Origin of the sequence: Mesorhizobium sp. M5C.F.Cr.IN.023.01.1.1, from assembly GCF_003997585.1 — a bacterium.
Classification (GTDB): Bacteria; Pseudomonadota; Alphaproteobacteria; order Rhizobiales; family Rhizobiaceae; genus Mesorhizobium; species Mesorhizobium wenxiniae.
The window spans coordinates 1-83,435 of the sequence record NZ_RZSU01000020.1 but is presented as its reverse complement, the minus strand read 5'-3'; the positions used below and the strand labels follow the sequence as shown (position 1 = coordinate 83,435).

Genomic DNA, 83,435 nt, shown 5'->3' with positions numbered 1-83,435 from the left:
CTGGGCGGGCCTCGAAGGACTCGACAAGATCATCGGACGGCTGGACCACTGGCACGAGCGGACCGGCAAGGATGTTTTCAAGCCGGCGCCGCTGCTCAGACAGATGGCTGAAACCGGCGCCTGGGAAGGCGTCGCCAGCTGAACTGAGCGAGGCCATTTTCGAAAATCGTGGACTACCGAATCCGCGCGTCCATGATCTCGACAAAACGCGCGAAAAGACCAGCCTGCGATTTGATCTTGAGCTTGCGATAGATGTTGCGGCGGTGGACCTTTACGGTTCCCGGTACGATGCGCATCGCCCTGGCTATCGATTCCGTCGAATGCCCCTGAAGCACCAGATCGACGACATGCTTTTCGCGCGGTGTGAGCGAAAGGCTCTTCCAGATATGAGCACGTTCGAACTCGTTGACCGGCGCAATCGCCTCGTCCTGCTTCGTCTCTGCCGGTTCGTCGGCCGGAAGGGCCGGCCAGCGCAGCCTTGCGAAACCGATCACCGCCGGCGCCATGTCGCGCAGCAATCTGGCATCGGCGGTTCCGAAGGGTCCCGAAGCATGCAGTCGCATCAGCGAGACCACCAGCGCGTCCTTTCCCGGCAGCGGCACGAAGAAACCGACCTCTTCGGCCAGTTTGGTCTGGCTATAGTAGGAGCGGTAATATTCGCTGGCATAGAAGCGGTCCGGCGCCAGCTCGCGCATGCGCCAAAAACCTTCCTTGCGCTCGACCGCCGCGTGGTGGAACGGGTCGAGCAGATAAGGCCCCTCCTGATAGAGCGCGACGAAGACGTGGCTTTCGGTTGGGGAGAACGTCTCGAACAGCAGCGGCGGGCGCGAGGCGCCGCGATAGCCGAAGATCACACAGTGATCGAAGCTGACATGCCGCCGGAGCCAGGTGACCATCGCCTTGCCGAAAAGCTCGCCGCTCGTCTCCCGTGTCGCGGCGATGAGCGCAGCGAGCTGATTGTATTCGTCGCCGCGCGATCCGCTCAATTTATACCCCTTTAAACGAGAAAATAGACCGAATATACCACCTGCGAGGTATATACTAGTCACCGTTGGCTCTGATAGCGTTTCGAGATTGTCTTGTTGCTGGAGCCGCAGCTTTGACCGCAGTACCCGATATCGAGTTTCGCGGGGTCACCAAACGCTACGGAAGCGTCACTGCGGTCAGCGGCATCGATCTTGCCATCCCGCCGTCTGCCTTTGTCGCTCTGCTCGGGCCGTCCGGCTGCGGCAAGACAACCTGCCTGCGCATGATCGGCGGCTTCGAACAGCCAAGCGAAGGTGCAGTCTTCATCCGTGGCAGCAACATGGCCGGCACGCCGCCGTACCGGCGGCCGGTCAACATGGTGTTCCAGCAATATGCGCTGTTTCCGCATCTGGATGTCGAGGACAACATCGCCTACGGGCTACGCCAGGCGCGGCCGCGGCTATCGTCACGGGAGATCAGCCTGAGGGCAGGCGAGGCGCTCGCCATGGTGCGGCTTGCCGGCTACGGCCGCCGTAAGATCCACGAGCTTTCCGGCGGCCAGCAGCAGCGTGTCGCCCTGGCGCGCGCGCTGGTCAACAAGCCGGCGGTGCTGCTGCTCGACGAGCCCCTGGCGGCGCTCGACAAGAAGCTGCGCACCGACATGCAGATAGAGTTGCAGAACCTGCAGCGCGAGATCGGCATCACCTTCGTCCTTGTCACGCACGACCAGGAAGAAGCCCTGTCGATGAGCGATTTCGTCTGCGTCATGAATGGCGGGCGCATCGTCCAGCTCGGACAGCCCAGCGAAATCTATGACGAGCCCGCCGACCTGTTCGTCGCCGACTTCGTCGGCAAGACCAATCTCTTGAGCGGCAAGGTCGCCGGACACTCGGGCAACCTCGTCGAGGTAGCGCTTGCCGACGGTACCGTCATAGCCGCGCGCAAGCGGACTTCGCTGCGGCAGGACGAAGCCGTTGCGGTTAGCCTGCGTCCTGAATCTTTAAGCCTCGGCGCGCCGGGAAGTGGCCGGCTCAACGGCATTATCCGCAACCGGATCTTTCTGGGCTCGACCGCGGAATATGCGATCGAGGTCGGGGGTATCGGAACGCTGCTCGCCAAGGCCGATCACCTGATCGGCAGTAAAAATCTCTTCAAGCCGGGTGAACCCGTCGCCATCGGCTTTACAGCCGGAACGCCGCTCGCGTTTCCGGACCCCAAGAACAACGGGACCAACCAGAGGGAAAACAAACATGTCGAACTCATATCGTGACGGACTGCCGATAAGGCCCGAAAAATTCGTCGATCAATTGATGCGCCTCAAGCGCGGTTCCATCGGCCGCCGCGACTTCCTTGGCCTCACCGGTCTTGGCATCGCAACGGCGGTGATGGCCCGCGAGCTCGGCATTATGCCCTCGCCGGCCTTCGCCCAAGAGGGTCTTGGCGACCGCATGTCGATCGCCACCTGGCCCAATTACCACGACCCGGCGACGTTCGAGAATTTCAAGGCCGATACGGGCGTCGCCGTCGAGGTCAATGTGTTCGGGTCAAACGAGGAGATGCTGGCCAAGCTCCAGGCCGGCGCTTCTGGCTGGAGCCTTTTTGTGCCGACCAACTACACGATCTCCACCTATAAGAAGCTCGACATCATCGAAGCGCTCGACATGGCCAAGCTCGCCAATTTCGACGGCTCGCAACAAGACCCACGCTTCACCGGGGAAGGCACGATCGACGGCGTGGCCTACGCAGTGCCGAAGAATTGGGGCACCACCGGATTTGCCGTCAACACCAAGAAGCTCACCAAGCCGATGACGAGCTGGAAGGAATTCTGGGACACGGCGATGGCGGAGGGTGACGGCCGGACCATGGTTCATGATTACCAGCTCACCACGATCGGCAATGCGCTGAAATATTTCGGCTTCTCGTTCAACTCGCTGAAGCAGGACGAACTCGCCAAGGCGGAGGAATTGCTGCTGAAGGTCAAGCCGCATCTGTTCGCGGTTTCCAGCGATTATCAGCCGTCGATGCGTGCCGGCGACGCCTGGATGACGATGTGCTGGACCAATGACGGGGCGCAGCTTCACCGCGACATTCCCGAGATCGCCTATGTGCTTGGCAAGGAGGGCGGCGAGATCTGGACCGACTTCTACGCCATTCCGAAAGATGCGCCCAACAAGCCCGCCGGCTATGCCCTGCTCAACTACCTGATGGACCCGAAAGTAGCGGTCAAGGAGCACCTGGCCAACGGTGCGCCTTCCACCGATGCGCGGGTCAATGCGCTGCTGCCCAAGGAGGTGCTGGACAATCCGATCCTCTACCCGGCGGCGGAACTGCTGAAGCCGCTGGAATTCGGTGCTGCCGCGACGCTGACCGATCCGGGCCGGGCCGAACTGATGGCCCGCTTCAAGTCGGCTTGAACCGGGCGGGCCATAGGTCCGATGCAGGCAACTCACCCGGCGGGCAGATGTCCGCCGGCAGCGGGGCGGTTTTTCAATGCGCAGCAATGTCCTTCGTCACAATCTCCTGACCGCTCTGCTGCTCGGTCCAGCAACCGCATGGCTGGTGGTGTTTCTGGTCTTGCCGTTCGTCGCGATCGCCGTTTTCAGCGTTGGCGAGCGGGCGCCGGAAGGCGGCTATCAGGCCGCTTTCACCTTGACGCAATATGCCAATCTTCCGGCGCGGGCGACCGCCTTCTGGAACACAATGGTGCTGGCGCCGGCGGGTGCCTTGGCCTGTCTCCTCGTCGCCTATCCGGTCGCCTATTACCTCGCCTTGCGCGCGCCGGAGCGGTGGCGGCTGATCCTGCTTGCGCTCGTCGTCATCCCGTTCTGGACCAGCCTTCTGATGCGAACCTACGCCTGGATGTATGTGTTGGGCGGGCGCGGCATCCCGGCATTGCTGGCCTATGTCGGGTTCGAAGATGTGCGGCTGATCAACACACCGGGCGCGGTCCTGCTCGGCATCGTCTATGGCTATCTGCCGCTGATGATCCTGCCGATCTATGTCAGCCTCGAGCGGCTCGATCGCCGGCTGCTGGAAGCTTCCGCCGATCTCGGCGCAACCCCGATCTCGACATTCCTTGGCGTGACGCTGCGGCTGTCGCTGCCGGGTGTGATGACCGGCTTCTCGCTGGTCATGATCCTGCTGCTCGGCGAATATCTGATCCCGACGCTGCTCGGCGGCGGCAAGGTCTTCTTCATCGGCAACGCGCTGGTCGACCTGTTCCTGCAATCGCGCAACTGGCCGTTCGGATCGGCGATCGCGATCACGCTGGTTCTGGTATCGGTGGTGGTGCTGCTTGCCGCCAACCGCATTTCGACCCGGCTTTCGGGTGCCCGCCGGGTGGACCTGATCTGATGCGCGCCTTCGTCGTTGCGGTCTTTGCCTTCCTATACCTGCCGATCGCGCTGGTGGTGCTGTTCTCCTTCAATGCCGGCCGCCACGCCAGCGAGCTCACCGGTTTTTCGGTGCAATGGTACGGCAAGGCGCTGTCGAACCCGTTCCTGGTCGAAGCGCTGAAGAACAGCCTGTTCATCGCCACCACCAGCGCCTTGCTCGCGGCGCTGTGCGGCACGGCGGCGGCGCTTGGCCTGGCGCGTGTCGGCGTGCGGACACGCGCCGTCTTCGATGCGCTTTTGGGTGCTGCGATCGTCGTTCCGGGCGTCGTCATCGGCATCTCGACGCTGGTCGCGCTCGTCCAGCTATTTGGGGTCGTCAATCCGTTTCTCGCGTCGCTGTGGCCGAACGACCAGCCGCCACGCCTGGCGCTCGGCTACGGGTCGATCATTGCCGCGCACGGCCTGTTTTCCATGGCGCTGGTGGCGATGATCGTCGGCACACGCCTTGGCAGCCTCGACCGCAATCTGGTCGAGGCTTCGAGTGACCTTTATGCCACCCCGCTGACGACCTTCCGCAGCATCGTGTTGCCGCAGATCATGCCGGCGGTAATCGCCGGCTTCCTGCTCGCTTTCACATTCTCCTTCGACGATTTCATCGTCGCCTTCTTCGTCGCCGGCGCACAGACGACATTGCCGATCTATGTCTTTGCCTCGATCCGGCGCGGGGTCACTCCGGAAATCAACGCCATCGCGACGATCGTCCTCGTCGCCTCGGTGCTGCTTGTGGTGCTTGCCCAATGGCAATTGCGCCAACGCAACCCATCAAACTGAAAGCCGCATTATGATTCTGAAAGATCGCATCGCCGTGGTCACGGGCGCCGGGTCGGGCATCGGGCGCGCCGGTGCCATGATCATGGCCAGGGAAGGCGCGGTGGTGGTGATCGCCGACAGGGATCAGGCTGCCGGCGAAGCCACGGCTTTCGAGATCCGTGCCGCCGGCGGCCGGGCCGAGGCGATCGCCACGGATGTCGGCGAGGACGCGGCGGTCGAGCAGCTCATCGCTGGAACGCTGGGCAAACATGGCCGGATCGACATCCTGCACAATCACGCCGGAGTCCAGGTCGGCGGTACGCTGACCGAAGTCGGCGTCGACGGCATGGATGCCTCGTGGCGGATCAATGTGCGGGCGCAGTTCCTCGCTGCCAGGCTCGTCATGCCGTCGATGATCGAACAGGGCGGCGGTGTCATCCTGAATACCGCCTCGAATTCAGGTGTGTTCTACGACCGCGAGATGATCGCCTACGCAACCTCAAAACATGCCGTGGTGGCGATGACTCGGCAGATGTCGCTCGACTATGCCACGCACAATGTCCGCGTCAACGCACTCTGTCCGGGCTGGGTCGATACGCCCTTCAACGAGCCCTTCATCGCCCAGATGGGCGGGCGGGATGCGATCGAACGTTATGTCCGCACCAAGATTCCCATGCAGCGCTGGGCCAGCGCCGAAGAAATAGCCGAAGCGATCCTGTTCCTCGTCTCCGATCGTTCGTCCTTCATGACCGGCCAGGCTTTGGTGATTGACGGCGGCGAGAGCATCGGCTGACCGCAGCCGTTCATACTCATACGTGCTTGCGGCCGCCGGCTTCGCGGAACCAGCTGTCGGGATAGGGATACCACCAGTCCTGGATCGCTGGTTTGTGGTCGATGATCACCATCTTCGAGCGGCGGAAGGCATCCAGCCCCTGGCGTCCAAGTTCGCGGCCGAGGCCCGACGCCTTCCAGCCACCGAACGGCAGTGCGTCATTGTCGATCAACGGATTGTTGACCCAGACCATGCCGGCTTCGAGCCGCTCCGCAGCCTCATGCGCTTCGGCTAGATCGGTGGTGAACACGGAGGCGCCGAGCCCGAACGGGCTGTCGTTGGCGAGCTCTATCGCCTCGTCGAAATCCTTGACCCGGCAGATCGCGGCGACCGGTCCGAAACACTCTTCGCGCACGATCGCCATACCGGGGGTGACGCCGGTCAGGATCGTCGGCTCGTAGAACCAGCCAACATTGTGCGCCGGCGGAATGCGCCCGCCGGTGACCGCCTTGGCACCGCTGCGGATCGCATCGTCGACCAGCCGCATGACTTTCGCCCGCGCTGCCTCGCTGACCAGCGGCCCGATCTCGGTCTTGTCGAGGCCGTTGCCGATGCGCAGCGTCCGTGTCTTCTCGGCAAACAGATCGACAAAGCGATCGTGAACGGAATCGACGACGAAGAACCGTTCGGCCGAAGTGCAGACCTGGCCGGTGAGGTGGAACGCGGCGGTGACGCTGCCGGCCGCCGCCACGTCCAGCGGGGCGTGTTGGCTGATGATCAGCGGATCGCTGCCGCCGGCCTCGATAACGCAAGGCTTCATGCGCTCGGCGCAGGCGACGGCGACGGCCTTGCCGGCGGCGACCGAGCCGGTGAAGGCGACCGCATGGGTACGGTCGGAAGTGATCAGCGCCTGTGCGGTGGCCGCCCCGCCGGGCAGGCAGGAAACCAGGCCCTCCGGCAGTGAGCGGAACACCTTGATATAATCCAGCGTCGACAATGTCGTCGCCTCGGCCGGCTTGATCACGCAGGCATTGCCGGCGGCGAGCGAAGCGGCGACGGTCCAGCACATCAACAGGATCGGAAAGTTGTAGGGCATGATATGCACCGACGTGCCGTAGGGCTCGTAGCGCGCATATTGGAACGAACCGGCCTGTGTCGTGCCGGCGATCTTGCCGGCGTCGTCACGCGCCATTTCGGCGTAGTAGCGGAAGATCGGTGCGCAATTGGCGATCTCGCCGATCGCTTCCGGATAGGGCTTGCCCATCTCGCGCACCATCAGCTCGGCGCAGCGCGTGAAGTCGGCCGCCTCGATCGCGTTGGCGACGGCATGCAGATGCCTGGCGCGGCTCTTGGCGTCGAGCTTCTTCCACGCCGTTTGCGCCTTGGTCGCTGCGGTGAGCACGGCGTCGATCTCGCCATCGGCTGCGGCAGCGATGGCGCCCACGGTTTCCAGCGTCGCCGGATCGATTACTGGTTTTGCCGCACCGGTCATCGGCCGGTAATCCGGATTGACGAAAAAGGTTGGCCGGTCAGCTGAGAATTCCATGGTCTTCCTTTCAACCCGCTCAGCGGATCATGTAGACCTTCTTGATCGTCTCGTGGACAGTGCAAACGCCCTTCCAGTCCTGCGGAAAGAACGCCGCAGTATCTGGTTCGATCTCGATCACCTCGCCGGATTCGTGGACATAGGTGCAGCGTCCCTCGAGGAAATGGCAGAACTCGTCGCGGGTGACATGGCAGTACCATTTGCCTGGGGTGCAGACCCACAGCCCGCATTCGGAGCGGCCCTCCGGTCCCTTGTGCAGCAGCTTGCCGGAGGTGCGGGATTCGCCCTCGATCATGGTGGGGATGACGCCCCAGTCGACCAGGTCGGTGAGGGCGAGCGGCGATTTCATGATCGGTGTCGGCATGTCGTGAAGCTCCAGTGGCTGGCTTCAGGCCAGCATGTAGATGTTGCGAATGGTTTCGTGGACGGTGCACTCGCCCGCCCAGCCGGCCGGGAACATGACCACCGTGGCGGCGGAGACGTCTATCACCTCGCCGTCATCTGATCGGTAGGTCGCGCGGCCGGCAACGAAATGGCACAATTCGTCGCGCGGAATCGCCAGCCGCCAGCGGCCGGGAGTGCAGACCCAGATGCCGGATTCCGGCTGGTTGTTCGGCCCCTTGTGGACCAGCCTGCCGGTCGAGTGCGAAGCACCTTCCAACGCATTGGGCTGGGTGCCCCAGTCGATGAGGTCGGCGCGGGTGGAGGCTTCGTGAAGATGCGGCGCGGAGGAGGTCATGTGGGTGCTCCGTTGGTGCGACGTTTAATCCTGATCTGTCCTCGCTCTACGGCGCCCCCCTCTGTCCTACCGGCCAGAGGGGGGTGCCTTGGCTCGGCACGTCAAACATCGCGCTCACAGAAGTTTCTCCAGCAGTCCCGCCGCTTTCTGCGGGCCGTTCTGCGATTGCATCTGCGCCGATGTCCTAGCCAGTTTGGCCTTGATTGCCGGGTCCGTCAGGCAGGTTTCGATCTTGGCGATCAACTCGGCATCGCTCCAGTCGTAGCGCAGCATGCCGAAGCCGTGGCCAGTCTCCTCGACCCTCGTCGCGTTGTCGTGGCCATCCCAGACGTAGGGCATGATGATCGCCGGCTTGCCGAAGTAGAGACACTCGGTGAACGAGTTGTTGCCACCATGGTGGATCACCGCATCGACCTGCGGGATCACCGAGGGCTGCGGAAACCAGCTCTCGACGATGACGTTTTCGGGCAATTGCGTGTACTGGTCCTTGTATCCCCCGACATTGACCAGCGCCCGGTAGCGCGTCTTGCCCAGCGTCCCGATGATGCGCTTCAGCAGATCGACATCGCCGGCGCCAAGGCTGCCGAAGGAAACGTAGAGCAGCGGCCCGTCATTGTTTTTCGCGAAGGTCGGCACGGTGTAGGGCTTCTCCTGCCGCACGCAGCCTTCCAGATACTGAAATTTTGCCGGGTCGAGCGGATGGCGGCGCTTGAACTTTGCCGCCTCGGGATAGAGCAGCAGGTTGAGATAGGGCGAAGCCTCGAAGAACTGGCCGATCGGATACGGCGCCTCGTTGTTCGCCTTTAGGAACGCGTTGAAGTCGTCATGGATCGGCTTGATGACGGCGTTGAAATGATCGCGGTAGCGCCGATGGCAGGCGTGGTCATTCTCAACGCAGCCGGACAGATGCGGCGGGATGTCCTCGTCCTCGATTTCGTTTTCCGAGCAGGAGATGACGCGCACCCACGGCTTGCCATACTGCTTGATCGCCGGGAACAGGATGACGTTGTCGACGCAGATGACATCCGGCTTGATCGTCGCAAGTACACCAGGCAGGTCCTTCTCAGCCCATTTGGCGCTGTCGACAATCGCCGTCCAGCAATCCTTCACGTAGTTGTCGACCTGGTCGTAGGGCGACTTGCGGAAGTTCGGGATGTGGCCGTTGATGAAGTCTTCCCAGAACTTTGCCATCTGTTCCGGCGGCATCGGCTCGGACAGGTTCACCGGATGAGCTTCGAAGCCGTAGCCCTTGTAGACATCGAGGAAACCAGGGTCCGACAGGAACACCGCTCTGTGGCCGTGCGCCTCGACCGCCTGGGCGATGCCGACCGAATTGAGCGCCGGGCCGTAGGCTGCTTCCGGAAAAAACGCGATCGTCTTCTGAGCCATCAAGCTTCTCCTTCCAATCAATCTGCGAAAATTCTGACATCGGCGGCATCCCAGCCGAGTTCGACCGCATCGCCTGACGAGACCGGGCGCCGGTCGGCGGCGTCGGCGGTGACGCGCACCAGGAACGGCTTTGGCGACAGAGCGGCGCGGACATGCAGCTGCAGGTCGAGCCCGTGATAGGCGAGCGCCTCGACGGTGCCGGCGATCCGGTTGGCTGTCTCTGGCGACGGGAAAAGCCGGATTCGCTCGGGCCGCACTGAAGCGACCGCCGCTGCGCCGGAAGCCAGAGGCGAGGGAACCGTTCCGACGATCCGTGTGCCGTCCGCTGCCATCACCCCGTCGGCGGTGGCCTTGCCCGGCACGAAATTCATCACGCCGATGAAGTCGGCGACGAAACGGTCGGCGGGATGCTCGTAGACCGCATGCGGCGTGTCGCATTGCAGCAGCTTGCCGTCTCTCAGCACCGCCATGCGGTCGGCCATGACAAGCGATTCCTCCTGGTCATGGGTGACGATGACGAAGGTGATGCCGACCTCGTGCTGCAGGCGCTTCAGCTCCAGCTGCATGGCGCCGCGCAATTTCTTGTCGAGCGCGCCGAGCGGCTCGTCGAGCAGCAGCAGCCGCGGCCGCTTGACCAGCGCCCGGGCAAGCGCGACGCGCTGCTTCTGCCCGCCCGACAGTTGCTCCGGCTTGCGGTCGGCGAAGGCGACGAGCTCGGTCGTCGCCAAGATGGCGTCGACACGGGAGCGGATTTCCTTTGCCGGCAAGCGTTCCATTTCGAGGCCATAGGAGACATTGGCCCTGACGCTCATATGCGGAAACAGCGCATAGGACTGGAACATCAGATTGACCGGCCGCTTGTTGGGCGGGGTCCTGGCGATGTCGCGGCCGTCGAGCAGGATGCGACCGTGATTGGGTGTCTCGAAGCCGGCCAGCATGCGCAGCAGCGTGGTCTTGCCGCAGCCCGATGGTCCAAGCAGTGCGAAGAACTCGTTCTCGCGGATGTCGAGCGAGATGCCGTCAACGGCCGTCACCCGGCCGAAATTCTTCGACACCCTGTCGATCGCCAGCAGCGTGCGGGGTGCGCTCATTGGCCGATCACCCCACGGTTGAGCCGCTGCGACAGGCTCAGCGCTGTAATTGAGACCGCCAGGACGATGGCCGCCAATGCGTTGATCTCCGGGGTGATGCCGAAGCGGATCATCGAATAGATCTGCATCGGCAGCGTGGTCGAGGCGCGGCCGGCGCCTGAGGTGAAGAACGCGATGATGAATTCGTCGACCGAAAGGGTGAAGGCGAGCAGTGCGCCGGCGACGACCGCCGGCAGGATGACCGGCAATGTCACCCGCCTGAAGGTAGTGAGTGCGGAAGCGCCGAGATCGGCTGAGGCCTCGACGATCGACCAGTCGAAGCTTTTCAGCCGCGCACGCACCACCGAGCAGACGAAGGCGAGGTTGAAGACGACATGGGCGAGGATGATGGTGTGCAGGCCCAGGGTGAAATCGAGCATTGAGAAGAAGCTGAGCAGCGCGATCGCCAGCACGATGTCGGGTATGATCATCGGCGCGAAGATCAGCGCCTCGAGGCCTCTCCCATACTGTCGGCGCATTTCGACACCGATCGCCAGCAGCGTGCCGAGCAAGGTGGCGATTGCCGTCGAGACGAGCGCCACGATCAGCGTGTTGAGGGCGGCGGATAGGATCGCGGCGTTTCCGGCGAGCGAGGCGTACCATTTCAGCGAAAATCCCGACCAGACGGTCGGCAGCCCGCCTTGATTGAACGACAGCGCCACCAGCACCGCGATCGGAATGTAGAGAAAGGCGAAGACGAGGACGAGAATCGTCCGCAGGCCGAAGATGCGGGCTGGAGATGAAGTCATGGCCGACGTCCGATGGTCTGGAGGTGGGCGAGCGGCCAGCGTCCTGCTCCCCGTTCAGGGGGAGAAGATGCCGGCAGGCAGATGAGGGGCAGCACCCAACAGGGCAGAAGATCGCGCCGCCCCTCATCCGCCTTTTCGGGGCACCTTCTCCCCCTGAACGGGGAGAAGGAAAGGAGGCCGCGCTCAGCCATCGGCGCCTCCCTTCGCTTCGGCGATACGGCCCGCGGCGCGATCCGCAGCCAAAGCCTGCGCCGTCAGCACCAGCAGCATGATGGCGATCAGCGCCATTGCCAGTGCCGCGCCGAAGGGCCAGTCATTGGCTGTCAGGAACTGGTCGTAGACGAGATTGCCGATCATCTGGAAGCGGCCGCCGCCGAGTAGTGCCGGCGTGACGAAATTGCCGATCGACAGCACGAAGACGAAGACAGCGCCGGCGGCGATGCCCGGCACCGTCAGCGGCAGGATGACCCGGCGAAATGTTGTCATGGCCGAAGCGCCGAGGTCGCGTGAGGCCTCGGCGAGCTCCGGATTGAGCCGCGACAGCGGCGCGTAGCAGGCCAGGATGACGAAGGGCAGATAATTGTAAACCAGACCGGCGATGACGGCGCCTTCGGTGTAGAGCATCGACGGCGGCTCGCCGGTGTAGCCGAACCAGCGCAAGAGCTGGGTGATCAGGCCCTCGCGGTTGAGCAGCACGATCCAGGCGTAGGTGCGGATCAGGTAGTTGGACCAGAAAGGCAAGACGGCGAAGAACAGGAATACCGGCTGCCACCGGCGGGGTGCCGCCGCGATCGCATAGGCGGCGGCATAGCCGATCACCACCGCGATCAGGGTTGCCGTGCCGGCGATGCGCGCCGAATTGAGGAAGATGCCGGCATAGAGCGGGTCGAACACCAGCCCGAAATTCTCCAGCGTGAAGGTGTATTCGATGCCGCCATAGATGCCGCGCCGGAAGAAGGCGAGCGCCAGAACCAGCGCGCATGGCACCACCATCAGGGCGGTGAGCCAGGCCAGCGCCGGCGCCATCAGCAAGGAGGAGCGAGAAGGTGTGAACGATCTCATGCCGCACCCCCCTCTGGCCTACCCGCCATCTCAAAGGCATCGAAATCTTGTTTGGACAGGCGCCCGCTCACCCGGATTGCCAACCGCATTGCGAAGAGCAATTCGGGGCAATCCGACCTCTCCCCGAGGGGAGAGGAGGTCGGCGACCTTGGTGTCTGCTTCTTCTCCCCAGCGGGGAGAAGGTGGTCGCGAAGCGGCCGGATGAGGGGGCGCTGCGCCGGAGATTGGCGAGCGACCGAAAACCAGCCAATCCCCCTCTTTGAGGGGGAGATGGCCGGCAGGCCAGAGGGGGGCGTGAAGGAACGCAAGCCTGATTCCAGATGCCGGAGCTGCCGCCTACTGCGCGGCCTTGATCTCGCTGACGATCTTCGAATAGTCGCGCTGGGCGTCGCCGACGTCGCGCAACTGCTCGAACTTGACCAGCTCGGCCACCGGCATGCTCATATTGGGGAACTTGGCGAGGAAATCCGCAGGCAGACTTTCCATAGCCGGCTTGTTCGGCACCTTGTAGTCGATGTTCTGCGCCGCCCAGGCGTGGTTCTTGGCGTCCAGCATGAAGTTGATGAACTGGAAGGCGGCGTCCTTGTTGGCCGAAGCCTTCATCACCACCATCGTGTCGACCCACAGATCCGAGCCCTCTTTGGGGATGACGTATTTGATCTCAGGCTTCTCGGCGATGCCGTAATTGCACCAGCCGTCCCATGCCTGCACCAACAACGCCTCGCCGGAGACCAGCTTCGAGTAGAAGGTGGTGTCGTCATAGGCGAGCAAGGTCTTCTTGGCCGAGATCAGCAGGTCCTTGACCTCGGCGAGCTTGGCCGGATCGGTCTCGTTGACCGAATAGCCCTTGGCGAGCTGGCCGGCGGCAAGCAGCCAGCGGTCGGTCGCCAGCATGGTAGTCTTGCCCTTGAGGTCGTCGGAGGGGGCGAGAAGATCGTTCCAGCTGGCCGGCTCGGTCTTGACCAGATCCGAGCGGTAGCAGAGGCCGGTGGTGCCCCAAGTGTAAGGCACGGAAAAATTGTTGCCGGCATCGTGCGGCAGCTTCGCCGCCTCGGGATAGAGATTGGCAAGGTTGGGGACCTTCGCGTGGTCGATCGCCTCGATCAGGCCGAGCTTGTTCAGCACTTCGGCAAAGGGCGAGGAGACGAAGACCACGTCATAGCCCTTGCCTCCCGAAGCGACGAGCTTGCCCATGATCTCCTCATTGGTGGCGTGAACCACGACTTCGCCGGAAACGCCGGTTGCGGCCTTGAAGGCGGCCATGGCATCCGGCGCCATGTAGCCGTCCCAGTTGGAAATGACGAGGTCGGCGGCGGCCGCCGGCGCCGACAGCGCCAGGGCGAGACCAAGCGCGACCGAAGATATCTTTAACGGATGTCGCAGGCGGGTTGAGGCGGTCATGACAGACTCCCATTCTGGTTGATCGTCGAATTCAATCAATTGTCGGACCAGCGCTCGCGACCATGCCGCCGCTTCGATCCTGTTCCCCGGTCTTTTTTGTTGCCGATTGACCTCACAGTACTATTGCAGAAAAAAGTACGTCAATCCATAATTTGGCACGCCGTTGCGAAATCGCCGAACGCGCCTGTAAGGGCGATCGGTCAAACCGTAGCGGTCAAGCCGTTCATGAGAAATCGCCATGCAAGCCGCCGCCAGACGACCGCGCACCAACCATCTCGATCTCGCTCAGCGCATTCTCGATTTGGCCCGGCAGCGCGGCTTCGAGGCCGGCGCTCATCTCCCGGAACAGCAGATCGCCTCGCTCTGCAACGTCTCTCGAACCCCGGTGCGAGCCGCTTTGCGCCTGCTCACCGAAAAGGGTGTCGTGCGCTGGGAGGCTGAAACGGGCTATCGGCTGGCCGTCGACCTCACCAACCAGGCGACCGTTGCAGCCGACCTGCCGAGCGCCGAGGAAGACGAACTCGCGGAGATGATCCTGCGCGATCGATCGGCACGCCGGCTGGATCAAACGGTGACCATCGGCGCGCTGATGCGGCGCTATGGTGCCGAACGAAAGACGGTACTAAAATCGCTAAAGAAACTGACGGAGGAAAATCTTCTGGACCGTGCACCGGGGCAGGCCTGGCTGTTCAGGCGGGCGCCTGACGATCCGGAGGCACAAGGGGAAAGCTATGAGTTCCGCCTGCTGCTGGAACCCGCCGCCATTCTGGCGCCCGGCTTTCGGCTGGACGGGACGCGCGCGGCAGCCTTGCGCCAGGGGATGGAAACGCTGCTGGGGCTGCCCGATGCCGGGTTCGATATCAGAGAGTTCCAGCGGCTGGACATCGATTTTCACGGCATGATCGCCGACGGCGCCGCCAACCGGTTCGTCACCGAAGCGCTGTCCGACCATCTCAGGCTGCGCCGGCTGCCGGGGACCTATGCCGGCGTCAACGTCTTCCGGCTGAAGCAATCGCTGCGCGAGCACCTGACCATACTCGACCAATTGGAAAGCCGGCAGTATGAGGTTGCAGCCGATCTGCTTCGCGTACACCTGCGGCTCTCCCGCAGCCAGCGGCCGCAGGCGGCCAGTCGCGGGGCCCCCGCATTGTTCGGCATGATCAGCCGGCCGGACTCACGAGGACCGTAGTGACGCGCAAAGCCAGCCCGACCATCGCGCTGTTTCCCGAAGCGAGCTTCGGCGCCGCGCTCAATTGCGTCGGTATCGCGCAAGCCTTGCGCGCCCGTGGCGCCCGGCCGGTGTTCATCTGTCACGCCGGCTTTTCCGGCGTGTTCGCCGACTATGGTTTTCAGGAATACCAGTTGCCGACCGGCGAGCCGCTGACCGACAGCGAGCGCCAGAGCTACTGGCAAGCTTTCGTGCGCCGGCATCTGCCGCATTTCAGGCTGAGCCCGATCGACCAGCTCGAAACCTACGTCGCCCCGACCTGGGAAGCGATCGTCGATACCGCGGTCAATGCCGAGGCGCCGCTGCGCCATTTGCTGGCCCGGCTGAAGCCGGACGCCGTGGTGCTCGACAACGTCATCATGTTTCCGGCGCTGGCTGCCGCCGGCGGCCCGTGGGTGCGCGTCGTCTCCTGCGCCGAAACCGAGCTTCCCGACGCCAATGTACCACCCTATCTGTCCGGCCTCGCCGCCGACGACCCGAGCCGCGCGGCCTTCGAGGCGCGCTATCTGGCAGCGGTCGCTCCGGCGCATGACCGGTTCAACCGGCTTCGGATCGACGCCGGTCTTGCGCCCTTGCCGAAGGGTCTTTTTCTCGAAGCTTCGCCAGATCTCAATTTGCTGCTGACCCCAACGATCGTGCGCAGGGAGCGGGCCAAGCAGCTCGACCCGGCCCGCTTCGTCTATCTCGAAGGCTGCGTTCGTTCGGAAGGGCCGTTCGACCTGCCGGTCTTTCCGCGCAATGACGGGCCGCTGGTCTATCTCAGCTTCGGCAGCCTGGGCGCCATGGATGTCGGCCTGATCGAGCGCATGCTCGCCGTGTTCGACCGGCTTCCGGCCCGGTTCATCGTCAATGTCGGCGGTCTGCGCGACACCTATCGCGCGGTTCCGGACAATGTCTATCTCGACGCCTGGTTTCCGCAGCCGTCGGTCGTCGCGAAATCCGATCTCTTCATCCATCACGGCGGCAACAACAGCTTTTGCGAAGCGCTGCGTTTCGGCGTGCCGTCGCTGATCATGCCCTATTGCTGGGACGGGCATGACAATGCGCAACGCGCCGAGGAAACCGGCGTTGGCCGCCACATCGGCCGCGATGGCTGGAGCGACGACGAACTGGAAAACGCCATTCTTGGCCTAATGGCCGACAGCGAGATGCGCTTTCGTCTCAAGGAGAATGCGGCCACCATGGCACGGGCGCCGGGAACCGAAATCGCCGCCGAAGCCATTCTCGCCCTCGTAAGGACGTGACCTGATGCTCAACGCCACGACAACGGATGCACCGCAAATGACCCCGACGGACGATCCGAAGGGATGGCTGGAGCAGAAGGGGATCAGGGCAGTCGAGTGCCTGGTGCCGGATGTGAACGGCGTGTTGCGCGGCAAGACCTTGCCGACGGCCAAGTTCCTGAAGTCGCTCGAAGACCGCGCGCTCTACCTGCCGAGCAGCGCCTTCCTGGTCTGCATCGACGGCCGCTATTCCGGTTCCAACGACGAGGGCTTCGGCTACCAGGACCCCGACATGCGGATGGTGCCGGACGTTGCGACGCTCTGCCTGGCACCCGGTGCCGAAGCAGGCAAGGCCTATGTCTTTGCCGATGCGTTTCACATGGACGACCGGCCGTGGATGGCCTCGCCACGTCATGTCTTGAGGGCCGTGCTCGATCTCTACCGCCAGCGCGGCTGGCGGGCAGTGGTGGCTCCGGAGCTCGAATTCTACCTGACCGCGCCTAATCCCGATCCCGATCGGCCGTTGAGCGCACCGGTCGGGCGCAATGGCCGTTCCGAAACCGTGCAGCACCCCTATGACATGGCGGCGCTGGAGGAATTCGAGCCAGTGATCCGGCGCCTCTACGACTATGCCGCCGCGGCCGGGCTGCCGCTCGATACGCTGATCCATGAATCGGGCACGGCGCAGCTCGAGATCAATTTCCTGCATGGCGACGCGCTACCGCTGGCCGACAAGGTGCTGCTGTTCAAGCGGATGACGCGCCACGCCGCGCAGGAATATGGCATGCACGCGACCTTCATGGCCAAGCCGATCGCCGCACAGTCCGGCAGCTCCATGCATCTCCATATGTCGGTCATCGACGAGGCCGGGAACACGCTGTTTGCCGGGCGTGACGAGGACGATACCGAGATGTTCGGGCATTTCATCGGCGGCCTGCAGAAATACATTCCGGAGGTGATGCCGCTGTTTGCGCCGAACGTGAATTCGTTCCGCCGCATCCGGCCGAACCACAGCGCCCCGGCCAACATCGAGTGGTCGCACGACAACCGCTCCTGCGGCCTGCGCGTGCCGGCTGGCGGGCGGGCCGCGCGGCGGGTGGAAAACCGGCTGCCCGGCGCCGATTCCAATCCCTATCTGGCGATGGCCGGCTCGCTGCTCTGCGGCTATCTCGGCGTCGAAGAAAAGCTCTCGCGCTCGCCAGAGGCATCGGGCAATGCCTATCGCAGCAAGAGCACCCTGCCGAAAACCATGGAGGAGGCGCTCGACCGTTTCGCTGCCTGCAGTCCGGTTCGGGAATTGCTCGGCGAGGATTTCTTCCAGACCTATCTGCGCGTCAAGAGCGTCGAGCTTGACCTGTTCCAAAGCGTCGTCACCAGCTGGGAACGCGACCACCTGCTGCTCAAGGTTTGATGGATGGGCTTCAACTCCGGCCTGGATATCGGCAAATCCTACTATGTCGCGACGGCCAATCCGGCTCCGGAGCATTCGGCGCTGCAAGGCGACATCGACGCCGATCTGGTGGTGGTCGGCGGCGGCTGCACCGGGCTGTCCGCAGCCCTTCATGCCGCCGAGCGCGGGCTGAAGGTGGTGCTCCTCGAAGGCGGCAAGATCGGCTGGGGGGCGTCCGGGCGCAATGGCGGCCAGATAATCCCCGGCCTGCGCAAGGGCGCCAAGGGTCTGGTCAAGCTTTATGGGCCCGAACGGGCGCGGGCGCTTTTCGATCTCGCCTTCGAGGCGCGCGGACTGGTGCTCGACCTGATCGAGCGCAACGCCATCGATTGCGACCTCCGGCTGACTGGCCACCTCGCCGGTGCGGTCAACAGCTCCGACCTGCGCGACCTCGAAGAAGAGGCTGAGTGCCTTGCCAGCGTGATGAACTTTCATGACGTCGAGATGCTGTCGGCGGCGCAGGCGCGCGGAATGGTGAACACGCCCTATCACGGCGCGATGTACGAAAAGCTCGGCGGCCATATGCATCCGCTGAACTACACGCTGGGTCTTGCCCGCGCCGCGGCAGCGGCAGGCGTCGCCATCCATGAGAATTCGGTGGCGGTGCGGCTGGAGCGGGAACCTGCCATCAGGGTTGCGACGGCCAAGGGCTCGGTCCGGGCCAGGCATGTCGTGCTGGCGGGCGACGCGCTGCTCCAGGGGCTCGAGTCGCGCGTCAACAGCCGCATCATGCCGGTCGGCAACTACATCGTCGCCACCGAGCCGCTGGACGACCCGAGCGACGTCATTCCTAGCAATGTCGCCGTCTCAGACACACGCTTCGTGGTCAACTACTACCGGCTGTCGGCGGACGGTCGCCTGCTGTTCGGCGGCGGCGAGCGCTACACGCCGTCGCCGCCCGCCGACATTGCCGGCTTCGTGCGGCCGCATATGGAAAAGACCTTTCCGCAATTGCGCGGCCGCCGCATCGACCATGCCTGGGGCGGGCTTGTCTCGGTGACGACATCGCGCCTGCCGGATGTCGGCCACTATGGCGAGGTCTATTTTGCGCATGGCTATTCCGGCAAGGGCGTGATCCTGTCGACGCTGTCGGGAAAGCTGCTCGCCGAGGCAATCACGGGCGATACTTCGCGGCTCGATCTGTTTTCGACGCTGAGGCCGTTGCCATTTCCCGGCGGCACCGCCCTGCGCGGTCCGCTTTATGTGCTCGGCATGCTCTGGTACGCCATGCGTGACCGCATCAAGCATTGAGCGCAAGCGAGCGGGGCCGTAGCAGGGAACGCAAAAGAGAGCTGTTAAATGGCCGAGGCCTATATCTGCGACTACATTCGCACGCCGATCGGACGCTTTGGTGGGTCATTGTCTACGATCCGCACCGACGACCTTGGCGCGATCCCCCTGAGAGCATTGGTCGAGCGCAACCCCGGCATCGATTGGGCCGCGATCGATGACGTCGTCTATGGCTGCGCCAATCAGGCCGGCGAGGACAACCGCAATGTCGCGCGCATGGCACTGCTGCTGGCCGGGCTGCCCAAGGAGGCTTCCGGCTCGACCGTCAATCGCCTCTGCGGTTCGGGCATGGATGCCATCATCATCGCCGCACGCGCTATCAAGGCGGGCGAGGCGGAGCTGATGATATCAGGCGGCGTCGAATCGATGAGCCGTGCCCCTTTCGTCATGCCCAAGGCGGAGACGGCCTTCTCCCGCAATGCCGAGATTCACGACACCACCATCGGTTGGCGTTTCGTCAACCCGCTGATGCAGGAGCAGTACGGCATCGATTCGATGCCGGAGACCGGCGAGAATGTCGCGGAAGAGTTCGCCGTCTCCCGCGCGGACCAGGATGCGTTTGCCGTGCGCAGCCAGGACAAGGCGGTGGCCGCGCAGGCCAATGGCCGGCTGGCGAAGGAGATCACTCCCGTAGCGATCCCGCAGCGCAGGGGCGACGCGGTCGTCGTCTCGAAGGACGAGCATCCACGCGCGGGTACGACGATCGAGGCGCTGGCGAAATTGCCGACGCCGTTCCGGCAAGGCGGCACGGTCACGGCCGGCAATGCGTCGGGCGTCAACGATGGTGCCGCGGCGCTGATCGTCGCTTCGGAAGCTGCCGTTAAGAAATATGGGCTGACGCCGATCGCGCGCATCCTCGGCGGTGCGGTCGCCGGCGTGGTGCCGCGCATTATGGGCATCGGCCCCGTGCCGGCGACACAGAAGCTGTGTGCGCGGCTCGGGCTGAAGCCGGCAGATTTCGACGTCATCGAGCTCAACGAAGCCTTTGCCTCCCAAGCCATCGCCGTGCTCCGCCAACTCGGCATTGCCGAGGACGCGGAGCACGTCAACCCGAATGGCGGCGCCATCGCACTCGGCCACCCGCTCGGCATGTCGGGTGCGCGTATATCAGGCACTGCGGCGCTGGAGCTCAGGGAGCGCGGCGGCCGCTATGCGCTCGCCACCATGTGCATCGGCGTTGGCCAAGGCATCGCCGTGGCGCTGGAACGGCAGTAAAACAAGATCGAGCGCCGGCCGCGGTTTGCCACGGCGGGCGGCAGCTGCAGCTCCCCCGACAAATTTGACCATGTGGACAAAGGTGAGGCTCCGATCCATAGTTGCCCAGCTGACAATTCAAAGAAACAGCCGGCTCGCCACGGCGCCAATCAGAGGGGCATGCAATGGAAAACGGGAAGAGCAAAGTCCAGTCGAAATGCGAAGGGCTTTCGCGACGCAGCGTTCTGGAACTGGGCGCGCTCGGCCTGGCTGCAACCATGCTGCCGGGTCTGGCCTTAGCTCAGGACAAGAAGCTGAAGGTGGCGGCGATCTTCGCCACGCCGACCGAGGAGCCGTGGGTCCACCAGATCCATGTCGCCCTGCAGAGGGCAGAGAAGGAACTCGGCATCGAGTACAAATGGTCGGAGAAGGTGCAGACCGCCGATTTCAGCCGTGTGATGCGCGAATATGCGCAAGGTGGCTATGAGCTGGTTCTCGGCGATGCTTTCGCGGCCGAGCGTGAATCCCGCCGGACGGCCAAGCAGTTTCCGAAGGTCGCCTTCCTGTTCGGCTCCGGCGCCGGGCCGGCCGAGCCGAATTTCGCAGTCTTCGACAATTGGATCCACGAGCCGGCTTATCTCTCCGGCCTGATCGCCGGAAAGATGTCGAAATCAGGCACGATCGGTGCCGTTGCGGCGATGGGCATTCCGGAAGTGAACCGGCTGGTCAATGCCTTCTTTGCCGGCGCCCGGGAGGTCAATCCTGACATCAAGCGAAAGGTCGCTTTCATCGGCTCTTTCTTCGACCCGCCAAAGGCCAAGGAAGCGGCTATCGCCCAGATCGACGCTGGTGTCGACGTGATCTATGCCGAACGTTTCGGAGTCATCGAAGCGGCGGTCGAGAGGAAGATCCTCGCCATCTCCAACATGTCCGACCAGTCCAACCTCGGCCCGGACACGGTGATAACCGGCCCGGTGTGGGACATGTATCCGACGGTCGAGCACGCGATCAAACTGGTCAAGGCCGGCGTCTTCACCGCGCAGGATTACGGTGATTTCTCGCGCATGGCTAAGGGCGGTTCCTTTCTGGCGCCGTACCACAAATTCGACAAGACGTTGCCCGCCGACGTCAAGGAGCTGGTCGAGAAGAAAAAGGCCGAAATCCTCGACGGCAATTTCCGCGTCGATGTCGACGAGAACACGCCGGTTTCGGATTGAGCGGCGCAGCCCTCCCCCTTGAGGGGAGGGTGGCCCGCAGGGCCGGGTGGGGTCCGCTGTAACGCGCTCCATCCTTATCAGTCTAAAGGTCGAGGCAGCTGAGGTGACCCCTCCCGCCTCGCTTCGCTCGGCACCCTCCCCTCAAGGGGAGGGGTATCCGCGCCATCTCTCACCGGGAGCCCCATCTTGCCCGCCCCACTCATCGAAATGCGCGGCATCTCCAAGAGCTTCGGCGCCGTCAAGGCAAACGAAGCCGTCGATCTCAGCGTCGCGCCGGGTGAGATTCTCGGGCTGCTGGGTGAAAACGGCGCCGGCAAGACGACGCTGATGAACGTGCTGTTCGGCGCCTATGCGCCCGACGTCGGCGAGATCCTGGTTCAGGGCCGGCCGGTGACGATCAACAGCTCGGCCGACGCGCTTGCCGCCGGCATCGGCATGGTGCACCAGCACTTTCATCTCGCACCGCGGCTTTCGGTGCTGGAAAACCTGCTGATAGGCATTCCCGGAAAGTCGGGCCGGATCGATCGCGTCGGCGGGCTGGCGCGGCTGGGCGAGATCGGCCGGCAGCACGGGCTCACGCTTGATCCGGACCTTCCCGTCTCGGCATTATCGATCGGCGAGCAGCAGCGGCTCGAAATCGTCAAGGCTCTGTTTCGCGGTGCAAGGCTGCTGATCCTCGACGAGCCGACGGCGGTGCTGGCGCCGACAGAGGTCGACGGGCTGTTTTCGGCGCTGCGCTCGATGGCGGCCCAGGGCCTCGGCATCATCTTCATCTCGCATAAGCTCAACGAGGTTAGGGCGCTCACCCATCGCTGCGTGGTGCTGCGGCATGGCCGAGTGACCGGGCGCGTCGATACCCCCGCAAGCACGACATCCTCGGAGATGGCGCGGCTGATGTGCGGCCACGAGATCGTTCCGCCGGCCAGGGGACCATCGACGCCAGGTGCCGCGGTGCTGACCCTCGACGGCATCTCGACGTCGCGGCATTCCGGCATGGCGCTGCGCCACGTGTCGCTCTTCGTGCGTGCCGGCGAGATCCTCGGCATTGCCGGTGTCGCGGGCAATGGCCAGCGGGCGCTTGCCGAGGTGATCTCCGGCGTTCGCGCGCCCGATGCCGGCCGGATGACGATAGCCGGCAAAATGGTCTCGCGGTTCTCGCCTCGCGAGGTGCAGGCGCTCGGGCTCGGGCGCATTCCGGAAGACCGGATGACGACCGGGCTGGTCACCAATTTGCCGCTGGCGGATTCGATGGTGCTGCCGCGCATCGGCACGGGGGCGTTCAGCCGCAACGGCCTGCTCAGGCCGGATGCGATCCGCGCCTTCGCCGAAGCGCAGATCAAGGCCTATGACATACGCTGCCCCGGACCGATGACGCGGGCCGGAGTGCTGTCCGGTGGCAATCTGCAAAAGGCGCTGCTGGCGCGCGAGCTCGCCTTCGACCCCAAGGTGCTGATCGTGTCGCAGCCGACGCGCGGTCTCGACATCGGTGCGGCGCGCTTCATCCACGAAAAGTTCCTCGACATGCGTGGCAGGGGCTGCGGCATCATCGTCCTCGGCGAGGATCTCGAAGAGCTGCTCATGCTCTGCGACCGCATCGCGGTGATGTATGAGGGACGGATCGTCGGCACGCTCGACAGCGCCGACGCGACCATTGCGCGGCTCGGCCTGATGATGACCGGGGCGGAGGGGACAGCCTGATGTTTCGCCTCGAAGCCCGCACCAGCACGCCCGGCTGGTTCAATCTCGCTCTGCCGCTGCTGGCGATCGGCGCAACGCTGGTGCTGTGCAGCGGCCTCATCGCGCTAGCCGGTGCCGGCGTCATCGAAGCCTATGGCGTGATGTTCTCGGCGTCGCTGGGCGACAGCTACGCCATCACCGAAACGCTGGTGCGCGCGACCCCGATGATCTTTACCGGGCTGGCCGTCGCCGTCGCCTTCCGTGCCAAATTCTGGAATATCGGCGCCGAGGGGCAGTTGCTGGCCGGTGCGGTGGCGAGCTGCGCGGTCGGGGCCATCCCGATGCCGGGGCCGCTCGCCATGCTTCTGATGGCGGTGGCAGGCGCTGCCGCCGGTGCCGCAGTCGCCCTGGTGCCGGCGACGCTGCGCGTCAAATTTAGTGTTGATGACGTGGTCAGCTCGCTGCTGCTCAACTCGGTCATCTTCTACGCCCTGATGGCGCTGATCGAGGGCCCGTGGAAAGACACGTTCAGCGGCTACCCGATCTCGCCGCCGATCGAGGATTCCGCGAATTTCCCGGTGCTGCTCGAAGGCACGCGGCTGCATCTCGGCGTTGTGGCGGCGTTCCTTGCTGCGCCGGTCGTCTGGTTCCTGATCGCGCGCACGACGCTCGGCTTCAGGATCAGGGTCATCGGCGAAAATCCCGAAGCTGCGCGCTATGGCGGCATTCATGTCGAGCGCGTGCTGATCTCGACGGCGCTGCTGTCCGGCGCGCTGGCCGGGCTTGCCGGCGCCGGCGAGGTCGGCGGCGTGCATTTCCAGGTGATGAGCGACATCTCGCCGGGCTATGGCTATTCCGGCATCGTCGTTGCCATGCTGGCGAGGCTCAACCCGCTCGGCGTGGTGCCGGCGGCGCTCTTCCTCGCCGCCGTCATGACCGGTGCCGAGGCAATGTCGCGGGCCACCGGCGTTCCGGCCTTCCTCAGCGACGTCATCCAGGGAACCGCGCTGCTCGCCATGCTGGTGGCGCTGCTGTTCACCGCCTACCGCATCCGCCGCGTGGGGACAGCCAAATGAGCGTGGTGCTCGAACAGATTTTTCAGGTCGGCTTCCTCGCCGCCATCATCCGCATCGCCACGCCGCTGGCTTTTGCGACGTTGGGCGAGATGTTCTCCGAGCGGGCCGGCGTGCTCAATCTCGGCATCGAGGGCATCATGCTGTTGTCGGCGATGACCGGCTTCACCGCGACCAGCCTCAGCGGCAGCCTGTGGCTCGGCGTGCTTGCGGCAGTTGTCACCGGTGCGCTGATGGGTGCCGTGCATGCGCTGTTCACGGTGGCGCTCGGCCTCAGCCAGCACGTCTGCGGCATCGGCGTGACACTGTTCTCATCGGGGCTTGCCTATTTCCTCTACCGGCTGATCTTCGGCCAGCAATCGGTGCCGCCCAGCATCAAGAGTTTCGAGACGCTGCCGATTCCTGTTCTCTCCGACATCCCGGTGCTCGGACCAGCGGTGTTCAACCAGTTCTCGCTGGTCTACATGGCGATGGCAGCCGTTCCCCTGGCCGCCTCCGTGCTCTACCGGACGCCGTGGGGCCTGTCCGTGCGGATGGTCGGCGAAAATCCGCGCGCCGCCGATTCGGCCGGCGTCGGCGTTATCGCCACGCGCTTCCAGGCGGTGATTCTCGGCGGCGCCCTGATGGGGCTGGCTGGGGCCTTCCTGTCGATGGTGCAGTTCAACGCCTTCACTTTCGGCCTCGTCTCAGGGCGCGGCTGGGTGGCGATCGCGCTCGTCGTCTTCGGCCGCTGGGATCCCTGGCGTTCGGCGGGAGCGGCCCTGCTGTTCGCCTTCGTCGATGCCTTGCAGTTGCGCATGCAGGCGAGCGGGCTCGGCCACATCCCCTATGAGGCATTCCTGATGCTGCCCTTCATCTTCACCATCGTCGCCATGGCGGTGATGTCGCGCAACGCCGTCGCGCCTTCGGCGCTGCTCAAGCCGTTTCGCCGGGAAGAACGCTGACTAGAGCGGTTCATCGTTTCACGGAAACGCCGAACCGCTCTATCTCTTTGTTTTGCGCAATTCCGGACGGAAAACCGTTCACACTTTTCCTGGAATTGCTCTAAAGCGCGTCGCAATTCGACCGACGACGCGCTTTAGATTGTTGTCTTATGCATGTCGCTATCGCAAAACCGCTGCACACCTTTGCGCGACATGCATTAGCCGAGGACCGCCGGCTTCAGTATGTCCTGGCACCATTGGCGGAAGCTTGTGGGGGTGGTGGACTGTGGAGTGCGCGGCTCGGCGGTATCGAGATCTTCGTTCTTGGCTTCCAGCATGTCGACCATACCCTGCGCGAAAGCGTCGGAGGCGCCGCGTTCGATGAAACCCGCTCTGAATGCCTCGAAGGAGATCTGCTCAAAGCGCACTGGTTTTCCCAGCACCTTGCGACATGATCTGCGCCATGTCGTTGAAGGACAGGTCCTCTGGGCCGAGGATTGGGACACAGTCTTGTCCGCTCCAGGTGGGGTCGAGCAGCAGCTTGGCGGCGGCAGCGGCGATGTCGCGGGTGGCGCAGGTAGGAAGCTTGCGTTTCCCGGAGATTGGCCAGAAGAACATGCCCTGGCTCCTGATCGGCACCACCTGGCGCAAGATGTTGTCCATGAACGAAGGCATCGTCAGCGCCCGGTAGCTCACGCCCGTGCTCGCAATCAGATCGTCCATTGCCAGCGACGATGACACATGTCCGGCCTTCCCGGCCACCGCCGTCCCGCGACCAAGGGCCGACACCGCGACGACCCGTTTCACTCCCCGGCTCTTGATCGCGTCACAGGCCGGCCGGCTGAAATCCACATAGGCTGCCTCGACGTTCTCGGCGTGGACGTTTGGGGGCACCAGCCAGAACACGGCGTCGGCGCCAGCGAACGCATTGTTGACGACGCCGATGTCGCTATGCGACCCCTGCACGACCTCGACGCGCTCCCGCGTGTGCGAGGGCAGACGGGAGGGGTCGCGCGCGATCACGCGGATAGGCTCGTCGCTGCCGAGGAGAGTCTCAAGGACTTGGTGGCCGATGCTGCCTGTAGGTGTGGTGACGACGATCATATGGATCTCTCACTTCGTGTCGTGACCGCATTTCGCGATCGACGGGGATAGATGGCCCTCGCGTTCCCGGTCGATGGCGGTCGCCTGAATCATCCAGGCGACCGCCATGAGGGCAACGAGGCGAGGTGGTGAGCACCTTCAATTCAGGCGTTGAGCGCCGCCAGCACCCGCTCGGGCAGGAACGGATAGTGCCGGAGCCGCACGCCGCCGGTGAGCCGCGCCACCGCGTTGGCGATTGCGGGACCGATCGGCGGCAGCCCGACCTGGCCGACGCCTCCGATCGGATTCTCGGGCGTTGGAATCACGGTGACCTTGATGTCGGGCGCCTCGGACATGCGTATCACCCGATAGGTATCGAAGTTCGATTCCTGCACCTCGCCATCGACGATGTTGATCTGCTCGAACAGCGCATGGCTGGCGCCGCCCGTGATCCCGGTAATCATCAGCGCTTCGATGTTGCGCGGCTGTACCGCTATTCCCGGATCGACAGCGCACCACACGGTGTGCACGCGGATCTCGCCAGTCTCGCGGTCAAGCGAGACCTCGGCGATCTCGGCGCAGTGGGAGCCAAAGGCATCGGAATAGGCGATGCCCAGCGCCCGCCCGTCGCGTTGGCGGTCCCATTCCGCCATCCGCGCGACGGTCTCGATGACCTTGCGCGCTCGCGGCTGGTCTTTCAGGAGCTCGAGCCGAAGCGCCACAGGATCGACCTCCTTGGCGGTCGCGATTTCGTCGATGACACATTCGATGCCGAACCTAGTATAGCCAACCCCGACCCCGAACCAGAAGCCTATATCAAGGCCGTTATCCCTACGGATATACTCGATCTGATGCGCGGGGACGGCATAGTTGAAATGCGCGCCTTCGGTCACCACACTGTCGTGGCCGCCTTCGCTCTCGAACAGCTGCGGCATCGTGCGGGCAAAAATGGAATCCGCCACGATGCGGTGCCGCCAGCCGACGATGTTGCCGTCGACGTCGAGCCCGACCTGCACATGTTGCGCCTCGAGCGGCCGGTATTTGCCATGCTGGACGTCGTCTTCGCGGCTCCAGATGACCTTGACCGGGCGGCCTTGCACCGCCTTGGCCAGCGACACTGCATCAATGATGAAGTCGGCCTCGGCTTTGCGGCCAAAGCCGCCACCGAGCAGGGTGGTGTTCACCTTGACCTTGTCAGGGGTGGTGCCTGCTACCTCCGCGGCAAAGCCCTGAGTGCCTGTTGGGCCTTGCGTCGGCGCCCAGATTTCAACCGTATCGCCCGTCACCAGCGCCGTGGCGTTCATCGGCTCCATGGTCGCGTGGTGGACATGGTCGCTCATGTAATCGACCTCGATGACAGTTGCGGCCTTCGAGATCGCGGCCTGTGCGTCGCCCTCCGCGGCAGCGCTGACGCCGGTTTGAGCGAGGTCGCGGCCAATGCGGCGATATTCTTCCAAAAGCCGATCGCTGGTGTAGCTACGGATCCGCGACGACGTGGTCCACACAATTTTGAGCAGGTCCTTGGCCCGCTTCGTCGCCTCGACCGTTTCGCCGATGATGCCGACGCCGTAAGGCAACGGCAGGATTTGCGTGATGCCCGGCACGGCCCTGGCTTCGGCATCGTCGATGGTTTCCGGCTGTTCGCTCTGAACCGGCGCCCGCAGCACCGCTCCGTACAGCATGTCAGGGAGCTGCACGTCGATGCCGAAGATTGCGGTGCCGTCGACCTTCGAGGGCACGTCGACACGCGGTATCGTCAGCTTTCCGATATAGCGCCACTGATCGCTCGGCTTCAGATTGGCATCGGTCGCCTGCGGCAGCGGATCCGGAAGCGCGCCGGCCGCGGCGACCTCGCCGTAGTCGAGCGAGTGGCCCGATCGCGCGTGCACGACCCGGTTGGGCTCCGTCGTGAGTTCGCTCACCGGAACGTTCAGCATGGCGGCGGCACTTGCCAGGATGATCTTGCGGGTCTGGGCGCCGACCAGGCGCAGCATATTGTAATAGCCCCGCGTGGATTCACTGCCACCGGTGAGCTGTACACCGTAAAAGCCAGGGTTGCCGTACTTCTCTGCGTCGGACGGAGCCTGGACGACGCGAACCTTGTGCCAGTCGGCGTCCATGTCCTCGGCGATGAGCAGCGGTAGCGTCGTCATGATACCCTGCCCCATCTCGGATGCGGGTGACATGATGGTTACGGTGCCGTCGGCCGCGATGGTCAGCCAGGCGTTCGGCCGGTAGCTGCCCTCGACCGTCGGCGCCACGCTGGCGCCTGAGGCGTCCTGGAGCAGTCCTCCGAACGCAACTGCGATGCCGGTGACGCCGATGGTGATGAGGAAGCTGCGCCGCGAGAGCGCTCTGGTGTGCAGCTGCAATCTCTTGATCATGGCTCAGGCCTCCCGTGCGGCGCGCTGAATGGCGCTGATGATGCGCACATAGGTTCCGCAGCGGCAGATATTGCCGTCCATGTGTTCGACGATCTGATCGCGGGTGGGGTTGGGGTTGCTCTTGAGGAGCGCCGCCGCCTGCATGATCTGCCCCGACTGGCAATAGCCGCATTGCGGCACCTGCTCAGTGATCCAGGCCTGCTGCAGCGGATGGCTGGCGTCCGGCGACAGGCCTTCGATCGTCGTCACCTCCATTCCGGCAACGTCCTGGAGCATGGTCACGCAGGAGCGCGTCGGTTCGCCGTCGATGTGAACGGTGCAGGCGCCACACTGCGCGATGCCGCAGCCGAATTTGGTGCCGGTGAGTTTCAGATGCTCCCGTATCACCCACAAGAGCGGCGTGTCTGGCGCAGCGGCGAGATCCACCGCCCGTCCATTGATCGTGAACGCTGTCATGGCTATTGTTCCCTTAACTGGCGCGATCTTCTGATTTCTTTCAGTGATGATGGCAATTTTATCCGTCTTATCCGTAGACTTTTCTGTGGTATCCGTGACGATGATATCGTAAATGTTTCAATTATTTTATTATTACTTCGAATGTTGTCCCATTGCCGGAAACGTTGTTATTAAATAGCCGGTTGAGGAAATGTGATCTATGCTGTAAAGTCCGTATTATCTTCGCAATCGTCCGGGACGCCCATGGATCCGCTTTCAGATGTGCTGTCGCTTTTGAAGCCACGCAGTTATGTGTCCGCCGGCTTCGACGCGGGTGGAAACTGGTCAATCCAGTTCTCCGACCAGCACGAACTTATCAAATGCTACGCTGTGGTTTCCGGCGGGTGCTGGCTGTCAGTGGAAGGCGTTGCCGATGCGGTGCGGCTGGAGAAGGGGGACTGTTTCGTGCTGCCGAGCGGGCGGCCTTTCCGCCTCGCAAGCGACATGACTTTGACGCCTGTCGGAGCCGGCACGATTTTTCCCCCCGCGCGGGCTGGCGGCGTCGTGACGTATAATGGCGGCGGTGATTTTTTTCTTGTCGGCAGCCGCTTCGCCGTGACCGGCAGTCATGCCGGCATGCTGTTAGGCATGCTGCCGCCCATCGTCCATATCCGGAAAGAAACCGATCAGGCGGCGCTGCGCTGGTCGGTGGAGCGGATGATGCAGGAACTGCACGAGCCGCAGCCGGGCGGTTTCCTGGTCGCGCAACACCTCGCCCACATGATGTTGGTCCAGGCCCTGCGCCTGCATCTGGCGGAAGGGCTGGGAGGCGTTGGATGGTTTTTCGCCCTGGCAGATAGACAGATGGCTGCTGCGATCAACGCCATCCATGACGATCCGGCGCATCGCTGGACGTTGCAGGAGCTGGCGGCGCGTGCCGGCATGTCGCGATCGACCTTTGCCCTGAAGTTCAAGGAGATGGTTGGGACGTCACCGATGGAGTACCTGACCAATTGGCGAATGCTGCTGGCGGGAGACAGGCTGGCGAATTCCAGCGACCCAATTTCCGTCATTGCCCTGTCGCTCGGCTACGAGTCCGAAAGCGCCTTCAGTACGGCTTTCAAGAGGGTCATGAACTGCACACCACGGCAATATGGTCGTGGCCGGAGCCCCGCTTCCGCTTCAGCGTTCAGCACGCGCTCAGAGGACACGGCCGCTGCCCGCTGGTTGAAAGCCGGTTGATTTAGCCCGAGCCGAAGGAATTCTCAGCCGCCGCCTAGCGCCCGCATCACATTCGGCAGCGCCGGCAGCGTCAACAAAACCGTGCCGGCAAGCCAGATGGACGAGACGACGATGCTCCTGGGCTGCGCCGACCAGCGCTCATAAAGCGCGGCCGGTACGCCGGCGAGCATGATGGTCATCGTCGACAGGATCAGCGCACTTGCCATGTAAACGATCTGGCTTAAGGGAGGCGCCCAGCCCGGATACCAGACCGGATAGAACAGGAACACCAACAGCACCCACGGCGAAAAGATACCGTTGACGATGGCGACCGCCATGACCGGCACAAGAGCGTTTCTGTCCATTGCCTCAACCCCCTTGTGAAGCCATCGGCGCAACGCCGAAATTGATCAGCAAGACGAGATAGCCCACGCGCAAGGCCATAAGCCAGAGCACGCTGAAGACGATCACCACCGGCTGGGTCAGGATCGACGGCGTAATGGTCCGCACGATCCGCAGGGACGGGTCCGTGACGGTCTTGAAGAAGCGCCAGATGTAGTTGTCCCAGCTTTCGGGCACGAAGAGGCCGAGCAGGAGACGCCCCATCAGCGTGTACATCACCGCAGCAAGGATGAAATTCGGTATGTGGAAATACCAATAGGACCAGAAATCGTTCATGTGGGATTTCCCAAGCAGCGGCGCCGCCGCGTTATGCCAGCGACGCCTCCGAAATGAAAGCGGGGTCCGTCGCCGGACCCCGCTTCGAGCGCCGATCGCTATGCGGATCAGGCAGTCTTTTCTTCCATCATCTGCTTGCCGCGAGGTATGCGCAGTTCCTCGATGAACTCCTGCATTGCCAAAGATGGCTCCCTTGTCAGCCTGGAGACAACGATCATGACCAGGAAGCCGATAGGCAGACCGAACGCGGCTGCCGACAGGTTCTTGACGCCCCACCAGTTGGCGATGGTCTGGGCGTGCTTGTCTAGCGCCGCCCATGCAGCGGCCTGCGCGTCCGGAGCCGCAGAAGCCCAAGCCGTCTTCAGCTCGGCATATTTCGCAACGGCGTCAGCCGATGCCGCGGACAGGCCACTCCACATCTCGTAGAATCCTACTGCGCCGTAGCGGGTACCGAGCAAATAATAGAGGCAGATGCCGAAACCGGCGATCATGCCCGCGACGGCGCCGGCAGAGTTCGCGCGCTTCCACCAAACGCCGAGCACCAGCGCCGGGAACAGACCCGCGGCGGCGAGCGAGAATGCCCATGACACCATGGCGAGGATGTCGCCCGGCTTGGTCGACGCCACATAGGCGGCGGCGATGGCCACGAGCACGAGCAAAATACGCGACACCACCAGACGGCGGGCGGTCGGCGCATTCTGGTCGATCATCTTGTAGTAGATGTCGTGGCTGAGCGCATTGGCGATGGCCAGCAGCAAGCCGTCAGCCGTCGACAGCGCAGCGGCAAGACCGCCGGCGGCGACGAGGCCCGAGATGACGTAAGGCATGCCGGCCATTTCGGGCGTGGCCAGCACGATCATGTCGGCATTGAGGGTGATGTCGGCAAAGGAAAGTGCCGTCACGCCCTTGTCGGCGCAAGCCGCTGCGATCGCCGCGGCGTCGACGGCAGCCTGGCCGCAGATCTGTACGAGCGTCCCGTCGGCCGCCGCCCAGCGCATCATCCATCCGGCTTTTTCACTGATGTTTTCGGGCGTCAGGCCCGATGCCACCAGTTCGAGCATCGTCCACTTGGCAAACGCCGCGTAAGCCGGCGCAGTGAAGTAGAGGATGAAGATGAACAGCAGTGACCAGGCGACCGAGACACGCGCTTCACGCACCGACGGAGTGGTGAAATATCGCATCAGGACGTGCGGCAGGGATGCCGTTCCGACCATCAGGCAGAGAATAAGCAAGAAGTAGTTGAGCGCATTGTAGCCGCCATGCACGAATGGCGTGATGTGATGCACCGCTATGTTCTGCGCCGTTTCAAGTGCGGTGATGCCCACGAGTGCCTGGCCCTGCATCAATTGCGGTATCGGCACGCCGGTTTTCACGGTGGACATCCAGATGGCGGGGATCAGGTAGGCAATGATGAGCACGATGTACTGCGCGACCTGCGTCCACGTGACGGCGCGCATGCCGCCCAGCATCGAACAGACCAGGATGCCCGCAAGGCCGACATAGACAGCGACGTTGAAGTCGAGGCCGAGGAAGCGTGCCGAGATGATGCCGGTCGCGTAGATCTGCGCTACCACATAAGTGAAAGAGCAGGAGAACAGCACGATCACGCCGATGAAGCGCGCCAGATTGCCGCCATAGCGCGCCGACAGGAAGTCTGGAACCGTGTAGGCGCCGAACTTGCGCAAATAGGGGGCAACGAGGATGGCCACGAGCACGTAGCCGCCGGTCCAGCCCAGCACAAAGGCGAGGCCGTCATAGCCGAGCAGATAGAGAGTGCCTGCCATGCCGACGAAGGACGCGCCGGACATCCAGTCAGCGCCGGTCGCCATGCCATTGTATATCGCCGGGACCCGGCGCCCCGCCACGTAGTACTCGCCGACCTGCATGGTGCGGCTGACAATGCCGATGACGGCGTAGATTGTGATCGTGAACGCCACGAACAGATAGCCGATGATCCTGTTCGGGACGCCCATCGCGCTGATGATCGCCATCAGAATGATGAAGGCGATGAAGCCGCCGGTGTAAATGCCGTAGATGCGGCCGAGATTGGAGGTGAAGTCGCCTCCGCCTGCCGTAGTCGCTGTCATGTTAGCCATTGAAGTTCCCCCGATCATTCTTCATTGACGCCATGCTCTTCGTCGATTGCGTTCTGGCGCCGTGCGAACCAGAACAGCATGACGACGAAGGCGATGAGCGAACCCTGAGCGGCCATGTAGAAGCCGAGCGGAAAACCAAAAATGACGATGGTGTTGAGTTGCTCCACGAACATGTGGATGACGTAGCCGAAGAACACCCACAGGCCCAGCATGACGAACATGAGGCTCTTGGTCTTGTTCCAATAACTTACGCGGTCTGGTGTCGCCATAGCGTTGAACCTCCCTTGGTTGGCAGCTTGCGAACCGTCTCGGCCGCAAGGCGCCGTTTAAAGCTTGCCTCTTCCGCTAACGCGGAAGCCCTCCGGCATGTGTAGCGGTCAGGTATAGAATCAGTGACCGTAACTTTATAGGAGTAACACTTCTTGCCGCTTCTGTTCATACGACTTTAGAATCGATGAGAGGACTGGAGAACCGGTGAGAGGACTTGAATCGGTATGGGGGCTGGCGGCGCGGCGTCGCGGAGGCTAAACGGTCGACATCGGTTGGAAACAAAACCGAAGGGAGAGCGTCATGGGCCTGCTGAACGACCTATTGCCCGCGTTCCTGCGCAAGCCGCAGCCGATCGTCAGCGTCGACGATCTGGCTGACTTCATGGATTCGCGCGCCGCCTTTCTGGCCCAGAAAAGCATCGTCGAGTTCTGCCGCGTCAGGGCAGGGGTCTACTGGCAGAAGCTGTTCAGCGAGAAGGAGTTCCAGGCGGCGCTCAACCATTCACGCTGGCGCGCCTACCCTGCGTGCTATGCCATCGTTGCGGAAATGGTGGAGGGTGCGCTGCGCGAACCCGCCGGCTTGCGCCAGCGAGGCCTGCCAGCGGCGCTGGAAAAAGTGGCCTTGGCAAGCTTCTCCAAATATGCCGTTCCGGAGGGCTCGCCCCCGACTTTCTGGGAGAACGCCGCCGAGCTCACCCGTCAGCGCCTCGCCGCCACGCAGATCGGTCCGCCGCGGCCGGTGCGCGAAATCCCCGAGCCGCTGGCGCGAACGGTTTTCGAGATGGTCCCGATCCACCCCAACCTCCTGACCAACGACTACGATTACATCTTCAACTTCCTGAGAATGAATCTGCTGCGCGCGCATGAGGATTTCCTTGCGCAGGCTGACCGCAGCGCCCTCGTCGACGAGTTGCTGGGCGCGGCGCGCATCTGAGCTTTGTTCCGGCGCGCCGATATCCAGGGCTCCCCGTTCGGCCTCGCACCGTCCGAGCGTCGCCGGCTATGCGAACATCAGGTCCCGCACCAGGTCGGGTGCCGACTGGAGGCGCTTGATGAGGCTCTTGAGCTCTGATTGTTGCTCGCGCGTCAGGGCATTGATCTCAATGCGGTTAGATACCGGTATACCGGCGTAGATGTCATGCGTCTGCTGAGCGAGCAGCAAGCCGATCAGCATGGAATGGCCGGCCAGCATCGCCTTCATGTCGCGCTCGCCGCCGATATCCTGCGCGATCAGTTTCTCGAGCCGGACACGCGTGCTCCGCTCGCGGATGCCGTGGCGAATTGCAAGCGTGCGTGCGGTCACGACGATCGGAAAAAGGCCATACTTCTTGATGTCCAGCCGGCCATTTTCAAGCTGAAAGCCGCCAAAAACAGTGAAGGGATTGCCGGTCGTCATCTGCTCGCCGAGAAGCTTCGCGAATACCGGCTCGGCGTGGCCACGGTCATACGCATATTCGATGAACTGCGCGGCCAACGTCGTGTCGCCGTGGACCGGCCGCAGATCGTAGACGATATCGACGTTGAGCAGGTCCTCCGGCCGTAGGCGGCGAACCCAATCTTCGACGCGCCCCTTCCAGGTGCCGAGGCTTCCGCGGAATGCGGCGTTCGCGGCCATTACCCCGCCTTTGCAGTACGGTACGCCGGAGGCGTCGAGCATGTCGGCGAGCTTGGTCCCGAGATTTTTGAACCAGCTGTCTTCGGCCCCGCCCGGCTCGCCATCTGCGAAGACGATTGCGTTGTCCTGGTCGGGGGCCATCAGGCTTTCGCCACGGCCGCCCGAGCCGAGCACGAGCACGGCGTAGACGCAGGGCGGCGGGCCGTGACCTTCGATCTGCATCTGTTGTTCGGCAAGCACGGCGGCGCGGCGGGTAAGCGAGCAAAGTTCATCGCTGATAATTTCCGCCACCACGCGCGGGTCGATTGCTTCGCCGATGAGCGAACGAACCACGCCCGGCAGCATCGACCAGGTGGCCGCCAGTTCGGCGGCGTCCTTGGCATGTTCGATCGTGTCGTCGAGATCGATGGCAGCGGCGGCGCGAAGCCTCAGCAGGTCACGCGCCGAAAGCACGCCGACCGGCACGCCCTCGGCGTCGCGGACGGCGAGGTGGCGGACTTTCAGCCGATCCATGCGGCCGATCGCCCGATAAGCGAAGGCGGCGGCGCGGATGCTTATCAGCGGTCGCGTTGCGATGCTTCCGACCGGCATGTCAAAAGCCCGCTCGGCGTCGGACGATATGCGGCGCAGCAGGTCACGCTCGGTAACGATGCCATACTCCTCAATCGGTCGATCCGGCGTTCCTCCGTCGGACACCAGGACCGAGCTGATCTTGCGCTTGACCATGAGGTCGATGACCTGCCTTGTCGGTTTGGTCGACTTCACCACGACTGGCGGGCTGCTCATGAGGCTGCCGACGCGATGGCGATAGGCATAGGGATCAACCGGCTGAAACGCGGGAGCCTGGGGTCGCGACACCGGCTCGGCCCAGCCCGCGCGATGGCCGGCTTCGAGAGCATCCGAAAGGGCAAGGCAGGCGACTTCGGCCTCTCCGAGTGTTCGGATGTTGCGCTTGCGCAACTCCGGTATCAACCCGGCAAAGATGTCTCCCGCCGCGATCGCATCGCCCAGAGCCGAATGGCGGCCAGCTATCTCCAGGCGAAGCCAGGCGGCGATCGTCTCCAGCGAATGGTCCGCCAGATTGGGATTTGCTATGGTTGCAAGAAGCCGGACGCACAGCGCCCGAGGCTTTGCCCAGGGCAAACTGGCGCGTCGGCATTCGCGCTCCAATACCGCCAGGTCGAAGCCGATCGAGTGGCCGACGAGGATGCGATCCCCGACGAACTCCTGGAATTGCGCCCATGCATCCGGGAAGCTCCCGGCTCCGTCAACATCGGCATCCGTGATGCCGTGGACTAGCGAGGCCTCAGGCGGGATTGCTTCACCGGGATCGATCAGGAGAGCGAGCTCAGATTCCCGGACGACCTTGCCATGGGCGATGCCGATCGCGCCAATCTGGACCACGCGCGCCTTGGTGGCGTCGGGCCCGGTTGTTTCGGTGTCAACGGCGGCGGCCGCAATTGCTATCAGCGGTGTCGCGCCGGTCGCCGGCTTTAGTTTCGTCCCTTTCGGCATAGCCGATAACCTTCCTCTGCCGGATGTCCCGGCTTGCCGAGACAGTACTCTGTCGATGCCGGAAAGGTCGATCCTGCTCGCCCTGCAGCATAGAGCGCGCCGGCGGGCCGCGTCGATGGCCGAATTTCAGGCTATGGCGTTCGCAAAGATGCGCCGGAGAGCTACGCGCCCTGCACGTCTATTACTGAATCCCGAAGGTACACCCGTCCAGGCGGCACATTCGCCTTAACGTGATTTGATCCGGTCGCAGCGCTCGCACATTGTCGGCCAGTTTGTTGCCGAGGCGGCCGATGGATGAGATCAGGCGGGTTGCTGTGGAGTGCATCGGGCGCGCCGTGATGTTCGGATCGCTTGCCATCGGCTGTGTCATGGTCGGCTTCTCCTTCAGCCCGGTGTCCGCCTTCCGCTCCGGCGCGTTCCTCACGCTGACCATGGTTTTGGCACTGATGTGGAAAGCCACGACCGCAGCCAGCAAGAATCCCAAGCACACCGAAGTCTGGCTCTACCTTGACGAGAAATCGCGCCCAGCCGATGCCCCGGCGCGACGGGTGTTCGGCACCATCATGAGCGACGTTTATAGACTCTACGCCCGGATCGCGCTCGGCGTGGCGGTTGGGTTCTTCCTGGTGTCGCTCGTGCTGATGCTATTCGGTCTGGAAGCTTACAGGCCGCCCAGCAAATAGGCGGCCGCTCCGCAATCCCTGTCCCTCCGCCCGCATGAGCCCGGCGTTTTGCCATCGGGCCGATCGGCCCCGGACGTGCCGAGCTAAGCAGCAAACAAACCAAATTGTCATCCGGTTGGAGAAAAACATTCCAAGGATCGCTGGAAAATAGCACTCGACAAAGTCTACTGATTTTATAGATTAACCGCTGAGACGGAGGTCGATATGTCCTATTTCCAGAACGCCCGGACTGCCCGCAAAGGCCAAAGGCTTGGTTCTGAACAGACTTGGCGGCCGGCCTATGCGGGCGCCTTTGCCTATCTCGTCTTTGCCCTTGCGTTCGTGTTCACCGGGGCAGTCGTTCTGGGTCTTATTCCCTGATCATGGAGCCCTGAGTGATCGGGTCCTGACTTACAGGGATAGCGATCTGCCGTTTCGCAATATCGGAGTTGAATGAACCGAATGCCGGTGTGCTTCTGCGCGCCCTGATCTCAACGTGATGGAGGAGATGGCAATGCCGATCGAGTTCACGCATGTTCCCGGTAAAACTCACCCCGCCGACCTAACCGTGCCGTTTTTCAACGATTTCGCGGAAACCGCGTCAAAGCTGTCGCTGATCGAGGACGTCGGCTTCCAAAAGATCATCGTCGACGATCCGGGCGGGCTGCTGACCAATATGGATATTGCCGCCCGGGCGCTTGACCGCACCTCATCGCTTGAGGTCGTTCTCACGCATTGGGCGGGCGTTATCGAGCCGGCGGCGGCGGCACGGCAATTGGCGGCCCTCGACGCAAAAAGCGGCGGGCGGTTGTCGCTCAGGATGCTCAGCGAGCCGCTCAACGACGACGATGCCGAGGCACGTGCGGTCGGCCACACGCTCATCTGGCAGCGGATCGACGAATATCTGGTGCTGCTGAAGCGGTTGTGGTCGAACGACAGGCCGTTCGATCATGAAGGCGCCTTCTACAGCGTCAGGGGCGGCTATGTGCCGCGCAAGGGACCGCATAGCGCCGAGATGGCCATCCGCATGGGCGGACAGTCCGGAACGGCGCTCAGGGTCGCCGGGCGGCATGCCGATGTCTTTGAACTGGCGCCGGGTTCGCTCGACGAGATCCGGCAGCTGATGGAGCGGGTGCGCAGTGCCGCCGCCGAACACGGCCGGGCCCACAAGCTGCGTTTCGCGCTTCCCGTCCGGATCCGTTCGGAGGACAATGCCGCTGTCTCCGGCCAAAAGGCGGTCGAAATTGCCGGGCCGCCGGCGCAGGTCGCGTTGTCGCTGCTTCCTTATGCGACCCTGGGAATCGAGGAATTCATGATCGTCGGCATCGACAGGCCGCGCGAGATCGCAATGGCTGGCCGCGAAACTATCGCGCTGCTGCGCAACGCTCTGGCGCGCCGCGAAACCGATGCCCCTCAGCCCGGCGCGTTTGCGTCTCGCGTGATCCGGGAAGCACGCGCCGGCTGAGCGTGGCAGGACAATGCGCATTGTGGCCGCCAGCCCGAAGCACTTGGCGGTGCCGCTCATTGCCGGCCTTTCCACATCAGCACCATGAAATAAGGCCCTCCGACCAGAGCAGCCAGCAAACCCGCCGGAATCTGCCATGGGAAAATGAGCATCCGGCCGGCCCAGTCGGCCGAAACAAGGATCATACCGCCAAGCATCGCGGATGCGAAAAGCTGCGGGAAGGCGCGTTGAAGGCCGAGCATGCGGGCCAGGTGCGGCGCCATCAATCCGACGAAGCTCAGCGGCCCGATGACCAGCGTAGCTATTGTCGTCGGCACCGAAATAAGCACCAGGAGGATGGCCCGCACGCGAAAGAGGCTAAGCCCGAGCCCGCGCGAGGCGGCTTCTCCAAGCGGCAGGATTTCCAGCCAGCGGATTGTGAGGGGCACGATGGCCAGCAGAGCAGTCGTCGTCACAGCGGCGATTATGGCATCGCTGGCGGTGGCCCGGTAGGTGGAGCCGGATAGCCAGCCGATGAGCGTATCGAGCCGAGGATCGCCGCTGGCGAGCATCACCGCCGAGAATGCCGACGCCATCGTCGCCACCGCGACACCGGAAAGCAGCAACCGATCATTCGCGATGGGCTGCCTGCGGCCGGTCTGCCAAATCATCGCCAGGCTGGCCAGAGCCCCGACGAGACCGGCCGCGATCATTGCCGGGCGGTTGACGGTCGGAGTCGCGACGAAGAGCAGCAGGATGCCTAGCGAGGCGCCGCCCGAAACACCCAGCACCTCGGGCGCCGCCATCGGATTGCCGGTCATCCTCTGCATCAGCGTGCCGACCACGCCTAGCATCATACCAGCGGAAACCGCGACGACGATGCGAGGCGCCCTGAGCGGCAGGAGGTCGGCAAGTTCGGCGACCGGGGCTAGGTGCCAGCCGGCCGCGCCTCGCCCGACAACAAGCGCGGCGCAGAGAAGAAGCGCCATCGCGAGGAGGCCGGCCAGCAGATAGGCCCACTCGCTTCGCCTGCGCACGGAAGACAGCATGGCGCCGTCCCGATCCGGATTGATGCGCAATTTCGGCAGGAGAAGAAACAGCAGCGGCGCACCGAGGAAAGCGGTCGCCACGCCTGCCGGAATTTCGGAGGTAAACGGCATGACCTGCACCAGTCGGTCGGTCAGCCACAACAGCGTGGCACCCGCCAGGGACGCCCAGATCATGCGCTGGCGCAATGTCCGTGCGCCGGCGAGCCTGACCAGCGCCGGCGCCGCAAGCGCCACAAAGCTGATAACGCCCACGGCTGCGACCACCATGCTGCTCAGCGCGACGGCGACAGTCATCCCGGCCAGCCGTGTCACCACGGGTTTCGCCCCGAGGCTTTCCGCTCCCTCGTCGCTCAGGTCCAGAAGCCGCAGCGGCCGGAGCAGAAGGAAGGCAGCAATGCCGGCCAGCGCGAGCCATGGCGCGAACCCGAGCACCACGGCGTCGCCGTTCTGGATCAGCGAACCGCTCTGCCAGATGAACAGTTCCTCGGAATACTCGCGGTTGGCCGCCATCAGCAGGGCGCTCGCTGAACTGCATGTGAGGCTGACCACCAGGCCGGAAATGATGAGCGCGACCGGCGAGAAGCGCCGGCCCTGGGCCAGAGCCAAAACCGCCAGCGTCGACAGGGCGCCGCCGGCGAGCGCCACCCATTCGCGACCTTGCTCCAGCAGCCACGGCGCGTAGAGTGTGGCGATCGTCAGGGCGACGGTCGCGCCTGCATTGGTGCCTATGGTCGTCGGCTCGGCGAGCGGATTGCGCAGCACTTGCTGGAGCAGCGTGCCGGTCAGGCCGAGCGCCGCGCCGGCCAGCAGACTGATCGCCAGACGCGGCAGAAAGGCATGCCGGTAAAGCAGCTGCCGCGGATCGGCAGGATCCGTCGCTCCGAGCGACTGCCACCACATGTCGGCGGGCAACAGGCGCAAAAGCCCGGCAGCGGTGAGATATCCGGCGAGCACCGCCGGCACGCCGACGAGGGCGACGAGCATCCCCCCCGTCAAACGAGCACGATGGCCGGCCGTGGACTGCATGATGGTCATGCCCGGGCCACAAACGTCGCAAAACGGGCAGCGGCGGCAAGCCCGCCGAACGGCCATACCGGCGGGATTGTCCTGACGTTGCCGGCTTTGACGCAAGGAAGGTTCGCCCAGAGGCTGCTCTGGTTAATCCGGATCTTCACATGCGGGGGAATCGGATCGAGAGAAATTACGCGAGCCTTGCCGATCGCAACCAACTCTTCGATGCCCAGGATGGAAAAGCCCCAGCTATCGGTCGGCGCCGTCCAGGCATTGGTGAGGCGCAACCTGTCGAGCACGTCCTGGAACAGACTGCCCTTGCCGTAGACGCGGACGTGACGGTCGTCGAACATGCTGACCACAGCGAGCGGCTGCTTTGCCCGCTCTGAAAATTGTGCCCTGATCTGGGCGATTGCCGCCGCCGTCTCCTGGATAAGCCGGTGCGCTTCAGCCTCCCGGTCAAGTTGCAAGCCGAGTTCCAGCGTTTCAATTTCGGCCTGGCGATAAGGCGCTTCAGTACCATCGTAGAAGGGCACGGTGTGTAGTGGCGCGATCCGCTTGAACGGAGCTTCGTCCAACCCGTACCCATAGGCGCCGATGATAAGGTCGGGCTTGAGTTCCAGCAGCAGTTCGAGATTGGGCTCGCCGCGCGAGCCGAGATCGATGCAGCCGGCGGGAAGAGCCGGACCCGCGACCCAGTCGCGGTAGCCCTTGGTGTCGGCGACCGCGACCGGCCCGATCCCGAGCGAGATGACCATCTCGGCCGAGGTCCATTCGAGGCAGGCGATCCGCGGCGGCCTTGCCGCACGCGCCGGGCTGCCGCGCAGACCGAGGCTCGTCGCGGCCAGGCCGGCAAGGCACCGGCGCCGCGTCAGTGGTGCCAATTGGGTCCGGGCCTGCACGCGAGGGTCACCATGTGTACTTCACCGAACCCTTGATCCGGCGACCCTCGCCATAAAAGCAGCCGAAGCTTTCCGCGAAACAGGAGGCGACATAGCGCTTGTCGAACAGATTGCTGACATTGAGGTTCAACTGAGCATTCTGCCATTTGTAGTGGAGCGCGGCGTCGACAAGTGTGACTGCCGGCACCTTGAAAGTGTTGGCATCGTCGCCATAGGTCGAGCCGACATAGCGGATACCGGCACCGAGCCCGAGGCCCTCCAATCTGCCGCTGCCGACTGTGTAGTTTGCCCACAGCGAGGCCGCGTGTTCGGGCACGCCGAAAGGCGTGTTGCCCTGGTTGCTCGTTCCATCCTCGTTGATGCTGGTCGGGCTGGTTATCTCGGTGTCGAGCCAGGTATAGGCCGCCCGGAAATCGAAGCCCGAATCAAGGCTCGCGACGCCTTCCAGCTCGATGCCGCGCGAGCGGATCTCGCCGGTCTGGAAGATGTCGTTGGGCGCGCCAACACCGCCGTAGCGCACGACATTCTGCCGGGTCAGGTCGAAGGCCGAAACGGTGACGAAGGAATTCCAGCCAACCGGCTGGTATTTCAGGCCGACCTCGTACTGCTTGCCGGTTTCGGGCACGAGCGGATTGCCGTTGCTGTCGGGGCCGGACACCGGCTGGAACGATTCGGAATAGCTGACATAGGGAGCAAGGCCGTTGTCGGCGAGATAAAGCAGACCGGCGCGGCTGGTGAAGGCATCGTCCTTCTGGCGCGGATCGAAAGCGCCGGTCAGATTGTCGTGGACTTTCGCGTCGGCCCAGTCCTGGCGGCCGCCCAGCGTCAGCCGCCAGTTGCCCAGCTTGATCTGGTCCTGCGCGTAGAGGCCGACCTGCGATTGGGTGGTGTCGGTATCTGTATAGGGCGTCATTTCGCCGACCGGGTAGCCATAGACCGGGTCGAAAATATTGAAATCATCGCCGATCATATCGTTGCTGGCGGCATAGTCGCGGTAGGTGTAGCGCTTGTAGTCGAGGCCAACGAGCAGCGTGTGGGCGAGCGGCCCGGTTTCGAAATCGGCCTGCGCCTGGTTGTCGATGGTCACGCCGCTGAGCCTGGTGCCGCCGGCATCGGCATAGCGGGAATAGTCGCCCTCATCATTCAGAAGCCCGCCGCCGAAGACGCCTTCCTCATAGTGCTTCAGATAGACGTAGCGGGCATGCTGGCGAACCTGCCATGTCTCGTCGAAGCGGTGATCGAATTCGTAGCCGATCGACGCCTGGTCGTTGTTGTAGGTGTCGAAGTCCGGTTCGCCGACGAACATACTGTTCGGCAGATATTTGCCGTCTCTGCCCGGCCTGATCGTGCCGTATGCCGGCAGGTACTGCATCGCCCACCCGGACCGGTCGCGCTGATAGTTGGCGAGGATGGTCAGGCTGGTATCGGCATCGGGCTGCCAGGTGAGCGCCGGCGCGATGAAGATGCGGTCGTCCTCGACGAAGTCTGTCTGCGTATCCCCGGTGTGCGCGGCGCCGGTGAGGCGGAACAGCAGCGACTTGTCGGCGTTGACAGCCCCACTGAAGTCGAACTTTCCTTCATAGCGGTCGAAGCTTCCGGCGCCGAGTTCGACCTCGCGGAGGGTCTCCTCGGTCGGGCGCTTGCTGACATAGTTGATGATGCCGCCAGGACTTGCCTGGCCGTAGAGAACCGACGCCGGCCCGCGCAGGATTTCGTAGCGTTCGGCGCCGTAGGAATCGAGCGCCGTGAACAGCGTGAAATTGCTCTCCTTGAGCTGCAGCCCGTCCTTGTAGAAGACGCCGCTGGAGTTCGAAATGCCGCGCATCTGCAAGCCGTGGCCACGATTGTCGGTGCCGTAGAGATTGCCGCTTGCGCCTGGCGCATAACGCAGCGCGCTATTCAGGCTGTCCACCGCCTGCGCTTCCATCTGGTCTTTGGTGATGACCGATATCGACTGCGGCGTCTCGATCAACGGTGTGTCGGTCTTGGTGGCGGTGGAGCCCTGGGAGGCGACATAGCCGTCGACCGTCCCAAAGGCGCTTTCGACGCGTTCCTGAATGTTGATCGGGTCGAGAGTGGTGGTCGCCTCCTGCGCGACGGCGTGGCCGCCGCCAAGCAGCACCGGCAGCGACATCGCCGCGATCAGCAGGCTTCGGCGCGCAGTCACTTCATCTTGAGTTGTTCCGCGACCTGAACCAACGACCATCTCGGCGCGCTCCAAATTTTCGAATTTCGACGCAAATCCGGCGCGTCACGACATTTTGTTGACTCAAAAGGTCATCTTCATTGTTGACTAGTAAACTCATGTTTCATAGTCAACCGGGCACCGGTGCCGAAAACCGGATTGCCGAAAACCGGATTTCGAAATGCGCGCGCAAAGCTGGAGAGAGGCCGAGACCGTGGCAGGAATTCACGCCCAGACTGCCTTCCATGTCGAAGCGGTGCGTTTCGCTGTCGGCGAGCGGACGCTGCTCGGGCCGGTTACACTCGAACTACAACGTTCGCGCGTCTACGGCCTGATCGGGCACAACGGCTCGGGCAAGTCGACGCTGATCAAGCTCCTGGCGCGCCAGCAGCCGGCAAGCTCGGGCGGCATCACCTTCGCGCAGCGGCCGCTGGTGCAGTGGGGCGCGCGCGAACTTGCCCGCGCGCTGGGCTATCTGCCGCAGACGACACCGGTGGCGACCGGCCTGACCGTGCGCGAACTGGCAACGCTCGGGCGCTATCCCTGGCATGGCGCGCTCGGCCGTTTCGGGTATGAGGACAGGCGCCATGTCGACGAGGCGCTTGTCCTGACCGATATGGCGGATTTTGCCGACCGGCTGGTGGACGAATTGTCCGGCGGCGAGCGCCAGCGCGCGTGGCTGGCGATGCTGGTGGCGCAGAATGCCGGCGTCATGCTGCTCGACGAGCCGATCTCGGCGCTCGACATCGCCCATCAGGTCGAAGTGCTGGGGCTGGTCAGGGACCTCAGCCGCAAACGCGACCTGTGCGTCGTCATCGTGCTGCACGATCCCAACATGGCGGCGCGCTACTGCGACGAATTGATCGCACTGAAGGACGGCAGGCTGCTGACGCGCGGCACGCCGGACCAGATCATGCAGGGCGACGTGCTCAAAGGAATTTTCGGTGTCGAGATGGGCGTGTTTGCGCACCCCGTCACCGGCCAACCCATCGGCTATGTGCAATGAGACCACTGTGAGAATAAGGAAGAAGCCCTTGTCCAGACATGGTTTGTTCGCGGCCTTGCTCGCATCCGTCATCCTGTCGGCTGGCGGCGCGGCCGCCCAGGAGCAACCGGGCGCAGTCCCGGCGATCGAGGCACCGGCTCCCGCGCCCGGGGAGGCTGCGCCGGACGCGGTCGTGCGACCGGCGCAGCCTGGCGTGACAACGCCCACCGAGACCACGCCTATCGAGACTGGTCCTTCGACGGCGACGTCTTTGACGCTACCGCATGATCTGTCGCCATGGGGGATGTTCATTGCGGCCGACATCGTCGTGAAAGCGGTGATGATCGGGCTGGCTTTTGCGTCCTTCGTCACCTGGACGATATGGCTGGCCAAATCGCTGGAGATCCTTGGCGGCAAGCTGCGCGCCCGCCGCGCGGCACAAGCGATCGGCAATGCCGCCACGCTGAATCAGGCCGGGCGCGCGCTTGGCCACAATAGCGGTCCCGGCGCCCTGCTGGTGCGGGCAGCCGAGGAAGAGGCAGCACTTTCGGCCGGCTCGCTCGACCACGTGTCCGGCGACGGGCTGAAGGAACGGGTCACCTCGCGCCTGGCGCGCATCGAGGCGGCGGCGGCGCGGCGCATGTCGCGCGGCACCGGCGTGCTGGCGACGATCGGCTCGACCGCGCCCTTTGTCGGCCTTTTCGGCACGGTCTGGGGCATCATGAACGCCTTCATCGGCATCTCGCAGGCACAGACCACCAATCTCGCTGTCGTTGCACCGGGAATCGCGGAAGCCTTGCTGGCCACCGCGATGGGCCTTGTCGCGGCGATCCCGGCGGTGGTCATCTACAACGTCTTCGCGCGATCGATAGCCGGCTACAGGCAGATCCTCGCTGACGCGTCGGCAGGGGTCGAACGGCTGGTCAGCCGGGATCTGGATTTCCGCACGGTCGCGCCGGCAAAGCAGATGGCCGCGGAATGAACACGGAGCGACGCCATGGCAGCTAGAATTCGAGAGAACATCGACGGCGATCTTGCGGAAAACCATGAGATCAACGTCACGCCGTTCATCGATGTGATCCTGGTCCTGCTGATCATCTTCATGGTCGCGGCGCCGCTGGCGACGGTGGATGTCAATGTCGACCTGCCGGGCTCGACGGCGACGCCGGCTCCCCGGCCGGAGACGCCGCTGTTCCTGACGCTGAAAGACGATCTCAGCCTGGCGATCGGCAACGACACCGTGCCGCGCGAAGCCTTCGCCGCCACGCTCGTCGGCAGGACAAAAGGCGACAGACAGACGCGCATCTTCCTGCGCGCCGACAAGGCGGTCGGCTATGGCGATCTGATGGAGGCGATGAACCTTTTGCGCGGCGCCGGCTATCTGAAGATCGCGCTGGTCGGTCTCGAGACCGCGCCCGGCGATGCCGCGGCGCCGCAAGTCGGAACGGGCCAATGATGTCGCCGGCGGCCGCCATGCCGATGGCCGATCAGCGGCGTTTCGGCGTGCGCGAGATTGCCTGGTGGGCGGGCGCGGCTGCGCTGGTTCTGGTGGCGCATGCCGCGATCGGTTATGCGATGCAGAGCTGGCGCCCGGCCGAGCCCGATGGCGGGCCGCCGCAGGCGCAGGTGATCGAGTTGTCGCCGATGGCGTTCACGCCAGCCATGCCGGCCCCGATACCGGACGAGGTGGCGCCCGATCAGCCGGATCCGGCCGAGGAGCCCGTAGCCGAAACGGAGCCTGCGCCCGAACCGTCCGTCGAGCCGGCAGAGCCGGTCGCCGAGCCGTCGGAAACCGCTCCGGCCGACACAGTCGAGCCCACCCCGCCGACCATGGCGGAGCGGGTCGACCAGCCGCCGCTCGAGGAGGTCGTGCCGGACGTTGCCGAGGCCGTCACGCCGGAAGTGGTCATCCCGCTGCCGCAGCCGAAACCGGTCGACGCACCCGTCGAGACCAAGCCAAAGAAGCAGGCAAAGGCGAAGGAGCCTGTCGAGAAGGCCAAAAAGCTTGCGAAAGAAGAAAAGGCAACACCTCCGCCGAAGACAGCAGCCGCCGCCAGCGTCGCTGCGAAGCCCGCAGCCAGGTCGGCCGCACCGAAATCGGCCAAAGCAATTTCGAGATCCGGTGTGAGCTCGTCCAAGTGGAACTCGCAGTTGCATGCGTGGATCAGGCGGCACACGCGCTATCCGAGGGCGGCGAAGGCCCGGCGCGAGGAAGGTAGTCCACGAGTGACCTTTACGGTCGATGGATCCGGGCGCGTTCTATCCGCCCGACTGGCTCGTTCCTCCGGCTATCCGGATCTCGACCGCGCGGCGCTCGACGCATTACAGGGTGCCAAAGTGCCAGCGCCGCCGCCAGAAAAAGCGGGTACATCTGTTGCGGCGCCTTTCACATTCAAGCTGGATTAGGTCGTTCGGCATAAATAGGCCAGCGTTGGCCGACAGTCGGATGCGGACCATTGCAGCCCGCGTCCGGCGACGAGTTTCGACTTTCAAGCGTCATCCGGTTGTCATATGTCCGCCATATACATCCATAATTCCGGATTCTAGGATACATGGACAAGACGACAGCTCTTCTCGCATTGGCAGCGCTTGGCCAGGACACCAGGCTCGAGGTGTTTCGCCTGCTGGTCCGGGCGGGCGCAGACGGTGTGCCGGCCGGCGAGATCGCCTCGCGCCTCGGTACGGTGCAGAACACCATGTCGGCGCATCTGAAGGTCCTCGACCATGCCGGCCTGGTCCGTGCCGAGCGCGACGGCCGGACGATCCGCTACGTCGCCGATATGACCGGCTTTCGGGATCTACTTGCCTATCTCATGGAGGATTGCTGCAACGGCGCGCCGGAGCTCTGCCAGCCGGTCATTCAGGCGGTGACCTGCAACGAAGGGACTACGCCATGAGCGAGCCATACAACGTGCTTTTTCTCTGCACCGGCAATTCGGCGAGGTCGATCCTCGCCGAAGCGATCCTGAACCGTGTCGGCGCCGGCAAGTTCAGGGCCTATTCGGCCGGATCGCACCCGAAGGGAGAGGTCCATCCCTACGCGCTCCAGCTTTTGAAAACCATGAACCACGACACGTCCTTCGCCCGTTCGAAGGACTGGCAGGAATTCGCGGCTCCCGGCGCGCCCGAGATGAATTTCGTTTTTACCGTCTGCGACAATGCGGCCAATGAATCCTGCCCGGTGTGGCCGGGACAGCCGATGACGGCGCACTGGGGCGTGCCCGACCCGGCCGCCGTGGGAGGCACCGACGCCGAAAAACATCTGGCCTTTGCCGAAGCCTATCGCATGCTCAACAATCGGATCTCGATCTTCGTCAGCCTGCCGATGAACACGATCGACAAGCTCGCCCTGCAGAAACGGCTGGATGAAATCGGCCGCGATCTACCGAAGGCCGGCTAATATGGCGATTGACCTGTCCCGTCGCATTGTCGCGGAAGCGCTCGGCACGGCAATGCTTGTCGCGACGGTTGTCGGGTCCGGGATCATGGCCGACAGGCTGACGGGCGACGTCGCTGTTTCCCTGCTCGGCAACACCTTGCCGACTGGAGCGATTTTGGTGGTGTTGATCACCATACTCGGACCGATTTCCGGGGCGCATTTCAATCCGGCGGTGACGCTGGTTTTCGCCCTCAGGCGTGAAATCGAAGCGAACGCCGCACTGGCGTATGTCATCGCCCAGCTTGTCGGCGGCGTTGCCGGGACGCTGCTGGCGCACGCCATGTTTGAACTGCCGATTCTACAGATCTCGCAAACCGTGCGGACCGGAAACGGACAATGGCTCGCGGAGTTGGTGGCCGCCTTCGGCCTGGTCTTCACCATTCTGGCGGGACTTCGCTTCCGTTCGGATGCGATTCCCTGGCTGGTCGGCCTCTACATCACCGCGGCCTATTGGTTCACCGCATCGACGTCGTTCGCCAATCCGGCGGTCGCCATTGCGCGAGCGGTTTCAAACACGTTCGCGGGCATCCGTCCTGTTGACCTGCCGGCGTTCATCGTCGCCGAACTGCTGGGCGCGCTGCTTGCCATGGCCTTGGCAGGATGGCTGCTCAGCGAGCCCAAACCAACCAGACAGATGAGAGCCGCGAAATGACCATCACCATCTACCACAACCCCGACTGCGGCACCTCGCGCAACACGCTCGCCATCATCCGGCAGTCCGGCGAAGAGCCTGATGTGATCGAGTATCTGAAGAACCCGCCGTCGCGCGAACGGCTGGTCGAGCTGATCAAGGCGATGGGGATGACGCCGCGCGAATTGCTGCGCGAGAAGGGTACGCCGTACGCCGAGCTCAATCTCGGCGATCCCAAATGGACCGACGACGAGATCGTCGATTTCATGCTGGCGCATCCGATCCTGATCAACCGGCCGATCGTGGTGACGCCGCTCGGCATCATGCTTGCACGGCCGTCCGAAGCCGTTCTCGACATCCTGCCCAATCCGGATATCGGGCCGTTCGCCAAGGAAGACGGCGAAGTGGTGATCGATGCGTCGGGGCGGCGCGTCTGAAGGTATAATCCAGTTCTTCGATAATCTTGGAAATAGAACTTGACGACACCCGGCAGCGGGAGCTAGCGTATTTCCATGAAACTCGAACAAGCAGCAAAACAGCTCGAGGCGCTCGGCAATCCGACGCGGCTGAAGCTTTATCGCACGCTGGTGAGGGCAGGCGAAACCGGACGACCGGTCGGTTATCTGCAGGAAGCCCTCGGCATCGCTGCGTCGACCCTATCGCATCATCTCCACCGGCTTATCTTGACCGGCCTGGTCACCCAGGAACGCCAGGCAACGACCTTGATCTGCCGTGCCAATTACCCTGTCATGAACGATCTCCTCGGCTTTCTTGCCGATGAATGTTGTGCCGATGCCGCATGCGGCCCGGCTGTCGGCGAGGCTGCTGCGTAACTCTTTTTTGGGCGATATTTCTATAATCCTAGAAGCATAGAAGGTGCATCATGGTTCCCAACAGCAATCACCCGGTCGCCATCATCGGCGGTGGACCGGTCGGCCTGGCGGCTGCCGCCCAACTTGTCAGCCGCGGCCTTCCGGTCAAGGTTTATGAGGCTGGTTCCGGGGTCGGTTCGAACCTTCTGGACTGGGGTCATGTGCGGGTCTTTACGCCGTGGCGCTATTGTGTCGATGCGGTCGCCCGAAAACTTCTCGAGAGCCACGGCTGGCAAATGCCCGAGCCGGAGGCGTTCCCCACCGCCGATGAGATCGTCGACCAATATCTCGCGCCGCTCGCAAAGCTTTCCGAACTGGCGCCGTCGATCGAGACCAATGCCCGTATTGTCGCCATTTCCCGGTGGGGAGCCGACAAGGTGTTGAGCAAGGCGCGAGAGACGCGGCCGTTCCTGCTTCTGGTCGAGACCACCGAGGGCACGCGCCGGGACAGCGCTCGTGCCGTGATCGATGCGTCCGGCACCTGGCAAACGCCGAACCCGCTCGGTGCAGGCGGCTTGCCGGCCGAAGGTGAGGTGGAATTTGGAAACCGCATTGCCTACGGCATACCGGATGTCCTCGGACGCGACCGTCATCTCTATGCGGGCCGCACGACATTGGTCGTGGGCGCCGGCCATTCCGCCGCCAACGTCTTGCTGGAACTGGACAGGCTCGCGCAAACCGAACCCGGCACTTCGGCACTATGGGTGACGCGCGGCACCGACCTTGTCCGCATCTATGGCGGCGGCGATGCCGACGCCCTGCCGGCGCGGGGCGAACTCGGTTCGGATGTCCGGCATCTCGCCGAGAGCGGCCGCCTGTGGTTGGTGACGGGCTTTGCCACGGTTGCCATTCGCGAGGTCGACGGCCGTCTCGTTGTCGACGGGCAGACAAAGGATGGGCTGCGCACGCTCGGCCCCGTCGACAGGATCATCGCCGCGACGGGGCAGCGCCCTGATCTCACCTTGACCCGGGAGCTTCGGCTGGACCTCGATCCGTGGCTTGAAGGCGTCAAGGCGCTGGGGCCGCTCATCGATCCCAACGAGCACTCATGCGGCGATGTCCCGCCGCATGGTCATCGCGAACTCAGCCACCCCGAGCCCGATTTCTACACGGTCGGCGTCAAAAGCTATGGCCGCGCCCCGACCTTTCTGCTGCTGACCGGCTATGAGCAGGTCCGCTCGGTCGCCGCGGCGCTCGCCGGCGAAATGGCGGCGGCCGATGCCGTGCAGCTGGTGTTGCCCGAGACCGGCGTCTGCACTGTGCCGGCGTCACTTTCAGGCGCGTCGTCCCAGGGTTGCTGCGGCGGGCCGGCGCCGGCTGCTGTTGACGCCTGTTGTGTCGAGGACGCCAAGGCGAAGGCCAGCGGCAAGTCAGGCTGCGGCTGCGGCAGCACGCAAGCGATCGCAGCAGTGCGCAGCGGCGATCTCGAGATCGCCGCTCGATGAGCGACCGGAAGATCCCGGCTGCCGCGCTCTGGGCGTTGGGGCTGACGCAGATCATCGGCTACGGCACGCTCTATTACAGCTTCAGTATCCTGGTGCCGTCGATCGCGCTCGAGTTCGCCTGGCCGGAGCAATGGGTTTTCGGCGCTCTGTCGGCGTCGCTGCTGGCGGGTGGGCTTTTTGCGCCGACAGCCGGGCGCTGGGCCGATCGTTTCGGCGCCGGCCGGGTGATGACCTTTGGTTCGCTTGCTGCGGCGGCAGCGCTTGTCGCTTGCGCGCTAGCACCCGGCCGGGTGAGCTTTGTGCTGGCCCTGGTGGCGATGGAGCTGGCGTCCGCCTTCGTGCTTTACAGCGCCGCTTTCGTCGCGATCGTCCAGATCGGCGGAGCCAGGGCGCAGCGCAGCATCACCCATCTGACGCTGATCGCCGGCTTCGCCTCCACCCTGTTCTGGCCGCTGACGGCGGCACTGCACGAATACCTGACCTGGCGCGAGGTCTATTTGGTCTTTGCCGGCATCAATGTCGCCATCTGCCTGCCCATCCATGCCTGGCTGGCGCGGCTGTCGCATCGCACAGACGAAAGCGCTTCACCGACACCTGCGGCTATGGGGTCAACAGGCGGTGCGGCTGCCTTCACCCCGCGCGACCGCAGCAGAGTGTTTCTGCTCATGCTTGGCGGCTTCGCGATCGAGGGTTTCGTGCTGTCCTCGATCCTCGTTCACATGGTGCCGCTGACGACGGCGCTCGGGCTTGGCTCCGCCGGGCTCGTCGTCACCACGCTTTTCGGGCCGTCCCAGGTGGCGAGCCGGTTGATCAACATGCTGTTCGGCGGCCGGCTGGCACAGACCTGGCTGGCGGTGATCGGCGCGACATTGCTCCCGCTCGGCCTTGTCGCCCTACTAGCGACCACACCATCGGTGCCTGGAGCCATCGCTTTTGTCATCCTGTTTGGATTGGGCTCGGGCCTCGCCAGCATCGTCGGCGGCACGCTGCCGCTCGAACTGTTCGGGCGGGAGCGCTACGGCGCCCGGCTCGGCTGGGTGACGGCCGCGCGTCAGTTTTCTTCAGCGCTTGCGCCCTTTGCCCTTGCCATGGCGATGGCAGGCATCGGCGTCCAACCATCGCTCTGGTTGACCGCTGCGGTCGGCATGCTCGGCATACTGGCTTTCTCCGCAATCATCCTGATCAGGCGGCAGCCTCTCGCGCATGATCGCGTGATGCTTACCTCGGCGAACTGACGTCGCGTGCAGCGTACAGCTGTGCGCAACAGCGAGCGGTCGGCCAAGGGCGCTCGACGGGCTGTGATGCGGTTGATAAGCCCTCTCCCCAGGAGAGTCGAGACATGACCGTTGCGATCGAGATGGGCCACACGACCGCGGGCGCCCCGGCGGCACTGGATCTTGAGGAACTGCTGGCGACCCGCCTGCTGGTGCAGGGCAATTCGGGCTCGGGCAAATCCCATCTGCTGCGCCGGCTGCTGGAGCAGAGTGCCCCCTGGGTGCAGCAGACCATCATCGACCCCGAAGGCGACTTCGTCTCGCTGGGCGACCGTTTCGGCCATCTGGTGATCGATGCCGAGGAGCATACCGAGCGCGGCCTGCAGAGCGCCGGCGAGCGGGCGCGCATCCATCGCGTTTCCACGGTGCTCAATCTCGAGGGGCTCGACGCCGAGAACCAGATGCGGCGCGCCGCTGCCTTCCTCGGCGGGCTTTTCGAGGTCGCCCGCGACCACTGGTACCCGATGCTGGTGGTGGTGGACGAAGCGCAGCTGTTCGCGCCGGCAGTGGCGGGCGAGGTTTCGGACGAGGCGCGCAAGCTCTCTCTCGGCGCCATGACCAACCTAATGTGTCGTGGCCGCAAACGCGGGCTGGCCGGGATCATCGCAACCCAGCGGCTGGCCAAGCTCGCCAAGAACGTCGCCGCCGAGGCTTCCAATTTCCTCATGGGCCGGACTTTCCTCGACATTGATATGGCCCGCGCCGCCGACCTTTTGGGCATGGAGCGGCGACAGGCCGAGGCTTTTCGCGACCTGGAGCGCGGGCAATTCATTGCGCTGGGCCCGGCGCTGTCGCGCCGTCCGCTGAGCTTGCGCATCGGTCCGACCGATACAAGTCCGCGCAACGGCACACCGCGGCTGATGCCGCTGCCGGAAGCAGCACTGGAGGATGCCCGCGCCATCATCCTGGCTGCGCCGCCGCCGGAAACTGTCCGGCCGCAGCGCCGGTCGTCGCCGGACCTGCTCGACCAGCTGATGGCGGCGAAATCGGCGGCACTGGAAATCCGCCCCGAACCGGTGGAGCCGCCGATCAGCGCCGAGGACTTGGCGGAGCGGCGGGAGCGGGTGGACCGGGTCCTGCGCGCCGTGCTGGCGCAGCCCGACGCCGGCTTCCGTGTCATAGGCGTGCTTTATCAGGAGTTCGTGGTCCGCTGCCGCATAGAAGGCCTCGCCTCGGTCGTACCGGACCTGCCCGCCTTCCGCCGCATGCTGACGCGCGCCCGCGCCGGCTTAGGCTCCGACATGGCCGGGGATGACGCGTGGCAGGATGTCTCGGCGCGCGCCTCGCTGCTGCCCGAGGATATGCAGGGTGTGTTCATGATGATCGCCCGCGCGGCGAAGGAGGGCTGGCCCTGCCCGAGCGACGCGGCGATTGCCCGCGCCTACGGCTCACACTCGCTGCGCCGCGCACGGCGCCTGCTGACCTATATCGAGGAGCAGGGGCTGATCGTGTGCCAGCTAGACGGGACGGGGCGGCGGACGGTGACGCTGGTGGAGCTGGCCTGGGCGACGGCGCCGGGCGATCCTAATTCGGAGGAGGCGGAGCAGGGGCGTTTGGCTGTGTGAGGCGGCGGCCGAGTGCGCAAGGGGAATGCCACGCATCAAGGCGATGCACTGCCAAGCGGCAGGTACAGCGGCGAGTCTTTTTTGCACAGATAGGGCCTCGCTGGCCCGCCACAGCTCATCTGCCCGGTCTTCATCATACGACGACGAATTGGCGCGACGCAGATCCGCTTATTGTAAGTTGTTCGATGCTACAGCACTCCCTCCTGCCGACGGCGCTTTATATATCTTCTAAATTACCCGCGGGTCGGTTTGCTAATGAAGAGATCAGCCCCGATCAACTGACGAAGGACAAGAAATACGGCAGGACTGTAGCGCAAATTTCCGCCGAAACTACGCTACCGCCGCCGATTACCCCCTTCGGTTCACTCTGTTGACATCTCCTGCTTCTGGAGAGATGGTAAGATACTACGCGCCGGCCCTTTTTCCGAAGATTTTATTCTGCAGCTTTATCAAAGGATTTTGGCGATGCGTTTGTCTCGATCGCGCCGACTTATGGCCATCGTTTTGACGGCAATCGCAGCCGTCACCCTTCCCTCTTATGGACATGCCGAGGACAAGCTGCTGACGGAAGCGGTGCAGTTCAACGGTACGATCCTGTATCTCTCCACTGAGGTGCCTGGCCTGATCTTCGGCGCCGTGCGCAACGGCGAGACGGCCTTGGCGGGTTTCGGCAAGATTGCCGACGGGAGTGAAAAAGTGCCCGACGGCGACACAATGTTCCGCATCGCGTCCGTGAGCAAAGTGTTCTGCGGCAGTGTGCTTTCCTCGCTCGCGATCGACGGCAAGGTACAGCTCACCGACCGGCTGCAGGATCGCCTTGGCTGGGACGTCACGCTCCCGGAGAAAGATGGCCGCGCCCTCCGCCTGATCGATCTCGTCGCGCAAGCTTCCGGCCTTCCGCGGGAGGTGCCAGTGGCCGAGGCGCCACCCTCCGACCCCTTCTCTACCAACACCAAAGAGGCGCAGATTGTAGCCCTCAAGGACAATCCGCTGCTGTTCGCGCCGGGCACCGCCGTTCTCTATTCAAACTTCGGATACGACCTCCTCGGAGCGGCGCTCGCGAATGTCTCTGGAAAGCCTTATGCCGAGGTTCTTCGGGAGCGTGTCCTCGATCCCCTCGGCATGAAAGACACGGTTTTCAACCCAAGACCGGAGGACGAGCCGCGCCTGATGCAGGGCCATAACTTCGACGGCAGCGCCATGCCCATCGTGCCGACGAGCACAGCCATGGAGTGCGCGGGTGGGTTGTACTCGACCGCGGACGACCTGCTGCGCTGGATGAACTGGCATGTCGACAACAAGCCTTCCGCGGCCGACGCCGAGTTCCGCCTCGTGAACCACGCGGCCTTTTTGTACCGGGACGGGCTCGCGTCGGTGGTGGGGCTGGATGACGGCGGCCCGATGGACGCCATGGGTCTCGGATGGGTCATCATGCTCCCCAACGAGCATCGCCCGCTCATCCTCCAGAAGAGCGGCGGCCTGCAAGGGATGTTTCTCTATGTTGCGATTGCACCGACACGCGGCGTCGGCGCTTTCTTCGTCATGAACGAATTCAATGCTGCCGGCTTCATGGCTGGGGTCAAGACGACGAACGATCTCGTCGCAGAGATCGCTCCACGCTGATTTCCGCGCTGATCGGGGAACGTGCGCGATGATTTATGCTGTGGAGGGCCGGACGGACGGCATATTTCGCGGCGAGGCAAGCGCGACAAGGGCTATTTCCGGCCGACCGCTTAGCTATCCATTGCTGAGGACTTGCCGGCGCCGACCCGCTTCATCGCTGCTCACGGCCTGCTCAAGCGGCGGCCAAGGTTCTGCCTCTCGACTCTTTGGCATCCCGCTTTCGGAGCCGACCGCGAATGCCGCGCTGCTCGCAGTCCCGACAGCGTCAGCCGCCTCCTGGCGCAACCAGGCGCGGGGTTCCGTGTCATCGGCGTACTTTATCAGGAGTTCGTGGTCCGCTGCCGCACAGAAGGCCTCGCCTCGGTCGTACCGGACCTGCCCGCCTTCCGCCGCATGCTGACGCGCGCCCGCGCCGGCTTGGGTTCCGATATGGCAGGGGATGACGGGTGGCAGGATGTCTCGGTCCGCGCGTCGCTGCTGCCCGAGGATATGCAGGGTGTGTTCATGATGATCGCCCGCGCGGCGAAGGAGGGCTGCCCGAGCGACGCGGCGATTGCCCGCGCCTATGGCTCGCACTCGCTGCGCCGCGCCCGGCGCCTGCTGATCTACATCGAGGAGCAGGGCCTGATCGTCTGCCAGCTCGACGGTGCCGGCCGGCGGACGGTGACGCTGGTGGAGCTGGCCTGGGCGACGGCGCCGGGCGATCCCAACGCCGAGAAGGCGGAGCAGGGGAGTCTGGCGATTTGAGGGGTGGGTGCGGCGCTGTGGGGTCAAAAATCAAGGTTTGCCAGAAGATGAGGTCAGCCCAGAAGATTGCGCGCCGCACGCATGAATATTTTCGACCCGATCGGGATCAGATCGTCCGGAAAGTCGTAGTCCGGATTGTGCAACGCAGGGTGCCGCTCGCCCGCACCGAGGAAGAGCATAGCCGACGAGGCGCCGTGGCCGAACATGCCGAAATCCTCCGAAGCACGCATCGGCAGGGCTTCTTCTCCGTGCGCGACGCCTTCTTCATCGAGAGCTTGCCGCAGATGCTCTACCGCGTCCGGCGCGTTGACGCTGGCAACAAATATCTCGTGGTAGTCCCACCGGGCAGAAAGGCCATGCTGGCTAGCGATCTGTGTGACCAGCGATTCAGCGGCGGCGCACAGGTTTGCCATGCGCTCGTCGCGCCGGGTGCGCAGCGTCGCCCAGACCTCTGCATGGCCGGGCGCGATGCCGAACACAGCTTCGCCCATCGCGGCGTGGGTGACGGTGACCATGCTGAAGTCGTCGTCGGCAAAAGTTCCGCTGCCAAGTGCCGGGAGTGCCGGCATCAGCTGGCTGACCGCCATCATCGGCGAAACGCCGGTCTCGGGCATGGACGAATGCGCGGTCTTGCCTTCCAGCACGATGCGCATACCGCGTGAAGCACAGTTGACCACGCCGGGTTTGAGCCGCACTTCACCGAACGGCACACCGGGCAGATTGTGCAATGAGAAAGCGAAATCCGGCGCGATTTCGCCGAAGCGCGGATCGGCGACGACGCCAGCCGCGCCATTGCCGGTTTCTTCCGCCGGCTGGAACATCAGCACTACGCGGCCGCGGGCAGGTTTTTCGCGCCCCAACTGGCGGCCAAGTGCTGCCAGGATCGCGGTATGTCCGTCATGGCCACACATATGCGACTTTCCAGACACGAGTGATGAATGCGGCACGCCTGAAAGTTCTTCAATCGGCAAGGCATCGAGTTCCGAGCGGAACATGACCGTCGGCCCCTCTTTGCCACTTTCATATATCGCCGCCACGCCGTGCCCGCCCAATCCGGTCAGCACCTTGTCCGGCTTCGTATCGGCGAGGAAGTCGACAACCTCTCCAGCGGTCTTCTCTTCTTCATTCGAGATTTCCGGGTTCTGGTGCAGCTTGCGCCGCCACGCCGTAAGCTCGACAATGTCTCGATTGGTAAGGGGCACGTGGTCCAACTCCGTTTGCGCTCCATTCTAAGCAAAAGCAGCCAATGCTCCAGGGTCAAGGAGTTTCGATGGAAGACCGGGAGATCAGAGCGGCCTTGGCTTGTAAGAACCAGTATTTCGGCGATCGGTTCGAGCCTGGGCCTTCCCGCCCACAATGGGTCGAGCGGATACCGTGAAGCCTGGCCGCTATGATCACACCCCGCTCGCCCGCGCGGAGTTGCCTGATGATACGGCCGTTCTTGCCCGCTATCTCATCGGCAAGCTGGTGGTGCGGGCGTTGCCGGAAGGCATCGTCAGTGGCCGCATTGTCGAGACCGAGGCCTATGTCGCCGGGGATGCCGCCGGGCACGGTTACCGGGGAATGACCCCGCGCAACCGTTCGCTGTTTCTCGAGCGCGGGCACGCCTATGTCTATCTCGCCTATGGCGTCTCATACATGCTGAATGTTTCGAGTGAGACGGCTGGGATCGGAACCGGCGTCTTGATCAGGGCGCTCGAGCCGCTCGAAGGCATTGCGATCATGCAGCACAATCGCAGCGTCGAGCGCCTGCGCGACCTGGCGCGAGGACCGGGACGGCTCGCCGCCGCGTTGCGCATCGATCGTTCGCTCGACGGGCTCGATCTTTGCCGGCAAGGCCCGCTATGGCTGGCACGCGACGAGGTTGAGCCCGGCGAAATCGGGCAGAGCATCAGGATCGGCATTTCGAAGGATGCGGACCGCCTGCTGCGGTTTTATGTCAGGGGGAGTACGTTCGTCAGCGGCCCGGGATCGCTGAGCCAGGGGCAGCAATAGTAGCAGAGTTGTAGGTAGAGCATCGAAGTCTGATTTGCGCCTCTTGATTCTAGCAGTACGCCCGGCGAGAAATCTCTTTCTACTTCAGGGGCATGCCCTCCCGAGCACCAGACTTTTTCAACACTATCCGCCAGTAGCGGCCAATTGGGTACCAGGTATTGAATGACCGCAAAGGGGCCGTGAGCAGACCGGCGGCTTCGGGCTACGAATCTTTAAGAGCGGACATTCAGCCGGTCGATATCATCGCTACCGGACCTTCGCCTCCAGCTGGCCGAAGGCCCGCCCTGAGCTGCCGTCAACCGTGGCATGGAAGGTGATTGCGCCTTCTGCCCAGATGTCCGGGATTCCTTTTACGGCTTAGACTACTCGGTGGGTAACGTGGTAAGTTCGAGTGCCAACGGCGAGGGGTTTCACTCCGCCGCGGCGCCGAGATTGGAGCCATGCCGACTGTTTCCCAAGTTCTTCGTCCTCTTGGTGGGTTGGCGCTCGCCCTCTGGCTGGCGACGAACCCTGCCGTCAGCCAGGAAGTGGTCGTGCATTGGCGCATGAACAGTCTGCTCCATCCCAAGCTCTTCGGCGAGGCTGGTGAGCGTTTCGCCGAAACGGTGCGCCGGCTGTCGGACGGCAGCTTCGTCATCGAAGTTCATGACCGGCTCGTGCTCGATCAGGACACGTTCGGTGCCCTGAATTCAGGCCTGGTCGACGCGGTTTGGGGTTCGGCTGGCCATCACCACCGCGAGGACCCTGCGCTGACAATCTTTACCGGCTTCCCCTTTGGTCCGGATCCGGCGGGCTTTACAGCCTGGATGAAAGGGGGCGGTGGCGCCGAGGCGCTCGAGGCGATCTACGCCCGCCACGGAATGAAGAGCCTCTATTGCGGTATCCTTCCCGCTGAAGGCGGTGGCTGGTTCCTTGCGCCAGTCGAGAGTTCCGCCGATCTGGGGGGGCTGGCGATGCGCAGCTTCGGTTACGGCGCCCGGGTGCTGCAGAAGCTGGGGGTTGTCACCTACGAGCTTCCGGCCGAGGAGATCCGGCCGGCTCTGGAGGTTGGCTTGATCGATGCGGCCGAATTCTCGCTGCCGTCCATAGATGCCGAGCTCGGAATCGCGGAGGTCGCCAAACACCTCTACTTCCCAGGCTGGCAGCAGCCGGTGACCTCACTTGAAATTCTAATGCCGGAGAAGACCTGGGCCGCGCTCTCAAATCACAACCAGGCAGTGCTGGAGACTGCCTGCGGCGATACCCTGTCCTGGACCGCGGCGAAAGCAGCGGTTCAACAGGTCGAGGCCATCGCGATTTTTCGCAGTGTGGGCGTCGAGCTGCATGCCTGGCCTGACGAAGTGCTTCTTGATCTGAGGGAGGCGTGGAATGAGATAATCGCGGAGGAGATCGCCCGAGACCCTCTGCTCGCCGAAGCCTGGACGAGTTATCTGCGATTTCGCGACGGATACGGCGATTGGCAGGCGCGCGCATACGCCAAGTAGCCGGGATCAGTCCGGCATGCCAGCCAACCTGAGCCCCTCCATCACCATGGCGAGGCCATTTTCGTCGGCAAGGCCGTCGAACGACTGCGCCACGCCCGCAACGGTTTGCTCAGGCCGGTTCCCAAGCGCGGCCGTGACGACCCTGGCCGCTTCTTCCATCCGGCCAGCATGTGCAAGGCTCGCGGCGAAGAGCCATCCTGGCCACCACCGCGCGTTTGCAAACGTCCCGGCGCCATAGAGCGGACCAAGTTCCTCTGCAGCTCGCGCCGGCTCTCCCGCGAGCAGGTAGCTCAGGCCGGCGACTTGGTGGTGCCACTCGGGCGGCGTCGGATCGAGGCGCAGAGCCTGCTGGATTGTCAGGACCGCCTCGTCCGAACGGCCTGTCAGGGCCAGTGCTTGGGCAAGCACCGCCAGATTGTCGGAATCCTCAGGATCGATCGTCACCGCCGCTCGGGCATTCGCAAGTGCGTCGACGCGCGAGCGCATCTCCGGGAAAGGGGAGAGCAGCCGCATCTCGGCGAGCAGCCGGTGCGGTCGAGCACCGCCCCCAAGCGCAACTGCGCGCTCCACCATCTCGAGCGCCCGCGCCATCTCGCGGCGGCCGCCTCCCCAAGCAAGGTGCTGGACTTCCAGCCAGTAGCTCAGTCCGAGGCTTGCCCATGCCCCTGCATGCCCGGAATCCTCGGCTACCACCGCCTCGAGAAGTTCCCGCGCATGTTCGTTGTCCCCACGCCGCCGCCAGTCTCGTGCCGTCAGGAGCGCGTCCGCCTGCACAACCGCTCGATCTGCCGCACTTAGTTCCACCACGGCGTCCCCCGATTGGCCCAACCAGAGAGTGGTCATCGCCATGATGAGCGCTGCGGTCAGTCCGCTCGCCCATGCCATCCAGGGCTTCCAGCCAGCCTGGGCCGGTTCCTCCGCATCGAAACCCCGGCCTACGAGCATATATCCTCGCCTCGGTACCGTTCGCAGCAGGATCATCCCTTCCGGGCCAAGCGCTCTGCGGATATCGCTGACGCATTGCGCAAGAGAGTCATCGGAGACGAACACATCCGGCCAAGTCGCCTGAACGAGATCGTCCTTGCTGACCAGCTGTCCGCGTCGCTCCGCGAGCACCTCAAGCACCCGGTATGACTTCGGCCGCAGGAATCGCTCCGTACCGGCACTATCCTGAAGGCAACCGCGCGTACGGTTCAGGACGAAATCGCCGAAGCGAATGGTGCGTAGGTAATCCATACCGGATCCCGAAGCTGCGACGGCCAGATTGTAGCAGGATTTCGGGAATCTTTCAGCGAGCTTTCATGACCTCCAGCGCCGGCCGGCCCAGCCTCGGTTTGATCATCACCGGAGGAGGCGCCCATGCGCAGATCAGTTGTAGGACTCGCCGCCCTGTGCCTGACCGCGGCGAACCCGGCCGCCGCTGCCGAGCCGGTAGACGCGCCACCTGTGCTCGAGACCATCGGTCTCTGGCTCGCGGCGAACTTCGACCTGCCTTTGGCGGAGCCTCCCGCACTTGTCAGTGTACCTGCCAGCAAACTCACCACGATGCGCTACGGTGCTGGGTCTACCGTCTCGTCGCAAGAGGTAATTGCCGTTTATGATGAAGGCCGAAATACCATCTTTTTCACCGCAGGCTGGACGGGTCGCAACCCGGCCGAACTCTCGGTGCTGGTACACGAGATGGTTCACCATCTGCAGTCGGCCGCCGAGATGCGCTTCGCCTGTCCGGGAGAGCGGGAAGCGCTCGCCTATCGTGCCCAGGACGCCTGGCTTCGGCTGTTCGGCACCGACCTGAAAAGCACCTTCGGCATCGACGCCGCGACGCTGCTGGTTGCCACGGTCTGTACCCACTAGAGCCGTGTCCAGAACCATGAGCGAATGATCCCTCCGGGGCCGGTGGCGGACAGGCAGCTTTAGGTGCTCGAACAGCGATACCAGACATTCAAGTGGGACCGAGGTCGCCAATTGACCCCTTGCTGACCTCGTGAGCCGGGGTCTTTTGCCAGAAACCGGATATTAGCCGCGACCAGTGCTCATTACTCTTCCTGATTTTCCTCGAGGTAGGCGGGGCCGGCCTGATAGACTCGTTCACGATGCGTCGGTACACTGCCGGACTGCTTTCAGACGAGAGCAATCGCGCTGACCGAGGAACGCATCCAGCGTCGACTCGCCGCCGTAATCGCGGCAGATGTCGTTGGCTACAGCCGCCTCATGGAAACGGATGAGACCGGGACGCTGGCCGCACCAGATGAAGGCGCGGCGGAACTGACCACGGCCCTTCGGATCGACCCCAATCATGCCGATGCCTGGGCGTTCCTGGGGCAACTGAAGGCATTCGAGGGAAAGGCTATCGAGGGTATCGAACATCTGCGCCACGCCACTCGCCTCAATCCACATCCGCCAGGGTGGTACTACTGGCTTCTCGGGCTCGCCCAATACGCGGCGGGCCACTACGCCGATGCCGTCGAAACACTCCGGCATGAGGCGACGCATCGGCTCGGGTCTCAACGCATCTTGGCTGCAGGTCTGGCGCGGCTGGGGCAAATGGAAGAGGCCAAGGAGGAAGCAAGGGAATTCCTCGCCTTGAACCCGGATTTCTCGATCCAGCATTGGGCAAGCACGCAACCTTTCCGGCACGAGGCGGATCGACAGCACTTCATCGACGGGTACGAGGCGGCCGGCTTACCACGGTAGGACTGAACGTGGGCCGCAACCCCGTTCGCGCAAACTTTGGGTACAAGACTTTGCTGACCATTCGCGGTGCCGCACCTGCCGACGCAGACGCCATTTGGAAGATACTCGAGCCCGTCTTGCGGGCAGGCGAAACCTACGCACTACCGCCTGACTGGAGCCGATCGAAGACGCTGTCCTACTGGTTTTCTCCGAATCACGAGGTGTTCGTCGCAGAGATGAATGAACTGGTGATGGGAACTTATTTTCTACAAGCCAATCAACTAGGCGGCGGTGCTCATGTCGCCAACTGTGGCTATGTCACCGCGCAGAACTCGATCGGTCGAGGCGTTGCAACGGCGATGTGTCAGCACTCTCTGAGGTACGCGACAGAACGAGGCTTCCGGGCCATGCAGTTCAACTGCGTGGTCAGTTCCAACGAACGCGCAGTCAAGCTCTGGCGTCATCTTGGGTTCGAAATCATTGGAACGATTCCGCAAGGTTTCGAGCACCCCATTCTGGGATTCGTGGACGCACTGATAATGCACCGAGCGCTCTGACTGCCCAGTTATATAGTAGCCCTGATGCGCAATGTCCGGATGAGGCAGCCGTCCGAGTGCTTGCCTGAGTTGAAACCTTTCGCCGCCGCGGACATCATCGCCGAATCCTCTTCTGCTCAAGAGGACCGAAAAAAGGACTTCACACCCGCAGCAACGCCGACTTTTTCAACGATATCGGCGCAACCTCGACCTACAGGTTCGCCATCGGCGATGTCTGCATTTGGTTAGTGGCAAAGGCGCCCTCAACGACCAACATGGGCGCAAAGCCGCTTTTCGGTCAGTGCCGCAGGACGCCCCCGTTCGGTCAAGAGCAGCCGTACGTCTCAACGCCGCTACCGATCCTCAATTATCCGCAAATAAGCCGCCGTGACAAACAGCACGATCAGCCCAAACAGTATCCGCCTTGCCCCCTCCGGCATTTGCAGAATAGTCAGCAGCGTCGTCAGAACGGTGAGGATCAGCGCCCCGATGATGGTGCCGGTGTAGCCGCCGCGGCCGCCGAAGATCGAGGTTCCGCCGATCACGGCGGCAGCCACCGAAGGTAGCACCAGCGGCTCCGCCAACGACAGCGACGGTGCCTTGATCAGGCCGATATAGAGCAGCCCGGTAATGCCGGCGAGCACGCTCGAGATGACGTAGAGCGCTGTGATCACCTGCCAGTAGCGGACGCCGGACAAGCGTGCTGCCCCTTCATTGTCGCCGACTGCGTAAAGAAGACGGCCGAAGCCGGTGCGGTTCAAGGTGAAGACGATGAGGACGGCGATTGGCACGAACAGCAGCAGCGCATTGGGCACGCCATAGGTGAGGCCGGTGCCCAGCCAGGCCAGGAAGGGCGGAATCTTGGCGCCCGAAGCGATCACGGTGCGCTGGTAGACCTGCAGGCAGCCGGTGCCGATCAGGCTGGTGCCGAGCGTCATAATCAGCGGGTGGACGCGAAAGACGCCGACACCGATGCCGTTGACCAGGCCGATGAGCACCGCCGGCACCAATGCGATGAGGATCGCCACCGCTGGGTCATGATTGACGACCTGCGTTGCCATGATGAAGGCGCTCATCGTCGCCACGGTTCCAACCGACAGATCGATGCCGCCGGTGAGCATGGTCATGGTCTGGCAGCCGGCAAGAATGGCCAGCGGGATGGCAAATTTGACCGTGTTGGCGAGCCATCGCTCGTTGACGATGCCGGGGCGCAGGATCTGCAGGATCACCACCAGGAGGACGAGCAGGATGATCAGCGGAATCAGCGGCCGGTCGGCCATGAACCGCTTAAGGCGGCGGCCGAAGGGGGTAGGCTGGTTCATGGTCGCACTGGTGCTCATGATGGGCGGCTCCGCATGGTGATGAAGGCGCCGAACATGACGACGGCGACCATGATCGCGCCTTCGATAATTGCGGTGACGTTGGGATCGATGGCCAGCAGCGTCAGGTCGGTGCGTACCAGCCGCAGCACGAAGACCGCAACGATCGGGCCGAGCAGCCCGCCCTTGCCGCCGCCCAATGCGACGCCGCCGAGCACGACCGCCGCCACGCTGGCAAGAAGATAAGGGCCGGGAATGGGGGCGCCGATGCCTGTGCTCATGGTCAGCGCCAGCCCGCCCATGGCAGCGAAAAGCCCCGACAGAGCATAGGCGATGATCTTGGTGCGCGCGACAGGCACGCCGCTGCGAAATGCCGCGAGCTCGCTGCTGCCGATGGCGTAGATCGAAAGGCCGAGTTTTGAGCGCTTGAGCGGTATCCAGATGATGCAGAGGCAGACGACCAGAAGCACCAGCGCTTTCGGTATCCAGGCAGAAATCCCGGGCAGCCCCGGGATCGGGACTGTCCCGACGATGGTCGCCCGCAGCCATTCGGCCACCGAGCCGCCGGGCGCGCCGAGGACCAGCAGCGCCGCGCCCTGCAGAACGAAGAGGGTGGCCAGCGTGACGACGATATCGGGCACGCGGGTGACGACGATCAGCATGCCGTTGACGGCGCCCAGCACCAGTCCCATGGCCAGCACGAACGGCACGACGAAAAGCGCGTATTCCTCGCTGGCGCCATCCATCATCGAGGCAGCGGTGACGCTGGTCAGCGCCATCATGGCGCCGACGGAAAGATCGATGCCGCCGGCGATGACGACAATCGTCTGGGCGGCGACGGCAAAGGCGTAAGGCAGCACCGCGCGCACCAGCGAGCCGAAATCGCCGCTGCCATAGCCCGGCTGGATGAGCCTGGTGATCACCAACAGGACCACGAAGAGGACAAGCAGGCCGGCGACCCAGCCCTGGCGACGGACGAGGCGGGTCAAGGTTTCGCCACCGGGCTTGAGTGGATATCGGCAAGGATGCCGACGTCCTCCTTGGCGCCGCGCGGCAAGCCATAGGCGGCGCGCATCAGTGCCGGCTCGTCGGCGAGTTCGACGGGGAAGACGTCGACGACGCGCCCCCCAAAGATGACGATGACGCGATCGCAGACACGCTGCACCTCCTCGAGCTCGGATGTATAGAACAGCACCGACTTGCCCTGGTCGGCGAGTTCGCGCAGCATCTTGTAGATCTCCTGCTTGGTGCCGACATCGATGCCGCGCGTCGGGTCGAAGCAGAGGATGGTCTGTGCTTCAGCGGCGATCCAGCGGGCGATCGTCACCTTCTGCTGGTTGCCGCCGGACAGGCGCTGCACCTCGCGCTGGGCGCGTGTGTCGATCTGTAGACGCTCGATCGCATTGACGACCTTGGAGCGCTCCTGCGCCATGTTGATCGGCCCCCAGTTGCGCAAGGCGGAGCTGAAGGGGAGCGCGATGTTTTCGCGCACCGAGCGCTGCATGGTCAGGGCTTCGGTGCGGTCGCCGGGCACATAAGCGATGCCGGCGCGGATCGCATCGGCCGGATGCGCGAATTTCACCGGCTTCCCGTCCACTTCGATCGTGCCGCCGGACGGGCGGATTGAGCCGGCCAACGCGGCGAAGAGCTCGTCCTGGCCTTGGCCCTCGAGCGCGACGATGCCCGCGACCTCGCCGTTGGCCAGGTCTAACGACACGTCGTTGAGCTTGGTGCCGACACGAAGGTTCGCCACGCCGAGGCGCGGGCGGCTATCCCCAGGCGAAGCGGCCTGGCTCGCCTGGCGCGCCGCCACGCGTGTTTTCTCGATCCTGGCGCCGAGCATCATCTCGACGATGCGCTCCTCGACGCCCGGCTCGATGTCGACGACGCCGACGGTCTCGCCGTCGCGAAGCACGGTGGCGCGGTCGCAAAGCGCCGATATCTCGACAAAGCGGTGGGAAATGAAGATCACCGAACGGCCGCTGTCGCCCTGGCGGCGAACCACCTCAAGCACCTTCTCGGCCAGGTTTGCCGGCAGTGCTGCGGTCATCTCGTCGAGCAGCAAAACGTCGGGCTCGACCGCCAACGCCCGCGCCAGATCGAGCACGCGCAGCACGGCAAGCGGAATGTCGCGCGCAGTGTCGCGGATGTCGAGGTCGGGAATGCCAAGTTCGCGCACCCAAGCGCGGAACGGCTCTACCGGCGTGTCGGTCAGCCGAAGGTTGGAGGCGACGTCGAGATCGGGGATGAGCGACGGTTCCTGATAGACGGGAAGCAGGCCGGCGCGTCGCGCATCGGCGGGCGAGCGCACGTCGCGGGCTTCGCCGCGGATCAGGATATGCCCGGTATCGGCGCGGATGGCGCCGGTCAGGATTTTTACGAGCGTCGATTTGCCGGCGCCATTGGCGCCCATCAGGGCGTGCACCTCACCCGGCAGGACCGACAGCGACGCGTTGCGCAGCGCCACCACGGCGCCGTAGGTTTTCACGACGCCGGTGGCGTCCAGGAGGGGGTTTGTAGTCAAATCGCTTTGCTCTCGGTTTATGCCGGCTCAAATCATTTCGCGCTGGCGCCGTCCCTCACCTGCCTGCTGGCATGCTCTCTCCGTACAGAGACGGGGAGAGGGCGTTGTCATCGCCGGTTTCGCCAACTCACCGTCGCAGGAAGAGCGCCGGAGTTGCGGCCGGCCCCCTTCTCCCCGTCACTATACGGGGAGAAGTGCCCGGCAGGGCGATGAGGGGCGGCGCCAACCTCGGCAATTGACCGTCTCCGGACAAGTTGGAAACGGTCATGGTCTGCAGCGAAAGCCCGTTACTCGCCCGGGCCCTTGCAGGCGATGATCTGGTCCTTGGTGTAGGTGGTCCACTCCGGAATGGAGATCGAGATCGGCCATTCCGGGCTCAGCGAAGGGTCGGCTACGCTCTTCAGCTTGGCCTTGCCCTCCTCCGTGGCGTTTTCCCAGAGCTGCGGCTCGACCAGCACGGTCTGCTCCGCCGGCTTCTTGCCGTTCAGGATCTGCAGAGCCAGCGTCACGCCGGCGCCGCCGATCGAGCCGGGGTTGGTCACTGCCGCGCAAACGAGGCCTTCGACCGAGTTCAGCTGGCCGACGAAGCCGGCATTGTCGGCGCCGACCACCGGCACCAGCGGCGTCTGCGACTCGACCAGCGCGTCGACGATCACATTGTCGATGCCCGAGGTCCAGATGCCGTTGAACGGCGATCCGGTGGCTATGAAATCGAGGATCTGCTGCTTGCCCTGATCCTGCTGCCAGCCGGTGAAGACCTCATGCACGACCTTCACATCGGGGAATTCGGCAAGCGCCTTCTTAAAACCTTTGTCGCGGTCGCTGTCGGCCGAGGCGCCGGCGGCGCCGCGCATGTAGACCACGTCGCCCTTGCCGCCGATCTGCTGGAACAGCCATTTGGCGCCGAGATAGGCGTACTGCTCCTGGTTGTTGGAGATGATGTAGGCCGAGGGCTCGGTGACCGCCTGGTCGACGGCAACGACGACGATGCCGGCCTTGGTGGCTTCCTCGAGCGCCGACTTGATGCCGGCCGGATCGGCCGGGTTGACGACGATGGCGTTGACCTTGGCGCTGATCAGGTTGCGGATGTCCTCTAGCTGGCCGGCGGCGTCGGTGTTGCGATGGGCGATGTTCAGCTTGGTGATCTCGCCGGAGGCCAGCGCCTGCGCCTTGATGGCGCAGATCATTTCCTCGCGCCAGCCATTGCCCTGCACCGTGTTGGAAACGCCGATCGTGTATTTGGCTTCAGCGGACGAGACGCCCACCGAAGCCAGAAACGCCGCGCCGGCAAGCAGCGGGACCATTGCCAGATATTTTTTCATTTCAGTCTTCCTCCACATTGATCTCGTTTCAGTTCGAAAAGGGGCTCATTTCACCAAGGGGCGCAGCACGTCGCGGGCCAGCAGAAAGCCGCGCTTGACGCTTTCATCGCTCCCCTCAAACCGCCGGTCCTCGTGCTCGATGATGATGGGCCCGTCGTACCCGGCCCGGTAGAGGCCGGAGAAGATCACATTCCAGTCGACATCGCCAAGCCCCGGCATGCGCGGCACCTGCCAGCCCATGCCGGCCGACAGAATACCGCGCTCGTAAAGTCCATCATGGTCGATCATCAGGTCCTTGGCATGGACATGCAGCATGTACGGGCCGAACTCCCTGATGAAGCGGGCCTGGTCGATCATCTGCCAGACCAGGTGAGACGGGTCGAAGTTCATGCCGACATCGCCGCCCCAGGCCTCGAGGATGCGGCGCCAGATGTACGGCGAGTAAGCGATGTTGTGCCCGCCCGGCCACTCGTCATAGCTGAAGATCATCGGGCAGTTCTCGAATGCCAGCTTGACGCCGTTGTCGCGCGCATGGGCGATGATATCGGGCCAGACTGTGAGCGCCTCTTGCCAGTTGGCGTCGATGGTTTTTGCAGCGTCGCCGCCGCAAAAGGTGTTGACCAGCGGAACGCCCATATGGCTCGCCAGCACGATCACCTTCTTCAGATGGTCGATGACGGTCTTGCGGTGGGTGGCATCAGGATGCAGCGGATTGGGGTAGAAGCCGAGGCCCGAGATCGACAGCTTGTTTTCCGCCAGTGCGGCCGCGATTTCCTTGGCCTGCGAGGCCGAGGTCGAGGCGGCGTCGATATGGCTGGTGCCGGCATAGCGCCGGGAGGCGCCTGAGGATTTCGGCCAGCAGGCGATCTCCAGCGCCTCGAAGCCGGCCGAACTTGCCCAGTCGGCGACCTCGCCGAGCGGGGTGTCGGCAAAGGGTGCGGTGAGCAGTCCGAGCTTCATGTTGCCCTCCCCTGGTCGTGGCGACCTACTATGCCGATTGTGCGGGCCGCTTCAACCGTGCGACTGGTCGACAATGCGCAAAGCTGTCTGAGCCATCGGATCGTCGCAGAGCAAGCCGTCGTGACTGGCTGTGACAGCCGTGCGGAAATCATCGTTGGCGGCGATCCAGCCCGCCAGGCCGCGCCACCCGGCAAAGCAGCGGTGGAAGGCGCCGACGCCGATATGGGCGATGCCCGGGGCCAGCGCCGTCCGGTCGTAAGACGGTTTTTGGAGCCGAGGAAGGAAGCCGGCTAAGCAGTGCCGGGCCGATTGCTTCGAGAGGTGCGACAGCAGCCTTCACCGGTTCGCCCCTACGACCCATTGCTCCTGGTCGATCAGGGCGCCGGTCATCGGCCCGGAGGCGTCGGAGAGCAGGAAGACGGCGAGGTTCGCCACCTCGTCGGCCGCCAGCAGGCGCCCGAAAGGCTGCGACGCGTTGGCCGCGTCGATCCAGCCCGAGCCGTGCCCGAGCGTCTCAGCCTGCATGATGCGTTCGGCCGGGGTGTCGGTCCAGCCGACATTGATGCCGTTGACGCGGATGCGGTCGAAACGATGCGCGTTGGCGGCGTTGCGGGTCAGTGTAGCGAGCGCGCCCTTGGTGGCGGAATAGACGGCGAGTTCGGGCGAGCCGCAATGCGCGTTGATCGACAGGATGTTGACGATGGCGCCGCCTTGACCCTGCTTGCGCATCTGCGTGATGGCTGACTGCATCAGGAAAAAGGGCGCCCGCGCGTTGACGGCAAACAGCGCCGCCCAATCGTCGAGGTCGGCATCGAGAAACGAGGCGCGATTGGTCAGGCCGGCGGCGTTGACCAGCGCGTCGATGCCTCCGAAGCGGCTGATACATTCGTCCACCAGCCGCGCCGGCGCCGTGGTATCAGCCAGATCGGCGGCGACAAAAGTGGTCGGCGTACCTATCTCCGAAAGCGATGCGGCGACCTCGTTGCCACGCGCGGGCTCGCGTCCGGTGACCAGCAAGCCGCCGGCGCCAGAACGGGCGAGCGTCTCGGCGATCGCCCGGCCAATGCCTTGTGTCGCGCCGGTGACCAGCACCACCTTGCCGTCCAGCCGAAGCTCCATTCCTCCTCCCGGAACAAAGTTTTCCATTTTCTCCAGATTAGGGAACGCCAATTCCCGATAGTCAATCTTCCAGGGAGTTTTCAAATCATGGTCTTACGCAATTACTGACGGATCCATGCGTGAATGCTTGCGGGGTCGGCATGGGTGCGTGGCAGCCGCAACGCCTTTATCGGCGCCGTGCACCGGCTGGCCATGCACCTCGACGACCAGATTGCGCTGGTTGCCGGCGCATTGTCTTCGGATTCCGAAAAGTGCCTGACAGGCTTGGCGCTATATCACTGCGGTGACCCTGCCAGCCGCATCGAGGCGACAGCCGACTCGCGCCCGCCGAACTTCGATGCCGCCTTGTCTTGCGTAGTCTATTCGCACCTCGATCGGCGCGGTGAGGGCGCCTTGACGTTGACGCAAGGCACCTGCGCTTGCCGCGTGGACACTGACGGCGCCAAGCGGCGTCGCGGCGGACATGATCGCCGCGCGGCAGGCTTGCACGACCGCAGCCGGCGTACCGGGTTTCGCTTTCAGCGGTCCAAGAGCCTTGGTGGAGTCACCCTCACCAGGTCTAGAAGGCATGAGGACGGGTGGCAGGACAATCGATTGCCTGGCGGTCTTGGCAGGGGCTGTGGTGGCTGCGGCCGGAATACCGGGAGTGCCGCTACCTGCGCCGACCGAGGCTCCAACGTTTGCTCCACTGCCGACGCTCGTGCCCGCCCCCACAGACGCGCCTTGCGAACCGGCGCTCACGCCAGCACCGATCCCGGGACCGCCGACGCTTGCGCCCGCCCCCACAGATGCGCCTTGCGAACCGGCGCTCACTCCAGCACCGACTCCTACACCGCCGACGCTCGCACCCGCCCCCACAGATGCGCCTTGCGAACCGGCGCTCACTCCAGCGCCGACTCCGAGACCGCCGGCCTTACCGCCGATGCCTGTGTCTTGAGCCGAGGCAGGCCCGATTGCGATTCCGATCGTCAACGCGGCCGCGATGTACTTTTTCATCATCATATTCCTCTGCGGCGTACGCTCCCTGATCTTTCTACTGGCGCAGGTTGAGCTTTTTCGGTGGTCGCGTTGGGAGCAATGCGGCGGGAAGAGCGATGGTTGCCGGCAGAACAGGTTGCGGCGACTTTTGGACCTTCAGTTTCCGTTTTTCCTGCAAGCGCGGTTTACCGGCTGGTTGGCCGTCCGAACGCGATAATGTATTCCCAAGTCCACTCGCGGGGTTACGGGCTTTCGGCGCGCGCTCCACAGCCGCAGTGCGACGTTTATCCTTCACGAGGTCAATTGCATTACGCGCGGCACTGAGGCTGCGGGCAAGTCCGATAGCCCTTTCACGCTCGTGTTCCAGCGCCGCACTCAACTCTGCCGAGACCTGCCTTGAAGCGTCGCGTTCCTGGCGAACGATATCGAGGTCGCGTACAGCTGAATCTGCTCGTTCGCGTTCCAGTTCGAGTGCTTCTCCAGCTTGCTTTAGAGCGGTCTCGGCCACCGATCGGTCCTTTATGGCGTTGGTCTTCTCGACCGCGGCGAGGTTTGCGTCTGTCTTAAGAGCGTCGATAGTTTGGCGAGCCGTGGTGAGTTCTTGTTCCAAGAGTTCAACCTTGCGCCTCTCCTCATCAAGCGCTCGCTTCGCAGCAACCTGAGAGGCTTCCATGGAGGGGTGCGCTCCGGCTGCCTGCTCGCGGTCCCAGAGATTGGCTTCGGCCCTAAAGTTTTCGATAACGCGCTGCGCCGTCTCCAGCGCTTCGTCTATTTGCTGCTGCTCTTTCAGGGTTTGTGCCTGCTTAGCCACCGTGGTGGCCAACGCGTGTGCCTGGGCGCTTGCGTCACGTGACGCGCGTTGCATAGCTTCTAGCTCCGCTCGGGCTGCGGCCAATTCGCGGCGTAATGCCACTTCATGCTCGCCGGGCGGCGTTTGCACACCCTCCTTGAGCTCCGCGGCGCTGGCAATCCCGACTCCCGCGGCGGCGATGACGGCAACCGCGACTGAACGAAATCTGGACGAAATCTTCATGACGAGAGGCTCCTCAAGATCGCCGCTACCTAGCGGGACGGCGCATGTCACAGTCCGGCTGATAGCCACCTTCGCGGTAAAGGTCCTCTGCGACGTAGCTGCCTTTCGCCCCTTCCAGCACGCAGGCCCAAGGTGGATTCCACGGGCATCTGTAAAGACCCACTGCCGCCATCCGCGGAGTTCCCTATTTACCCCCCGGACAGGATGATCCCGTAGACGCCCGCGAATGTCGCCCTTCATTGTGATGACGCGCCGCGCCGCGCGCGGCCTAGGTGCCCGATGTCGTCAACGGCACCATGGCGTGAAGTTCGTCGCGGCGGCCGTTGCCTCGAATTCCGAGCCGAGCATGCAAATCCCAGGACGGTCAATAAGGACAGGCGAATCTACGGCCACACCGGATGCAGCAGCGATTCCACCGGTGAAGGAGTTCTGTGCAGTGGCCGGCACTTGGCATCGGTCAGCGCACGGATCGATCGAGGGGTGCAAAATAGTTGCCGTGAAAGCCAAAGGGGATGTGATGCGGGACGGAGGCCCGGGCGCGTTCGGCGAGCGTCGCGGCGTCGAGCATGAGCAGGAATGACGTGCTGGCGCCGACATTAAGAACGACGGACAACAGGACGCCATCGTCTTCCTCCGCGCCGGCCGGCCGCGCCACATAAACAGGCTCGCCGGCATAGCAGCCCGGTTCGGCCCAGGTCGTCACGTCTGCCGGCGCGGTGGCTGAAAGCTCGATCTTGGCTATGGTGTCGAGGAAACTGTCCGGTTCACTTTGCCCGGTTCCCCATACGCAACGATACGGTCTGCCAGCGCGGCGGGAATAGTCGATGCGCGGCAACTCGATGCGCGTGTCGCAGAGCGGTTCCGGCTCGATCTCGACAGCCGCAGAAGGATTACCGTCGAGCGGAATGCGGTACCGCGTCAAGGTCGAGATCGGGTTGACCTGCGCTTCGGCGCGCAGCCGGTCGAGGCGTAGCTCATCGATGATCTTCGCATCGGGATAGGCGAGGAGGTCCACCAGCAGCGCACCGTCCGCCTCGAACGCATTGACGTGGTGAAAGCAGAAGCACGGCGCCGCCCTGGCACGGGCGGCGACAGCGCCGGTCGACTTATCGATCACGGTGAACAATGTGCCGAACTCCGGCTGCCAGCGATAGTTCGTGATGAAGGGCTTGCCGAACAGGGCGAGCTTGAGCGGGTTCACCCGAAGCGGAAACTCCGTCAGCACCAAATAGCGTTCCGACATCCCGAAGGAATGCATGTAGCTCGGCCGATCAACGGGCAATTCGGCCAGGACACGCTGCATGCCGCTTTCGTCGACGAACAGGCGATACGTGCTGCGGCGTCCCATCTTGATGACGTAGGAGTAGCCGCGCTCGCCGTCGCCGTGCGGGTGCGCAGTCGAGATCTGCCCGTTGATCGCACGACTGAATTGGAGCCGTCCGTGCGTTTTGAGCGTGTGCGGATCGAAGCGGATCGGCATCGGCGTCTCGGTCAGCGCCACGATCTCGCCGGCCAACACCGACACATTGACATTCGCATTGTCGGTCAGCTTCGGATTGAAGATCGCCATGACGCGGCCGAAGATCGTGCGGCACGGATCGGTCATGAATTCGCCGCGTGCGATGCGGCCCTTCTCCATCGCCTCGCAATAGGATTGCGAGCGGATGAAGCGGTTGGAATAGCGGACCGCGCCATCGCTGAAGTCGAAGGCGTGGAGCATGGCGAGCCCGTCGAACCAATGCGTATAGGCTTGCCGGCCCACCTCGAATTTCGCAGGCCCGGTCCGGATCAGGCTGCCGGTCAACCATGCAGGCAATTCGCCCTCCACCTGCAATGGCAGCTGGTCGACCTCGTGTTCGAGCGTGGTGAAGCCCAGCGCGTAACGGCCATTCGCTTCTGGCATTCCAGCCTCCTTCACTTTGCCTGGTGCCTCCGCCCTGCCGCTAAACGCGTCAGCGTCGCCGATGTTTCGCATCCGAGCCGTAGAGCCGGACCGACTGCCTGCCAAGTTCCTGATAGCAGCGGGATCAATCAGCCTCGCCACCAGGTCGCCGATCTTTTTTGTGATCGAGACAGGAACCGCGTATGACGCGATTCTGGGCGTCGTAGGCCGTCCGCGCGGCGGCGGACCTTCGTCATCCGCCCATATGCAGCTGCCGCCGTGCCGGACAAAGGGACGACCGGCTGAGCGTAACCACAGCCCAGCAACGGAAAAACCGTTCACTGGCAGCGAAATCAGATATTTATGATATCCCGCTGGTGGAGCTGAGGAGGATCGAACTCCTGACCTCGTCATTGCGAACGACGCGCTCTCCCAGCTGAGCTACAGCCCCGTCCAGCGGATGGGCGCATTTATCGGGCGCGGCGGTTTCCTGTCAAGACGGCGTTTTGCCCAAAAGCCGGACGACCAGCCACCGGCCTGGCGTGCCGCGGAAGCTGGCTCTTGCCGCTTTCGCCTGCAATGGCTACATGTCGGCAACAATTGGAGACCGGCATGATAGCCCTCATTCAGACCATTGTCCTGGCGCTTGACATTTATTGGTGGATCATCATCGCTTCGGCGATTTTCTCCTGGCTCTACGCCTTCAACGTCGTCAACTCGCGCAACCAGTTCGTCGATAGCGTCAGCAACATGCTCTTCCGGCTGACCGAGCCGGCGCTGCGGCCGATCCGCCGCTACTTGCCCGATCTCGGCGGCATCGACATTTCGCCGATCATCCTGCTTCTGATCCTGTTCTTCCTCCGGCAGTTCCTGCTCACCACGGTGGCGCCGCTGGTCGTCTGAGCTGGTCGTTCGATGACTGCGCCGTTTCGCCTGCGCGACGACGGCGTCGACCTGTTCGTTAGGCTGACGCCGAAAGCGGCGATCGACCGGCTCGAAGGCATCGAGATCTCGGCGGACGGGCGAAGCCACCTGAAGGCTCGCGTCCGCGCCCTGCCGGAAAACGGCGCCGCCAATCAAGCGCTCGAACGGCTGGTCGCCAAGGCGCTGGGAGTGCCGCGATCGGCCGTCTCGGTCGTCGCCGGCGGGACGGCCCGGCTGAAGACGCTGCGCGTCCTCGGCGATCCGGCCGTGCTGGTGAAAAGCATCGAGGCGCTCAGCACCGCTTGAGGCGGGTTCGCTTCACAGCGTCTCATTGCTTCCCACCCCCTCTGTCCCGCCAACAACTAGGAGGTCTTGCGCCTTGGTCGCGCTCAGACCAGCCCGCGCTTGGCCATCATCGCCTCGGGCGACGGCATCTTGCCGCGGAAGGCGGTGTAGAGCTCTTCCGGGTCCTTCGAACCGCCGGCGGCATAGATGTTCTTCCTGAGCCGCTCGGCCAGCGCCGGATTGAACGGGTCGCCGGTCTCCTCGAAGGCGGCGAAGGCGTCGGCGTCGAGCACCTCCGACCACATGTAGGAATAATAGCCGGCCGAATAGCCGTCGCCGGAAAATATGTGGCCGAATTGCGGGGTGCGATGGCGCATGGCGATGGTGTCGGGCATATCGAGCTTTTCGAGCGTTTCGGCTTCGAAACGAAGCGGCTCCTCCGGTGCATCCGGCCGCGCATGGTAGGCCATGTCGACCAGCGCCGAGGCGGTGAACTCGACCGTGGCGAAGCCGGCGCCGAAGGTGCGCGCCGCCAGCATCTTGTCGACCAGCGCCTTCGGCATCGGCCTGCCGGTCTTCACATGCAGCGCATGCTTTTCCAGTACCGCCGGCACGGTCAGCCAGTGCTCGTAGAGTTGCGAGGGCAATTCGACGAAATCGCGGCTGACCGAGGTCCCCGCGACCGACGGCCAGGTGACGTCGGTCAGCATGCCGTGCAGCGCATGACCGAATTCGTGGAACAGGGTCTTTGCCTCGTCGACCGACAAAAGTGCTGCCTCGCCCTCCGGCGGCTTGGCGAAATTCATGATGTTGTAGATGACCGGCTTCGAGCCTTGGCCAAGCTTATAGCCGGATTTCAGCGCGCTCATCCAGGCGCCGGAGCGTTTGGAGGGCCGCGCGAAATAGTCGGCCAGGAACAGACCAAGCTCGCTGCCGTCGGCATTCCTGACGACGAACACGCGTGCGTCCGGATGCCAGGTCGCGATGCCTTTCTTCTCCTCGAAGGTGATGCCGAACAATCGTGTCGCCACGTCGAAGCAGGCGTCGATGATGCGGTCGAGCTGCAGATAGGGCTTCAGCTCGGCCTCGTCGAAGGCGAATTTCTCGGCGCGCAGCTTCTCCTGATAAAAGCGCCAGTCCCAGGCAGCGAATTTTTCGTTGCTGCCGGCCTCGGCCGCCAGCCGCTGCAACTCGGCCTGGTCGCTTGCGGCCTTTTCCAAAGCCTTTTCCCAGACCGGGTCGAGCAGCGTATGCACCGCCTCCGGCGTCTTTGCCATGGTGTCGTCGAGCTTCAGCGCGGCGTAGGAAGCATAGCCGAGCAGCTTCGCTTTTTCGGCGCGAAGCTTCAGCATGTCGCGCACCACGCCGGTGTTGTCGCTGGCGCCGCCATTCTGGCCGCGCATGGTGAAGGCGCGGAAGGCTATTTCGCGCAGGTCGCGGCGTTCGGAGAAGGTCGAGAACGGCTCATAAATCGAACGCGACAGGGTGACGGCATAGCGGCCTTTCTGGCCGCGTATCTCGGCAGCCTCCGCCATCGCGCTTTTCAGGAATTCCGGCAGACCGGCAAGGTCGGCCTCGTCGAGGAACAGCGCCCAGTCGCGCTCGTCGGCAAGCAGGTTCTGGCCGAACGTCGTGCCGAGCGACGACAGTTCCTCATTGATCGTCGCCAGCCGCTTCTTGCCCTCGGCGTCGAGTTTGGCGCCGGAGCGGACGAAATTTTTCCAGGTCTTTTCCAGCACCCGCAGCGTTTCGGCATCGAGCTTCAGGGCGTCGCGGCGCTGGTAGAGATCGTCGATGCGGGCAAACAGCCTCTCGTTCATCGAGATGGCCGAGAAATGCCGCGACATTTTTGGCGAGATGTCGCGCTCCAGCGCCTGGATCGCTTCGTTGGTGTGGGCGCCGGCCCGGCACCAGAAGATCGACGAGACGTGGTCGAGCGCCTCGCCGCCAAGCTCCAGCGCCGCTAGCGTATTCTCGATGGTCGGCGTCTCGGTATTGCCTGCTATCGCCTCGATCTCAGCCTCATGCGCCGTCAATGCCGCATCGAAAACCCCGGAAAAATCGCCGTCGCCGATGCGGGTGAAATCGGGCAGGCCGAGCGGCCCTTGCCAGGTGGTCAGCGGATGGGCGGCGAGGTCGACGGCGGACGGCATGGGCAATCTTTCGTTAAGTGAGGGGCTTTCGCTGAGTGTAGAGGCAGGGCGGGATCATCGCCGATGTAAGGCGCTGGCTTGCCGTACGCAATATCGGTAACCGCTCAATAGGCGTCGCAGTTTTCCGCGATCGCCGCCTGCGAACTGGCGGTGATGCGGTTGTCGGCGATCGCGAAGGTTTCCTGCATCAGCGCGTCGTTGTTGGGGAAATCATAGCAGGCGATCACTGTGGTGACGCCACCTTCGGTCTTCTCGATCCGATGCCGGATTTCAGCCCCGGCGACAGCGCCTTGCCAGTCGTCGATCGAGGCGATGAATTCCTGTTTGGTCTGGACGACGCCGAGATCGTCGAGTTTTATCCGGACGTCGTCGGCAAGCAGATCCGACAATTCCGTGCGATCGGCGACCAGCAGCGCCGCATACCAGCGGCCGATGAGCGCGCCGTCGTCGGCGCGGGCGGATACGATTGAAAGCAGCAGCGCCGCTGCGGCCGAAGCGATAGAACGGCATCCCATGCAACCCTCCTATGTGATCTCCGGCCGCTCGAAGTCACCGGTGTCCTTGTTCATCACCCAGAGCTCGCCGGTCGAGATGTCGAACCAGGCGCCATGCAGCGACAGCCGTCCCTTGCCTTCCAGGATCGAGACGCAGGGGAAGGTCCTGAGATTAGCGATCGAATAACGGATCGAAATGCGTTCCAATGCGGTCTGGCGCTCCGCCGCCGTCATGAAAGTGCTGGAAGACACGGTCTCGGCCGCCGGCGCAATCAGGCTCATCCACTTGCCGATGAAGTCGCCGGGCGACAAGGGCGCGGCCGTGGGGTCGAGTGCCGCGCGGATGCCGCCGCAGCGGCCATGGCCCATCACCACGATATTCTTGACCTTAAGGCTCTGCACGGCGAATTCGAGCGCCGCCGAAGTCGAGTGGAACTGGTCGTCGGGCGCATAGGGCGGCACCAGATTGCCGACATTGCGCAGCACGAAGAGTTCGCCAGGGCCAGCGTCGAAGATCGCCTCGGGAGCCGCGCGGGAGTCGCAGCAGGCAACGATCATCGTTTCGGGGGACTGGCCCTCGCGAGCGAGCGAGCGATAGCGTCCGCTTTCGGCGAGATAGCGGCCGCTCATGAAATTGCGATAGCCGGTGAGCAGATGGTCAGGGAGATGAGGCATGGGCGGCGTCTGGAGCCTTTCCGGGTTAGGCGGCAGCTCTTTTAAGTCAGGAAGGCTCTAGCGGCAAAAGCCGGTCGCGAGCAATGCCGAATTGCGATGATCGCCATGCAAGGTGCTGGGTTTTGCTGGGATTTTTGCAACGCGTAGTATCAGTGCCGCAAGCGCAGGAGCGCTTTTTCGGCTTCCTCGTCTACTCCCTCCGCCTTGTCCACTCGGTTTGGATTGTCCGCCAGTCTCCGCAAGTCGCCCTCCAGGGCCTTCAATATATCGACCGGCAAAGTCTGAACGATCGTAACAATACAGAAATACTTGAAGGTGGGATCATTTCCTCGAAGAACGCGGAGGATCGGATCGATGATTGGCCCTCCTATCGTCGAGAGGAAAGCGGCCAGAGGTCGGGCAACAGGCCAATTGCCGTCCGCCGTCCATTCCATCAACTCGTCGAGGATGGGCGCGATCGCAGGGTAACCGGCCTCTTCAATGGCGCGGACCGCGTCGAGGTCATGCTTGTTGCGAGGAATGAGGCTCTTCACGTCGATCAAGGGAAGATTACCAGTCTGAATTCAAATGGTAACTCCTCCCGCATCCGGCGACACGCGTCAACGACCGCGTTCCAGCCCCTCACGCCCAGATCGCCACAGGGATGCCAAAACGGTCGGCGAGCGGCGGATCCGGAAACGGCTTTGCCTCGCCGCTGGCGATACGGCCGGCAATCAGCATCATCACCGCTGCGTCGAGAAAGTCGTCGGCAGCAGCGCCTCGCGGCGGCGTCCGGACGAGAAAGCCCCTGATATAACCGTGCCGGCAAAGCAGCGCCTTGCGCTCCGCCATGCCGGCCGGGTTGACGGCGCCCTTGATCTTCTTCGGCAGGCGCATTGCCTGATCGCCGTTCAGGCGGCAGAAGGCGACTTCCGGATGCGATTCGAAGACGCGGCTGCGCAGTTCGGGACGCGCGATCAGCACGGCATCGATCTCGCGGATCTTGGCAAAAATGCCGAAGGCCTGGATCGAGACGCCACGCGGCGGATCGGAGGTCGCCTTCGCCACTTCGCTTGCCTGGCGATGCGCGGCATACCAGGCCTCGATCGTGGTGAAGCCATCTGTTTGCGCATAAAGCGCCGCACGCGAGGGGATGGCGAAGACGCTGGATTGCCTGTTACCAAGCAGCGGCCGCACCAGTGCCTCCGGCCCACGGCCGCCCTTTTGCGAAAGATCGGGCAGGCCGATCGGCATGTCGACGGCGACTGTCGCATCGGCCGGCAATGCGTCGAGCAGTGCTGCGAAGCTGGGTAAAACGGCTGCCGAAGGTGCTGCGCCCGGATCGCGGCGAACGGCGATCCAGCCGGCCTTGCAGCCGTCGACGCCGACGAAAGTCACGCTCTTTTGTCCCGCCCCGGATGCAGGAGATGGCGAAGCTGCACCATCGCCATCGGGTGCGACAGGCTCTGGGCGTCGGTTTCGAGCTGCAATTCGTCGCCGCCGCGCTTGGCGGTGCGCGCCAGGATCTCGTAGACCGCCGCCGTGGTCGACTGCAGTGCCTTGACCGCCGGCTGGCCGGACAGGATGCGTGCCAGATAGACGGCCGCCGTCAGGTCGCCGAGCCCATTGGGCGGCTTTTCGATGAGGCGATGTTCGGCGAGCAGCGCCTGGTTGCCGTTGAGCAGCAGATTGCCGGTGCCGCCGGCCATCATCGCCGGCGCCGAAGTGACCAGCATGGTCGACGGCCCGGCATCAAGGGCGGCCGCCATCACCGCCTTGAGATCGGGCAGCGGCGCTCCCGCCATCCATTCCAGCTCGTAGCGGTTTGGCGTGGCGATGTCGGCGATCGGCATCAGCCGGTCGCGCATGGCAATGGCGGTGGTCTCCGGCACATAGAGCCCGCCCGAATCGCCCATCACCGGGTCGCAGATATAGACGGCGTCCGGCGTCTTCGCCTTGACCGCGCCGACCACCGAGGCGACGGCGTCGGCCTGGCCGCCTTCGCCGAGGTAGCCAGACAGCACCGCGCCGACCTCGCCCAGCCATGGCGCGCGCTCGAGATCAGCCATCAGCGCCTTGAATTGATCGAGCGGCGGCACGATGCGCGTCGCCCGTCCATGGCCCGGATGCCAGGGCAGTATGACGGTCGGCACCGCCCACACCGGAAAGCCGAGCGTCTCCAGCGCAAAGACCGCGGCGCGGTTGCCGACCGAGCCGCGCGCGACATGGCTGGAAATGACGATGACCGCGCGCGGCGCGTCGTGTTCTTCGGTGCTCACGAGGTTCCTAACTTTGGCTGAGGAAAAGCACGAGCCAGATCAACAGGCCAATGCCGACAATGAGCCCTAGTGCCCGGCCAATGCGCGTGCCCCAATATTCGATCGGGTCCGACTGGTCGGCGTCTGCAGCAGTGACGTGATCGCGCGCGCCCTTGGCGGTCCGCGCCATGAACGAGGTGCCGCCCGGGTCGGTTTCACGTGCCACGCGCTCGATAATGCGGCGCGATTCGTCGTCGCTGTCCTGGCGTTCCGCCATGGCAATGCCCTGTTTTCGCGGCGACTTTAACCTGTTCGCCCGGCCAATTACAGGGCCTGGCAGTGAATGATAAAGAACCAGCAAGGCTCCCAGGCGGAGGTCATGTTCTTGCACGCGGATTGTGGTACTGCTTCGGCTGCCAGTCATATTGAGGGATCTTTCCATGCTTGCTCAGCGTCTTTCCTCCCCTTTCTTCTTCCGCAATCTGCCTGCCTTGCTGATGATGGCGATCGTGCTGCCACTGCTTGCCGGCTGTGGCTACAACACCATTCCGACGGCGGAGGAAAGCGCTAAGGCCGCATGGAGCCAGGTGCTGAACCAGTACCAGCGCCGCGCCGATCTCATTCCCAACCTGGTCGAGACGGTCAAGGGCTATGCCGCGCACGAGAAGGATACGCTCGAGGCCGTGGTCGAGGCGCGCGCCAAGGCGACGCAAGTGACGGTGACGCCCGAAACGCTGAGCGATCCGGAAGCCGTCAAGAGATTCCAGGACAGTCAAGCCGGCCTGACCAGCGCGCTGTCGCGGTTGCTGGCAGTGGTGGAGAATTATCCCGACCTCAAGGCCAACCAGAATTTTCTGGCACTGCAGGCGCAGCTTGAAGGCACCGAGAACCGCATCGCGGTCGCCCGCCGTGACTATATCCAGGCGGTGCAGGAGTACAATCTGACGCTGAAGACCTTCCCATCGGTGATTTGGGCGACCCTCTGGTTCCGCGGCAATCAGCCGTTCGCCAACTTCACCATCGAGGAAGACAAGATGCAGACGCCGAAGGTCGATTTCGGCACGCAGCAGGGCGGGTGACCAGCGATTAGCGGGCCTGATCCCCGTTGGCCTTGTACTCCGTCCCACCCCCCTCTGTCCTGCCGGACATCTCCCCCGCAAGGGGGGAGATTGGCAGCTTCTGCGTTCCGTCCACTCCTGGAACATTCAAAATTGGCGAAAGCCAATGCGATAGTCGATCTCCCGCCTTGCGGGGGAGATGTCCGGCAGGACAAAGGAGGGTGGGAAGGAACGCCAGCCTTGCATTCCTGCCGGTTGTTCTAGCCCTTCTTTGCCTTAGCCTCTTTCTCCCGCTCACCGCTCTCGCCGCCGAATTACCTGTTCTGACCGGGCGGGTTGTCGACAATGCCGGTATCATCGATGCCGCGACCGAGGCGGCGCTGACCCGGAAGCTCGCCGATTTCGAAGCCAAGAGCTCGGACCAGATCGTCGTCGCGACGGTTCCTAGCCTCGACGGCGAGGAGATCGAGCCCTACGCCAATCGTCTGTTTCGCGCCTGGAAGCTTGGCCAGGCCGGCGAGGACAATGGCGTGCTTTTGCTGGTCGCCAATAACGACCGCAAGATGCGGATCGAGGTCGGCTACGGGCTGGAAGGCACGCTGACCGACCTGCACACCAGGCTGATCATCGAAAACGACATGGTGCCGGCCTTTCGCGCCGGCGACTTCTCCGGCGGCATAGCCAAGGCCGTCGACGACATGGTCATGGTGCTGGAAGGCAATCCGGAAGAGCTGGAAGCGCGCGGCGAACGCAACCAGCAGCCGCCATTCAACAGCGACGATCTGTTCTTTGCGATCTTCATAAGCATCTGGGCGATCATCTTCTTCGGCAGCATCGCCGCCTCCATCCTGCCACCGATCTTCGGCCGGAAACTCGGTCCTGGCCGCTATCGCTGGCTGGGCATGACCTTCGAGCCGAACCGGCGGTCTTCCGGTGGCTGGTCGGGAAGTTCTGGCGGAGGATGGTCGTCGGGTTCAGGCGGTGGCGGCTTTTCCGGCGGCGGTGGCTCGTCCGGCGGCGGCGGCTCATCGGGAAGCTGGTGACGACATGACAAGACGCGCCATCTGTCCCCCAGCTTCCGGCCGTTTCGCCGCGACGGTCGGCGCTGCTTTGGCGGCCATGGCGGTGCTGCTGGTCGGCTTCACCGCTCTCGCCGCCGAACTGCCTGTTCTGACTGGGCGGGTTGTCGACAATGCCGGTATCATCGATGCCGCGACCGAGGCGGCGCTGACCCGGAAGCTCGCCGATTTCGAAGCGAAGAGCTCTGACCAGATCGTCGTCGCGACGGTTCCTAGCCTCGACGGCGAGGAGATCGAACCCTACGCCAACCGGCTGTTCCGCGCCTCGAAGCTCGGCCAGGCCGGCGAGGACAATGGCGTGCTTTTGCTGGTCGCCAATAACGACCGCAAGATGCGGATCGAGGTCGGCTACGGGCTGGAAGGCACGCTGACCGACCTGCACACCAGGCTGATCATCGAAA

At 63.7% G+C, this 83,435-nt stretch carries 83 protein-coding genes, 1 tRNA gene and 2 pseudogenes; 45 read left to right on the top strand and 41 right to left on the bottom strand.

The genetic code is table 11. The features are described 5' to 3' along the window. Window positions 1–173: 173 nt before the first annotated feature. Window positions 174–986, bottom strand: coding sequence for a LuxR C-terminal-related transcriptional regulator (locus tag EOA78_RS11220; RefSeq protein WP_127315223.1), 813 nt, complete (start codon window positions 984–986; stop codon window positions 174–176). Between the two features lie 113 nt (window positions 987–1,099). On the opposite strand from EOA78_RS11220, the gene EOA78_RS11215 reads away from it, so the two are divergent. The 5 genes from EOA78_RS11215 to EOA78_RS11195 all read left to right on the top strand — a co-directional run bounded on the left by EOA78_RS11215 (window position 1,100) and on the right by EOA78_RS11195 (window position 5,904). Then, complete coding sequence (locus EOA78_RS11215) at window positions 1,100–2,236, top strand: ABC transporter ATP-binding protein (protein WP_127315222.1); 1,137 nt, start codon at window positions 1,100–1,102, stop codon at window positions 2,234–2,236. Continuing rightward, window positions 2,217–3,380 (top strand): spermidine/putrescine ABC transporter substrate-binding protein, encoded by a 1,164-nt coding sequence (locus tag EOA78_RS11210; RefSeq protein ID WP_127315221.1) that lies wholly within the window; start codon window positions 2,217–2,219, stop codon window positions 3,378–3,380. The genes EOA78_RS11215 and EOA78_RS11210 overlap by 20 nt, the downstream gene beginning before the upstream one ends. Window positions 3,381–3,456: 76 nt before the next feature. Continuing rightward, the gene (locus EOA78_RS11205; RefSeq protein ID WP_127315220.1) at window positions 3,457–4,320 is read left to right on the top strand and encodes an ABC transporter permease; all 864 of its coding nucleotides are present in this window, start codon (window positions 3,457–3,459) and stop codon (window positions 4,318–4,320) included. Next, complete coding sequence (locus EOA78_RS11200; protein ID WP_127315219.1) at window positions 4,320–5,132, top strand: ABC transporter permease; 813 nt, start codon at window positions 4,320–4,322, stop codon at window positions 5,130–5,132. Before EOA78_RS11205 ends, EOA78_RS11200 begins: the two co-directional genes overlap by 1 nt. Window positions 5,133–5,142: 10 nt before the next feature. Next, entirely contained in the window at window positions 5,143–5,904 is a 762-nt protein-coding gene (locus EOA78_RS11195; protein ID WP_127315218.1) for a glucose 1-dehydrogenase, read from the top strand. A gap of 16 nt (window positions 5,905–5,920) precedes the next feature. Here EOA78_RS11195 and EOA78_RS11190 read toward each other — a convergent pair whose 3' ends face one another. The 8 genes from EOA78_RS11190 to EOA78_RS11155 all read right to left on the bottom strand — a co-directional run bounded on the left by EOA78_RS11190 (window position 5,921) and on the right by EOA78_RS11155 (window position 13,899). Next, the gene (locus tag EOA78_RS11190) at window positions 5,921–7,429 is read right to left on the bottom strand and encodes an aldehyde dehydrogenase family protein (protein ID WP_127315217.1); all 1,509 of its coding nucleotides are present in this window, start codon (window positions 7,427–7,429) and stop codon (window positions 5,921–5,923) included. Window positions 7,430–7,448: 19 nt separating this feature from the next. Continuing rightward, the gene (locus EOA78_RS11185) at window positions 7,449–7,793 is read right to left on the bottom strand and encodes a cupin domain-containing protein (protein ID WP_127315216.1); all 345 of its coding nucleotides are present in this window, start codon (window positions 7,791–7,793) and stop codon (window positions 7,449–7,451) included. Between the two features lie 24 nt (window positions 7,794–7,817). Beyond that, a complete protein-coding gene (locus EOA78_RS11180) occupies window positions 7,818–8,168 on the bottom strand; it encodes a cupin domain-containing protein (protein WP_127315215.1) in 351 nt (116 codons plus the stop codon). A gap of 114 nt (window positions 8,169–8,282) precedes the next feature. Next, window positions 8,283–9,557 (bottom strand): glycosyltransferase, encoded by a 1,275-nt coding sequence (locus EOA78_RS11175; RefSeq protein ID WP_127315214.1) that lies wholly within the window; start codon window positions 9,555–9,557, stop codon window positions 8,283–8,285. A gap of 17 nt (window positions 9,558–9,574) precedes the next feature. Next, window positions 9,575–10,648 (bottom strand): ABC transporter ATP-binding protein, encoded by a 1,074-nt coding sequence (locus EOA78_RS11170; protein ID WP_127315213.1) that lies wholly within the window; start codon window positions 10,646–10,648, stop codon window positions 9,575–9,577. Continuing rightward, on the bottom strand, window positions 10,645–11,436 hold the full coding sequence (locus EOA78_RS11165; RefSeq protein ID WP_127315212.1) for an ABC transporter permease: 792 nt from the start codon (window positions 11,434–11,436) through the stop codon (window positions 10,645–10,647). Before EOA78_RS11165 ends, EOA78_RS11170 begins: the two co-directional genes overlap by 4 nt. Before the next feature lie 183 nt (window positions 11,437–11,619). Next, window positions 11,620–12,462 carry an ABC transporter permease gene (locus EOA78_RS11160; protein ID WP_127288581.1) on the bottom strand — a complete coding sequence of 281 codons (843 nt, stop codon included), beginning with the start codon at window positions 12,460–12,462 and terminating at the stop codon, window positions 11,620–11,622. Window positions 12,463–12,834: 372 nt separating this feature from the next. Continuing rightward, a complete protein-coding gene (locus EOA78_RS11155) occupies window positions 12,835–13,899 on the bottom strand; it encodes a spermidine/putrescine ABC transporter substrate-binding protein (protein ID WP_127315211.1) in 1,065 nt (354 codons plus the stop codon). 238 nt (window positions 13,900–14,137) lie between these two features. Here EOA78_RS11155 and EOA78_RS11150 point away from each other — a divergent pair, with 238 nt between their 5' ends. The 9 genes from EOA78_RS11150 to EOA78_RS11110 all read left to right on the top strand — a co-directional run bounded on the left by EOA78_RS11150 (window position 14,138) and on the right by EOA78_RS11110 (window position 25,195). Further along, window positions 14,138–15,088 (top strand): GntR family transcriptional regulator, encoded by a 951-nt coding sequence (locus EOA78_RS11150; RefSeq protein ID WP_127315210.1) that lies wholly within the window; start codon window positions 14,138–14,140, stop codon window positions 15,086–15,088. Continuing rightward, entirely contained in the window at window positions 15,088–16,371 is a 1,284-nt protein-coding gene (locus tag EOA78_RS11145; protein ID WP_127315209.1) for a glycosyltransferase, read from the top strand. Before EOA78_RS11150 ends, EOA78_RS11145 begins: the two co-directional genes overlap by 1 nt. 37 nt (window positions 16,372–16,408) lie before the next feature. Continuing rightward, window positions 16,409–17,761 (top strand): glutamine synthetase family protein, encoded by a 1,353-nt coding sequence (locus EOA78_RS11140; protein ID WP_245477471.1) that lies wholly within the window; start codon window positions 16,409–16,411, stop codon window positions 17,759–17,761. Between the two features lie 3 nt (window positions 17,762–17,764). Further along, window positions 17,765–19,051: an FAD-binding oxidoreductase gene (locus EOA78_RS11135; RefSeq protein ID WP_127315207.1), complete on the top strand. Its 1,287-nt coding sequence runs from the start codon at window positions 17,765–17,767 to the stop codon at window positions 19,049–19,051. Between the two features lie 48 nt (window positions 19,052–19,099). Then, on the top strand, window positions 19,100–20,305 hold the full coding sequence (pcaF, locus tag EOA78_RS11130; protein ID WP_127315206.1) for a 3-oxoadipyl-CoA thiolase: 1,206 nt from the start codon (window positions 19,100–19,102) through the stop codon (window positions 20,303–20,305). A 164-nt stretch (window positions 20,306–20,469) separates the two neighbouring features. After that, window positions 20,470–21,501, top strand: a complete 1,032-nt coding sequence (locus EOA78_RS11125; RefSeq protein ID WP_127315205.1) for a BMP family protein — start codon at window positions 20,470–20,472, stop codon at window positions 21,499–21,501. Window positions 21,502–21,687: 186 nt separating this feature from the next. Further along, entirely contained in the window at window positions 21,688–23,199 is a 1,512-nt protein-coding gene (locus EOA78_RS11120; RefSeq protein WP_127315204.1) for an ABC transporter ATP-binding protein, read from the top strand. Further along, complete coding sequence (locus EOA78_RS11115) at window positions 23,199–24,254, top strand: ABC transporter permease (RefSeq protein WP_127315203.1); 1,056 nt, start codon at window positions 23,199–23,201, stop codon at window positions 24,252–24,254. The genes EOA78_RS11120 and EOA78_RS11115 overlap by 1 nt, the downstream gene beginning before the upstream one ends. Then, on the top strand, window positions 24,251–25,195 hold the full coding sequence (locus EOA78_RS11110) for an ABC transporter permease (RefSeq protein WP_127315202.1): 945 nt from the start codon (window positions 24,251–24,253) through the stop codon (window positions 25,193–25,195). The genes EOA78_RS11115 and EOA78_RS11110 overlap by 4 nt, the downstream gene beginning before the upstream one ends. A gap of 197 nt (window positions 25,196–25,392) precedes the next feature. Here EOA78_RS11110 and EOA78_RS37005 read toward each other — a convergent pair whose 3' ends face one another. From EOA78_RS37005 to EOA78_RS11095, 4 genes are all read right to left on the bottom strand, one after another. After that, complete coding sequence (locus tag EOA78_RS37005; RefSeq protein WP_245477470.1) at window positions 25,393–25,602, bottom strand: hypothetical protein; 210 nt, start codon at window positions 25,600–25,602, stop codon at window positions 25,393–25,395. Continuing rightward, on the bottom strand, window positions 25,592–26,278 hold the full coding sequence (locus EOA78_RS11105) for an NAD(P)H-binding protein (protein ID WP_245477469.1): 687 nt from the start codon (window positions 26,276–26,278) through the stop codon (window positions 25,592–25,594). The genes EOA78_RS37005 and EOA78_RS11105 overlap by 11 nt, the downstream gene beginning before the upstream one ends. 143 nt (window positions 26,279–26,421) lie before the next feature. Beyond that, window positions 26,422–28,641, bottom strand: coding sequence for a molybdopterin cofactor-binding domain-containing protein (locus tag EOA78_RS11100; RefSeq protein ID WP_127315201.1), 2,220 nt, complete (start codon window positions 28,639–28,641; stop codon window positions 26,422–26,424). A gap of 3 nt (window positions 28,642–28,644) precedes the next feature. Then, window positions 28,645–29,097 carry a (2Fe-2S)-binding protein gene (locus EOA78_RS11095; RefSeq protein ID WP_127315200.1) on the bottom strand — a complete coding sequence of 151 codons (453 nt, stop codon included), beginning with the start codon at window positions 29,095–29,097 and terminating at the stop codon, window positions 28,645–28,647. Between the two features lie 243 nt (window positions 29,098–29,340). Between EOA78_RS11095 and EOA78_RS11090 the strand changes: the two genes are divergently transcribed. Then, window positions 29,341–30,318, top strand: coding sequence for an AraC family transcriptional regulator (locus EOA78_RS11090; protein WP_127315231.1), 978 nt, complete (start codon window positions 29,341–29,343; stop codon window positions 30,316–30,318). Window positions 30,319–30,341: 23 nt separating this feature from the next. On the opposite strand, the gene EOA78_RS11085 is transcribed toward EOA78_RS11090, so the two are convergent. From EOA78_RS11085 to EOA78_RS11070, 4 genes are all read right to left on the bottom strand, one after another. Continuing rightward, window positions 30,342–30,662, bottom strand: a complete 321-nt coding sequence (locus tag EOA78_RS11085) for a hypothetical protein (RefSeq protein ID WP_127315199.1) — start codon at window positions 30,660–30,662, stop codon at window positions 30,342–30,344. Between the two features lie 4 nt (window positions 30,663–30,666). Then, complete coding sequence (locus EOA78_RS11080) at window positions 30,667–30,975, bottom strand: YggT family protein (protein ID WP_127315198.1); 309 nt, start codon at window positions 30,973–30,975, stop codon at window positions 30,667–30,669. Between the two features lie 107 nt (window positions 30,976–31,082). Beyond that, on the bottom strand, window positions 31,083–33,071 hold the full coding sequence (locus EOA78_RS11075; RefSeq protein ID WP_245477468.1) for a sodium:solute symporter family protein: 1,989 nt from the start codon (window positions 33,069–33,071) through the stop codon (window positions 31,083–31,085). A gap of 14 nt (window positions 33,072–33,085) precedes the next feature. Next, on the bottom strand, window positions 33,086–33,340 hold the full coding sequence (locus EOA78_RS11070) for a DUF4212 domain-containing protein (RefSeq protein WP_127315197.1): 255 nt from the start codon (window positions 33,338–33,340) through the stop codon (window positions 33,086–33,088). A 301-nt stretch (window positions 33,341–33,641) separates the two neighbouring features. Here EOA78_RS11070 and EOA78_RS11065 point away from each other — a divergent pair, with 301 nt between their 5' ends. Next, on the top strand, window positions 33,642–34,274 hold the full coding sequence (locus EOA78_RS11065) for a hypothetical protein (RefSeq protein WP_127315196.1): 633 nt from the start codon (window positions 33,642–33,644) through the stop codon (window positions 34,272–34,274). A 66-nt stretch (window positions 34,275–34,340) separates the two neighbouring features. Here the strand turns inward: EOA78_RS11065 and EOA78_RS11060 are convergent, their stop codons facing one another. Together EOA78_RS11060 and EOA78_RS35925 are read right to left on the bottom strand one after the other, a co-directional pair. After that, window positions 34,341–36,470 (bottom strand): DUF294 nucleotidyltransferase-like domain-containing protein, encoded by a 2,130-nt coding sequence (locus EOA78_RS11060; protein ID WP_127315195.1) that lies wholly within the window; start codon window positions 36,468–36,470, stop codon window positions 34,341–34,343. 181 nt (window positions 36,471–36,651) lie between these two features. Next, window positions 36,652–36,840, bottom strand: coding sequence for a hypothetical protein (locus tag EOA78_RS35925; protein WP_164783719.1), 189 nt, complete (start codon window positions 36,838–36,840; stop codon window positions 36,652–36,654). On the opposite strand from EOA78_RS35925, the gene EOA78_RS11055 reads away from it, so the two are divergent. The 3 genes from EOA78_RS11055 to EOA78_RS11045 all read left to right on the top strand — a co-directional run bounded on the left by EOA78_RS11055 (window position 36,839) and on the right by EOA78_RS11045 (window position 38,597). Continuing rightward, on the top strand, window positions 36,839–37,153 hold the full coding sequence (locus EOA78_RS11055) for a hypothetical protein (protein WP_245477467.1): 315 nt from the start codon (window positions 36,839–36,841) through the stop codon (window positions 37,151–37,153). The two genes, EOA78_RS35925 and EOA78_RS11055, sit on opposite strands and share 2 nt — an antisense overlap. A 204-nt stretch (window positions 37,154–37,357) precedes the next feature. Beyond that, on the top strand, window positions 37,358–37,513 hold the full coding sequence (locus EOA78_RS11050) for a hypothetical protein (protein WP_127315193.1): 156 nt from the start codon (window positions 37,358–37,360) through the stop codon (window positions 37,511–37,513). Window positions 37,514–37,646: 133 nt separating this feature from the next. Then, on the top strand, window positions 37,647–38,597 hold the full coding sequence (locus tag EOA78_RS11045; RefSeq protein WP_127315192.1) for an LLM class flavin-dependent oxidoreductase: 951 nt from the start codon (window positions 37,647–37,649) through the stop codon (window positions 38,595–38,597). Between the two features lie 56 nt (window positions 38,598–38,653). Here the strand turns inward: EOA78_RS11045 and fhuB are convergent, their stop codons facing one another. The 3 genes from fhuB to EOA78_RS11030 are packed head-to-tail and all read right to left on the bottom strand — an operon-like array spanning window position 38,654 to window position 43,705. Next, complete coding sequence (gene fhuB / locus EOA78_RS11040; RefSeq protein WP_127315229.1) at window positions 38,654–40,651, bottom strand: Fe(3+)-hydroxamate ABC transporter permease FhuB; 1,998 nt, start codon at window positions 40,649–40,651, stop codon at window positions 38,654–38,656. A 5-nt stretch (window positions 40,652–40,656) separates the two neighbouring features. Then, complete coding sequence (locus tag EOA78_RS11035) at window positions 40,657–41,538, bottom strand: ABC transporter substrate-binding protein (RefSeq protein ID WP_245477466.1); 882 nt, start codon at window positions 41,536–41,538, stop codon at window positions 40,657–40,659. A 7-nt stretch (window positions 41,539–41,545) separates the two neighbouring features. After that, window positions 41,546–43,705, bottom strand: a complete 2,160-nt coding sequence (locus EOA78_RS11030; protein WP_245477465.1) for a TonB-dependent siderophore receptor — start codon at window positions 43,703–43,705, stop codon at window positions 41,546–41,548. Window positions 43,706–43,904: 199 nt separating this feature from the next. Between EOA78_RS11030 and EOA78_RS11025 the strand changes: the two genes are divergently transcribed. The 14 genes and pseudogenes from EOA78_RS11025 to EOA78_RS10960 all read left to right on the top strand — a co-directional run. Further along, on the top strand, window positions 43,905–44,729 hold the full coding sequence (locus tag EOA78_RS11025) for an ATP-binding cassette domain-containing protein (protein ID WP_127315190.1): 825 nt from the start codon (window positions 43,905–43,907) through the stop codon (window positions 44,727–44,729). A gap of 28 nt (window positions 44,730–44,757) precedes the next feature. Continuing rightward, entirely contained in the window at window positions 44,758–45,690 is a 933-nt protein-coding gene (gene exbB, locus EOA78_RS11020; protein ID WP_127315189.1) for a tonB-system energizer ExbB, read from the top strand. Between the two features lie 15 nt (window positions 45,691–45,705). Beyond that, a complete protein-coding gene (gene exbD / locus EOA78_RS11015) occupies window positions 45,706–46,164 on the top strand; it encodes a TonB system transport protein ExbD (protein ID WP_127315188.1) in 459 nt (152 codons plus the stop codon). Beyond that, a complete protein-coding gene (locus EOA78_RS11010) occupies window positions 46,161–47,114 on the top strand; it encodes a TonB family protein (protein WP_348628473.1) in 954 nt (317 codons plus the stop codon). The genes exbD and EOA78_RS11010 overlap by 4 nt, the downstream gene beginning before the upstream one ends. A 146-nt stretch (window positions 47,115–47,260) precedes the next feature. Continuing rightward, entirely contained in the window at window positions 47,261–47,605 is a 345-nt protein-coding gene (locus tag EOA78_RS11005; RefSeq protein WP_127315187.1) for a helix-turn-helix transcriptional regulator, read from the top strand. Further along, the gene (locus EOA78_RS11000) at window positions 47,602–48,108 is read left to right on the top strand and encodes an arsenate reductase ArsC (RefSeq protein WP_127315186.1); all 507 of its coding nucleotides are present in this window, start codon (window positions 47,602–47,604) and stop codon (window positions 48,106–48,108) included. The genes EOA78_RS11005 and EOA78_RS11000 overlap by 4 nt, the downstream gene beginning before the upstream one ends. 1 nt (window position 48,109) lies before the next feature. Further along, on the top strand, window positions 48,110–48,799 hold the full coding sequence (locus EOA78_RS10995) for an MIP/aquaporin family protein (RefSeq protein ID WP_127315185.1): 690 nt from the start codon (window positions 48,110–48,112) through the stop codon (window positions 48,797–48,799). Then, the gene (gene arsC / locus EOA78_RS10990; RefSeq protein ID WP_127315184.1) at window positions 48,796–49,215 is read left to right on the top strand and encodes an arsenate reductase (glutaredoxin); all 420 of its coding nucleotides are present in this window, start codon (window positions 48,796–48,798) and stop codon (window positions 49,213–49,215) included. The genes EOA78_RS10995 and arsC overlap by 4 nt, the downstream gene beginning before the upstream one ends. A gap of 75 nt (window positions 49,216–49,290) precedes the next feature. Next, a complete protein-coding gene (locus EOA78_RS10985) occupies window positions 49,291–49,611 on the top strand; it encodes a metalloregulator ArsR/SmtB family transcription factor (protein ID WP_127315183.1) in 321 nt (106 codons plus the stop codon). A 50-nt stretch (window positions 49,612–49,661) separates the two neighbouring features. After that, the gene (locus EOA78_RS10980; RefSeq protein WP_127315182.1) at window positions 49,662–51,095 is read left to right on the top strand and encodes an FAD-dependent oxidoreductase; all 1,434 of its coding nucleotides are present in this window, start codon (window positions 49,662–49,664) and stop codon (window positions 51,093–51,095) included. Then, on the top strand, window positions 51,092–52,330 hold the full coding sequence (gene arsK / locus EOA78_RS10975; protein WP_127315181.1) for an arsenite efflux MFS transporter ArsK: 1,239 nt from the start codon (window positions 51,092–51,094) through the stop codon (window positions 52,328–52,330). Before EOA78_RS10980 ends, arsK begins: the two co-directional genes overlap by 4 nt. Window positions 52,331–52,434: 104 nt before the next feature. After that, entirely contained in the window at window positions 52,435–53,934 is a 1,500-nt protein-coding gene (locus tag EOA78_RS10970; RefSeq protein ID WP_127315180.1) for an ATP-binding protein, read from the top strand. Between the two features lie 492 nt (window positions 53,935–54,426). Next, entirely contained in the window at window positions 54,427–55,557 is a 1,131-nt protein-coding gene (ampH, locus tag EOA78_RS10965; protein WP_245477464.1) for a D-alanyl-D-alanine-carboxypeptidase/endopeptidase AmpH, read from the top strand. 273 nt (window positions 55,558–55,830) lie between these two features. Then, window positions 55,831–56,304: pseudogene (locus EOA78_RS10960) on the top strand (ATP-binding protein); the annotation flags it as partial. 53 nt (window positions 56,305–56,357) lie between these two features. Here the strand turns inward: EOA78_RS10960 and EOA78_RS10955 are convergent. Continuing rightward, complete coding sequence (locus EOA78_RS10955) at window positions 56,358–57,506, bottom strand: amidohydrolase (protein ID WP_127315178.1); 1,149 nt, start codon at window positions 57,504–57,506, stop codon at window positions 56,358–56,360. Between the two features lie 154 nt (window positions 57,507–57,660). Here EOA78_RS10955 and EOA78_RS10950 point away from each other — a divergent pair, with 154 nt between their 5' ends. Beyond that, window positions 57,661–58,299, top strand: a complete 639-nt coding sequence (locus EOA78_RS10950) for a DNA-3-methyladenine glycosylase (RefSeq protein ID WP_127315177.1) — start codon at window positions 57,661–57,663, stop codon at window positions 58,297–58,299. A 440-nt stretch (window positions 58,300–58,739) separates the two neighbouring features. Further along, a complete protein-coding gene (locus EOA78_RS10945; protein ID WP_127315176.1) occupies window positions 58,740–59,783 on the top strand; it encodes an ABC transporter substrate-binding protein in 1,044 nt (347 codons plus the stop codon). A 6-nt stretch (window positions 59,784–59,789) separates the two neighbouring features. On the opposite strand, the gene EOA78_RS10940 is transcribed toward EOA78_RS10945, so the two are convergent. Then, a complete protein-coding gene (locus EOA78_RS10940; RefSeq protein WP_127315175.1) occupies window positions 59,790–61,019 on the bottom strand; it encodes a winged helix-turn-helix domain-containing protein in 1,230 nt (409 codons plus the stop codon). 123 nt (window positions 61,020–61,142) lie between these two features. Between EOA78_RS10940 and EOA78_RS10935 the strand changes: the two genes are divergently transcribed. The 3 genes from EOA78_RS10935 to EOA78_RS10925 all read left to right on the top strand — a co-directional run bounded on the left by EOA78_RS10935 (window position 61,143) and on the right by EOA78_RS10925 (window position 63,013). Further along, a complete protein-coding gene (locus tag EOA78_RS10935) occupies window positions 61,143–61,637 on the top strand; it encodes a DUF6647 family protein (RefSeq protein ID WP_245477463.1) in 495 nt (164 codons plus the stop codon). 357 nt (window positions 61,638–61,994) lie between these two features. Further along, complete coding sequence (locus tag EOA78_RS10930; RefSeq protein WP_127315174.1) at window positions 61,995–62,477, top strand: hypothetical protein; 483 nt, start codon at window positions 61,995–61,997, stop codon at window positions 62,475–62,477. Between the two features lie 53 nt (window positions 62,478–62,530). Next, window positions 62,531–63,013 carry a GNAT family N-acetyltransferase gene (locus tag EOA78_RS10925; RefSeq protein ID WP_127315225.1) on the top strand — a complete coding sequence of 161 codons (483 nt, stop codon included), beginning with the start codon at window positions 62,531–62,533 and terminating at the stop codon, window positions 63,011–63,013. A 332-nt stretch (window positions 63,014–63,345) separates the two neighbouring features. Here the strand turns inward: EOA78_RS10925 and EOA78_RS10920 are convergent, their stop codons facing one another. From EOA78_RS10920 to EOA78_RS10900, 5 genes are all read right to left on the bottom strand, one after another. Further along, window positions 63,346–64,332, bottom strand: a complete 987-nt coding sequence (locus EOA78_RS10920) for an ABC transporter permease (protein ID WP_127315173.1) — start codon at window positions 64,330–64,332, stop codon at window positions 63,346–63,348. Then, window positions 64,329–65,300: an ABC transporter permease gene (locus EOA78_RS10915; RefSeq protein ID WP_127315172.1), complete on the bottom strand. Its 972-nt coding sequence runs from the start codon at window positions 65,298–65,300 to the stop codon at window positions 64,329–64,331. Before EOA78_RS10915 ends, EOA78_RS10920 begins: the two co-directional genes overlap by 4 nt. Next, window positions 65,297–66,835: a sugar ABC transporter ATP-binding protein gene (locus EOA78_RS10910; RefSeq protein WP_127315171.1), complete on the bottom strand. Its 1,539-nt coding sequence runs from the start codon at window positions 66,833–66,835 to the stop codon at window positions 65,297–65,299. The genes EOA78_RS10915 and EOA78_RS10910 overlap by 4 nt, the downstream gene beginning before the upstream one ends. A 287-nt stretch (window positions 66,836–67,122) precedes the next feature. Further along, on the bottom strand, window positions 67,123–68,157 hold the full coding sequence (locus tag EOA78_RS10905; protein WP_127315170.1) for an ABC transporter substrate-binding protein: 1,035 nt from the start codon (window positions 68,155–68,157) through the stop codon (window positions 67,123–67,125). A 45-nt stretch (window positions 68,158–68,202) separates the two neighbouring features. After that, window positions 68,203–69,117, bottom strand: coding sequence for a sugar phosphate isomerase/epimerase (locus tag EOA78_RS10900; protein ID WP_127315169.1), 915 nt, complete (start codon window positions 69,115–69,117; stop codon window positions 68,203–68,205). A gap of 30 nt (window positions 69,118–69,147) precedes the next feature. On the opposite strand from EOA78_RS10900, the gene EOA78_RS35920 reads away from it, so the two are divergent. Then, a complete protein-coding gene (locus EOA78_RS35920) occupies window positions 69,148–69,411 on the top strand; it encodes a hypothetical protein (RefSeq protein ID WP_164783718.1) in 264 nt (87 codons plus the stop codon). A gap of 42 nt (window positions 69,412–69,453) precedes the next feature. Here the strand turns inward: EOA78_RS35920 and EOA78_RS10895 are convergent, their stop codons facing one another. After that, window positions 69,454–70,236: an SDR family oxidoreductase gene (locus EOA78_RS10895; RefSeq protein WP_127315168.1), complete on the bottom strand. Its 783-nt coding sequence runs from the start codon at window positions 70,234–70,236 to the stop codon at window positions 69,454–69,456. A 115-nt stretch (window positions 70,237–70,351) separates the two neighbouring features. Here EOA78_RS10895 and EOA78_RS37000 point away from each other — a divergent pair. Beyond that, window positions 70,352–70,485, top strand: a pseudogene (locus EOA78_RS37000) (gfo/Idh/MocA family oxidoreductase); the annotation flags it as partial. 21 nt (window positions 70,486–70,506) lie between these two features. Here the strand turns inward: EOA78_RS37000 and EOA78_RS10890 are convergent. From EOA78_RS10890 to EOA78_RS10875, 4 genes are all read right to left on the bottom strand, one after another. Continuing rightward, a complete protein-coding gene (locus tag EOA78_RS10890; protein WP_127315167.1) occupies window positions 70,507–71,232 on the bottom strand; it encodes a hypothetical protein in 726 nt (241 codons plus the stop codon). A 37-nt stretch (window positions 71,233–71,269) separates the two neighbouring features. Further along, window positions 71,270–72,247 (bottom strand): hypothetical protein, encoded by a 978-nt coding sequence (locus EOA78_RS10885; RefSeq protein WP_127315166.1) that lies wholly within the window; start codon window positions 72,245–72,247, stop codon window positions 71,270–71,272. Window positions 72,248–72,704: 457 nt separating this feature from the next. Then, window positions 72,705–74,150 carry a carotenoid oxygenase family protein gene (locus EOA78_RS10880; protein WP_127315165.1) on the bottom strand — a complete coding sequence of 482 codons (1,446 nt, stop codon included), beginning with the start codon at window positions 74,148–74,150 and terminating at the stop codon, window positions 72,705–72,707. Window positions 74,151–74,504: 354 nt separating this feature from the next. After that, window positions 74,505–74,580 (bottom strand) — tRNA-Ala (locus tag EOA78_RS10875). 161 nt (window positions 74,581–74,741) lie between these two features. On the opposite strand from EOA78_RS10875, the gene EOA78_RS10870 reads away from it, so the two are divergent. Both EOA78_RS10870 and EOA78_RS10865 read left to right on the top strand, forming a co-directional pair. Continuing rightward, window positions 74,742–75,032 carry a YggT family protein gene (locus tag EOA78_RS10870; RefSeq protein ID WP_127315164.1) on the top strand — a complete coding sequence of 97 codons (291 nt, stop codon included), beginning with the start codon at window positions 74,742–74,744 and terminating at the stop codon, window positions 75,030–75,032. Window positions 75,033–75,044: 12 nt separating this feature from the next. Next, the gene (locus EOA78_RS10865) at window positions 75,045–75,359 is read left to right on the top strand and encodes a DUF167 family protein (RefSeq protein ID WP_127315163.1); all 315 of its coding nucleotides are present in this window, start codon (window positions 75,045–75,047) and stop codon (window positions 75,357–75,359) included. A gap of 83 nt (window positions 75,360–75,442) precedes the next feature. Here EOA78_RS10865 and EOA78_RS10860 read toward each other — a convergent pair whose 3' ends face one another. From EOA78_RS10860 to EOA78_RS10830, 7 genes are all read right to left on the bottom strand, one after another. Next, window positions 75,443–77,497 (bottom strand): M3 family metallopeptidase, encoded by a 2,055-nt coding sequence (locus tag EOA78_RS10860; protein WP_127315162.1) that lies wholly within the window; start codon window positions 77,495–77,497, stop codon window positions 75,443–75,445. A 98-nt stretch (window positions 77,498–77,595) separates the two neighbouring features. Next, window positions 77,596–78,006 carry a nuclear transport factor 2 family protein gene (locus tag EOA78_RS10855; RefSeq protein WP_127315161.1) on the bottom strand — a complete coding sequence of 137 codons (411 nt, stop codon included), beginning with the start codon at window positions 78,004–78,006 and terminating at the stop codon, window positions 77,596–77,598. Window positions 78,007–78,015: 9 nt separating this feature from the next. After that, on the bottom strand, window positions 78,016–78,660 hold the full coding sequence (locus EOA78_RS10850; protein WP_029349125.1) for a carbonic anhydrase: 645 nt from the start codon (window positions 78,658–78,660) through the stop codon (window positions 78,016–78,018). A 149-nt stretch (window positions 78,661–78,809) separates the two neighbouring features. After that, window positions 78,810–79,193: a DUF5071 domain-containing protein gene (locus EOA78_RS10845; RefSeq protein ID WP_245477472.1), complete on the bottom strand. Its 384-nt coding sequence runs from the start codon at window positions 79,191–79,193 to the stop codon at window positions 78,810–78,812. 88 nt (window positions 79,194–79,281) lie between these two features. Then, window positions 79,282–80,037: a DUF429 domain-containing protein gene (locus tag EOA78_RS10840; protein ID WP_127315159.1), complete on the bottom strand. Its 756-nt coding sequence runs from the start codon at window positions 80,035–80,037 to the stop codon at window positions 79,282–79,284. After that, entirely contained in the window at window positions 80,034–80,918 is an 885-nt protein-coding gene (gene pdxY / locus EOA78_RS10835) for a pyridoxal kinase PdxY (RefSeq protein WP_127315158.1), read from the bottom strand. Before pdxY ends, EOA78_RS10840 begins: the two co-directional genes overlap by 4 nt. 7 nt (window positions 80,919–80,925) lie before the next feature. Then, the gene (locus tag EOA78_RS10830; RefSeq protein ID WP_127315157.1) at window positions 80,926–81,174 is read right to left on the bottom strand and encodes a hypothetical protein; all 249 of its coding nucleotides are present in this window, start codon (window positions 81,172–81,174) and stop codon (window positions 80,926–80,928) included. Between the two features lie 163 nt (window positions 81,175–81,337). On the opposite strand from EOA78_RS10830, the gene EOA78_RS10825 reads away from it, so the two are divergent. The 3 genes from EOA78_RS10825 to EOA78_RS10810 all read left to right on the top strand — a co-directional run. Then, window positions 81,338–81,976: a LemA family protein gene (locus EOA78_RS10825; RefSeq protein WP_127315156.1), complete on the top strand. Its 639-nt coding sequence runs from the start codon at window positions 81,338–81,340 to the stop codon at window positions 81,974–81,976. 227 nt (window positions 81,977–82,203) lie between these two features. Further along, window positions 82,204–82,998, top strand: coding sequence for a YgcG family protein (locus EOA78_RS10815; RefSeq protein ID WP_206533431.1), 795 nt, complete (start codon window positions 82,204–82,206; stop codon window positions 82,996–82,998). Between the two features lie 4 nt (window positions 82,999–83,002). Then, on the top strand, window positions 83,003–83,435 hold a 433-nt coding region (locus EOA78_RS10810; RefSeq protein WP_206533430.1), incomplete at its 3' end, for a TPM domain-containing protein.

What these genes read in the sequence shown, in the direction of transcription:
- EOA78_RS11210 (WP_127315221.1), top strand. Translation starts at nt 2,217, where the DNA reads ATGTCGAACTCATATCGTGACGGACTGCCGATAAGGCCCGAAAAATTC.
- EOA78_RS11205 (WP_127315220.1), top strand. Translation starts at nt 3,457, where the DNA reads ATGCGCAGCAATGTCCTTCGTCACAATCTCCTGACCGCTCTGCTGCTC.
- EOA78_RS11200 (WP_127315219.1), top strand. Translation starts at nt 4,320, where the DNA reads ATGCGCGCCTTCGTCGTTGCGGTCTTTGCCTTCCTATACCTGCCGATC.
- EOA78_RS11195 (WP_127315218.1), top strand. Translation starts at nt 5,143, where the DNA reads ATGATTCTGAAAGATCGCATCGCCGTGGTCACGGGCGCCGGGTCGGGC.
- EOA78_RS11190 (WP_127315217.1), bottom strand. Translation starts at nt 7,429, where the DNA reads ATGGAATTCTCAGCTGACCGGCCAACCTTTTTCGTCAATCCGGATTAC.
- EOA78_RS11185 (WP_127315216.1), bottom strand. Translation starts at nt 7,793, where the DNA reads ATGCCGACACCGATCATGAAATCGCCGCTCGCCCTCACCGACCTGGTC.
- EOA78_RS11180 (WP_127315215.1), bottom strand. Translation starts at nt 8,168, where the DNA reads ATGACCTCCTCCGCGCCGCATCTTCACGAAGCCTCCACCCGCGCCGAC.
- EOA78_RS11175 (WP_127315214.1), bottom strand. Translation starts at nt 9,557, where the DNA reads ATGGCTCAGAAGACGATCGCGTTTTTTCCGGAAGCAGCCTACGGCCCG.
- EOA78_RS11170 (WP_127315213.1), bottom strand. Translation starts at nt 10,648, where the DNA reads ATGAGCGCACCCCGCACGCTGCTGGCGATCGACAGGGTGTCGAAGAAT.
- EOA78_RS11165 (WP_127315212.1), bottom strand. Translation starts at nt 11,436, where the DNA reads ATGACTTCATCTCCAGCCCGCATCTTCGGCCTGCGGACGATTCTCGTC.
- EOA78_RS11160 (WP_127288581.1), bottom strand. Translation starts at nt 12,462, where the DNA reads ATGGCGCCGGCGCTGGCCTGGCTCACCGCCCTGATGGTGGTGCCATGC.
- EOA78_RS11155 (WP_127315211.1), bottom strand. Translation starts at nt 13,899, where the DNA reads ATGACCGCCTCAACCCGCCTGCGACATCCGTTAAAGATATCTTCGGTC.
- EOA78_RS11150 (WP_127315210.1), top strand. Translation starts at nt 14,138, where the DNA reads ATGCAAGCCGCCGCCAGACGACCGCGCACCAACCATCTCGATCTCGCT.
- EOA78_RS11140 (WP_245477471.1), top strand. Translation starts at nt 16,409, where the DNA reads ATGACCCCGACGGACGATCCGAAGGGATGGCTGGAGCAGAAGGGGATC.
- EOA78_RS11135 (WP_127315207.1), top strand. Translation starts at nt 17,765, where the DNA reads ATGGGCTTCAACTCCGGCCTGGATATCGGCAAATCCTACTATGTCGCG.
- pcaF (WP_127315206.1), top strand. Translation starts at nt 19,100, where the DNA reads ATGGCCGAGGCCTATATCTGCGACTACATTCGCACGCCGATCGGACGC.
- EOA78_RS11125 (WP_127315205.1), top strand. Translation starts at nt 20,470, where the DNA reads ATGGAAAACGGGAAGAGCAAAGTCCAGTCGAAATGCGAAGGGCTTTCG.
- EOA78_RS11115 (WP_127315203.1), top strand. Translation starts at nt 23,199, where the DNA reads ATGTTTCGCCTCGAAGCCCGCACCAGCACGCCCGGCTGGTTCAATCTC.
- EOA78_RS11110 (WP_127315202.1), top strand. Translation starts at nt 24,251, where the DNA reads ATGAGCGTGGTGCTCGAACAGATTTTTCAGGTCGGCTTCCTCGCCGCC.
- EOA78_RS11105 (WP_245477469.1), bottom strand. Translation starts at nt 26,278, where the DNA reads ATGATCGTCGTCACCACACCTACAGGCAGCATCGGCCACCAAGTCCTT.
- EOA78_RS11100 (WP_127315201.1), bottom strand. Translation starts at nt 28,641, where the DNA reads ATGATCAAGAGATTGCAGCTGCACACCAGAGCGCTCTCGCGGCGCAGC.
- EOA78_RS11095 (WP_127315200.1), bottom strand. Translation starts at nt 29,097, where the DNA reads ATGACAGCGTTCACGATCAATGGACGGGCGGTGGATCTCGCCGCTGCG.
- EOA78_RS11090 (WP_127315231.1), top strand. Translation starts at nt 29,341, where the DNA reads ATGGATCCGCTTTCAGATGTGCTGTCGCTTTTGAAGCCACGCAGTTAT.
- EOA78_RS11085 (WP_127315199.1), bottom strand. Translation starts at nt 30,662, where the DNA reads ATGGACAGAAACGCTCTTGTGCCGGTCATGGCGGTCGCCATCGTCAAC.
- EOA78_RS11080 (WP_127315198.1), bottom strand. Translation starts at nt 30,975, where the DNA reads ATGAACGATTTCTGGTCCTATTGGTATTTCCACATACCGAATTTCATC.
- EOA78_RS11075 (WP_245477468.1), bottom strand. Translation starts at nt 33,071, where the DNA reads ATGGCTAACATGACAGCGACTACGGCAGGCGGAGGCGACTTCACCTCC.
- EOA78_RS11070 (WP_127315197.1), bottom strand. Translation starts at nt 33,340, where the DNA reads ATGGCGACACCAGACCGCGTAAGTTATTGGAACAAGACCAAGAGCCTC.
- EOA78_RS11065 (WP_127315196.1), top strand. Translation starts at nt 33,642, where the DNA reads ATGGGCCTGCTGAACGACCTATTGCCCGCGTTCCTGCGCAAGCCGCAG.
- EOA78_RS11060 (WP_127315195.1), bottom strand. Translation starts at nt 36,470, where the DNA reads ATGCCGAAAGGGACGAAACTAAAGCCGGCGACCGGCGCGACACCGCTG.
- EOA78_RS11055 (WP_245477467.1), top strand. Translation starts at nt 36,839, where the DNA reads ATGGTCGGCTTCTCCTTCAGCCCGGTGTCCGCCTTCCGCTCCGGCGCG.
- EOA78_RS35925 (WP_164783719.1), bottom strand. Translation starts at nt 36,840, where the DNA reads ATGACACAGCCGATGGCAAGCGATCCGAACATCACGGCGCGCCCGATG.
- EOA78_RS11050 (WP_127315193.1), top strand. Translation starts at nt 37,358, where the DNA reads ATGTCCTATTTCCAGAACGCCCGGACTGCCCGCAAAGGCCAAAGGCTT.
- EOA78_RS11045 (WP_127315192.1), top strand. Translation starts at nt 37,647, where the DNA reads ATGCCGATCGAGTTCACGCATGTTCCCGGTAAAACTCACCCCGCCGAC.
- fhuB (WP_127315229.1), bottom strand. Translation starts at nt 40,651, where the DNA reads ATGCAGTCCACGGCCGGCCATCGTGCTCGTTTGACGGGGGGGATGCTC.
- EOA78_RS11025 (WP_127315190.1), top strand. Translation starts at nt 43,905, where the DNA reads ATGCGCGCGCAAAGCTGGAGAGAGGCCGAGACCGTGGCAGGAATTCAC.
- exbD (WP_127315188.1), top strand. Translation starts at nt 45,706, where the DNA reads ATGGCAGCTAGAATTCGAGAGAACATCGACGGCGATCTTGCGGAAAAC.
- EOA78_RS11010 (WP_348628473.1), top strand. Translation starts at nt 46,161, where the DNA reads ATGATGTCGCCGGCGGCCGCCATGCCGATGGCCGATCAGCGGCGTTTC.
- EOA78_RS11005 (WP_127315187.1), top strand. Translation starts at nt 47,261, where the DNA reads ATGGACAAGACGACAGCTCTTCTCGCATTGGCAGCGCTTGGCCAGGAC.
- EOA78_RS11000 (WP_127315186.1), top strand. Translation starts at nt 47,602, where the DNA reads ATGAGCGAGCCATACAACGTGCTTTTTCTCTGCACCGGCAATTCGGCG.
- EOA78_RS10995 (WP_127315185.1), top strand. Translation starts at nt 48,110, where the DNA reads ATGGCGATTGACCTGTCCCGTCGCATTGTCGCGGAAGCGCTCGGCACG.
- arsC (WP_127315184.1), top strand. Translation starts at nt 48,796, where the DNA reads ATGACCATCACCATCTACCACAACCCCGACTGCGGCACCTCGCGCAAC.
- EOA78_RS10985 (WP_127315183.1), top strand. Translation starts at nt 49,291, where the DNA reads ATGAAACTCGAACAAGCAGCAAAACAGCTCGAGGCGCTCGGCAATCCG.
- EOA78_RS10980 (WP_127315182.1), top strand. Translation starts at nt 49,662, where the DNA reads ATGGTTCCCAACAGCAATCACCCGGTCGCCATCATCGGCGGTGGACCG.
- arsK (WP_127315181.1), top strand. Translation starts at nt 51,092, where the DNA reads ATGAGCGACCGGAAGATCCCGGCTGCCGCGCTCTGGGCGTTGGGGCTG.
- EOA78_RS10970 (WP_127315180.1), top strand. Translation starts at nt 52,435, where the DNA reads ATGACCGTTGCGATCGAGATGGGCCACACGACCGCGGGCGCCCCGGCG.
- ampH (WP_245477464.1), top strand. Translation starts at nt 54,427, where the DNA reads ATGGCCATCGTTTTGACGGCAATCGCAGCCGTCACCCTTCCCTCTTAT.
- EOA78_RS10950 (WP_127315177.1), top strand. Translation starts at nt 57,661, where the DNA reads ATGGGTCGAGCGGATACCGTGAAGCCTGGCCGCTATGATCACACCCCG.
- EOA78_RS10945 (WP_127315176.1), top strand. Translation starts at nt 58,740, where the DNA reads ATGCCGACTGTTTCCCAAGTTCTTCGTCCTCTTGGTGGGTTGGCGCTC.
- EOA78_RS10940 (WP_127315175.1), bottom strand. Translation starts at nt 61,019, where the DNA reads ATGGATTACCTACGCACCATTCGCTTCGGCGATTTCGTCCTGAACCGT.
- EOA78_RS10935 (WP_245477463.1), top strand. Translation starts at nt 61,143, where the DNA reads ATGCGCAGATCAGTTGTAGGACTCGCCGCCCTGTGCCTGACCGCGGCG.
- EOA78_RS10930 (WP_127315174.1), top strand. Translation starts at nt 61,995, where the DNA reads ATGGAAACGGATGAGACCGGGACGCTGGCCGCACCAGATGAAGGCGCG.
- EOA78_RS10920 (WP_127315173.1), bottom strand. Translation starts at nt 64,332, where the DNA reads ATGAGCACCAGTGCGACCATGAACCAGCCTACCCCCTTCGGCCGCCGC.
- EOA78_RS10905 (WP_127315170.1), bottom strand. Translation starts at nt 68,157, where the DNA reads ATGAAAAAATATCTGGCAATGGTCCCGCTGCTTGCCGGCGCGGCGTTT.
- EOA78_RS10900 (WP_127315169.1), bottom strand. Translation starts at nt 69,117, where the DNA reads ATGAAGCTCGGACTGCTCACCGCACCCTTTGCCGACACCCCGCTCGGC.
- EOA78_RS35920 (WP_164783718.1), top strand. Translation starts at nt 69,148, where the DNA reads ATGCCGATTGTGCGGGCCGCTTCAACCGTGCGACTGGTCGACAATGCG.
- EOA78_RS10895 (WP_127315168.1), bottom strand. Translation starts at nt 70,236, where the DNA reads ATGGAGCTTCGGCTGGACGGCAAGGTGGTGCTGGTCACCGGCGCGACA.
- EOA78_RS10890 (WP_127315167.1), bottom strand. Translation starts at nt 71,232, where the DNA reads ATGAAAAAGTACATCGCGGCCGCGTTGACGATCGGAATCGCAATCGGG.
- EOA78_RS10885 (WP_127315166.1), bottom strand. Translation starts at nt 72,247, where the DNA reads ATGAAGATTTCGTCCAGATTTCGTTCAGTCGCGGTTGCCGTCATCGCC.
- EOA78_RS10880 (WP_127315165.1), bottom strand. Translation starts at nt 74,150, where the DNA reads ATGCCAGAAGCGAATGGCCGTTACGCGCTGGGCTTCACCACGCTCGAA.
- EOA78_RS10870 (WP_127315164.1), top strand. Translation starts at nt 74,742, where the DNA reads ATGATAGCCCTCATTCAGACCATTGTCCTGGCGCTTGACATTTATTGG.
- EOA78_RS10865 (WP_127315163.1), top strand. Translation starts at nt 75,045, where the DNA reads ATGACTGCGCCGTTTCGCCTGCGCGACGACGGCGTCGACCTGTTCGTT.
- EOA78_RS10855 (WP_127315161.1), bottom strand. Translation starts at nt 78,006, where the DNA reads ATGGGATGCCGTTCTATCGCTTCGGCCGCAGCGGCGCTGCTGCTTTCA.
- EOA78_RS10850 (WP_029349125.1), bottom strand. Translation starts at nt 78,660, where the DNA reads ATGCCTCATCTCCCTGACCATCTGCTCACCGGCTATCGCAATTTCATG.
- EOA78_RS10830 (WP_127315157.1), bottom strand. Translation starts at nt 81,174, where the DNA reads ATGGCGGAACGCCAGGACAGCGACGACGAATCGCGCCGCATTATCGAG.
- EOA78_RS10825 (WP_127315156.1), top strand. Translation starts at nt 81,338, where the DNA reads ATGCTTGCTCAGCGTCTTTCCTCCCCTTTCTTCTTCCGCAATCTGCCT.